92 protein-coding genes, 2 tRNA genes and 3 pseudogenes are annotated in these 94,917 nt (G+C 48.0%); 41 read left to right on the top strand and 56 right to left on the bottom strand.

Annotation, left to right across the window (positions count from 1 at the left end):
- Nucleotides 1-371 precede the first annotated feature (371 nt).
- Nucleotides 372-1,292 carry a homoserine O-acetyltransferase MetA gene (gene metA / locus P9B68_RS10025; RefSeq protein WP_277668958.1) on the top strand — a complete coding sequence of 307 codons (921 nt, stop codon included), beginning with the start codon at nt 372-374 and terminating at the stop codon, nt 1,290-1,292.
- A gap of 30 nt (nt 1,293-1,322) precedes the next feature.
- Here the strand turns inward: metA and P9B68_RS10020 are convergent, their stop codons facing one another.
- The 8 genes from P9B68_RS10020 to P9B68_RS09985 form a co-directional block, all read right to left on the bottom strand.
- Nucleotides 1,323-1,739: a secondary thiamine-phosphate synthase enzyme YjbQ gene (locus tag P9B68_RS10020; protein WP_135660741.1), complete on the bottom strand. Its 417-nt coding sequence runs from the start codon at nt 1,737-1,739 to the stop codon at nt 1,323-1,325.
- 118 nt (nt 1,740-1,857) lie between these two features.
- Nucleotides 1,858-2,508 carry a sigma-70 family RNA polymerase sigma factor gene (locus P9B68_RS10015; protein WP_135660743.1) on the bottom strand — a complete coding sequence of 217 codons (651 nt, stop codon included), beginning with the start codon at nt 2,506-2,508 and terminating at the stop codon, nt 1,858-1,860.
- Nucleotide 2,509: 1 nt separating this feature from the next.
- Nucleotides 2,510-2,959 (bottom strand): anti-sigma F factor, encoded by a 450-nt coding sequence (spoIIAB, locus tag P9B68_RS10010; protein WP_135660830.1) that lies wholly within the window; start codon nt 2,957-2,959, stop codon nt 2,510-2,512.
- A complete protein-coding gene (locus P9B68_RS10005; RefSeq protein ID WP_135660745.1) occupies nt 2,943-3,278 on the bottom strand; it encodes an anti-sigma factor antagonist in 336 nt (111 codons plus the stop codon). The genes spoIIAB and P9B68_RS10005 overlap by 17 nt, the downstream gene beginning before the upstream one ends.
- Before the next feature lie 248 nt (nt 3,279-3,526).
- Nucleotides 3,527-3,790 carry an AbrB/MazE/SpoVT family DNA-binding domain-containing protein gene (locus P9B68_RS10000; RefSeq protein WP_135660748.1) on the bottom strand — a complete coding sequence of 88 codons (264 nt, stop codon included), beginning with the start codon at nt 3,788-3,790 and terminating at the stop codon, nt 3,527-3,529.
- 177 nt (nt 3,791-3,967) lie between these two features.
- A complete protein-coding gene (locus P9B68_RS09995; RefSeq protein WP_277668957.1) occupies nt 3,968-5,257 on the bottom strand; it encodes a bifunctional folylpolyglutamate synthase/dihydrofolate synthase in 1,290 nt (429 codons plus the stop codon).
- 57 nt (nt 5,258-5,314) lie between these two features.
- Nucleotides 5,315-7,942 (bottom strand): valine--tRNA ligase, encoded by a 2,628-nt coding sequence (locus P9B68_RS09990; protein WP_277668956.1) that lies wholly within the window; start codon nt 7,940-7,942, stop codon nt 5,315-5,317.
- Nucleotides 7,943-8,105: 163 nt separating this feature from the next.
- Complete coding sequence (locus tag P9B68_RS09985; protein ID WP_135660754.1) at nt 8,106-8,597, bottom strand: LURP-one-related/scramblase family protein; 492 nt, start codon at nt 8,595-8,597, stop codon at nt 8,106-8,108.
- A 197-nt stretch (nt 8,598-8,794) separates the two neighbouring features.
- Between P9B68_RS09985 and P9B68_RS09980 the strand changes: the two genes are divergently transcribed.
- Nucleotides 8,795-9,901: a DUF3810 domain-containing protein gene (locus P9B68_RS09980; RefSeq protein ID WP_277668955.1), complete on the top strand. Its 1,107-nt coding sequence runs from the start codon at nt 8,795-8,797 to the stop codon at nt 9,899-9,901.
- 11 nt (nt 9,902-9,912) lie between these two features.
- Here the strand turns inward: P9B68_RS09980 and P9B68_RS09975 are convergent, their stop codons facing one another.
- From P9B68_RS09975 to P9B68_RS09955, 5 genes are all read right to left on the bottom strand, one after another.
- A complete protein-coding gene (locus tag P9B68_RS09975) occupies nt 9,913-10,737 on the bottom strand; it encodes a polysaccharide deacetylase family protein (RefSeq protein ID WP_277668954.1) in 825 nt (274 codons plus the stop codon).
- Nucleotides 10,738-11,120: 383 nt separating this feature from the next.
- On the bottom strand, nt 11,121-12,785 hold the full coding sequence (locus P9B68_RS09970; protein WP_135660758.1) for a PASTA domain-containing protein: 1,665 nt from the start codon (nt 12,783-12,785) through the stop codon (nt 11,121-11,123).
- Between the two features lie 43 nt (nt 12,786-12,828).
- Nucleotides 12,829-13,575 (bottom strand): YebC/PmpR family DNA-binding transcriptional regulator, encoded by a 747-nt coding sequence (locus P9B68_RS09965; RefSeq protein ID WP_135660760.1) that lies wholly within the window; start codon nt 13,573-13,575, stop codon nt 12,829-12,831.
- A 26-nt stretch (nt 13,576-13,601) separates the two neighbouring features.
- A complete protein-coding gene (locus P9B68_RS09960; protein ID WP_167875225.1) occupies nt 13,602-14,225 on the bottom strand; it encodes a flavodoxin family protein in 624 nt (207 codons plus the stop codon).
- Nucleotides 14,188-15,246, bottom strand: coding sequence for an aspartate carbamoyltransferase (locus P9B68_RS09955; RefSeq protein WP_277668953.1), 1,059 nt, complete (start codon nt 15,244-15,246; stop codon nt 14,188-14,190). Before P9B68_RS09955 ends, P9B68_RS09960 begins: the two co-directional genes overlap by 38 nt.
- A gap of 309 nt (nt 15,247-15,555) precedes the next feature.
- Here P9B68_RS09955 and P9B68_RS09950 point away from each other — a divergent pair, with 309 nt between their 5' ends.
- Nucleotides 15,556-18,453, top strand: a complete 2,898-nt coding sequence (locus P9B68_RS09950; RefSeq protein WP_277668952.1) for an acyl-CoA dehydratase activase-related protein — start codon at nt 15,556-15,558, stop codon at nt 18,451-18,453.
- Between the two features lie 10 nt (nt 18,454-18,463).
- Nucleotides 18,464-19,735 carry a 2-hydroxyacyl-CoA dehydratase gene (locus tag P9B68_RS09945; protein WP_277668951.1) on the top strand — a complete coding sequence of 424 codons (1,272 nt, stop codon included), beginning with the start codon at nt 18,464-18,466 and terminating at the stop codon, nt 19,733-19,735.
- A 115-nt stretch (nt 19,736-19,850) separates the two neighbouring features.
- On the opposite strand, the gene P9B68_RS09940 is transcribed toward P9B68_RS09945, so the two are convergent.
- The 3 genes from P9B68_RS09940 to P9B68_RS09930 all read right to left on the bottom strand — a co-directional run bounded on the left by P9B68_RS09940 (nt 19,851) and on the right by P9B68_RS09930 (nt 23,048).
- Nucleotides 19,851-21,455 carry an MBL fold metallo-hydrolase RNA specificity domain-containing protein gene (locus P9B68_RS09940; RefSeq protein ID WP_135660768.1) on the bottom strand — a complete coding sequence of 535 codons (1,605 nt, stop codon included), beginning with the start codon at nt 21,453-21,455 and terminating at the stop codon, nt 19,851-19,853.
- Nucleotides 21,456-21,477: 22 nt separating this feature from the next.
- Nucleotides 21,478-22,230 carry an exodeoxyribonuclease III gene (locus P9B68_RS09935; protein ID WP_135660770.1) on the bottom strand — a complete coding sequence of 251 codons (753 nt, stop codon included), beginning with the start codon at nt 22,228-22,230 and terminating at the stop codon, nt 21,478-21,480.
- Between the two features lie 248 nt (nt 22,231-22,478).
- On the bottom strand, nt 22,479-23,048 hold the full coding sequence (locus P9B68_RS09930) for a hypothetical protein (protein WP_135660772.1): 570 nt from the start codon (nt 23,046-23,048) through the stop codon (nt 22,479-22,481).
- A gap of 189 nt (nt 23,049-23,237) precedes the next feature.
- Here P9B68_RS09930 and P9B68_RS09925 point away from each other — a divergent pair, with 189 nt between their 5' ends.
- Together P9B68_RS09925 and P9B68_RS09920 are read left to right on the top strand one after the other, a co-directional pair.
- Nucleotides 23,238-23,759, top strand: a complete 522-nt coding sequence (locus P9B68_RS09925; protein WP_135660774.1) for a peptidylprolyl isomerase — start codon at nt 23,238-23,240, stop codon at nt 23,757-23,759.
- Nucleotides 23,760-23,771: 12 nt separating this feature from the next.
- Nucleotides 23,772-25,520 carry an ABC transporter ATP-binding protein gene (locus tag P9B68_RS09920; RefSeq protein ID WP_277668950.1) on the top strand — a complete coding sequence of 583 codons (1,749 nt, stop codon included), beginning with the start codon at nt 23,772-23,774 and terminating at the stop codon, nt 25,518-25,520.
- Nucleotides 25,521-25,684: 164 nt separating this feature from the next.
- Here P9B68_RS09920 and P9B68_RS09915 read toward each other — a convergent pair whose 3' ends face one another.
- The 16 genes from P9B68_RS09915 to P9B68_RS09840 all read right to left on the bottom strand — a co-directional run bounded on the left by P9B68_RS09915 (nt 25,685) and on the right by P9B68_RS09840 (nt 40,645).
- Nucleotides 25,685-27,007 (bottom strand): pyrimidine-nucleoside phosphorylase, encoded by a 1,323-nt coding sequence (locus P9B68_RS09915; protein WP_207669578.1) that lies wholly within the window; start codon nt 27,005-27,007, stop codon nt 25,685-25,687.
- Between the two features lie 22 nt (nt 27,008-27,029).
- Entirely contained in the window at nt 27,030-27,644 is a 615-nt protein-coding gene (locus P9B68_RS09910; RefSeq protein WP_277668949.1) for an HAD family hydrolase, read from the bottom strand.
- Nucleotides 27,637-28,059, bottom strand: a complete 423-nt coding sequence (locus tag P9B68_RS09905; protein WP_135660780.1) for a cytidine deaminase — start codon at nt 28,057-28,059, stop codon at nt 27,637-27,639. Before P9B68_RS09905 ends, P9B68_RS09910 begins: the two co-directional genes overlap by 8 nt.
- Before the next feature lie 52 nt (nt 28,060-28,111).
- Nucleotides 28,112-28,777 carry a deoxyribose-phosphate aldolase gene (deoC, locus tag P9B68_RS09900; protein WP_277668948.1) on the bottom strand — a complete coding sequence of 222 codons (666 nt, stop codon included), beginning with the start codon at nt 28,775-28,777 and terminating at the stop codon, nt 28,112-28,114.
- Between the two features lie 35 nt (nt 28,778-28,812).
- Nucleotides 28,813-29,733: an ABC transporter permease gene (locus P9B68_RS09895; protein ID WP_135660784.1), complete on the bottom strand. Its 921-nt coding sequence runs from the start codon at nt 29,731-29,733 to the stop codon at nt 28,813-28,815.
- Nucleotides 29,723-30,850 (bottom strand): ABC transporter permease, encoded by a 1,128-nt coding sequence (locus P9B68_RS09890; RefSeq protein WP_135660786.1) that lies wholly within the window; start codon nt 30,848-30,850, stop codon nt 29,723-29,725. The genes P9B68_RS09895 and P9B68_RS09890 overlap by 11 nt, the downstream gene beginning before the upstream one ends.
- Nucleotides 30,834-32,375, bottom strand: a complete 1,542-nt coding sequence (locus P9B68_RS09885) for an ABC transporter ATP-binding protein (protein ID WP_135660788.1) — start codon at nt 32,373-32,375, stop codon at nt 30,834-30,836. Before P9B68_RS09885 ends, P9B68_RS09890 begins: the two co-directional genes overlap by 17 nt.
- A gap of 93 nt (nt 32,376-32,468) precedes the next feature.
- The gene (locus P9B68_RS09880) at nt 32,469-33,551 is read right to left on the bottom strand and encodes a BMP family ABC transporter substrate-binding protein (protein WP_135660790.1); all 1,083 of its coding nucleotides are present in this window, start codon (nt 33,549-33,551) and stop codon (nt 32,469-32,471) included.
- A gap of 91 nt (nt 33,552-33,642) precedes the next feature.
- Nucleotides 33,643-34,353 (bottom strand): purine-nucleoside phosphorylase, encoded by a 711-nt coding sequence (gene deoD / locus P9B68_RS09875; protein WP_135660792.1) that lies wholly within the window; start codon nt 34,351-34,353, stop codon nt 33,643-33,645.
- Nucleotides 34,354-34,404: 51 nt separating this feature from the next.
- Complete coding sequence (locus P9B68_RS09870; protein ID WP_407932296.1) at nt 34,405-35,574, bottom strand: phosphopentomutase; 1,170 nt, start codon at nt 35,572-35,574, stop codon at nt 34,405-34,407.
- Nucleotides 35,575-35,620: 46 nt separating this feature from the next.
- Nucleotides 35,621-36,628: a LacI family DNA-binding transcriptional regulator gene (locus tag P9B68_RS09865; RefSeq protein WP_243113025.1), complete on the bottom strand. Its 1,008-nt coding sequence runs from the start codon at nt 36,626-36,628 to the stop codon at nt 35,621-35,623.
- Nucleotides 36,629-36,896: 268 nt separating this feature from the next.
- A complete protein-coding gene (locus tag P9B68_RS09860) occupies nt 36,897-37,718 on the bottom strand; it encodes a MetQ/NlpA family ABC transporter substrate-binding protein (protein ID WP_135660798.1) in 822 nt (273 codons plus the stop codon).
- Nucleotides 37,719-37,745: 27 nt separating this feature from the next.
- Nucleotides 37,746-38,402 (bottom strand): methionine ABC transporter permease, encoded by a 657-nt coding sequence (locus P9B68_RS09855; protein WP_277668959.1) that lies wholly within the window; start codon nt 38,400-38,402, stop codon nt 37,746-37,748.
- Nucleotides 38,392-39,405, bottom strand: a complete 1,014-nt coding sequence (locus tag P9B68_RS09850) for a methionine ABC transporter ATP-binding protein (RefSeq protein WP_277668946.1) — start codon at nt 39,403-39,405, stop codon at nt 38,392-38,394. The genes P9B68_RS09855 and P9B68_RS09850 overlap by 11 nt, the downstream gene beginning before the upstream one ends.
- Before the next feature lie 81 nt (nt 39,406-39,486).
- Nucleotides 39,487-40,152, bottom strand: a complete 666-nt coding sequence (gene trmB / locus P9B68_RS09845; RefSeq protein ID WP_135660804.1) for a tRNA (guanosine(46)-N7)-methyltransferase TrmB — start codon at nt 40,150-40,152, stop codon at nt 39,487-39,489.
- Nucleotide 40,153: 1 nt separating this feature from the next.
- On the bottom strand, nt 40,154-40,645 hold the full coding sequence (locus P9B68_RS09840) for a YbaK/EbsC family protein (RefSeq protein WP_135660806.1): 492 nt from the start codon (nt 40,643-40,645) through the stop codon (nt 40,154-40,156).
- A 461-nt stretch (nt 40,646-41,106) separates the two neighbouring features.
- Here P9B68_RS09840 and P9B68_RS09835 point away from each other — a divergent pair, with 461 nt between their 5' ends.
- From P9B68_RS09835 to P9B68_RS09775, 13 genes are all read left to right on the top strand, one after another.
- Nucleotides 41,107-43,353, top strand: coding sequence for a sensor domain-containing diguanylate cyclase (locus P9B68_RS09835; protein ID WP_277668945.1), 2,247 nt, complete (start codon nt 41,107-41,109; stop codon nt 43,351-43,353).
- A 168-nt stretch (nt 43,354-43,521) separates the two neighbouring features.
- Entirely contained in the window at nt 43,522-44,583 is a 1,062-nt protein-coding gene (locus P9B68_RS09830; RefSeq protein WP_135660809.1) for an FAD:protein FMN transferase, read from the top strand.
- 9 nt (nt 44,584-44,592) lie between these two features.
- On the top strand, nt 44,593-44,961 hold the full coding sequence (locus P9B68_RS09825; protein ID WP_135660811.1) for a NusG domain II-containing protein: 369 nt from the start codon (nt 44,593-44,595) through the stop codon (nt 44,959-44,961).
- Between the two features lie 6 nt (nt 44,962-44,967).
- Nucleotides 44,968-45,498, top strand: coding sequence for a Gx transporter family protein (locus P9B68_RS09820; protein ID WP_135660813.1), 531 nt, complete (start codon nt 44,968-44,970; stop codon nt 45,496-45,498).
- A gap of 21 nt (nt 45,499-45,519) precedes the next feature.
- Nucleotides 45,520-46,839 carry an electron transport complex subunit RsxC gene (rsxC, locus tag P9B68_RS09815; protein WP_135660815.1) on the top strand — a complete coding sequence of 440 codons (1,320 nt, stop codon included), beginning with the start codon at nt 45,520-45,522 and terminating at the stop codon, nt 46,837-46,839.
- Nucleotides 46,839-47,795, top strand: a complete 957-nt coding sequence (locus P9B68_RS09810) for an RnfABCDGE type electron transport complex subunit D (RefSeq protein WP_277668944.1) — start codon at nt 46,839-46,841, stop codon at nt 47,793-47,795. The genes rsxC and P9B68_RS09810 overlap by 1 nt, the downstream gene beginning before the upstream one ends.
- Nucleotides 47,785-48,339 carry an FMN-binding protein gene (locus P9B68_RS09805; RefSeq protein WP_135660819.1) on the top strand — a complete coding sequence of 185 codons (555 nt, stop codon included), beginning with the start codon at nt 47,785-47,787 and terminating at the stop codon, nt 48,337-48,339. Before P9B68_RS09810 ends, P9B68_RS09805 begins: the two co-directional genes overlap by 11 nt.
- A gap of 1 nt (nt 48,340) precedes the next feature.
- The gene (locus P9B68_RS09800; protein WP_135660821.1) at nt 48,341-49,030 is read left to right on the top strand and encodes an RnfABCDGE type electron transport complex subunit E; all 690 of its coding nucleotides are present in this window, start codon (nt 48,341-48,343) and stop codon (nt 49,028-49,030) included.
- Nucleotides 49,027-49,635, top strand: coding sequence for an electron transport complex protein RnfA (locus P9B68_RS09795; protein ID WP_207669579.1), 609 nt, complete (start codon nt 49,027-49,029; stop codon nt 49,633-49,635). Before P9B68_RS09800 ends, P9B68_RS09795 begins: the two co-directional genes overlap by 4 nt.
- Before the next feature lie 12 nt (nt 49,636-49,647).
- On the top strand, nt 49,648-50,445 hold the full coding sequence (locus P9B68_RS09790; RefSeq protein ID WP_277668943.1) for an RnfABCDGE type electron transport complex subunit B: 798 nt from the start codon (nt 49,648-49,650) through the stop codon (nt 50,443-50,445).
- Nucleotides 50,446-50,562: 117 nt separating this feature from the next.
- Nucleotides 50,563-50,649: transfer RNA gene (locus P9B68_RS09785), tRNA-Leu, on the top strand.
- 399 nt (nt 50,650-51,048) lie between these two features.
- Nucleotides 51,049-51,264: a hypothetical protein gene (locus tag P9B68_RS09780; RefSeq protein WP_135660826.1), complete on the top strand. Its 216-nt coding sequence runs from the start codon at nt 51,049-51,051 to the stop codon at nt 51,262-51,264.
- Nucleotides 51,265-51,921: 657 nt separating this feature from the next.
- Nucleotides 51,922-52,314, top strand: a complete 393-nt coding sequence (locus P9B68_RS09775) for a pyridoxamine 5'-phosphate oxidase family protein (protein WP_135660828.1) — start codon at nt 51,922-51,924, stop codon at nt 52,312-52,314.
- Between the two features lie 96 nt (nt 52,315-52,410).
- Here the strand turns inward: P9B68_RS09775 and P9B68_RS11740 are convergent, their stop codons facing one another.
- Entirely contained in the window at nt 52,411-52,530 is a 120-nt protein-coding gene (locus tag P9B68_RS11740) for an IS3 family transposase (RefSeq protein WP_135660841.1), read from the bottom strand.
- A 99-nt stretch (nt 52,531-52,629) separates the two neighbouring features.
- Between P9B68_RS11740 and P9B68_RS09770 the strand changes: the two are divergent.
- A pseudogene (locus P9B68_RS09770) lies at nt 52,630-53,548 on the top strand (IS256 family transposase); the annotation flags it as partial.
- A gap of 113 nt (nt 53,549-53,661) precedes the next feature.
- Here P9B68_RS09770 and P9B68_RS09765 read toward each other — a convergent pair.
- Nucleotides 53,662-54,246 carry a thymidine kinase gene (locus tag P9B68_RS09765; RefSeq protein ID WP_135661109.1) on the bottom strand — a complete coding sequence of 195 codons (585 nt, stop codon included), beginning with the start codon at nt 54,244-54,246 and terminating at the stop codon, nt 53,662-53,664.
- 137 nt (nt 54,247-54,383) lie between these two features.
- On the opposite strand from P9B68_RS09765, the gene P9B68_RS09760 reads away from it, so the two are divergent.
- The 13 genes and pseudogenes from P9B68_RS09760 (at nt 54,384) to pfkB (ending at nt 68,224) form a co-directional block, all read left to right on the top strand.
- Nucleotides 54,384-55,160: a polysaccharide deacetylase family protein gene (locus P9B68_RS09760; protein ID WP_135661107.1), complete on the top strand. Its 777-nt coding sequence runs from the start codon at nt 54,384-54,386 to the stop codon at nt 55,158-55,160.
- 89 nt (nt 55,161-55,249) lie between these two features.
- A complete protein-coding gene (locus P9B68_RS09755; RefSeq protein WP_135661105.1) occupies nt 55,250-55,834 on the top strand; it encodes a TetR/AcrR family transcriptional regulator in 585 nt (194 codons plus the stop codon).
- Nucleotides 55,835-55,957: 123 nt separating this feature from the next.
- On the top strand, nt 55,958-57,733 hold the full coding sequence (locus P9B68_RS09750) for an oleate hydratase (RefSeq protein WP_135661103.1): 1,776 nt from the start codon (nt 55,958-55,960) through the stop codon (nt 57,731-57,733).
- A 536-nt stretch (nt 57,734-58,269) separates the two neighbouring features.
- Nucleotides 58,270-58,486: pseudogene (gene tnpA, locus P9B68_RS09745) on the top strand (IS200/IS605 family transposase); the annotation flags it as partial.
- A 504-nt stretch (nt 58,487-58,990) separates the two neighbouring features.
- The gene (locus tag P9B68_RS09740) at nt 58,991-61,081 is read left to right on the top strand and encodes a BglG family transcription antiterminator (RefSeq protein ID WP_277668942.1); all 2,091 of its coding nucleotides are present in this window, start codon (nt 58,991-58,993) and stop codon (nt 61,079-61,081) included.
- A gap of 21 nt (nt 61,082-61,102) precedes the next feature.
- Complete coding sequence (locus P9B68_RS09735) at nt 61,103-61,573, top strand: PTS sugar transporter subunit IIA (RefSeq protein WP_277668941.1); 471 nt, start codon at nt 61,103-61,105, stop codon at nt 61,571-61,573.
- Nucleotides 61,570-61,851: a PTS galactitol transporter subunit IIB gene (gene gatB, locus P9B68_RS09730; protein WP_135661098.1), complete on the top strand. Its 282-nt coding sequence runs from the start codon at nt 61,570-61,572 to the stop codon at nt 61,849-61,851. The genes P9B68_RS09735 and gatB overlap by 4 nt, the downstream gene beginning before the upstream one ends.
- 53 nt (nt 61,852-61,904) lie before the next feature.
- Nucleotides 61,905-63,275: a PTS galactitol transporter subunit IIC gene (locus tag P9B68_RS09725; RefSeq protein WP_135661096.1), complete on the top strand. Its 1,371-nt coding sequence runs from the start codon at nt 61,905-61,907 to the stop codon at nt 63,273-63,275.
- Nucleotides 63,276-63,325: 50 nt separating this feature from the next.
- Nucleotides 63,326-63,586 (top strand): HPr family phosphocarrier protein, encoded by a 261-nt coding sequence (locus P9B68_RS09720; RefSeq protein ID WP_135661094.1) that lies wholly within the window; start codon nt 63,326-63,328, stop codon nt 63,584-63,586.
- Between the two features lie 61 nt (nt 63,587-63,647).
- On the top strand, nt 63,648-65,336 hold the full coding sequence (gene ptsP / locus P9B68_RS09715) for a phosphoenolpyruvate--protein phosphotransferase (RefSeq protein ID WP_277668940.1): 1,689 nt from the start codon (nt 63,648-63,650) through the stop codon (nt 65,334-65,336).
- Between the two features lie 3 nt (nt 65,337-65,339).
- The gene (locus tag P9B68_RS09710) at nt 65,340-66,188 is read left to right on the top strand and encodes a class II fructose-bisphosphate aldolase (protein WP_277668939.1); all 849 of its coding nucleotides are present in this window, start codon (nt 65,340-65,342) and stop codon (nt 66,186-66,188) included.
- Nucleotides 66,189-66,212: 24 nt separating this feature from the next.
- A complete protein-coding gene (locus tag P9B68_RS09705) occupies nt 66,213-67,262 on the top strand; it encodes a galactitol-1-phosphate 5-dehydrogenase (RefSeq protein ID WP_135661088.1) in 1,050 nt (349 codons plus the stop codon).
- A 23-nt stretch (nt 67,263-67,285) separates the two neighbouring features.
- Entirely contained in the window at nt 67,286-68,224 is a 939-nt protein-coding gene (gene pfkB / locus P9B68_RS09700; RefSeq protein ID WP_277668938.1) for a 1-phosphofructokinase, read from the top strand.
- A 77-nt stretch (nt 68,225-68,301) separates the two neighbouring features.
- Here pfkB and P9B68_RS09695 read toward each other — a convergent pair.
- Together P9B68_RS09695 and P9B68_RS09690 are read right to left on the bottom strand one after the other, a co-directional pair.
- Nucleotides 68,302-69,229 (bottom strand): annotated as a pseudogene (locus P9B68_RS09695) (IS6 family transposase).
- Between the two features lie 213 nt (nt 69,230-69,442).
- Nucleotides 69,443-70,633 carry an IS110 family RNA-guided transposase gene (locus tag P9B68_RS09690; RefSeq protein WP_277668937.1) on the bottom strand — a complete coding sequence of 397 codons (1,191 nt, stop codon included), beginning with the start codon at nt 70,631-70,633 and terminating at the stop codon, nt 69,443-69,445.
- A 285-nt stretch (nt 70,634-70,918) separates the two neighbouring features.
- Here P9B68_RS09690 and P9B68_RS09685 point away from each other — a divergent pair, with 285 nt between their 5' ends.
- The 4 genes from P9B68_RS09685 to P9B68_RS11735 all read left to right on the top strand — a co-directional run bounded on the left by P9B68_RS09685 (nt 70,919) and on the right by P9B68_RS11735 (nt 72,927).
- Nucleotides 70,919-71,569: an HAD family hydrolase gene (locus tag P9B68_RS09685; RefSeq protein ID WP_167875236.1), complete on the top strand. Its 651-nt coding sequence runs from the start codon at nt 70,919-70,921 to the stop codon at nt 71,567-71,569.
- 302 nt (nt 71,570-71,871) lie between these two features.
- A complete protein-coding gene (locus tag P9B68_RS09680; protein ID WP_207669585.1) occupies nt 71,872-72,042 on the top strand; it encodes a hypothetical protein in 171 nt (56 codons plus the stop codon).
- 183 nt (nt 72,043-72,225) lie between these two features.
- Nucleotides 72,226-72,576, top strand: coding sequence for an IS3 family transposase (locus tag P9B68_RS09675; RefSeq protein WP_407932297.1), 351 nt, complete (start codon nt 72,226-72,228; stop codon nt 72,574-72,576).
- Between the two features lie 228 nt (nt 72,577-72,804).
- Nucleotides 72,805-72,927, top strand: a complete 123-nt coding sequence (locus tag P9B68_RS11735) for an integrase core domain-containing protein (RefSeq protein ID WP_407932293.1) — start codon at nt 72,805-72,807, stop codon at nt 72,925-72,927.
- A 185-nt stretch (nt 72,928-73,112) separates the two neighbouring features.
- Here the strand turns inward: P9B68_RS11735 and P9B68_RS09670 are convergent, their stop codons facing one another.
- The 9 genes from P9B68_RS09670 to rpsU form a co-directional block, all read right to left on the bottom strand.
- Entirely contained in the window at nt 73,113-74,780 is a 1,668-nt protein-coding gene (locus tag P9B68_RS09670; protein ID WP_330566996.1) for a polysaccharide biosynthesis protein, read from the bottom strand.
- A gap of 347 nt (nt 74,781-75,127) precedes the next feature.
- Nucleotides 75,128-75,745: an ABC transporter ATP-binding protein gene (locus P9B68_RS09665; protein WP_277668935.1), complete on the bottom strand. Its 618-nt coding sequence runs from the start codon at nt 75,743-75,745 to the stop codon at nt 75,128-75,130.
- 14 nt (nt 75,746-75,759) lie between these two features.
- Nucleotides 75,760-76,356: an ABC transporter permease gene (locus P9B68_RS09660; RefSeq protein WP_243113034.1), complete on the bottom strand. Its 597-nt coding sequence runs from the start codon at nt 76,354-76,356 to the stop codon at nt 75,760-75,762.
- A gap of 163 nt (nt 76,357-76,519) precedes the next feature.
- Nucleotides 76,520-77,569: an ABC transporter substrate-binding protein gene (locus P9B68_RS09655; RefSeq protein WP_277668934.1), complete on the bottom strand. Its 1,050-nt coding sequence runs from the start codon at nt 77,567-77,569 to the stop codon at nt 76,520-76,522.
- Between the two features lie 125 nt (nt 77,570-77,694).
- Nucleotides 77,695-78,114 carry a CD1247 N-terminal domain-containing protein gene (locus P9B68_RS09650; RefSeq protein ID WP_135661076.1) on the bottom strand — a complete coding sequence of 140 codons (420 nt, stop codon included), beginning with the start codon at nt 78,112-78,114 and terminating at the stop codon, nt 77,695-77,697.
- A 46-nt stretch (nt 78,115-78,160) separates the two neighbouring features.
- Nucleotides 78,161-78,718 (bottom strand): elongation factor P, encoded by a 558-nt coding sequence (efp, locus tag P9B68_RS09645; protein WP_135661074.1) that lies wholly within the window; start codon nt 78,716-78,718, stop codon nt 78,161-78,163.
- Between the two features lie 75 nt (nt 78,719-78,793).
- Nucleotides 78,794-79,231, bottom strand: coding sequence for a type II 3-dehydroquinate dehydratase (gene aroQ, locus P9B68_RS09640; RefSeq protein ID WP_135661072.1), 438 nt, complete (start codon nt 79,229-79,231; stop codon nt 78,794-78,796).
- Nucleotides 79,232-79,243: 12 nt separating this feature from the next.
- Nucleotides 79,244-79,759 carry a YqeG family HAD IIIA-type phosphatase gene (locus tag P9B68_RS09635; protein ID WP_277668933.1) on the bottom strand — a complete coding sequence of 172 codons (516 nt, stop codon included), beginning with the start codon at nt 79,757-79,759 and terminating at the stop codon, nt 79,244-79,246.
- Nucleotides 79,760-79,852: 93 nt separating this feature from the next.
- Nucleotides 79,853-80,029 (bottom strand): 30S ribosomal protein S21, encoded by a 177-nt coding sequence (gene rpsU / locus P9B68_RS09630; protein ID WP_135661068.1) that lies wholly within the window; start codon nt 80,027-80,029, stop codon nt 79,853-79,855.
- A gap of 200 nt (nt 80,030-80,229) precedes the next feature.
- On the opposite strand from rpsU, the gene P9B68_RS09625 reads away from it, so the two are divergent.
- The 3 genes from P9B68_RS09625 to P9B68_RS09615 all read left to right on the top strand — a co-directional run bounded on the left by P9B68_RS09625 (nt 80,230) and on the right by P9B68_RS09615 (nt 82,347).
- Nucleotides 80,230-80,305, top strand: a tRNA-Trp gene (locus P9B68_RS09625).
- A 385-nt stretch (nt 80,306-80,690) separates the two neighbouring features.
- On the top strand, nt 80,691-81,266 hold the full coding sequence (locus P9B68_RS09620; protein ID WP_135659644.1) for a TetR/AcrR family transcriptional regulator: 576 nt from the start codon (nt 80,691-80,693) through the stop codon (nt 81,264-81,266).
- Nucleotides 81,259-82,347: a radical SAM protein gene (locus tag P9B68_RS09615; RefSeq protein ID WP_135659646.1), complete on the top strand. Its 1,089-nt coding sequence runs from the start codon at nt 81,259-81,261 to the stop codon at nt 82,345-82,347. Before P9B68_RS09620 ends, P9B68_RS09615 begins: the two co-directional genes overlap by 8 nt.
- A 147-nt stretch (nt 82,348-82,494) precedes the next feature.
- Here P9B68_RS09615 and P9B68_RS09610 read toward each other — a convergent pair whose 3' ends face one another.
- The 11 genes from P9B68_RS09610 to dinB all read right to left on the bottom strand — a co-directional run bounded on the left by P9B68_RS09610 (nt 82,495) and on the right by dinB (nt 93,849).
- The gene (locus tag P9B68_RS09610) at nt 82,495-83,754 is read right to left on the bottom strand and encodes a tyrosine-protein kinase domain-containing protein (protein WP_277668932.1); all 1,260 of its coding nucleotides are present in this window, start codon (nt 83,752-83,754) and stop codon (nt 82,495-82,497) included.
- Between the two features lie 27 nt (nt 83,755-83,781).
- On the bottom strand, nt 83,782-84,954 hold the full coding sequence (locus tag P9B68_RS09605) for a glycosyltransferase (RefSeq protein WP_135659650.1): 1,173 nt from the start codon (nt 84,952-84,954) through the stop codon (nt 83,782-83,784).
- Nucleotides 84,945-86,171 carry a glycosyltransferase gene (locus P9B68_RS09600; RefSeq protein ID WP_135659652.1) on the bottom strand — a complete coding sequence of 409 codons (1,227 nt, stop codon included), beginning with the start codon at nt 86,169-86,171 and terminating at the stop codon, nt 84,945-84,947. The genes P9B68_RS09605 and P9B68_RS09600 overlap by 10 nt, the downstream gene beginning before the upstream one ends.
- Nucleotides 86,168-87,706: an O-antigen polysaccharide polymerase Wzy family protein gene (locus P9B68_RS09595; RefSeq protein ID WP_277668931.1), complete on the bottom strand. Its 1,539-nt coding sequence runs from the start codon at nt 87,704-87,706 to the stop codon at nt 86,168-86,170. Before P9B68_RS09595 ends, P9B68_RS09600 begins: the two co-directional genes overlap by 4 nt.
- A gap of 31 nt (nt 87,707-87,737) precedes the next feature.
- Nucleotides 87,738-89,528 (bottom strand): Rqc2 family fibronectin-binding protein, encoded by a 1,791-nt coding sequence (locus tag P9B68_RS09590; protein WP_277668930.1) that lies wholly within the window; start codon nt 89,526-89,528, stop codon nt 87,738-87,740.
- Complete coding sequence (locus P9B68_RS09585; RefSeq protein ID WP_135659658.1) at nt 89,529-90,323, bottom strand: Nif3-like dinuclear metal center hexameric protein; 795 nt, start codon at nt 90,321-90,323, stop codon at nt 89,529-89,531. It abuts the gene before it with no gap.
- On the bottom strand, nt 90,320-91,024 hold the full coding sequence (locus tag P9B68_RS09580) for a class I SAM-dependent methyltransferase (RefSeq protein ID WP_243112990.1): 705 nt from the start codon (nt 91,022-91,024) through the stop codon (nt 90,320-90,322). The genes P9B68_RS09585 and P9B68_RS09580 overlap by 4 nt, the downstream gene beginning before the upstream one ends.
- A 124-nt stretch (nt 91,025-91,148) precedes the next feature.
- Entirely contained in the window at nt 91,149-91,352 is a 204-nt protein-coding gene (locus P9B68_RS09575; RefSeq protein ID WP_135659660.1) for a DUF1858 domain-containing protein, read from the bottom strand.
- A gap of 156 nt (nt 91,353-91,508) precedes the next feature.
- Nucleotides 91,509-91,784, bottom strand: a complete 276-nt coding sequence (locus P9B68_RS09570; RefSeq protein WP_135659662.1) for a zinc-ribbon domain containing protein — start codon at nt 91,782-91,784, stop codon at nt 91,509-91,511.
- Nucleotides 91,785-91,891: 107 nt separating this feature from the next.
- Entirely contained in the window at nt 91,892-92,482 is a 591-nt protein-coding gene (locus P9B68_RS09565; protein WP_243112991.1) for a sigma-70 family RNA polymerase sigma factor, read from the bottom strand.
- A 152-nt stretch (nt 92,483-92,634) separates the two neighbouring features.
- Entirely contained in the window at nt 92,635-93,849 is a 1,215-nt protein-coding gene (gene dinB, locus P9B68_RS09560) for a DNA polymerase IV (protein WP_135659664.1), read from the bottom strand.
- Nucleotides 93,850-94,133: 284 nt separating this feature from the next.
- On the opposite strand from dinB, the gene P9B68_RS09555 reads away from it, so the two are divergent.
- Nucleotides 94,134-94,787, top strand: coding sequence for a magnesium chelatase domain-containing protein (locus P9B68_RS09555; protein WP_277668929.1), 654 nt, complete (start codon nt 94,134-94,136; stop codon nt 94,785-94,787).
- The last annotated feature ends 130 nt before the right edge of the window (nt 94,788-94,917 follow it).

Raw genomic sequence — 94,917 nt, 5'->3', positions numbered from 1 at the left:
TTGTTCGCTCTTATTCACGATACACTAACGTGTATTTTTGTTGCCTTTTTAAGTGACAACCAACTTTGTCCGAAAGTACTTTCTACTCTCTGGTTTACGGGTTCCTTAATTCGTTACGTTGTTTAATTTTCAAGGTCCTGGTTCTCCGTCAAACCTAATAGGAGAACGCTTAATATATTATCACGATTCAGTAAACTTGTCAAGCATTTTCTCCCCGTTTTCGACGGCTTCACTATAATACCACGTGGGGCATACAATGTCAACGTTTTTTTTTATATTTTTATCATACGTTCAATATTTTATGCAATATTGCAGTATTTATGGATGTTTGCTATAATGAATCCATTGTCTCTGTGTCAGGAGGATAAACGATGCCAATAAAAATTCAGGAAAATCTGCCGGCTATTGAAGTACTGGAATCAGAAAATATCTTCGTGATGACGCATCAACGTGCCATTACCCAGGATATTCGCCCCCTCAAAATTGTGATACTGAATCTGATGCCGACAAAAATTGAAACAGAAACGCAACTTTTACGCTTATTGAGCAACTCCCCTTTGCAGGTCGATGTGGAGCTGCTGCAAATGGCCACGCATATTTCGAAGAATACTTCTTCCTCCCATCTGAATACATTTTATAAAACGTTTGACGATATAAAAGAGGAAAAATTCGACGGAATGATCATCACCGGCGCTCCGGTTGAAAATATGCCGTTTGAGAAAGTCGATTACTGGGATGAACTTTGTAAAATTATGGCATGGAGCCGGAAAAACGTTTATTCCACCTTGCACATCTGCTGGGGTGCGCAAGCTGCGCTGTACTATCACTTCGGAATTACAAAATACCAGCTTCCCCAAAAGCTGTCCGGCGTATTCCGCCATCATGTGCTTGACTATCGCCATCCTTTGATCCGGGGGTTCGATGACAATTTTTATGCGCCGCATTCGCGTAATACCGAAGTACATGCTGAAGATATCAACAAATGCGGCGATCTTGTCATACTGACAGCCTCTGACGAAGCCGGCGTTCATATTGTTGCCAAAAAGAACGGCAGGCAGTTTTTTATCACCGGTCATCTTGAATATGACTACGATACGCTTGCAAAAGAATATTTTCGCGATTTAAAAAAAGGAATGAATCCTTCCATTCCTTTGCATTACTTTCCGAACGACGACATAACCAAAGAGCCTCCGTTTGTGTGGCGCAGCCATGCACATCTTCTGTTTGCCAATTGGCTGAACTATTTCGTCTATCAGAACACGCCGTACAATATAAAGGAGATTTCCGAATAAAACAGCCGGGACAGTTACCCGGCTGTTTTTTTATTCGCCGATGATTTTAATCAGAACCCGCTTGTCGCGTTTGCCGTCAAATTCAAAATAAAAGATCTGTTCCCATGTGCCGAAGTCCAGCTTGCCTTCCGTAACCGCCACAACCACTTCGCGTCCCATAACCGTACGCTTTAAATGCGCGTCGGCGTTGTCCTCAAAACCATTGTGGCGGTACTGGCTGTACGGCTTTTCCGGCGCAAGCTTTTCGAGCCAAGCCTCGTAATCATGGTGCAACCCGCTTTCGTCGTCATTAATAAACACGCTGGCTGTGATGTTCATGGCATTCACCAATACCAGCCCCTCCCGGATTCCGCTTCCTCTGAGAGCTTCCTCCACTTGCGGAGTAATATTCACGATTCCTCTCCGTGTCGGCAGATGAAAGTGCAGTTCCTTTCGAAAAGATTTCATAAAAGAGTCGTACTTCCTTTCCTTAATAGAGTCTTTATAATTTTATCAAAATCATAGCACAAAAGCGGTTCTCCGTCCAGACAAGGATCGGAGAGCCGCTTTTTCAAATATGACAGCTTTATGAAAGTTTCAAGCGCAATTCATTGAGTATTTTCTTTTCCCGCCGGGATACCTGAACCTGCGTCATGCCAAGTGCGGCGGCTGTTTGCGTCTGTGTCTTGCTTTTAAAATATCGAAAAATAATAATGCTCCTGTCCTTTGGTTCCAGCTCCGTAACAACCTGTTTAAGAGACAAAAGCTCCGCGATTTTATCATCTCCGGCGTCTACGCTGATATCGATCTGACCTCCGCCCTCTTCCGGAGAAGAAGTAAGCGAAAGCGGCAATTGGGATGCGCCCAGAGCCTGTGCGGCTTCCGCTGGTTCGACATTCAGGATTTCTGCCAACTCTCCGATCGTGGGAGAACGCCCTTCCTTTTCACTAAAAGCGGCGGATTCACGCGCGGCACGCATGGCAAGTTCTTTTAAGCCCCGGCCTACTTTCACCGCTCCGCCGTCCCGGAAAAGGCGCCGGATTTCGCCGAGGATAACCGGGACGGCATACGTTGAGAATTTCACTCCGCGGCTGCTGTCAAAATTGTCCACCGCTTTTACAAGGCCCAGGCAACCGGCCTGAAAAAGGTCGTCGTATTCTACCCCGCGTCCTTTAAAATGCTTTACGCAGGCGTGCACTAGTCCGATATTCTCGTTTATGGTCTGTTCTCTGTCCATTTTAAGTGTTCTTTTCCGCCTGACGGCGTTTAATTGTCTTATACATGGTGACGGTCGTACCTTTGCCGGGTTTTGAAGTCACCCTTAATTTGTCCATAAAGCTTTCCATCACAGCAAAACCCAGCCCGGCGCGCTCCTCATTCTCCGATGTGGTAAACAGCGGCTGCATCGCCTTTTCCACATCTTCAATTCCACAGCCCTTGTCGCGAATCCGGATGCTGAGCCGGCCGTCTTCATATAATTTACAGGTTATGTAAATAACACCGAGGGTATCACGATAGGCATGAACGATACAGTTTGTAACGGCTTCGGAGACCGCCGTTTTAATATCACTAAGTTCATCAATGGTTGGATCCAGCTGCGCCGCAAACGCCGCCACCGCAGCCCTTCCAAAGGATTCGTTTGCTGAACAGCTTAAAAAGGAAACCGCCATTTCATTCGTAGGCTTCATCATAATTCACATCCTTTACGATCGTGCAGAGCTGGTTTAAGCCTGCCAAAGATACAATTTTCTCAATTTTCGGGTTTAGATTGGCCACCCGTACACTACCGCCCCACATCTGCAATAGCTTGCAGCGCCCCATAACAAGGCCGATACCGGAGCTGTCCATGAACTGTACCCCCGAAAAGTCCAGCGTTAACCGCTTGGGTTTTACCTTTGACGCCGCTTCGTCGACCTCCGTGCGGATTTCCCTCGCGGAGTGATGATCAATTTCCCCGCTCAGAAGCGCGGTCATCTCTCCGTCTTTTAACAGTAACCTGACACCCATCGCGAAACCTCCATGCTTTTATGTAATCTTTTATTATCTGCAAATCTTTTCAATTTATGCGCAATGCAATAAAAAAAATAAAAAAGTCCTATCCGCCGTGCCTTTTCCGGCATTTATGCAGAAGCAGCTTGTCCGCTAATAATAATGTATAAATTTTATCAAACCGCATGGGAAAATTACCATGAAAAATGTCGCCGCTCCGCCAAAATCCCGAAACGACGAAAAAGCCCGCCGATCACTCGGCGGGCTTATAGCATATATCCGTCTTCTTTTAACATTTCAACCATCTTTTCGATGCATTCCCGGCAAATTCTATGTCCTTTGAAATTCATTACATAATGCGTCTGCTTACAAAATTCGCATGCCGTTATCCTTTTTTTAATCATAAATTGATCATCACCTAAGAAGAATTCAAGCTCATCATCTGCTTTGATATCCAAACTGTTTCTAAGCTCTTTCGGCATTACGATGCGTCCTAATTTGTCTATTCTTCTAATAATTCTGGCTTCCATTTATCAAACATTCTTTCAGAGTGTTTTTGCAAATTCTATCATAAAACCGGAAATATTTAGTTCTCAATATGCAATGGCAATTATTAACAAAAAGCCGCACCGGATTCCTTCCTGATACGGCCTATTGTTGTATTTCATTTCCGCTAACAACCTGTATTTTCTTTGCATAAAAATTCTTTATTTTCTGGAGAGCAGATCCAATGCAAGCGGACGGAGTTCCCCCGCAAGATAAAGAGAACCGCAGACAAACAGAGTTCCCTCTTTTCCCACTACAGACAAAGCCTTTTTAAGAGCTTCCCTGCTGTTTTCCATTGACTCAGCGGGCGTTCCTACCAACCGGAAGTGCTCCGCAAGGTCTTCCGCGCTCATAGCGCGCGGATTCTTCGGCACCAGCGTGATTACGTTTGAAAACAGCCCTGCCAAATTTTCTACCGACGCTTTTACATCCTTATCGGAAAGCATGCCGACAATTGCTGTGATTTTTTTATCGGGAAGGTACTTGCGAACCGTCGCGGCCAAAGCCGCCATCCCGTCCGGGTTATGCGCCCCGTCAAGGATGACCGTCGGGTTCATAGACAGGACTTCCATCCTTGCCGGAAAGCTTGCGGAGGCAAAACCCGATTCAAAGCTATGCCCTGATATATGGTATCCCTTCTCCTTCAGAACTTCCAGCGCGGCAAGCGCCGTAACGGCATTTTTAATCTGATGCTCTCCCAAAAACGGAAGATGCACCAAAAGCTCCCCGTACAGCAGCCCCGTACCGTTCAGGTTCATGGAAAGCGGCACGACACTTTTCATATCGGCAAGAACAAACCGATTGTTTCGTTTATCCGCCGTTTTTTGCAGGATCTCAAGTACCTCCGGCTTTTGCTCGGGGTAACAGACCGTTACGCCCCCGTCCTTGATAATCCCGCTTTTTTCGTAAGCTATCTGCGCAAGCGTGTTACCCAGCACCTTTGTATGATCCGAAGAAATTGAAGTAATAACCGACACAAGCGGCGTTTGAATCACGTTGGTTGAATCAAGGCGACCCCCAAGGCCAACTTCCAGCACGACAATATCGCATCCCTTTTGGGCAAACCACGCAAACGCCAATGCAGTAACCAGTTCGAATTCGGTAATGATTTCCCCGTTTTGATTCATCCTCTCTACCAGAGGAAAAACCTTTCCCACCATTTCGGCTAATTCCTCATGGGATATCTTTTCCCCATTGATCTGCATCCGTTCACAGAAATCCGTGACATAGGGTGAAATGAACAGTCCGGTTTTATAGCGGGCTTTCTCTAAAACCGAGGCGATCAGCGCACAGGTGGAACCCTTCCCGTTCGTGCCGGCAACATGCACATATTTCAGGCTGTCCTGCGGGTTCCCCATCATTTGAAGCAGTTTTTGAATCCGTTCCAGACCAGGTTTCGAGCCGAAACGCTCCAGCGACGATATTTTCTTTAATGCTTCCGTATAAGTCATTGATATTCACCTACATTTTTAAAATGAAAGGCGGACGCAATGTCCGCCTTCCTGTTCCTATTCTTTCAAAGCTTCGATGCTGGACTGAATCAGCGCAATATGTTCGCTGAGCTTCTCCGCATTCTGCTTCACGCCTTCCACAACGTTTGCCGGTGCTTTCGAAATAAACTTCTCATTGGCAAGTTTCGCCTGTGCGTTGGCATACTGCTTCTGCGCAGATTCCAGTTCCTTTTTAAGGCGTTCCAATTCCGCCTTTTTGTCTACCAGTTCCGACATAGGAATATAGAGTTTGGCATCCGCAGTAACAATTGTCACCGCACCGTCAATTTCAAATTCTTCCCCAATTTCCACTTCGTTTGCATAAGCGAGCTTTTTCATGATTTCAACGCCGTCTTCAAAAACCTTTTTGGAGCCGGTTGCAATGAACAGGCGGGTTCTGCGCGACGGCGGCACGTTCATCTCAGCACGGCGGTTGCGCACGGCGCGGATTGCATCCATAATGCTGTGCATATTGTCCGCAGCCTGCGGGAAGCAGTACGCCTCCTCAAATTCGGGCCAACTGGAAACCATGATTGCTTCCCCGTCGTGCGGAAGCGACTGCCAAATTTCCTCCGTAATGTACGGCATGAACGGGTGCAGCAGTTTCAATGTGCCGCTCATGACCCAAACAAGCACCTGCCGCACATTCTGCGCTGCCTTTTCGTCCTCCGAATACAAACGTATCTTTGCGATTTCAATATACCAGTCGCAGAATTCGTCCCATAAGAAGTCGTACAGCTTCTGTACGGCAATCCCCAGCTCAAAATGTTCAAGGTTATCCGTAATTTCCTTGGTAATGCGGCTAAAGGAATCAATAATCCACTGATCTTCCGTGGCGAGATCATCCGGAAGTTTATTCTTTACATCATGGCCGTCAATATTCATCAGGATAAAGCGGGACGCATTCCAGATCTTATTGGCAAAATTGCGGCTGGACTGCACCTTTTCGTCAGAGAAACGCATATCGTTTCCGGGGCTGTTACCGGTGGCAAGCGTGAAGCGGAGCGCGTCCGCGCCGTACTTGTCAATAATTTCAAGCGGGTCAACCCCGTTGCCGAGCGATTTGCTCATTTTTCTCCCTTGCGCATCACGCACAAGACCGTGAATCAACACCGTGTTGAACGGCACTTCGCCTGTCTGTTCGATTGCCGAGAAAATCATGCGTGCAACCCAGAAAAAGATAATATCATAGCCGGTAACCAGCGTGTCGGTCGGATAGAAATATTTCAAATCCTCGGTCTGATCCGGCCAGCCAAGTGTGGAAAACGGCCAAAGCGCGGAGCTGAACCAGGTATCGAGCGTATCCTCGTCCTGCTTCAGATTTTTGGAACCGCACTTCGGGCACACGTGGGGCTCTTCACGCGCAACAACCATTTCGCCGCAGTCCTGGCAGTACCACGCCGGAATACGGTGCCCCCACCAAAGCTGGCGCGATATGCACCAATCCTTAATATTTTCCATCCAATGGTAATAGATTTTTTCAAAGCGTTCCGGAACAAATTTGGTCTTGCCGTCCTTCACCTGCTGAATCGCAGGCTCCGCCAGCGGCTTCATTTTTACAAACCATTGCTTGGAAACCCGCGGCTCCACCACGGTTCCGCAGCGGTAACAGGAACCGACGTTGTGCTTAATCGGTTCTACCGCGACCAAAAAACCTTTTTCCTTCAGCTCTTCCACGATCTTTTCACGCGCTTCCAGCGAAGACATTCCCGCGTATTTCCCGGCATTTTCATTCATATTGCCGCTTTCGTCCATCACGTTGACGACCGGCAGATTATGGCGCAGACCGACCTCAAAGTCGTTCGGGTCATGCGCCGGGGTAATCTTTACCACGCCGGTTCCGAAATCACGCTCAACATACGTGTCGGCAATTACCGGGATTTCACGCCCAACAATGGGAAGGATCAGCGTTTTGCCGACAAGGTCCGCATAGCGTTCATCTTCCGGATGCACCGCCACCGCAGTATCGCCAAGCATGGTTTCCGGACGGGTTGTGGCAAGCTGGATATAACCGCTGCCATCTTTGAACGGGTAGCGCAGATGCCAGAAGAAACCGTCATGCTCGCTGAACTCCACTTCCGCATCGGAAATGGAAGTGCGGCAGTGCGGGCACCAGTTGATAATCCGCTCGCCGCGGTAAATCAGCCCTTTATCATAAAGGCGGACGAAAACCTCACGAACCGCCTTGGAGCAGCCCTCGTCAAGCGTAAAGCGTTCACGGCCCCAATCGCAGGAGGAACCCAGCTTCTTCAACTGCTCAACAATGCGTCCGCCGTATTTTTCTTTCCAATCCCATGCGCGCTTTAAAAACGCCTCGCGCCCGATATCTTCCTTTGTCAGACCTTCCTTGCGCATTGCTTCAACAATTTTGGCTTCCGTCGCAATAGAAGCATGGTCGGTTCCCGGCACCCAAAGCGCCGAATACCCCTGCATTCTTCTCCAGCGAATCAGGATATCCTGCAAAGTTTCATCCAGGGCATGTCCCATATGAAGCTGCCCGGTAATGTTCGGGGGCGGGATTACGATTGTATACGGTTTTTTCTCCGGATCCACCTGTGCGTGGAAATATCCACCGGAAAGCCAAAAGTCATAGATTCTGTCCTCGACCTCCTGCGGGTTATAAGTCTTCGCCAGTTCCCTGCTCATAGATTTCCCTCCTGGGTTTTCCCCTATATTCAAAATAATATAATGTGTCGCCAAAATCGCCGCGCCAATATCCATTTTCAAGACAGGCTTGTCCGGCCGCCCTGATCGAAAAAACATCATAATACTATATTATGGCATTACAATATCGGTTTGTCAAATTGCGTTAGTGTGCCGGCACGGCCTTCGCAGAACCCGCTATCACCGTGCTGTCCAGAATTACTGCAATGCATAAACAAAGCAGGACGTCCGATTCGTTGGCAATATCAACGGCAAAGCAGTCGCCATTTTCATTCCAGCAACGCCCATGGGACATTACCACCGCCGAATTTGCATCAATCAGGTCATAGGAGCGTTCCACCAAATCACCACGGAAATGCCAGTTCACACCCTTGATTTTGACCGGATGGTGTTCCGACGTAAAGCTCCAGTTTACACGGGCACATTCCTTATCATGAATGTATATCGTATATTTCGACTTCGGCGTAAGGCCCAAGCTTACAATTTTAGCTACTTCATTCGTATTGCCGTCAATCAAATAAAACTTGCTGCCAATGGCAAGCGAATCACCGGTAACACGATAAACAGGTTGACCCAGCGTATCGAGAATCGTAAAAAGAGCATCTGTACCGGTGCTCTGCTTAATGAAAAACTTCATGCGCCAGCCTCCCCTTTACAAGTAAAGATTCCTTTTAATCATACCATTTTTAAGATATATAGGCAACTCATATTCTGTATAAATATGGCTCATGCTCCCTCCTTCTATTTCTTTTATCGAAATGATCCCCTTGGGACTTGATTCCATTGACGCTTCTTCGACGATATACTACAATAAACGAAAGCGGAGGTGTCAAAATGAAAAAGATAGTTTGTTATAAGCGGTTATGGCTTTCCCTTTTTGCGCCGGCCGCGTTTTTGCTTTCGTTCATCGCTTCGAATGCCCCTGCTTTTGCGGAATGGTATGCCGTAACCATCTACCCGGTGTTGTCGAAAAGTGTGAATTTTATAACCTCGCTTGCTCCGTTTTCCATAGCGGAACTGTTGATTGTGCTGCTTGTGATAGGTGCTGCAGCTTATCTGATCGTCTGCGTCATAAAAATCAGAAAAGCGAAGGGGCGCTGCGGGAAGGTTCTTCTTCTTTCCCTGATTACCCCTGTATGCCTTGCCAGCGTCCTGTATTTTGTCTTTATGCTCAACTGCGGAATCAACTACAGCCGGTATACCTTCGCCCAGACGTCCGGGCTAGAGATCCGGCCGTCGTCAAAAGCCGAGCTTACTGCGTTGTGCAATGCTCTGGCCGAAAAGGTCAGCACCCTACGTAAGGAAGAAAAAGCCGACGGGAAATCCGGAACGAAGTGGACTAGCGGGAATATCTATGAAACCGCCAAAAAAGCACAGGCGGCCTTTGAAAAACTTCACCGGCAATACCCGCTGCTTCCGGCGGGATACGGGCAGCCAAAACCGGTAATTGCCTCCCGGCTGATGTCCTGGTGTAATATTACGGGTATATTTTTCCCGTTTACTTTTGAAGCCAACGTCAATGTAGATGTCCCGCAGTACTCTATACCGGCAACCATGTGCCACGAGCTGTCGCACCTTCGTGGATACATGCGCGAGGACGAAGCTAATTTTATAGGTTATCTCGCTTGTGAATACAGCGACGACCTCGATTTTCAATATTCCGGAAATATGCTGGCCTTTCTTTATACATACAATGCGCTCTACGACGCCGACAGCGGCGCGGCGAATACGATCTATGCCAAGCTCAGCGAAGGCGTAAAACGCGACCTGGCGGACAATAACGCTTATTGGGAACAGTTTAAAGGTCCGGCTGCCGTTGTGGCAAGCGCCGTAAACGACAGTTACCTGAAAGCCAACAAACAGGAGGACGGCGTAAAAAGCTACGGGCGGATGGTTGACCTGCTGCTTGCTGAATATCGCGCAAATGAAAAAGCCCGCTGACGTGAGCTTTTTTACGGGATTTTGCAAAAAAGGTAGGGCGAACTGTCGACGGATGGGCCGAGCACATCAAAAGAATAGCTCTCGTTTTTCAGCGTCTTAATAATTTTCGCCATAACCTTCAGCGTGTTCCCTTTAAACTTTGTATTATGAAGCAGAACAACCGAATTGCTGTACCGGTGAACCCCGCTGATTACGTTCCGGTAAATGGATTTTGCGGTGGCACCCTTCTCGGCGTCGCCGGAATCCACGTTCCAGTCGTAATACACATAGCCGCGACGGTTCATTTCTGCTATGATATCCCTTGCCGTATTTTTGTTATAGTCGTTTACGCTTCCGCCGGCATAGCGGTAAATTTTCGTATCGACTCCTGTTGTGGATTTGATCAAGTCATGCATTTTCGCATAGTCTTCCAAAAACGAGGCGGGCGACGCATAAATTTGCTCGAACTGGTGGGTATAGGAATGAACGCCGATCGCATGCCCGCGGTTTACAATTTCCTTCATTGCTTTCAGACTCTGGCGGTCCGTATGGCCGACCACAAAGAAGGTAGCCTTTACATGGTAGGTATCCAGCACATTGAGGAGCGGTATTGTCAGGTTGGACGGGCCGTCGTCAAACGTCAGATACACCGTCTTTTTCTTCGGCGCTGCGGCAGGCACAAGCTCTCCGGCATATAAGTCCGGATACATCGTCTGATAAGCGGGGGGCGCTTCTTTTCCCGATGAAACCCCGCTGGAAGAAGCGGTGGATTCTTCCCTGCTTCCCGTTGACTGCGTATTCATTTGGGCGTTTCCAATCGGCCGCATTTCTGCCGCAGCCATGACCGGCTTAGCCAAATGGCACGGCGCCATATTTTTTCTAAATTGGAAAGTAACTGCACCAATGACAAGAATCAACACAAAAGCTGCTGAAACAATTGTAAGGGAGCGTAATTTTCTTTGAAAGAAACGACTTGCTAAATGAATCATTTTCACACATTCTTTGTCAAATATTGTAAAATTTCTTACATTTCTATTATATGACGATATTCGAAAAATGATAGTTAAAAATTTGTAATGATCGGTTATAATAATGTTTTTTAACTCAAAAGGAAACAGAAAAATTTCTTATGCCTTATGTTAAAAAGCATTTTCGAGTCTATTGGAATTATCCGTTTAAACGGCAAGAAAAAAGGACCTGAAGCTGCCGTTTCAGATCCTCTGCCGCATAATATTCAAGATTAGTTATCGTCGTCGCCGCTTGCCGGCCCTTTGCTGATTACAATAACAACCTCCGAACCGTAAGCCATCTGGCTGCCTTCCTTTACGTCCTTATAGCCGATTGCCAATCCCTCCGGTACGGTGGAACTGTATTCCTCTGTTTTCGTGGGTGTGAATCCGGCTGAAGTGACCGCCTCGGAAGCCTCCGCTAGTGTTTTTCCGGTGATTGAGGGTAGCGTGCGCACAGCAGCACCTTCGCTGACAACCACAACAATTGCCGTACCCTTTGCCATTTTTGTCCCCGGCGCGGGCGACTGGGAAATAATGCAGCCTTCCGGAATGGTATCGCTGAACTGCTTGGTAGAAAGCAGAACCTGATAATCCTGATCTGCGGAGGATGACCCGGAGGAAGTCAGCTCCTTAAAGTTTTGGCCGATTAAACTCGGCGCGGCAATCAGGTTCGGATCCTCGGATTCCTCTGCGTTCAGCGTACTGTCCGGCATTTCCGATTCAGAGGATTCTACCTGCGAGGTACTCGAAGCAAGCGTTTCCGCCCCGCTCCGATCAGAATTTGATATCCAGATAATCCCGACAATTGTAAAAACGATGAGTGCCGCGACACAAGTCAGGATAACCCATACAAAATTCGGCACACCCTTTTTTTCACGATCGCCATTCTCTCCCAAGCTTGGAATCCGCTGTGTTTCTTCGATCGTCGCCGTAACCGTCGGCGCAGCGGACAGTTCGGCGCGCAGCCGTTCAAAGGTTGGGGTGCGTTTATCCGGTGAAACCTGCAATGCGTTTGCCAGCGCGGACACCACATGGGGCGGCAGGCTTCGCATAATGCTTGTTGGAATTAAAAGACGCGTGTCCGCACGGCGCTTCAAAGCGTCCTGCGGAAGGGTGCCGGTTAAAGCAAAAAAGAGCGAAGCGGCAAATCCGTAAACATCCGTCGATTCGTTCGGTACATAATCCATCACATATTGTTCAATTGCCGCACAGCCGGGCACCAGATCCGGCGGCAAATCGGTATCCATTTTGCGGATGGCGCTGATACAGAAGCTCCCCAGCTTCATTTTCCCGTCCTGCATAATCTCAAGCGTATCAGGGGAAATTCCAAGATGGCAGATTCCCGCAGCGTGTATGGCGCTGAGTGCGGACAAAACAGGCATGAACAGCTGGCGCGCGGCGTTCCAGTTTAGATTCCCGCCGCTGCGTTCAATAAAGTAGCGAAGGGTAATGCTCTCATTCCATTCGGAAACGGTATATGCCGTGTGGTTTTCTTCAAATATATCATAAATATGCACAATTGCGGAAAGCTCCCGCAAATGAGCAACTTCCCTTGAAAAATTCAAAAACGCGGCAAGGCATTCGTCAAAGATGATTTCGCTTCCGCCCATTACGCGGATATCCCCTTTTCCGTCCGCCCGTTCACACAGGGTTTGCGGAAAAAATTCGCGCAGTTCAATCGGTATGTTTAAAACCGTATCGTAGCCGATATAAGTGATGCCTTCCCCGTTGCTTGCCTTCGCGCGCCCAACGATGTACCGCTTCTGCAGCATCGTCCCGTATGGAAGTGCATGGCGCATCTGAGGCTCGACAGCACTGAAGCCGCAGTTCGGGCATTCCCTTTTGCCGCCCGTATCGGACATACAGTTCATGCATAGATTGTCAAAGCCTGTCATCTTGTTTCCTCCATGTTTTACGCAATATGGAAAAACTTACTTACTATTCTTGGTCATCCAAATCCGGATTATCCCAGTTATGCCAAACATTTTGAACATCGTCATTGTCCTCAAGGGCATCGAGCAGGCGCTGCATTTTTGTTCTGGATTCTTCGTCCGTCAACGCTGTATAGGTGTTCGGAACCATTTCCACCTCGGCAGAAACGAATTCGTAACCCTTTTTCTCCAAGTCGTCGCGTACACCGCTGAAATCTTCCGGCTCCGTATAAATTTCAAAAACATCCTCGTTGGCTTGAAAATCGGAAGCACCCGCTTCAAGGCAGTCCTCCATGACCTTATCTTCATCGAGTCCTTCCCGTTCAATCACGATAACGCCTTTCTGAGCAAACATAAAGGAAACGCAGCCGGTCGTACCGAGGTTGCCGCCGAATTTGTCGAAATAATGGCGTACATCAGCGGCGGTGCGGTTCCGGTTGTCGGTCAGCGTTTCCACGATCACCGCAATCCCGTTAGGGCCATATCCTTCATAAGTAATATTTTCATATTTTGTATCGTCGCCGTCACCGGCTGCTTTTTTGATGATTCGTTCAATATTATCATTCGGTACATTTGCCGCTTTTGCCTTGGCAATGCAGTCCCTCAATTTTGAATTGGAGTTCGGGTCCGGGCCGCCGCCCTGTTTTACCGCTACGGCGAGCTCACGACCGATTTTCGTAAATATCTTTGCCTTTGCGCCATCTGCCTTTTCTTTTTTGCGCTTAATATTGTTCCATTTTGAATGGCCTGACATATTTTTTATCCTCCCAAATAATTAGGCTACATTTTATGATAACACATTTCACATAGTATGGCAAGCGCGAGGTCTTGAGCGGCTTTCCGGGCATTTGCAAAGGTGGAATGACCGCCTAGGGCATCCGTATCTGCCCAGACGGCCATTCCCTTTAACGCCGTATTCGTAACCGAAAAAACTCTTTTCAACTGGCGGTACAAAACATCCGCGTCTTCCGAAGCAGGCGAGCCGCAGGTCACCAGCAGTACGGCCGTCTTATGCTTTTCAATCGGTTTTGATATGCCAAGCGAAAAGCGTGCGGCATAGTACCTTTGGGTACGGTCGATAATCGCCTTCAGCGGAGCGGGAAAACCTAAATTATACACCGGCGTTGCCACAACAATTGCATCTGCGCGGCGGATGAGTAAATCCAACTCGTCGAAATCTCGCTGGGAGCAAGTCTGTTCCGAAGCGCACAGATTGCAGCCTAAACAGGGCGCAATATTTTGTTCATACGCGTTTATGATCCGAATTTCCGCATTGCCATAAAAAGGCTCTAAAAACGCCGTAAGAAGCTTTGCGGAAGTCCCGTTTTTATGCGGCGACCCGAAGAAAACCAGAAGAAGCTTTCGGTCAGATGAGCATTCTTCCTTCACAGTATTTGCATTCAAGCATATCACCGGCCTCTGAGAATAAATTTGGCAGATAAGGCTCCGTACGTGTGATGCATTTCGGATTCGTACATCGGCTGGGATGCGTGGAATGTGGAACCTTTCGTTTCCCACACGATCCGGCGTTTTGCAGAAGCGTCAGAACCAGCGCCATGCGGGTATACAGACCGTATTCTGTCAGATCAACAACGCGCTCGTCGTCCGCGGCAACATCTTCCATTTCCACACCGCAAAGTTCAGAGGGAATGACCATGAGGTCTTTTTTGGCGCGTTCAATAACCTTCTCGCTGAGGATTTTTTTCCTTTCGGTATGTTCGTCTTTCCCGATATTTTCCTTTTGTGTACAAGTTATGTAAAGCACATCAAGTGCTGAAATCATTTCATCTAAACCGGATGCTTCGGTATATTTGCAGCCGGCGGCATCCAGACTGTCTTTTATGTACTGCGGCAGCGTATCTTCCAGGGAGGAAACCAACACAAAACTGTTCCCCTTATAACGCATGAAGGTCTGGATAAGCGAAAGCGCCTCGGGGCTGTTTTTTAAGTTTCCACACAGGCCGACGCATAAATGATCGAGCCTGCCTTTTTTATCGCTGATCGCTGCCAGAGCAGATAGGGTTTCGCAAGGGCGCAGATGCTCCCCGTCCCCCGCGTTGATAACAGGCTTTGAGGAATACAGCGCCGCGGCCGCCGCTGTACCCTCCGCCGTGCTGCGCAACACAAGCAGATCGGCGCAACCGCCGACGGCGGAGACGACAGCTTTCAAACTGCCTTGCCGTAAAAATGAGGTGCTGTCCGGAGAATCAAAGCGAATCACTTCGCCGCCAAGACGATACATTGCGGCCTGAAACGCCATTTGGGCTGCAACCGCCGGTACGGTAAACAAAGAAGCCATGATTTTACCACGACAGGATTCCCGGTATACCCACGGATTGTTCCGGATGTTGTTTGAAAGTTTGATGAGTTCATGGATTTCGCCGAGGGTCAACCGATCCAAATCAATCAGATTTTTCAACTGCATCAAATCACCCCAATATTTAATTTTTACTGCTTAGCTTCATTTTAACATTTCAATCAAAGAATAACAATATCAATACAAATTATTTAACAATTTCGTCATTTATTTGCTTGCGCTTTTTGTGAAAAAAAACAGAGCGGTTCTCAAAAGTTTCCTAATCAGGAGCATGCATGCAAAAAACGAGACTGCCCCGGATAAAAGGTATTTCCGTAATGTTTTTGGAAATTGCTTCACTTGACAATGGAAGGCCTTTTGAACTAAAATATGTTATTAACGTTTATAGAACAAAGAATGTAGAAACGGTGGCGCTTTATGAAAATCGGCTTAGACGTCGGCTCCACAACGATTAAGTGCGTGGTTCTCGATGACAACAATCAAATATTGTATCAATCCTACGAAAGGCACTACTCCCAGATCACGGAGAAAATGGCGGAACTCTTAACAAAGATTCAAAAAGAAATCGTGAAGGGAAAACAAACCCTTCTTACTGTTTCCGGTTCAGCGGGTATGGGCATTTCACAAACTTGCAAGCTGCCGTTTATTCAGGAGGTTTACGCTACCCGCGTTGCAGTCGGCAAGCTGATCCCCGACGCCGACGTTATCATTGAACTTGGCGGAGAAGACGCCAAGATTCTGTTCCTTTCCGGAGGAACCGAAGTCCGCATGAACGGCACCTGCGCGGGCGGGACCGGCGCATTTATCGACCAGATGGCAACCCTGCTTAACATTCCGCTCGACGAAATGGACCGTCTTGCCGAACAATACGAAAAAATCTATACGATCGCGTCCCGTTGCGGCGTGTTCGCAAAATCCGACGTGCAACCTCTCCTGAATCAGGGGGCACGCAAAAGTGATATTTCCGCCAGCATTTTTGCCGCCGTTGCCAACCAGACCATCGCGGGTCTGGCGCAGGGGCGGAAAATTGACGGAAAGGTCATCTACCTTGGGGGGCCGCTGACCTTTCTTTCCCAGCTCCGGGAAAGTTTTGACCATGCGCTGCAAACCAAGGGAATCTGCCCGGAAAACTCCCTTTATTACGTGGCGATCGGCGCCGCGCTGAGCAGCGGAATCGAAACGGATCTGGATACTGCGCTTGAGAGCATTAAAGCCTACGGTACGACGGCGAATTTTCTTTCCATTCCCCCGCTGTTTGAAAATCAGGAGGAATACGACGAATTCAAACGCCGCCACGCCGAATGCAGGGTGCCCCGGGGAAACGCGGAAACCTACGAGGGCGACGCTTATCTTGGAATCGACGCGGGATCTACTACGGTGAAGGCCGTGCTGCTTGGAAAAGACGGCGAGGTTCTCGATTCGATTTATAAGGGCAACTCCGGAAACCCCGTTCCCATTATCCGCGAGTATCTCCTCAGCCTTTACAACAAATATCCGAAAATACAGATTGCGGCGGGAGCCGTTACCGGCTACGGCGAGGAGCTATTGAAAAATGCATTTAACATAGACTTCGGTATCGTCGAAACGGTCGCGCATTTTACAGCCGCTAAATGCTTTCTGCCGAACGTGGATTTCGTCATCGATATCGGAGGGCAGGATATGAAGTGCTTTAAAATACACAACGGAGCCATCGACAATATCTTTTTAAATGAAGCCTGTTCCTCCGGCTGCGGCTCGTTTTTGCAGACCTTTGCAAATACGCTCGGCTATGATATCGAAGACTTCGCAAAGCTCGGGTTGTTCGCGAAACATCCGGTTGACCTGGGTTCCCGCTGTACTGTGTTTATGAATTCACAGGTAAAACAGGCGCAGAAGGACGGAGCGACAACCGAAGATATTTCTGCCGGGCTATCTGTCAGCGTTGTGAAAAACGCAATCTACAAAGTTATCCGCGCCGCCTCCGCCGAAGAACTCGGCCGGAACATTGTGGTTCAGGGCGGCACTTTCTTGAACGATGCGGTTTTGCGGATTTTTGAAAACGAACTGGGCGTTCACGTCTCCCGCCCAGATATTTCCGGACTGATGGGTGCTTACGGTGCCGGAATTTACGCGAAAAACCGGTCAACCGGTGAGAGCACAATTATCAAAAAAGACGAGCTGGAGAATTTCCAGCACGAAGTCAAAGTAACCTCCTGCGGAAGATGCAGCAACAACTGCCGTCTGACGATCAACGTATTCGGCGGAGGAGCCCGCCGCTTTATCGGCGGCAACCGCTGTGAAAAGCCCGTGACAAAGCGTTCCTCCAGCGATGAACTGAACATGTACGCCTTTAAACTGCAGACACTGCGTTCCTATCAGCCGGTAAAAGGCAAAAGAGGCCAAATCGGGCTGCCGATGGGTTTGAACATGTATGAGCTTCTGCCGTTCTGGCACACCTTCTTTACGCAGCTCGGCTTTGAGGTCGTTTTGTCCCCCCTCTCCAGCCGGGAGCTGTACATCGAAGGGCAGCACACGATTCCTTCCGACACCGTATGCTTCCCTGCAAAGTTGATGCACGGGCATGTACAGGCGCTGATCGATCAGGGGATTGAAAATATTTTCTATCCCTGCATGAGCTACAACTTTGACGAAGGGCTTGGAGACAACCATTATAACTGCCCGGTTGTGGCGTATTACCCGGAGGTTATCTCCGCCAATATGAGCGCGCCGGATGGACTGCACTTTATCCACGATTATGTCGGCATCCACCGGAAGCATGATTTCCCGATTAAAATGCATGGCGTACTTGCAAAGTACTTTGACGGAATCTCCCTTTCTGAAATTAAAAAAGCCGCGAAAGCCGCTTATAATGAGTATGATAATTACTTGGCCAGAATTCATGAAAAAGGAGACCGGATGATTGCACAGGCGCAAAAGGAACATAGACAGATTATTGTTCTGAGCGGAAGGCCGTACCATCTGGATCCGGAAATCAACCACGGAATCGACAAGCTGATCATCAGTCTGGGTGCTGCGGTCATCTCTGAAGACGTCCTAAGCTGTAAGGTACACCGCTTCCCCACCGCAGTACTCAACCAGTGGACGTATCACTCCAGGCTGTACGCGGCGGCAAAATACATAGGCGACAAGCCCGACATGAATCTGGTGCAGCTTGTTTCCTTCGGTTGCGGCGTTGACGCCATAACGACCGACGAAGTCCGGCGTATTTTGGAGGAAAACGGTAAAATTTATACACAAATTAAAATAGATGAAATCACAAATCTCGGCACGGTCAAGATCAGGCTGCGTAGCCTATTCGCCGCGCTGGAAAGCTGAGGTGGAGCATTTGGCAGACCTTAAATTCAGCAAAGACGGGCGTTTGCTTTTTACCAAGGAAATGAAAAAAGAATATACCATTCTCTGCCCGATGATGGCTCCCATTCACTTTCAACTGTTTGTAAACGTGTTAAAAAACTGCGGTTATAACGTGGAGCTTCTGACCAATGACGGACCAAACGTCGTGCAGGAAGGTTTGAAATATGTTCATAACGACACCTGTTATCCCGCCCTGCTGGTAATCGGCCAGTTCATCGACGCTCTGCATTCCGGAAAATACGACCTTGAGCGCACCGCGCTGATGATTACGCAAACGGGCGGCGGCTGCCGCGCTTCCAATTACATCCACCTTCTGCGAAAAGCACTAAAAAAAGCCGGGCTGGAAAAAATCCCGGTTGTTTCGCTCAATATGTCCGGACTGGAACACAACCCGGGATTTCATCTCACTTTATCCATGCTCCGGAAATTCATCGCTGCTGTGGTTTACGGCGACGCGCTGATGCTTCTGGACAACCAGACCAAGGCATATGAAGAAATCCCCGGCGAGAGCCGCCGGACGGTGGAGAAATGGGTTGACGCGCTTTCCGAACAGTTTAACAGGGGACAGGGGCTTTCCTTAAAACAGCTAAAGGAAAACCTGAACCTGATTGTAAAGGATTTCGCGCAAATCAAAATCAATAAGCGTCCGAAAATCAAAGTCGGCATTGTCGGCGAAATTTACGTGAAATACTCCGCGCTGGGAAACAACAACCTGGAAGACTTTCTGGCGGAACAGGACTGCGAGGTCAACGTACCCGGAATCCTGAATTTCGCTTTATTTAAAGTGGACAACCGGCTGGAGGACATTAAGCTCTACGGCGGAAGTAAGGCGAAATTTGTTGTGGTAAAGGCATTGATGGATTATCTGCTGAAAATGCAGAACATCCTGATCCGCGCCGTTGAAAGCGGGCAAAAGTTTTTGGCACCCGTTCCCTATGCCCATACCAAAAGCCTTGTAAAGGGCGTTATCGGTTACGGCAACAAAATGGGTGAGGGATGGCTGTTAACCGCTGAAATGCTGGAACTGGTTGAGCAGGGATACGAAAACATTGTGTGCGCGCAGCCGTTCGGCTGCCTGCCGAACCATATTTGCGGCAAAGGCATGATCCATCGTATCAAGGCTGTGGATGAGCGGGCAAACATCGTCCCCATTGACTACGACCCGAGCGCCACGCGCGTTAATCAGGAAAACCGCATTAAACTGATGCTTGCCGTAGCGCGGGAAAAGCTGAATAAAAAATGAAGCTGCAAAGCAGTCTCGTAAACATGATACCAAAATGCGTCTTGATCCGGCTCAAATCCGTTTCAAGACGCATTTTCATACCGTAAATTTATCTCATTATGCAGCGCATCGCAAATTATCTGTCCCACTTGTTGCAAAGGGAAAGTACCTGATCGGCAAATTTTGCGATATCCTTGTTCGCGCTGCCCTCGTTTTTCTGGATAACTTGCAAAAGCCGCTGCCCTGCTTCCACAAGGCGCGCAAACGCCGCGGAATATTTTTTGCCCTTCCCGGCTTTCTGTGTGCGGCGGGTTTCGGGCGCAATTCCATCTTCCAAAATTTGATTTTCCGCCAAATCAAAGACGGTTTGAAAATTCGGTACCAAAGCATCATAACCAAGCTGCCGCAGCGAAGAACAAAACAGGTCGCAGACCCCGGCTTCACCATGCACGACAAACACACGTTTCGGCTTTTTCTGAAAAGCCTGAATCCAATTCAGCAAACCGGTCCGGTCGGCATGCGCGGAAAGGCCCCTAAAATTATAAATATGCGATTGTACCGCAATTTCCTCGCCGAACAGCTTTACCCGTTTTGCTCCGTCGAGTAATAATCGGCCGAGCGTACCGTTTGCCTGATATCCGACAAACACGACGGCACATTCGGGCCGCCACAGATTATGCTTTAAATGATGCCGAATTCTTCCCGCTTCACACATACCGCTGGAGGAAAGGATCACCTTCGGGACACCGTCCATATTCAGCGCCTTGGATTCCTCCACACTAACGCAAATATTCAAGTTGGAAAACGAAATCGGATGGAATCCGGATTGAATCACTTCCACCGTTTCGTCATCTGCGTACCCCGTAAGATCCCCGCTGTAAATTTTTGTCGCTTCCGCAGCCAGCGGGCTGTCTACATACACCGGAAAATCCGGATTGCATTTCACCAGCCCTCTTTCCTTCATTTCGCGGATATAATAAAGCAGCTCCTGCGTACGGCCGACCGCAAAGCTCGGAATGACCACGTTGCCACCCGCGGACAGGGTCTTTTCAAATATATCCGCCAGCAACGCGACATAATCCTGCGCCTTTTCATGGTCCCGGTCGCCGTATGTAGATTCCATCACAACATAATCGGCCTGCTCAATATACTGTGGGTCGCGGATAATCGGCTGGTCGACATTCCCGATATCACCGGAAAAAACAATTTTTTTCGTCCGGCCGTTTTCTGTCATCCACATTTCCACCGAAGCGGAGCCGAGGAGGTGCCCTGCGTCGATAAAGCGGAACCGCACACCCTCGCAAAGTTCAACCATTTCTCCGTAAGAATAAGGAACCAGGCGTTCCAGCGTGTCCTGCGCATCTTCAAGGGTATAAATCGGTTCCTCTGGTTCCCTGCCCGCGCGCTTCCCCTTGCGGTTTTCATTCACAACGTCCATTTCCTGTATATGGGCGCTGTCGCGCAGCATAATGGACAGCAGCTTGCAGGTTATCCCGGAGGCGTAGATTTTCCCTTGATATCCGTTTTTAACAAGGAGCGGCAACCGGCCGCTGTGGTCGATATGGGCGTGGGTAACAATGACATAATCAATCTGCGAAGCGTAGAACGGAAGCTTGTGATTGTCGTCTTCATCCGCTCCCTGCTGCAAACCACAGTCAATCAGAATTTTCTTGCCGTTCACCATCAGGCAGTAACAGCTCCCAGTTACTTCGTGGGCGGCTCCGTAAAAAATCAGTTGCATTCTGTTTCCTCCATAGATTATTTTAGGATAATACCAGTTCGATCGGGCAATGGTCGCTCCCCATTACCTCCGGATGAATGTTACTTTCGCAAATTCGGTTTTGAATGCCGTTGGATACGAGAAAATAGTCAATGCGCCAGCCTATATTCTTTTCGCGCGCCTTAAACATATAAGACCACCACGTATAAGCGTCCTTTTCATCCGGATGCAGATAACGGAAGCTGTCCGTAAACCCGGAAGCCAAAAGCTCGGTCATCTTCGCGCGCTCCTGATCGGTAAATCCGGCATTCCCCCTGTTGCTTTTCGGATTTTTCAAATCTATTTCATTGTGCGCCACATTCATGTCGCCGCACACAATGACCGGCTTTTTGGCATTAAGCTGCTGTAAATAGGAACGGAACGCGTCCTCCCAGCGCATCCGGTAATCAAGGCGTGCTAAATCCCGCTGCGCGTTGGGAGTATAAACCGTTACAAGATAATACTCTTCAAATTCCAAGGTGATAGAGCGGCCTTCCCCGACATGCTCTTCCGCCTGAATATCATAGCTTACAGACAACGGCTCCAGGCGGGTGAAAATCGCTGTTCCGGAATACCCTTTCTTTACCGCGGAATTCCAGTACTGCCGGTACCCCGGAAGCGGAATTTCCGCCTGATCCGGCTGCATTTTTGTTTCCTGCAAACATACGGCATCCGCATCCGCCGAGCGGAAAAAATCCAAAAAACCTTTATTCATACAGGCCCGAAGCCCGTTGACATTCCACGAGTAAAATTTCACGATTTCGTCCCCTTTATTTTTTCTTCATTATACCATAACCGCAGGGAAAACACGAAACAGTTCGCAAGAATATTTTGCAATTCTATTTCCAGCGGATCCGAGGGGTTCCTGACCGGGCAAAGCCCGCTTCCCGGCTACGTTTCCAAGGGCATTAAGCAAAAGCCCTTTAAGCTTCCCCCACGACCGGGAATCCCGAAATACAAAAATAGCAGGAGATGCCGAATGAAGGATCTCCTGCCTATACATCTTTACGCAACACGGTTTAAGTATTTGCCGATAGCCGCATAGGAAATTTTTCTTCTCTGCTGGGCTTTGTACGAATAAATTGCCTGCTGATAAGTACTTTTTTTCTGTAATTTCTTTGCTTCGCTTTCTTTTACTTCCTGTTTCCTTGCAGCCCTTTTCGCAAGTTCAGCCCGCTGCTGAAATTCCGTGATAATCCCGTCAGAAACAAGTTTTTTCAGCTCCGCTTCCGTATACAGGGAAAGATCTGCATAATGCTTTGACTTCGGCTTTTCTTCCGTTTGCTGCTTTTTCTGAGCCTCTAACAACTTCTCTGCCCGACCGGAAGGTGCCTGCGATTCCCTCCGCTTTGAATCATGTCCGGCGGCAGCTTTCTCTCCGGTTGAAGCTACGGTACCGGCCCGCTGTATCGCGGCCCGTGCCTGTTCGCTGATTTCTACAGAGTCCGCCCTGATATTTTGGCTTCCCTGCGCCTTTTTCTGAATTTCCGTTTCCGGCGTTTTCCGCACGCTGCTTGAGGAAAGGGGAGCCGTACGAAGCGACATTTCGAAATCAGTGTTGATTGCCTGGAGCATTTTATCACCTCCTCCGGTCGAACCCTACAATTAACCGTGATACTGTAATATTTAGTTTGGTTTGCCAAATTATAGCACTTTTTTGTTAATAAACTGTTAACAAACTATTCACAAGCGAAAATTTATCCCTTGAATGAAACTCCTTTTCCCGCTATAATAAAAATACTGAAAAAATACGGAGGAATTAATATGAAAAATCCGATTGTGACAATTACCACCAATGAAGGTTCTATGAAAATAGAGTTGTATCCGAATATCGCCCAAAATACAGTAAACAACTTTATCTCCCTTGTGAAAAAGGGATTTTATAACGGCACGATTTTCCACCGCGTAATACCCGGCTTCATGATCCAGGGCGGCGATCCGGAAGGAACCGGAATGGGCGGTCCCGGCTATAGCATCAAAGGAGAATTCAGCGGCAATGGAGTCAAAAATGATCTTAAGCATACCCGCGGCGTAATATCCATGGCCCGTTCCATGGATCCGGACAGCGCCGGATCCCAGTTCTTTATTATGGTTGCGGACGCGCCGCACCTTGACGGCCAATATGCCGCTTTCGGGAAAGTGATCGAAGGAATCGAAGAAGCGGATCGCATTGTATCCGTTCGCCGCGACCGCAGGGACAGACCCAAAACCGATGAGGTAATGAAGAGCGTTACCGTCGATACTTTCGGAGAGGATTATGAAGAACCAGTCAAACTTAAAATGTAACAGGAGCACAAAATGTCCATTTTTCGCAAATTTATAAAATATTACAAACCTTATCGCGCCTTATTTTATTTTGATATGTTCTGCGCTTTGATTGTTTCGGCAATCGATGTGGCTTTCCCGCAGATTTTAAATTTTCTGGTGAAAGGCCTGTTTCCACAGGGAACGCAAATCATCCTGAAAAGCCTTCCTTGGATTGCGGCGGCTCTATTGGGAATGGAGCTTGTGCGTTACGGCTGCCAGTACTATATCACAAGCTGGGGACACATTATGGGCGCAAAAATGGAAAGCGACATGCGGCAGGATTTATTCGATCACTTGCAGCGGCTTTCCTTTTCCTATTACGACAAAAACAACACCGGGGAAATGATGAGCAAGCTGGTTTCCGATTTATTTGACATTAGCGAACTGGCGCATCATGGCCCGGAAAACATTCTGATTTCGCTTTTAAAAATCTTCGGCAGCTTTGCGCTCATGATGCTGATTAATGTTCCCATGACGCTCATTTTGCTGTCTGTCACCCTGGTTATGATTGTGTTCAGCATTGAAAAGAACAAGAAAATGCGGGCAGTTTTTATGGATAACCGTAAGAAAATCGCGGGCGTGAATTCCCGTGTGCAGGACAGCCTTGCGGGTATCCGCGTGGTAAAAAGCTTCGGGAACGAAGAACTGGAGCAAGAAAAATTCAGCGAAAGCAACCTGCAATTTCTGGATTCCAAAGAGAGTAGCTACCTCATTATGGGCAGCTACCGCGCAGGAACCTCGTTCTTTGAAGGATTATTGTTTCTGACCGTGCTGGTCAGCGGGGGGCTCTTTATCGCGCGGGGTACGCTTGCCCCAACCGATTTGGCGGTCTATGCCTTATACATCAATATCATTATCAATCCCATCGATATTCTGATTGAATTTACCGAGCAGTTTCAAAAGGGGTACTCCGGTTTTAGGCGCTTTGTTGAAGTCGTGGAAACACAGTCGGAAATTGTTGACCGGCCCGGCGCCGTCGATCTGAAGGACGTAAAAGGCAGCATCGAATACCGCAATGTTTCTTTCAGCTACGATACCGCTAACAACGTACTGGAGAATATCAATATCAAAATCGACGCGGGAAAAACCGTTGCGCTTGTGGGGCCATCCGGCGGTGGAAAAACCACCCTCTGCTCCCTGCTCCCCCGTTTTTACGACGTTACCGGCGGCAGCGTAACCATCGACGGTCACGACATTCGTGATGTTACGCTGAAATCCCTGCGCAAAGCAATCGGCATTGTACAGCAGGACGTCTACATGTTCGCGGGCACTATTAAAGAGAATATTGCCTATGGAAAGCCCGACGCAACCGATGAAGAAATTATGGAGGCCGCAAAAAACGCCAATATCCACGACTTTATTGTAAGCCTTGACAAAGGCTACGACACCTATGTGGGTGAGCGCGGAGCGCGCCTTTCCGGCGGGCAGAAGCAGCGGATTGCCATTGCCCGGGTATTTTTGAAAAACCCGCGGATCTTGATTCTGGATGAAGCCACGAGCGCGCTGGACAATGAAAGCGAGCGGCATATTCAGAAATCGCTGGTGACCCTGTCCAAAGGCCGCACTACTTTGGTCATCGCCCACCGGCTGAGCACAATCCGCAATGCGGACGAGATTATTGTCATCGGCGACGACGGAATTGAGGAAAGCGGCACTCATCAGGAATTGATTGAAAAAAACGGAATGTATGCAAAGTACTATAACATGCAGTTCGAAGGACTGGATACGGCCATGCAGTAAACGGAAATAAAGGGCTGTTGCAAAGCAAGCTTTACTCAATTGCGAATTGTTAAAAATCAACAGCCCAAAATGCAAAAACACGCCCGGAAGCAGCTCAATCGCATCCAAGGCGTGTCTTTTTTATATTATTTAGAAAACGTTTTTCTTGCATTCCCTTTTCAACATCAAAGCTTTTCCACGCCGTTTACTGTTACTCTGGCGTGAATAACCGGAACCGATTTCGGTGCTTCCGGACGGATGGAAACCGCGCTTTGGAAGATCTTTTCCGCTTCTTTGCATTTTCCTTCTTCGGACGTATAGAACACGGCAATTACGTCGCCCTTCTTCACATAATCCCCGATTTTTTTGCGAAGCATGATTCCGGCGCTGTAATCGATGGAATCTTCTTTCTTTTCGCGGCCCGCGCCCAGTTCTACCGAAGAGATTCCGCACCGCTCCGTATTCATTGCGTACAGGTATCCTTCGCTCTGCGCCAAAACCTCATACGCAATTTTTGCCTGAGGGAAGTTTGCGCTGTCGTCCAGCACACGAGTGTCGCCGCCCTGCGCCGCGACCATTTCCTTTAATTTCGCAAAAGCCTCGCCGTTGTCGATCTGCCTTCTTGCCAGTTTTTTGCATTCCGCAAGATCGCCTTTCCCCGCCAGATACAGCATATTGGCGGCAAGCTCGATGCAGATTTCCGTCAGATCCTCCGGGCCGTGGCCTTTCAGCGTATCGCACACTTCCATAATTTCTAGCGAATTGCCGATCGCGTTTCCCAGCGGGCGGTCCATATCGGTAATCAAGGCGATGGTCTTACGCCCAACATGTTCGCCGATCGCAACCATTGCCTGCGCAAGTTTAATGGAATCATCCACGGTTTTCATAAACGCGCCACTTCCGGTCTTAACATCCAACAGAATACAGTCGGAACCCGCGGCAATCTTTTTACTCATGATGCTGGAAGCAATCAGCGGGATGCTTTCAATCGTGGCGGTTACATCGCGCAGGGCGTAGAGCTTTTTATCCGCCGGAACCAGATTGCCGGACTGGCCGATGACACTCACGCCGACCTTGCGGACGATATCAAAGAATTTTTCACGGTCAATGGAGGTCTGCATACCGGGAATCGATTCCATTTTATCGACCGTTCCGCCGGTATGCCCCAGTCCTCGCCCGCTCATTTTCGCCACGCGAACGCCAAGGGAAGCGACAATCGGGGAAATAATCAATGTTGTTTTATCGCCAACGCCGCCGGTGCTGTGCTTATCAACCTTAATCCCGTCGATGGAAGACAAGTCCACCATTTCACCGGATTTTGCCATACACATCGTCAAAGAAGCCGTTTCCCTGTCCGTCATACCCTGAAAATATATTGCCATGAGAAGCGAGGAAACCTGATAATCCGGAATTTCGCCGCTTACATATCCGTTGATGAAAAACTGGATTTCCTCGTCGGAAAGCTCTCCCCCATCCCTTTTCTTTGCAATAATATCATACATCCTCATTTGAATCACCTCATACGTAATTTTATGGTTTCAGAGAAACGCCGGCCCTGCGTAGTGTGTCGCGCAAGGGCTGCTCCTCTCCCTTATAGACAAAGCCTTCCATTCCAAGCCTGCGGCCCGCTTCCACATTGTCCGCGCGGTCATCCGTAAAAAAACATTCTTCCGGGCGCAGGGAAAACTTTTCAAAAAACAGCCGATAAATGTTCGGATCCGGCTTTATATAATGTACATCCGCTGAAAAAAATGTGCCGTCAAAGTATTGCAGGGCCATAATTTTCTTCGTGAATTTATGAATGCTGACAGAAGCGTTGGACAGCAGGTAAAGGGAATAGCCGTTTTGTTTTAATTCCGCAACCAATGGGTCAAGATTATGGAAGACCTTCATATAATCCTGCCAGTGCAGAAGAAGCTCCTTGACCGCAAAATGCAAACGTTCCGGCAGACGGGCGCAAACCGGTTGAACAAGGTCTTCCTCCGTCATTGTTCCGAGATCCATTTCCACCCATTCGCTTTTACCGAAAAGCTCGGTTCGCAGAAGAAGGGCGTCCTCCCGATCTGTGACATAGTGCCCAATAAAGTGATCCGGATTAAAATCTACGAACACCTGGCCCATATCGAAGACAATATTTTTAATCATGGCTCTTCTCCAAATCTTGTTTGCCAAATCCGAACGGCAGCAGTTCGCGAAGGGTATAGACATGCCATTTTTCCGGCGTGCCTAAAATTATTTTGAATTCGTCCGGATCACAGAACTCCATCATAACCTGTCTGCAAACCCCGCATGGAGCACAGAATTCTTCCAGTTCATCCCCTTTGCCGCCCACAATCGCGATACATTCAAACGCAAGCTCACCTTCGCTGACCGCCTTGAAAAAAGCAGTCCGCTCCGCGCAGTTTGTAGGAGTAAACGCCGCATTTTCAATATTGCAGCCCTTATAAATCCTGCCGCTTTTTGAAAGCAGCGCGGCCCCCACTTTAAAATTGGAGTAAGGCGTATAGGCCATTTCCCGGGCGGAAACGGCCGCAGAAATCAATTCCCGAGCGTTTTCCATGATAACACCTCTTTCAAGGAAGATTTAAGGAGCGGCGAACCGCTCCTTTTGGTTAATATCCGTGGGCTTCCTCATTCTTAATCAGTTTGATAATCCGGCTTGTGCCAAGGCGGGAAGCGCCGAGCGAAATGAATTTTTCCGCATCTTCCATTGTCTTAATGCCGCCGGCCGCCTTGATCTTTACATTCGGTCCGACATGCTCTTTGAACAGGGCAACGTCCTCAAAGGTAGCTCCTGCCGTAGAAAATCCTGTGGAGGTCTTAATGTAGTCGGCTCCGGACGCGGTTACGACCTCGCACATCTTTATTTTCTCTTCTTCCGTCAGCAAACAGGTTTCGATGATTACCTTCAGGATATGGTTCCCACACGCAGCTTTCACCTGTTTAATTTCCTCAAGCTGAAGGTTGTAAAGGCCGTCTTTTACATAGCCTAGGTTAATAACCATATCTATTTCATCCGCTCCGTTTTGAATAGCGTCCTTCGCCTCGAACACCTTCGCGGCCGTAGTAGTGTATCCGTTTGGGAAACCAATCACGGTGCATACTGCCATTTTTTCGCCGACATACTCCTTTGCCCGCTTCACATAGGCGGCGGGAATACAGACCGAAACGGTACCGTAGTGAACGGCGTCGTCGCAGATTTGCTTGATCTCCGCCCATGTTGCCGTCTGCGTCAGAAGGGTATGGTCAACCTTCTCAAGTATTTCTTTTTGGTTCATTTCAATTGCTCCCTTATTCAAAAATTCCGATTGTCTTATCTTTGGCCCTTTTCATACGGCACACCGTCCGCTTTCGGTGCAACCGAGCGTCCAACAAAGAAAATCAGCACGATAATTGTCAGAACGTACGGAAGCATCGCAAGAATCTGGGAGGGTACGGCATAGTCGCCGCCACCCAGCACAATCGTCAAAGCCTGCGCAAAACCAAAGAGTAGACAAGCGCCGTACGCGCCGAACGGTGTCCATTTCCCGAAAATAACAGCGGCAAGCGCAATAAAGCCCTGCCCGCTGATCGCCGTGGGCGTAAACTGCGAAATAATTGCCAAGGTCATGGAAGCGCCGCCAAATCCCGCTAAAACGCCTGACACCAGCACGCAGAGGTAGCGGGTACGGCTGACGTTGATTCCCAACGTATCGGCTGCGGCAGGATGTTCGCCAACGGAAAGCACACGGAGGCCCCATTTCGTCTTATACAGGAAATACCACATAACAGCGGCACAAACGAGCGCAAGCACAACGGTGACATCCACATTCAAATTTCCTGCCGGGCTGCCTTGAAAGAAATCTTCTCCGAAAATCTTCGGAAGCGTCTTGGCAGGCGGCGTCATGGTAGCCTTGGAAAACATCAAACGGCAGAAAAACAGCGCAAGTCCGGGTCCGATAAAGTTGATGGCAATACCGGAGATCGTCTGATCCGCTTTAAAGGTTACCGAAGCAATCGCGTGCAAAAGGGCGATTGCTCCGCCGGCCGCTCCCGCCGCAAGCAGTCCCAGCCAGGGGTTGCCCGTAAAATAGCTGACCGCAGCGGCCGCAAAAGCGCCAACCGTCATCATACCCTCAATACCTATGTTTACCACACCGGAACGTTCGGAAATAACGCCGCCGAGCGCACCGAACACCAGCGGGGTGGAATACATCATCGTAATACCGATCAACAGCAGAATTTTACTTAGCATGGCGAGCACCTCTCTTCTCAAGCTTATCAGCCAGCACGGGCACAACCCTTGTAAGGGCTACAAAAAATACAATCGTGCCGATCATAATATTGATAATTTCCGTGGGCGCTCCGACTTCCTGCTGAACGCTCTGCCCGCCATAGAGCAGGCCGCCAAACAGAAGCCCCGCGAAAATGCAGCCGATCGGTGAGGAACCCGCAATCAGCGCGACCGATAAGCCATTAAAGCCGTTGTTTTCAAAAGCAGCCATCTGCGAAATGCGGTGCGGTGCGGTGCCGGTTATGGCAAGCGCGCCGGCAAGTCCGGAAAGCGCCCCAGCAATCAGCATCGCCTGGACAAGATTGCGGCTGACGCTGATCCCCGCAAATTCCGCCGCGTCACTATTGAATCCCACCGCACGAAGCTCATAGCCCTTTGTGGAACGGTAAAGGAGTATCCATATGATTACCGCCATAACAGCAGCAACCAGAATTCCGAAGTTCACATCCGTTTTGACCATTACCTCATAAAGCCATTTATTCGGCTTCAGCGCGGCCATACCTTCTTCTGAGACTTTCCATTTCGGAAGAAGCATGGTAAAGCTCGACTCGTTAACCGGCAGGGAGCTTGTGGAGTTCGGCTGATGGTATGCGGGCAAGGCAACAATGTAATTTGAAAGATAGAACGCAATCCAGTTCAGCATAATACTGGTAATAACTTCATGGATGCCGAAACGGGCTTTCAAAAGGCCGACGATCCCGCCGAAAATCGCTCCGGCAAGAACGCCTGACAGCACAACAATCAGGATTTGGAAAACCGGCGGCAAATCCAGCTTAACGCCAACACAAACCGCGGCAACTGTCCCAACTATGTACTGGCCCTCGGCACCAATATTGAACAGACCGGTTTTAAATGCAAATGCCACGCTTAGTCCCGTCAATATAATCGGGGTTGCCTTGATAATGACATTGGAAATATACTTTGGCTTTGCAAAAATACCTTTGAATAACGCCGCAAAAGAGCTTACCGGATTGTAACCCGCCAGCACCAAAACAATGGCGGCTACCAGAAATCCGCAAAGAATCGCAATCAGCGTGGAGGTAATCGGCTTTTTTAGAACTTTAACCAACGTTTTCATTTATTTTACCTCCCGCCATTAACAGTCCGACTGTATTTTCGTCCACTTCACCCTGCTTAAAGGTGGAGACGATGCTTCCCGCATAGATAACCGCAATTGTATCCGCCACATTCATAACTTCGTCAAGTTCCAAAGAAATTAAAAGAATCGCCCTGCCCTTATCGCGTTCCCGGATCAGCGTTTTATGCACGTATTCAATCGCGCCCACATCCAGGCCGCGGGTAGGCTGAACGGCAATCAGCAAATCCGGCTCATTCGAGATTTCCCTCGCAATAATCACTTTTTGCTGATTTCCGCCGGAAAGACCCCTTGCCGCCTGATTTTCACAGTTCTCCGGACGGATATCGTACTCCTTGATCAGGCCCTTTGTAAACGCAAGGATTTCGCTGCTATTGAGCATGCCACCCTTGCTGTACGGCCGTTCACGGTATTTTTCAATAACCATGTTTTCCGCAACGGTAAACGGCAGAACCAGGCCGCGTTTCTGGCGGTCCTCATGAATGGTCGAAATCTTATGGTCGATCACATTGTGCGGCGTCGTGTTCTGGATTTCGACCCCATTTATTTTAATGGTACCGCTCTCCGCTTTCGTAAGGTTTGTAATCGCCTCGACAAGCTCTTTCTGTCCGTTTCCGTCGATTCCAGCTATGCCGACAATTTCTCCCTTTCGGACTTTCAGCGACAGGTTTTTCACGGCGTCCAGCTTCCGCTCATCCTTGACCGTCAGGTTATCAATTTCGAAAACGACGTCGCCCGGCTTGGCGGGCGTCTTTTCAACAACAAGCTGAACAGCATGCCCCACCATCTTTGTCGCCAGTTCTTCCTCGTCCACATCCGCAACAGGAACTGTATCAACATATTCGCCGCGGCGGATAATGGTGCAGACATCGGCCGACGCCTTAATTTCCTTCAGCTTGTGGGTAATAATGATAATGGTTTTGCCGTCAGAAATCAGGTTGTGCATAATCTGGATCAGGTCGTCTATTTCCTGCGGAGTCAGCACCGCGGTAGGCTCATCCAAAATCAGCAGATCAACCCCGCGATAAAGCGCCTTTAATATTTCAACACGCTGCTGCATGCCAACAGAAATATCCTCTATCTTTGCATCCGGATCTACTTCCAGTCCATATTTCCGGACGATTTCAAGGATTTCCTCACGTGCTTTTTTCATATTTAATAGGCCAAACCGATTTGTTACTTCATTCCCCAGAATAATGTTCTGTGTAACCGTAAAATTTTCAACCAGCATAAAGTGTTGGTGAACCATGCCAATGCCATGTTCAATCGCAATATTCGGATTTTTAATATTTACTTTTTCCCCATTTAAAAAGATTTCCCCCGCATCCGCCTGATATAGGCCGTAAAGCACATTCATCAGCGTGCTTTTCCCCGCGCCGTTTTCGCCTAAGATCGCGTGGATTGTTCCCTTCTTAACGTCAAGATGGACATTGTTCAGGGCGCAAAAAGAGCCAAACATTTTTGTAATACCGTGCATCTGCACCGCATAATCGCTGCTGACTTCCATTAAAATAGACCCCCTGCCTGTTAATGGTTCTTTAGACACAGCGGGGCGCCTGAAAACGCGCCCCGCTTATGAAAGAAATGGATTGATGCCAAATTATTTAAGAGCGGCTACGAATTTATTATAGTCGTCTTTGGTTGCCGGAGGAGTGATTGTCTTGTCTTTAATTTTGCTTTCGAGCGCAATCGCCGCATTGTAGGTGTCGTCGCCCATGAGTGAATGTTCTTCCGGAATGCCAACAGCGTCTTCCGTCAAGCCATAGGTGTATGTCTTGCCGCCGATCTTCTGGCCGTTGATTGCTTCCTTGGAAACGAGCTCAACCGCTTTGTTGACGAGCTTCAATGCAGAGGTAAGAACGTTCTTCGGAGCAAGATAAGCCTGGTCGCGGTCAACGCCGATCGCAAATTTGTTGGCTTCTTTTGCCGCTTCAATAACGCCTGTGCCAGCACCGCCGGCCGCATGGAACACGACATCGCAGCCATTGTTGAACATGCTTGTTGCAATTGCCTTGCCCTTTGCAGCATCGCTGAAGCTTTCCGCGTACTGGGCGTCAACCGTAATGTTCTTTTTCAGTTCTTTGGCCGCATAAGCAACGCCGGCCTTATAGCCGTATTCGAACTGGTCGATGATAGCGCTGGTCATGCCGCCCACAAAACCGACTTTACCGGTCTTTGTGGTTTTCGCCGCAATGTAGCCTACAAGGAAGGAGGGCTCCTGCGCGCGGAACATAACCCCTGTTACATTGGCAGGAGTTTTGTCGCCATAGGAATTGTCTACGATTGCATAGCTGATATCCGGATTCTGTTTCGCCGCATTGGCTACTGCGTCGGCCATAGCGAAACCGATACCCCAGATCAGGTTGCTGCCGTCGTCAGCAGCCTTATCAAGGTTCGTGGTGTAATCCGATTCCTGCTTAGATTCGGTGTACTTTACCGTAGCGCCCGTATCTTGGGACACCTTCTGAAGTCCTTCCCATGACGACTGGTTAAAGGACTGGTCGTTTACACCGCCGGTATCCGTAACCATCGTAATCTTAAAATCGGATTTTCCAGCGGAAGTTTCCTGGCTTTCCGCAGCGCTGGCGGCAGGGGCTGTGCTGGATGTTGTGGAACCAGAGCCGCATGCAGTCACAGACGCCGTCATCATTACTGCAAGAAAAAATGCTACAATCTTCTTCATAATTCTTTCCTCCTGTTTTTTTTGCAGGCCTTACCAGAAAATAAGACCCGGGGATATATAGAATATCACAAACGTGATATTACCCACATCATCAGGCAAGGGACAACGCGATTTCCATCATCTGCGTAAAGCTGGTCTGGCGGTCTTCGGCCGAAAGCGATTCGCCGGTAAACGGACAATCGGAAATTGTCAGCATGCAAAGAGCATTTTTGCCGGCACGGGCCGCGTTCATATACAATGCGGCAGCTTCCATTTCCACCGCGAGAACGCCCATCTTTTTCCACTTTGCCAATGCGTCCCCGTCGTCGCCGTAAAATACATCAGAAGACAGGATATTGCCGACCTTTACCGGGTATTTCAGCCTTTCCGCTTCCTTTACCGCCCGGCTGAGGAGGCCATAGCTTGCAATCGGCGCAAATGTGCCCGGAAGACAGTACTGGGAAGCATAATTTGAATCGGTACAGGCTCCCATGCCGATGACAATGTCACGCACTTGCACATTATCTGCGATTCCTCCGGCTGAACCGATACGGATAATATTGTCAACATCGTAAAAATGAAAGAGCTCATAAGTATAAATCCCAACGGATGGCATGCCCATTCCGCCGCCCATTACGGACACCCGTTTGCCCTGATACGTCCCGGTAAAGCCCAGCATATTGCGAACCGTATTAAAACACGAAACATCGGTGAGAAACGTATCTGCAATAAATTTTGCCCGTAACGGATCGCCCGGCATTAAAACCGTTTTGGCAATTTCCCCTTCTTTTGCCGCGTTATGTGGTGTAGGTATATTCGCCATATTCAATTCCTCCTGTTTCTTTTTGAACTGCTTTTATTTTTTGAACTGCTTTTATTTTAAAATGTGCTTCAACAGCGAAGTCCCCGTTATCTTTTGCTCCACGTTGAAATAGTCCAGAATGGTCGCCGCAATATCGGCGAAGGTCGGACGGGTGCCAAGGTTTACGCCGGGCTTCACATTCTTTCCGTAAATAACCCACGGCGTGTACTCCCTGGAATGATCGGTAGACGGCGTAATCGGGTCGCAGCCGTGATCCGCCGTAATCATCAGCAAATCATCGTCGCGCAGGCCGTTCATAATCTCCGGAAGCTTCTGATCAAAATACGTCAGCGCTTTCGCATAGCCTTCCACATCGTTACGGTGACCGTACAGCATATCGAAATCAACCAGATTCACAAAGCAGAGTCCGTTAAAGTCCTCTTTTGTCAATTCGATGGTGCGCTCAATGCCCTCGGCGTTTCCCTTCGTGCGCATAAAGCGGCTGATTCCCTTGCCAGCAAAAATATCATTAATTTTTCCAACAGCAATAACATCATACTTTTCTTCCAAAAGCTGATCGAGCATGCTGGCTTTCGGGGGCAGAAGGGAAAAATCATGACGGTTTGCCGTGCGGGTATAATTCGGGTAAGTTCCTACATACGGCCTTGCGATTACCCTGCCTACGCCATGCTCGCCGGTCAGAAGGTCCCGCGCGATCTGGCAGTAGCGGTAAAGTTCTTCAACCGGAACCACAGCTTCGTTCGCGGCAATCTGGAAAACGCTGTCTGCCGAAGTATAAACAATCAGCGCGCCCGTTTCTTCATGCTCCCTGCCATAATCCATAATGACCTGCGTTCCGGAATACGGCTTGTTGCAGATGGATTTTCTTCCAGTTTTTTCCTCAAAGGCGCGGATCACTTCCTCCGGAAAACCGTTCGGATAGGTCGGTAGCGGTTTTGGGGAATAAATTCCCGCAATTTCCCAATGGCCGATAGTCGTATCCTTTCCCTTTGAGGCTTCCTGCATACGTGCAAACGCCCCGGCCGGATTTTCCACCTTCGGGCGGCAGTTAACGCCGTCAATATTAAACAGCCCCAGTTTCTGCATATTGGGCATCGCAAAAGAACTGCTCGTAGCGGCGGCGGCAAGCGTATTGCTGCCTTCGTCTCCATATTCCGCAGCGTCCGGCTCTTCACCGATCCCCATACTGTCCAGTACAATTAAAAAAATGCGTTTGTTCACACTACACGCCATCCTTTTTTAAATAGTTTCTCTCGTTCCGGCAGTTTCATCCATTACTCTCTGCCGGCGGTCTGGTTGTCTGCCTTACTTTCAGCTTGACCGGAAGAATGTATTCCTGTCGGTCAGGGGTTTTATCCGCCACCTGATCAATAATAATTTTCGCCGAAAGCCTTCCGATCTCCTCAATCGGCTGCAAAATCGTTGTCAGCTCAGGGGTCATCAGCCCTCCGAGCTCTATACCGTCATACCCGACGATCATAATATCATCGGGAACCCTGCGCCTCTGCATAAGCAGCACCTTATAGAGCGACAGAACCATCATGTCATTTACTGCCAGAATGCCGTCCACATACGGGAACCGCTCCAAAAGCTCCTGCGAACACCGAAGCCCGTCATTAGAATTGAACGGGCTGTCGATAAACAGCGGCTCAATGCCGTGTTCCTTGCATACATCCATATAGCCGAGAAAACGCTGCCGGCCGCTCGAATACTTTTGCGGGGGGCGCATCAAAACCGGATGTTTGCAGCCGCACTTCAGAAGATACTCGGTCGCGAGGCGCCCGCCGGCGTAATTGTCGGACTGTACGACGGCGGTATAGCGGCCGCTGGCTTCTTTATCCAGTACAACAATCGGAAGCGGGCAGTTCCGAATCTCCTCATCCAAATTTTCATTGTTCGCGGTAATAATAATCCCGTCGGCATTCATCGCCGTCAGCATTTGAATATATGCCGCTTCTTTTTTCGGGTTTTCATCCGAGTTGCATAAAATCATTTTATAGCCGTGCTGGAAAGCCTCTTCCTCAATCGCGCGGCCGATTTCGTTCAAAAAAATATTCAAAATACTGGGTACAATATATCCGATAATCCGCGAGGACTTTTTATACAGAGAACGTGCAATCTCATTCGGCTTGAAACCAGTTGCTTTAATCGCTTCCAATACCCGTTTGGCCTTCTCTTCGCTCACTTTGGCGGAGCCATTAATCACACGCGACACGGTTGCCGGAGATACTCCCGCCAATTTTGCCACATCGCTGATCTGTGCCAAACTTATCACCATAGCCTTCCTGATAAAATATGCGCTTTAACTTTGAAACCGGTTTCAAAGCGTTCTCATTTTACATCCATGCCGCAAAATTGTCAAGAGATTTTATAAATGTAAAAATTAATTGTGCAAAATCACCACATCCTCCTGCTTAATTTTATTTATTTTTTTGCCCAAGAACCATCTTTTTATTGCAGTACCTAGTTCCAGTATTTTCTTGTTCGGTTGCGCAGAAAACACCCGTGCGGATATTCTCCCGCACGGGTGTCGCTTATGTTACTTATTTTACAGGTACAACCGCACCGTTAAAAGTATTTTTTATAAACGTTTTCATTTCATCGCTTTTCAGCACTTCGACTAGTGCCTTAATCTCCTCGCGGTTTTCATCGCCTTTTCGTATGGCAAGAACATTTGCATATTTTTCCGCGGCTATGGAATCGTCTTTTTCCACAGCAATCGCGTCCGAAACCTTCAGGCTACCCTGCAAGGCGTAATTTCCGTTGATAACAGCCAGATCGACATCCGGAAGGGAACGGACAAGCTGGGCGGCTTCAATTTCCGTAAACTTCAGGTTCTTTTTGTTCTCCACGATATCCTTCTGCGTGGCAGTAATCCCCGCATCGTCCTTCAGTTTAATCAAGCCCTGCGCCTGCAAGAGAAGGAGCGCTCTCGCTTCGTTGGAGGTATCGTTCGGAACGGAAATCGTCGCACCGTCTTTTAAATCGGCCAGGCTTTTGGTTTTTCCCGCATAAATTCCAAACGGCTCATAGTGGATAGATCCGGCGGAAACAATATCCGTACCGTTTTTCTTATTGTAATCGTCCAGATAAGTCACATGCTGGAAGTAGTTTGCGTCCAGTTCCTTGCTTACCAGCGCGGTATTGGGCAAAACGTAATCGTTAAATTCCTTTACTTCAAGGTCATAGCCCTTTTGCTTCAGTAATTTTGCAGCTTCCTTTAAAATAATCGCATGGGGTGTGGGAGAAGCGCCCACCACAATCTTTTTGCTTCCCGCGGAAGCCGCTGTGCCGGATTTCGCGCAGCCGGCAAGCGCTGCCAGGGATAGAGCTGCGATCAATATAATCGATATGATTTTTTTCATAAATTCCCCTCCAATATTTGAAAATCGTTATTTCTTATTGCTGAGCCCCGCCAATTTCATCAAGATCCCCTGAAGCACCTGTACAATGAGAACCAACAGAACCACCGTCACAAGCATAACGTCGTACTGATAACGATAGAAACCGAAATTCGTTGCGATCGTACCAAGCCCGCCGCCGCCTGTAAAACCGGCCATTGCCGAATAGCCAAGAATCGTTGTGGTTGCGATAGCGCACCCGACAATCAAGGACGGTTTCGCTTCCGGAAGCATGACTTTCCAGATGATCTGCATATTGGAGGCGCCCATGGACTGAGCGGCCTCAATAACGCCGACATCCACTTCCTTGATGGAAGACTCGACCAGACGGGCAACAAACGGCGCCGCCGACAAAGTCAGCGGAACAATCGTCGCGGTGGGGCCGATCATCGTCCCGGTAACAAGCCGCGTAAAAGGGATAATGGCTACAAGGAGGATCAGGAACGGAATGGAACGGGTCAGGTTCACAATGACGTCCAAGGTTTTAAATAGCCATGGACGGGGGCGGATCCCTTCCTTTGCGCTTGTAACAAGCAGGATGCCAAGCGGCAACCCGATGATATAATCAAAGAAAGTGGAAACAAGCGTCATATACAGGGATTCACCAACACCCTGTATCAGCAGATTCAGCGTTGTCTCATCCCACATAACCATTCACCTCCTCCGCAGATAATCCTCTTGCACGAATATAATGAAACATCTTCTGCGCCAGAACTTCGTCCTCCGGCAGTTGGACCACCATTTGACCAAACGCTTTGCCGTCTATATTCTTTGTATCCGCATACATAATGTTCACGGGAGCCTTACATTCCAGCACCATGTTGGCAATAACCGGCTCAAACGAAGAATTCCCGTCAAAAACAATTCGCATGCAGCGCTTGCTGATAAATTGCTGCGTAGGTTTTCCGGAAGGATAAACCAGCTTTTGCGCAATTTCGGTTTTCGGCTTATAAAAAATATCTTCCACCTTACCGGACTCCGCGATGTGGCTTTCGTCAATAATCGCAACGCGGTTGCAGATTTCCTCAATAACACTCATTTGATGCGTAATCATGACAATCGTAATGCCCAGCCGTTGATTGATATCCTTTAAAAGGGCCAAAATGGAAGTCGTTGTCGTAGGGTCAAGGGCGCTGGTGGCTTCGTCGCAAAGAAGCACTTTCGGATCCGTGGCAAGCGCACGCGCAATTGCGACACGTTGCTTTTGCCCGCCGGAAAGCTGAGCGGGATACGCCTTGGCTTTATCCGCAAGCCCGACAAGCTCCAGAAGATCTTTCGCCCGCTTCCTTGCGGAAGCCTCATCCATACCGGCAAGCTCCAACGGGAAACAGACGTTGCCCTCCGCCGTGCGCTGCATTAAAAGATTGAACTGCTGAAAGATCATTCCCATGGAACGACGCACTTCCCGCAACTCCCGTTCAGACAGCTTCGCCATGTCACGGCCGTCAAACAGAACCGTACCATGCGTTGGCTTTTCAAGCATATTGATACAGCGCACAAGCGTGCTCTTACCGGCGCCGCTCATGCCGATAATTCCGAAGATTTCACCCTTTTCAATCGTCAGATTAATATCCCTCAGGACGGTTACTTCCCCATCTTTTGTGCGGAAAGATTTGCTAAGCGCCCGTATTTCAATAATGGCCTCGCCCATGCCCAGCACCCTCCAATTATATTACTAAATTAATAGGACTTATAATGTATCCTCATGCGTTTGTCAATGAATATTTATAAATTAACGAACAGGAAGTTTTGCAATTAGTGCTTTGATTTTGATTCCCTTTTCTAGGAACATTTTCTCATGCTCCGTAAGCACATTTTCCTCCGGCCAGTTATCCGCGTGCAGATCATAGGTTATTCTGGTAATTTCAAACCCGCTTTGTTTAAAATAAGCCACCGAATTACTGAAAAGCGGGTCGTCGTCCGTTTTAAAATGGATTTCGCCGCCCTTTGCTAAAATCTGTTTGTAGCTTTCCAACATTCGCGGATAAGTAAGACGCCGTTTATTGTGCTTCGCCTTTGGCCATGGATTGCAGAAAAGAATATAAATTCTCTCGACGGTATCGTTTTCATTCATAACCGTTAAAAGCCGCTCAATATCCTGCGCCATCAATACAACATTGTCCGGCTTTTTGTTTTGCTCCTGAAACGCCTTTTCGATATTGCGCTTTGCAGGGCCTAGAACCGCATCTTTCAAATCGATCCCGATATAATTAATTTCCGGATGCTTTGGAGCCATTCCCGCGATAAAAAATCCTTTCCCGCAGCCAAGCTCCAGATGGATCGGCTGTCTGCGCGGGAAAAATGAATGCCATTTCCCAATCTGTTCCGACGGGCTACGGACAAAAAATTCGCAGGCGTCCAGTTCCGGCGCAGCCCATGGTTTATTACGCATTCTCATACTACTTACTCTGTCCCCCGGTTTCCTGCCAATTTTTACAGACGTCCAGCCACTTTCTGCTTCCCGACGCCCGGAAAAGCTCCTCACAATCCAATTCTACACAGGAATTGGAGCTGCCCCCAGCGGGGTAGACCGTGGTAAAGCGCTTCAGGGACAGGTCGCAGTAAACCTTTGCTTCCGACGGGTTCCCAAACGGGCATACTCCGCCGATCCGGTAACCGGTCAGCCGCTCCACATCCTCGGAAGCGAGCATTTTTGCTTTTATCCCGAATTCCGCCTTAAACTTTGCATTATCAATTTTTGCATCCCCCGCGGTAACGATTAAAATGCATCCGCCTTCGGCGTAAAAAGAAATCGTTTTTGCAATGCGCGCCTCTTCCACTTGCAGCGCCTGTGCCGCAAGCGCAACGGTTGCACTAGAAACCGGAAATTCCCTTAAACGGTTTTCCATTCCGTATTTTTTAAGATATTCTCGTACTTTTTGTACCGACATGTCATCCTCCGAAATGATTCTTAAACTTTAGTATAGCATACTGGTTGTTGGTGAAAAGTACTTTCCTTAATTTTTGTAATAAAATACAAATCCAAGAAACCTTTATTTTGGTTTTCTGTAACAGATTTGTATGGATTCCGAAGTGGCTCCATCAAATGCATACGCAAAAAATAAAAAACTTTGGTTTTTTTCCGGTTGTATTTGGGCCGACAAAAAGCATAAAGCATCCAGGATTTGAATAAAAATTATTACCCTCTCCGTACGCCGCTTCCATTTTCCCTTTCCAATTTTTCAGGAAATTTCTGTTAATTTCCCGTATAGCTTTATTCTGTCGCAATTGGGAAAAATATCCTGTTTTTTAAGGAAAAAGGAATTGCGTTAAGGAAAAAAATAGTGTATATTTTATCTATATTGAACAATTTTCCTTAAATTAAAACACATAATGGAAAGGATGCGAGCTTGTGACGTTAAAGCCAAAACTAGCGGCTGCGTGCGTTCTTCTTGTCTCTTTATCCTTTCTGCCGTTGTCATTTACAGCTTTCGTAAGCAAGATGAACCGTGACCTACAGTCCTCCGTTTCGAGAAATATGATTGAAAACGCTGCGCAAAGCGCTGCAGCTATAACGGCAAAGATGGACGAAAGTTCATCTGTTTTACGTACCCTGGCCACATATCTCGGCGAACACGGGAATCTATATGACAAAGCGGCTGCGGACGCCACGCAAGCGGTATTAAACAGCCATCCGTTCCTTCAGATATCTGTTGCCGACCTGCACGGAGACAGTATAACAAACGACGGCTTGAAACGGAATATCGCCGCAAGCGAATCGTTTCAACAGGCGGTAAAGGGAAAGGCCACCATAACCGGCTCTGAATCCTTCCCGAATGCGAAAAAAGCGTTCCTTTATTCCGTTCCGATCTATTCAAAGCAAAAAATAATCGGCGTATTAAACGGAACAGCATCCGCCGACCCCATTGCAGAGCAACTGGATAACCCCCTGTATGAAGGAAAGGGCACGCGCCTTCTGATTCGCCATGACGGCACCGTCGTGCTGTATTCCAAAAAGGCAGCCGACAGCGCCGTGCAAAATTTTTATTCTTCTCTCAAGTGTGTAGAACCGGATAAAATGAGCGTTGAGGCGTTGAAGGAGCAGATCGGCCGGAACAGCAGCGGAACGGCAGAATTCAACGTCGACGGTTTGGACAGCTTTATATATTATCAACCGCTTGGCGCGGGGAACTGGTACCTGATCACCATTGTTCCGTCCAATGTAATTCTACCGCAGTCAAATTATATGATCCGCATTTCGGCCCTGCTGGCGTTCAGCACCGCGTTCGCTTTTATCCTTCTTGGTTTTTACGCAGTCCTTCTCCTTCGGAAAAAGAACAGCGCTATTGAGAAAAGCATCCGGGAACTGAGTGTTTTAACATCCAATATTCCAGGCTGCGTGCAGCGCTGTAAATACGACGGGAACTTAACCATCATCTATTGCAGCGACGGATTTTATTACTTAACGGGATATAGCCGTGAGGAGGTCACCAGGCTTTTCAATCAACAATTTTTGAAAATGATTTACCCGCGTGATCGGGAAGCGGTAAAGCACAGCATCGACGAACAGCTTCATGCCGGCAGCGTAATCGACATACAGTACCGCATCCAGAAAAAAGACGGGACTTTGGTATGGATTTTGGAGCGGGGCCAGCTCATGGTGGAAAGCGGGAAAGAACCCGAGCTGTACAGCCTTTTAATTGATATTACCGAGCAAAGGGTAATCATGCAGGAGCTGGAAATCAGCAATGAACGCTATCAGATTGTTATGGACCAGTCCGACAGCATGATTTTTGATTACGACATTCTAAACAAGACCGTTCTGAACAGTACGGGCGGGCGGCAAATTTCGGGCGGCGGCTACGCCATTAAAAATTTTCCCGAAAGCTTTCTGAATACCGACGTAGTCCATCCGGACGATGCCGAAGCTTTCCGCCAAATGTTTGAAAGCGTGAAAAACGGCGAACCCAGCGCCGAAAGCGAATGCCGGATGAAATCGGAAAACGGCGATTATCTATGGTACAATATTAAAATCACTACAATTTTCAGCAAGGAAGGCAAAGCCATACGGGCAATCGGCAGAATCAGTGACATCACCTGCCAAAAAGAAGCGACGCAAAAGCTTTTGTTCAAAGCGCAGCGGGACGGATTGACGGAACTGCTCAATAAAATCGCAACGCAGAATCTGATTGAGCAGGCGCTCAATGACAATGAACCCTGCGCCCTTTACATGATTGATGTGGACCATTTTAAAGAGGTCAATGATAATCTGGGCCATATGTTCGGGGATGCCGTGCTTGCGGATATCGGCAGCAAACTGAAAAAGCTGTTCCGCACAACGGACATTCTAGGCCGGATCGGCGGGGACGAATTTATGGTGCTTCTGAAAAATGTCGATGACCATGCTCTGATTGTAGAAAAAGCAATGGCGATCACCCAATGCCTGCAACAAACATTCAACACCTGTTACTCGATTTCCGGAAGCGTAGGCGTTGCCCTTTTCCCGAAGGACGGAAAAAGTTATGCCGAGCTTTATCAAAAAGCCGATATGGCCCTGTACGAAGCAAAGCGCAGCGGCCGAAACCGCTTCGTTCTTTTTCACGACAGAGCGGATTCTTCTGAAACCTGCCCGGAACATGGGAAGAAAAATATACCGTAGACAGCTCGCGTCCTTACAATTATAATAAAGGTACGAAGTCATCCGCCAACATAATGCAGGCAGATGACTTTGTTATATCTGGCACTACTTTTCGGAGGCTAACAAGTGCTTTGTTATTGCTGGACTTTCCATAAATTCGTGGTATAATCTACCTACTGGAGGTTAAAAATGTATAAAGAAAAAAAGCTGGCTTATCTGCTTTTTGCCGTCTTGATTGTAGTTATCGCCGTACTGGCCTGCATCCTCATAAAATCCAATCAAAAACCGGTCAGCTACGAATGCACAAATTACGCGATGGGAACCTATGTGCAGCAAACCGTTTACGGCAAAAACAGCCAACAGGCCGCCAAAGCAGCAGCGCAAAAAATCGGCGAACTGGAAAATTTGATCTCATGGAGGCGTAGTGATTCCGACATCACGAAGCTGAACCAGGCATCCGGCTCCGACTGGGTTTCGATCGATCCAAAAACGGCGGCAATCCTTCAAAAAAGCCTTGATGTTGCCGATAAATCGTATGGAGCATTTGACCCCACCATCCTCCCGGTTTCCTCTCTCTGGGATTTCGGCGGTGAAAATCAGCATCTCCCCTCCAAAAAAGAAATTCAAAAATATTTAAAATATGTAAATTACAAAGAGCTTCGCGTGAATACGCAGGAATCCACCGCCTCGCTGAAAAGGCACTATATGGCCGTTGACCTTGGTGCGGTTGGAAAAGGCGCAGCATGCGACGAAGCGGTTGCCGCCTACGAACAGGCGGGCGCGGATAGTGGAATTATTGCGGTTGGAGGCAGTATAGGCGTATTCGGCACAAAAAAGGACGGAACACCTTGGAATATCGCCGTACGTGATCCACACAGCTCCGAAACGCAGAGCGCTTCTCTGGGAGCGATTGATCTTCGTTCCGGCTATGTCTCAACCTCCGGCACATACGAAAAGTACTTTACAAAGAATGGCGTTACCTACCACCATCTGCTGAACCCGAAAACCGGATACCCGGAAAACAACAGTCTGGTATCCGTTACGGTCGTATGCGACAACGGCGCGCTGAGCGACGCGCTCTCAACCGCCTGCTTTGTGCTTGGACGCGAAAAGGGAGCGGAACTTTTGAAGAAATATAACGCCGGGGGGATTTTTATTACCACGGATGATAAGATTTATTTGACCAAAAACATGGAAAATACCTTCACCCTATCCGATCGGAAATATTCCCTCGTTAAAAGCGGGGTATAACACACCATTATGATATTAAAAAAGAAGGATCTGTTTTTAATCGCATTCTTTCTTTGCCTTGCAGCTGTCCTGCTTCTTTGCTTTAACAAAAATGCCGGGACAGGAATTGCTGTGGTTGAAAGAAACGGTACGGAACTTTACCGCTTTGATTTAGGAAAACAAAAAGGCACGCAGGTTATCGACTTGGGCGGCGAATACCACGTCAAACTCCTAGTGGAACCCGGTGCGATTTCGTTCCAGCATTCCGACTGCCACGACCAGATCTGTGTGCGGACAGGCAAGCTTTCAAAGCCGGGGCAAGCCGCAGTTTGCCTTCCGGCAAAAATTTCCGTCCGAATTACAGAAGGTCAAAAAACAATTGACGCATTTACAGGGTAATAAAAAATGAATCATACGACAAATCTGAATCTATCCCCACGCACGCGGAGCATTGCCTTTAACGGCCTTCTAACGGCGCTGGCTCTTGTTTTATCAGCAATCGAGCTGACGCTTCCCCCTCTGCCGCTTCTGCCTCCGGGTGCAAAGCTGGGGCTTTCCAATATAGTAACCATGTACGCGACGGGAGCGGTTGGACTGGGTCCCGCCCTTTGTATTGCCCTGATAAAAGGGCTGTTTGCCGGTGTAACCCGCGGGTTCACCGCTATGCTCATGAGCCTTTCCGGAGGCTTGCTCAGCACGCTTGTTATGTGGCTGTTGCTCCGTGTGAATGGCAGCCCCTTCGGGCTGATCGGGCTGGGGGTAGCCGGTGCGCTTTCCCACAATGCCGCGCAGCTTTTCGTCGCTTTTCTTTTAACCACACCAGCCGTTCTTTATTACTTACCCTGGCTGATTCTTTTCGGCGTATTGTCCGGAATTGTAACCGGGCTTGTCCTTCGCGTGATGATGCCGTTACTAAATAAATTTACGATAGATTGATTTTGTTTGGAGGTAAGAAACATGGAATTTTCTTCGAAACATCGCGGTGCAGATGTTCCTCATCGGAAAAGTACCGCGCAGATGGAGTCATCCATCCTTCCGCCACCGGGACAGGTTATTCTTCCAATGCAGCAGCATGCAGGCGCCCCCTGCAAACCCTTGGTGAAAATCGGCGACGAAGTTCTGGTCGGGCAAAAAATTGCGGACAGCGATGCCTTTATCGGTGCGCCGATCCACGCAAGCATTTCCGGAAAGGTATCGGCGATTAAAAAGCTCATGTTACCCGGCGGACAATATTCCGAAGCGGTGGTCATCGATTCCGACGGCGAGATGAAGGTTTCTCCGGAGGTACAGCCTCCGGTTATTAAATCGCCGGAAGATCTTGTAAAAGCAGCGCGGGAGTCCGGATTGGTGGGGCTTGGCGGCGCCGGGTTTCCTACGCATGTGAAGCTGAACGTCCCTAAGGATAAAAAGCTGGACACCTTGATTATTAACGCCGCCGAGTGCGAGCCTTACATAACGGCGGACAACCGGGAAGTTCTTGAGAACACCCAATCCATATTTGACGGGATTTCCGTTGTGCGGCATATGCTGAAAATCGACCGGGTAATCCTTGCCATCGAAGATAATAAACCGAATGGCATTCAAAAGTTAAAGGAGCTTGCAGACAGCGAAAAAAATGCGGAAGGCAGCGTCCACATCTTGACGCTGCCTTCGCGATACCCGCAGGGAGCGGAAAAGGTTCTGGTAAAAGCCTGTACGGACCGGGAAATCCCCATGGGCAAACTTCCCGCGGACGTTGGCTGCTTGGTTATGAACGTCACATCCGTGGCTTTTCTGGCAGATTACATAAAGACAGGCATGCCGCTGATCAAAAAGCGCGTTACGATTGACGGTTCCGCAATTCAGAAGCCACAAAACGTGATTGTCCCCATCGGCACCAAAATTGGGGATGTCATCCAATTCTGCGGCGGTTACCGGGCCGAACCAAAAAAACTGCTGATGGGCGGCCCCATGATGGGGCTTTCCCTTCCGGATGACTCGTTTCCTATTTTGAAACAAAATAACGGAATCCTTGCGTTTGACGAGCGGGAAGCGCGGATGAATAAGCCTACCTCCTGCATACGCTGCGGCCGCTGTGTGAACGGCTGCCCAATGCGCTTGATTCCTACCCAGCTTGAACGGTATTCGAATGCAAAGGATATTGAGAAACTCCAGGAGTACGACGTAATGGATTGTATTGAATGCGGTTGCTGCGCATTTAACTGCCCGGCCAATCGACCGCTTGTACAGGCAATCCGGCTGGGCAAAGCATTGGTAAAAGCAGGAGGGAAACATTAATGGCGGAAAAAATGATCGTATCCTCATCTCCCCATATCAAAAGCGGTATTACAACTCGAAAAATCATGCTTGACGTGATCATTGCGCTAATTCCGGCGGCAATCGCATCCGTCATTCTGTTCGGACCGAAGGCGCTCCTTCTGATTGCCGTTTCGGTAGCGTCCTGCGTACTGAGCGAATATATATCCCGTAAGGTTATGAAACGGGAAAATACCATTGATGATTTAAGTGCAGTCGTGACCGGTCTTCTGCTTGCCTTCAACGTACCGGTGGGCGTAAGCCCGTTTATCGTCCTGTTCGGGGGCGTGGTCGCCATTGTCGTTGTAAAGCAGATGTTCGGCGGTATCGGACAGAATTTCGTGAACCCGGCTCTTACAGCAAGAATTATCCTAATGTCCTCGTTTCCATCCGAAATGAGCACATGGAACAAACCATTTTACTATATGCAGACGACGGCGGACGCGATAACAACCGCTTCCCCGCTCGGTATCCTGAAAGAAGGTACAAACGGCACCATGCCGACCCTGCTGAATATGTTCGTCGGGGTTCGTGCAGGCTGCCTGGGCGAAACCTGTGCGGTTGCTTTGATTTTAGGCGGCATTTATCTTGTCTGCCGCAAAATCATAAGCCCCGTGATTCCGATGTGCTACATTGGCACCGTTGCCGTTCTCTCCTTAATCTCCGGCCGGAATGTTGCGTTTGACATTCTAGCGGGCGGCCTTCTTCTCGGTGCGATCTTCATGGCCACCGACTATGCCACCTCCCCTATTACCTTCAAGGGAAAGATTGTTTACGCGGTTGGCGCCGGGATAATCACTATGCTGATCCGGATATTCGGCCAGCTTCCGGAAGGTGTATCCTTCTCCATTATTTTAATGAACATCATGGTTCCGCACATTGAGCGTTTAACACGCCCGCGTGCTTTCGGGAAGGAGCGTGTGGTAAATGAAGGTTGACGTAAAAAAGATTCTCAAACCGGCCGCTGTACTATGCGCAATCTGTATTGTCATCGCGGCTTTGCTTTCCGTCACCAATTGGATGACGCAGGATAAAATCAAACAAATCAACGAGGAAACAACCGCTGCTTCCCGCGCGCTTGTCCTTCCCGGGGCGAAGCAGTTTGTGGATTCCAAAAATGGAACCTACGCTGTCGGCAAAAACGGCAATGACGTCTTGGGCTATGTGTTTACAACAAAGACGAAAAGCTACGGCGGCGATTTGAAGGTGATGACCGGCATTGATAAAAACGGAAAAGTGACCGGCGTTGTGCTGCTGACCATCAACGATACGCCCGGACTTGGCCTGAACGCGCAAGATGAAAGCTTCCGTAACCAGTACCTGCAAGAAGCCCCAGAAAAGGGATTCAAGCTTGTGAAAAATGGAAACGCCGGAAAAGGCCAGATTAACGCTATGACCGGCGCGACGATCACAAGCAAGGCGGTTACAGAATGTGTAAACGAAGCCGTTGCGCAGTATCAAAAGATAAAGGAGGGCAAATAAAATGGCGAAAACTCCGTGGCAGGAATTCAGCAAAGGCATCATTAAAGAAAACCCGGTGCTGCGCCTTGTCCTTGGTACCTGCGCAACGCTTGCGCTGAGCACCTCCGCAAGCAACGCGATCGGCATGGGCCTTGCAACGACTTTTGTGCTGGTTTGCTCAAACACGGTTATTTCCCTGCTTCGCAAGGTAATTCCCGACAAGGTGCGCATTCCCTGTTACATCACGCTGATCGCCGGATTCGTTACCATTGTTCAGATGCTGGTGGAAGCCTATTCGCCCAGCCTGAAAGCAGCGCTCGGCATTTTTCTCCCCCTGATTGTTGTAAACTGCATTATTCTTGGCAGGGCGGAAATGTTTGCGAATAAAAACAATGTGCTCCCGTCCATTCTCGACGCTCTTGGCATGGGCGTAGGATTTACCGCGACCCTGCTGGTTATGGGTATTATCCGGGAACTCCTCGGCGCGGGAACCGTCTTCGGATTTCCGATTACAAGGGGCTTCATTTCCCCGATTATTATCTTCCTGCTCCCTCCGGGCGGATTCTTCGTTTTCGGCATGCTGATTGCCCTTGCAAACAAACTTGCTGCCGGCAAGGGGGAAGCGCCGGCGGAACTCGGCTGCCAAAGCTGCCCGCTTTGCGAAAGCTGCTCCAAACTGGCAGAAAAAGAAAAGGAGGGTGCTAAGAAATGATAAAAAGCCTACTTGCTATCTTTCTGGCCGCTATTTTAACGGAAAACTATATTCTTAATAAATTCCTTGGCATCTGCCCCTTCCTTGGCGTTTCCAAAAAACTGGATACCGCCACCGGCATGAGCGTCGCCGTAACCGTTGTCATGGTAATTTCCACCGCGGTTACCTGGCCGATCTATACCTATGTTTTGGTTCCGTTAAACCTTGCTTACCTGAAAACCATAGTGTTTATTCTGATTATTGCCGCACTCGTCCAGTTCATTGAAACCGTTTTGAAAAAATATGTCCCCTCCCTTTACAACGCGCTTGGCATTTACCTGCCCCTGATCACCACCAACTGTGCGGTTCTCGGTGTAACCATGCTGGTAATTGAAAAAGGACAGGCCGACCCCAGCTTTGGATTTGTGCAGTCACTAGTGAACGCATTCGGTTCCGGCATCGGCTTTTTGGTCGCCATGGTGCTTTTTGCGGGTATCCGCGAGAGAATCGAGAATAACGACATTCCCAAATGCCTACAGGGCCTGCCGATTACACTGGTCGCCGCTTCGCTGACAGCCGTATCGTTCCTTGGCTTTCAGGGACTTGTCGACAAGATGCTGGGTTAGGAGATGCTGTAAATGAATGAAATACTGATTCCAATTTTGATCGTTGGGGGGATCGGGCTGCTATGCGGGCTGATTCTGGCGTTTGCCTCCATTGTGATGGCTGTTCCTAAAGATGAAAAAGCGGAAGCCATCCGCGATTTGCTTCCCGGCGCAAACTGCGGCGCCTGCGGTTTTTCTGGTTGCGACGGCTACGCGCAGGCGTTGGCGGCCGGAGAAGTGAAGCCGGGGTTGTGTCCGGTCGGTGGAACCGCTGTTGCAAAAAGCATTTCGGAATACCTTGGCTGCGAATCCGACGAGATGGAGGAAAAAGTCGCAACCGTTCATTGCCTTGGCAGTTACGATAATACCAGTAACAGGGTTGAATACGAAGGAATTGAAACCTGTGCAGGTGCGTTAAGTGTTGCCGGCGGCCCCGCAAGCTGCCAATTCGGATGTTTAGGTTTTGGAGACTGTGTAAGGGCCTGTCAATATAATGCCATCAGCGTCTGCAATGGCGTGGCCAGAATCGATCCAACACGCTGCAAGGCCTGTTCCATGTGCATAAAAACCTGCCCGAGGCATCTGATTTCCTTTATTCCCGCCAAAAAGCAGGCGGTTGTCCGCTGCAAGAACTGTGACAAAGGCGCCCAGACGAACAAAGTTTGTAAAATCGGTTGCATCGGTTGTAAGAAGTGTGAAAAAACATGTCCGCATGACGCTATCCATGTAAAAAATTCCATTGCGGAAGTTGACCCGCAAAAATGCACGGGATGCGGCGAATGTGTGGGCGCTTGCCCAAGGCATTGCATTACCCTCTTTAATGCAGATTGATAAGTATATAAAGCAGACGGAGCCTCCCCTTCGGGGTGCTCCGCTTGTTTTCCATTAAATTAAAAGTATGTATTGATTTTTCCGTCGATTTATTATATAATATTGTTCGTTGTTCACGCCGGTGTGTCGGAATTGGCAGACGAGACAGACTCAAAATCTGTTATCCGCAAGGGTGTGTGGGTTCGAGTCCCACCACCGGCACCATCAATATGTACGCCAACTTCTACGGAAAAGCTTCCGTCAGGGTTGGCGTATATTTTTGTCACAAATTCATGAATTGGCAGACCGGCCGAAATCATGGGCGGCTTTCGCTGTTTCCCTTGGCGATCCGCTTCCGAAACCCTTTGCAAATATTTCATTGGAAATGCCCATCTGTGTATGCTGACCCCGGAGCGAGTTCCAATCGACAATGTTCCCGTTGAACCGAGCTGGCCTCCATCGCAAATAGCTTTACAGGCCGAGAAATACTGGAGTTTTTTTGAAAATAGAAATTGCTCAACTTCATTCTCAAACTCTGCTGCTTTTTTTATTTTGGTGTTAAATAGTGTGAAAAAAATACAAATTTAGTATTAAATTGCAAAAATTGAAAGCTTGGGATACAATATGAACAGTAAAACAAAATATGCAGAAATTAAGGAACTGGAAAATACAGAGAATATTACGATGAGCAGCACAAGATTAAGGATGATCTTGATTTCTGGATTGATTATGACTTTTATGATGACGGTAGACAGCAGCATTTTTAATGTCGCCCTGCCGAAATTGGCAAAAGCCCTGAACGTGCCGACCAGCCTGATTGACTGGACATGCACTGCCTAAATGATAAGTATGTGTACGTTTGCACTTATTTTTGGAAAAATATCTGATATCATCGGAAAACGAGAATTTTTCAGGCAGAAACGGTCATCTTTACCGTTGGATCCATGCTGTGCAACCTATCCGAGTTGCAATCTTGGCATTATTAGTGAGACTTATCCTGCCGAGAATCGAACAAAAGCGCTCAGCGGCGTTTTCTCGGCAGTGGTCTGGGAACGTTGGTCGGGCCGATTGTGGGTGGTGTTATTTAAATTATTTCAGTTGACAAGTCATCTTCCTGATTAACCTGCCGAAGTCTCGGGTCGCTGCGTTATCTAGGCGTGTTAATTGGGCTGACGCTTTCTACTTGTATCCTTTATGCCTTGATGTCTTATAAGGCAGGCTACCCGATGAAAAGTTTCCCGAATGACCAGCCGGATTTCTTTATTTACGAGCTACGCTATGTATTTATTGGTTCGTGTGTGATTTTGTGGGTGGCAACTTTCCTCATGTTAAGGCAACATATAAAATCCAAAAAACATCAGAGTACAATTATAAATTACAACTAAGCTCAAATGGGCTGAACTTCCAGTTCGAGGCAGTTTAGCCAATTCGGATACAAACGCCGATTGTGCGGTACATAAACCGTATAAATAAATTATTTATTAGGAGGAAGTTCTCATGGATAAAACGTACGAATTCTTAAAGAAAAGCGGTACTTACTATCTGGCAACCATGGATGGTGATCAGCCAAGAGTACGTCCTTTCGGCACGATACATCTTTTTGATGGAAAACTCTATATTCAAACCGGCAAAGTAAAAGACGTATCAAAGCAAATGCATATCAACCCAAAGGTTGAAATATGCGCATTTATGGACAGAAAGTGGATTCGGGTATCCGCTACTGTGGTAGAAGACCCGCGAACTGAGGCTCAAAAGAGTATGTTAGACGCGTATCCGTCACTTCAAGGAATGTACAAGGCGGGAGATGGCAATACAGAAGTCTGGTACTTAAAAGACGCTACATCGACTATTTCATCTTTTACTGAAGAACCAATCATTGAAAAATTCTAACTGACATAAAACAAATAGTTACTCCCCCGGTACTGATGGACTGTTCCCGATTGAACAGACAAAGAAATAAAATCCCTGTCGCAGAATAGCTCAGATTTAGGCGGTCTTGCTCCGTATTTCGGACGGAGTGAGGCCGTTTTTCATGTTAATACGCTCATAATTGTAAAATTGCACATATTCAGCTACTGCCTGTTCAACTTCAGGATAAGGTACAATAAGTTTCGCAAATTAAAAAAGGATAAAAAGGAGGACAGATTTACAGTCATTTGGTAGAATAAAGTTACCACACCAATACACCAAAAGGAGACTGTAAACATGTCCGAGAAAATTATACAGTTAAACGAAGAAATCATTAAGCAGGAACTGAAAGATTTGGTCAGGAATAGTGTGGAAGAAACCCTGAACGGCTTGCAAGACAAGGAGGCAGCGGAATTAACGAATGCTGCCAAGTATGAGCGTACAGAGAACCGACAGGGTTATCGTTCCGGTCACTACACCCGAAATCTTCAAACAACTTTCGGAGATGTAAGCCTTAAAGTACCAAAGCTCAAAGGGGTGCCATTTGAAACAGCGATTATCGAACGGTATCGCCGAAGAGAAAGCAGCGTAGAAGAAGCGCTGATAGAAATGTATCTGGCCGGTGTCTCTGTGCGGCGGGTAGAGGATATTACCGAAGCCCTTTGGGGGACGAAGGTGTCACCAGGCACCATCAGTGAACTGAATAAAAAAGCCTACGTACATATTGAAGAATGGCGAAACCGTCCCCTGAAGGGCGGCAAATATCCATACGTCTATGTTAGATGAAATCTATCTGAAACGCAACTGGGGCAGCGAATATGAGAATGTCTCCATCCTTATCGCAATCGCCGTAAATGAAGATGGATACCGTGAAGTCATCGGTGCCAGGGAAGGTATGAAAGAAGATAAATCCAGCTGGACAGAGTTCTTCAAATGGCTCAAAGGGCGTGGCTTGGACGGCGTAAAACTCATTGTCGGAGACAAATGTCTTGGTATGCTGGAATCGGTTGCCGAAGTGTTCCCGGAGGCTGAATATCAGCGCTGTACCGTTCATTTCTACCGCAATATCTTTTCCGTTGTCCCACGTTCAAAAATGAAGCTGGTTGCCAAAATGCTGAAAGCGATTCACGCTCAGGAAAGCAAAACGGCAGCCAGAGAAAAAGCTAAATCTGTTGTAGAAGATCTTAAAGCAATGAAGCTCAAGGAGGCCGCTAAGTATATTTTCTGGGCATAAAATTACCTCCTGTTGTACTTTCCATTCTACAACAGGAGGTCTCTTTTTTCACTATCTGTTTTCTGGGGGATAGTCCAGAATGACTGCGGGTTTGTTTATTTTTGTTCCGGAGCTTGCGTGATTCCGATCCGGTCCTTTTTCCAGCATTCGTAACATAATCCGATGTAGCTTTCGTTCCCTCCCAGCAGAACCTGTTCGCCTTCCCGGACAATTTTGCCGTTGCATATCCGGGCGTTCACTTCCGCTTTTTTGCCACAGGTGCAAACCGATTTGATTTCCGTTAAGGAATCCGCGATTTCAAACAACCGTTTGCTTCCCTCAAACATATGGGTTTGAAAATCGGTTTTTAACCCGAAACACAGGACGGGTACAAATTCTATCGCAATATCCTTTAGCTGATCAATTTGTTTGGCGGATAAAAACTGAGCTTCGTCTATAATCAAAACATCATATCTGTTTTTCAAATACCAGTCATAAATATTCATGTCCTTCTCGATTAATATTCCTTCGTCCTGTAAACCGATTCGTGATTTAACGACCGTTGTGCCGTCCCGATTATCGATGGAAGGCTTCATCAGCCCAACATGGTATCTTTTTTCCTCATAATTGAATTTTACCATCAATGCCTGCGCAGTTTTGCTGCTGGCCATAGCGCCGTATTTAAAATAGAGCTTTGGCAATATGATTCCCCCAATTTCAAAATCTTATAATAATAGATTATAATAGTATAGCATGGTTTAGCCCGTTCGAAAATACAAAGCCTTCTCGGTTCTAACTTCAAATCGCTGCATATATATAAACCGAAGGGGGCCAAATGATGAAAATTCTGATTTTGACGCGTAAGCGGATGCTGACGGTTCTCTGTTGCCTGCTTTGCGGTGTTCTGACAGTCTTTCTTGCCTTTCAAGGTATAGCGGCGCTGACGGCGTCGTCGAATCAGCGTATGATTCCGATTTATTGCGTGAAGACGGATGAAAAGAAAATCGCTCTCTCTTTCGACGCGGCTTGGGGAAATGATCTAACGCAGACCTTAATAGACATATTGCAGAGGTACAAGGTAAAAACAACCTTTTTCGTCGTCGGCGCGTGGGCTGAAAAATATCCCGAATCCGTAAAAGCGCTTACCGCGGCCGGCCATGAAGTCTGCAATCATTCAGATACCCATCCGCATATGCCGAAGCTTTCCCGGGACGAAATGGCGGCGCAGATCGGCAATTGTAATGATAAAATAAAAAAAGCATCCGGCGTAAGCCCAATTCTGTTCCGCCCCCCGTACGGGGACTATGATAACGCCTTAATGGAGACGGTAAAAGCAAAGAATATGTATTGCATACAGTGGGATGTCGACAGCCTTGACTGGAAAAATCCAGCGCCGAGCGCCATCGTAAGACGCATTACGTCGCAGGCTAAGCCCGGTTCCATCGTTTTATTCCATAATGGGGCGAAAAATACGCCGACGGCTTTGCCGGCTGTGATTGAAGCGCTGCAGGAACAAGGGTATCAGATTGTCCCGGTGTCGCAATTGATTTATAAAAACCATTACACAATCGACAATTCCGGAATGCAGATACCGGACGGAAATGCCGCGCGATAAACAGACTGGATTATAATAAAAACGACCTCCCGGTTGGATGGTTTTAAAATGCGTCCGGAAGGATAGTGTTTGAAAGCAGAGGATTTGCCATGTCATACATAACAAAACGTGCGCTTGAAGAATCCTTGAAAAGGATGCTTCGGAAAAAATCGCTGGATAAAATTACGATTGCCGATATTGCTGAGGATTGCGGGATTAGCCGCATGACCTTCTATTACCACTTTAAGGATATTCATGATTTGGTGGAATGGTGCTGTCTGGAGGACGCCGAAAAAGCGCTCGGCGACAAAAAGACTTATGATACCTGGCAGCAGGGCTTTCTGCAGATTTTTGAAGCGGTGATCGAAAACAGGCCGTTTATCATCAATGTGTACCGCTCAGTCAGCCGCGAGCAGGTGGAGCTATACCTTTACAAGCTCACTTACGATCTGATTATCGGTGTGGTAGAGGAAAAGGCGGTCGGAATGAAAGTCAGCGAGGAGGATAAGAAATTTATTGCTGATTTCTATAAATACGGGTTTGTCGGACTGCTGCTCGACTGGATTAAAAAGGATATGAGGGAAAACCCACGGCAGATTGTTGAAAGGTTGGATTTACTGATCCGCGGCAATATCACCTTGGCCTTGGATCGGTTCCGGAGCGACAAAATTAAACAAATCGACCCAAATGACTAAATTTCATACAATTTGCCCGCTATGATCAAAATTTGATCATAGCGGCATTTCTGTTTATTGAGTCTTTTCAACAGGTTGAAATATAATAAAGGCACAATCAAATTCAGAAAGGAAGTCCTGTGTATGTATTATTCCAGCGGAAATTACGAAGCATTCGCGCGGCCGGAAAAACCGGAAGGCGTCGATCGCAAATCGGCATATATTATCGGCTCCGGTCTTGCAGCGCTGGCGGCGGCCTGTTTCCTTGTACGCGACGGCCAAATGAATGGCAAGCGGGTACATATTCTGGAAAAAGACCCCATCCCCGGGGGTGCATGCGATGGCTATAAATACGACAACGTCGGTTACGTTATGCGCGGCGGACGTGAAATGGATAACCATTTTGAATGTATGTGGGACTTGTTCCGGTCGATTCCTTCGATTGAAACCGAAGGCGTCAGCGTGCTTGATGAATATTATTGGCTCAACAAACATGATCCCAACTATTCTTTGATGCGCGCCACGGTGAATCGCGGCGAAGACGCCCATACGGACGGCAAATTCGGCCTTTCCGACAAGGGTGCCATGGAAATCATGCACTTATTCTTCACACCGGACGAACAGCTCTATGATAAGCGGATTGAAGAAGTGTTTGACAACGAGGTTCTGAATTCAAACTTCTGGTTGTACTGGCGCACAATGTTTGCCTTTGAAAACTGGCACAGCGCGCTCGAAATGAAGCTTTACCTAAAGCGCTTCATCCACCACGTTGGAGGCCTGCCCGATTTTCGAGCGCTGCGCTTCACAAAATATAACCAGTATGAGTCCATGATTCTGCCGATGATCAAATACTTGGAAGCGCATGATGTCCAGTTCCACTATAAAGTTAAGGTACTTAACGTGATTTTTGATATCCAAAAGGAGAGGAAAATTGCCAAACGCATTGACGTGATCCGTGAAGGAGCGGAGGACGCGATTGATTTAACCGAGAACGACCTGGTTTTCATCACAAACGGAGGCTGCGTTGAAAATTCCTCCATCGGCAGTCAGAATGAACCCGCTTCTTTCGACTGGGAAATCCGCGAGGGCGGCGGATGGGATATGTGGCGAAAGATTGCGGCACAGGATTCGTCGTTCGGGAACCCGGACAAATTCTGCTCTAACCCCGAGCAGAGCAATTGGATGTCCGCTACCGTGACGACACTTGATGGCCGTATACCGCCGTATGTGCAGAAAATCTGCAAACGAGACCCGTTCTCCGGAAGGGTGGTTACGGGCGGCATCGTTACCGTGAAAGACTCTAATTGGCTCATGAGCTGGACCTTCAACCGCCAGCCGCAGTTCCACAGCCAGCCGAAGGATCAGCTTGTAGGCTGGATTTACGCCCTGTTCAGCGATAAACCCGGCAACTATATTAAAAAACCGATGCGCGATTGCACCGGTAAGGAAATCTGCATGGAATGGCTTTACCACATCGGCGTGCCGGAAAACGAGATTGAGGACATGGCGGAGCACAGCGCGAACACAGTACCGGTGATGATGCCTTATGTTACAGCCTTCTTCATGCCCAGAAGGAAGGGCGACCGGCCGGCGGTGGTTCCGGAAGGCAGCGTGAACTTTGCATTCCTGGGCCAGTTTGCCGAAACCGTGCGCGACACGATCTTTACCACGGAATACTCCATCCGCACCGGTATGGAAGCCGTTTACACACTGCTGAATATTGACCGCGGCGTGCCGGAGGTATGGGGCAGCACCTATGACGTGCGGGATCTGCTGAATGCAACCGTTCAGCTTCGTGACGGCAAAAAGCTGACCGATATGAACATGGGTATGGCGGAACGCATGAAGATAAAAGAGATCGGGAAGACGATCGCTGGAACCGATATTGAAAAGCTGCTGAAAAAATACGGCGTAATCTAATTACACCATTCCTTATCATCTCCTCAAAAATCAAACGATCCGGCAGGGTTACAGCAACTTGCCGGATCGTTTGGCGTTTTCGATCCGGAGCCCTAAATTTGGAATACGAAAACCTTTAATGTCTGTTCGGAAATAAGTTCGGGAAGTACGTTTGCTGAATACTCATAAGGCAGGAATGATTTCGGTTCAGTAAAGTTTAGGAGGAGCGGATAGGATGAATTATGATCCTGAGAAACTGGAGAGTATCACATTTGGCAGAGCTTTTCTGCACGGATACAATAAGAATCAGGTCGATGAAGTGATGACGAAGTGAGTCGGTGAACCCAGATGCTTTCTTGAAAAAGAGAATTCCAGAAAAGATGCGGAGTAAGAAAAACGGAGAACGGGACAAACTGTTCTCCGTTTTTTATTGTCAAACCGAAATAAACTACTGGCTTAGCCGGTGGAATCGTAGATGGCTTTAGCCGAACAAACACCCTGCTAAAATAAGATGAAGGTTTGGCCAACCACATCAAAAATAGCAGGGAGGTCTTCTCATGAAAGAGAAAAACATTAAAAGTTTAGAGCATACAACATGGAGATGTCAATATCATATCGTATTCGCACCAAAGTTCAGAAGGATGGCGATGTATGGTGAATAAAAAAAGATATTGGGTGGATATTGAGGAAGTTATGTGATGAAAAAGGAGTAGAAATTATTCAGGCAGAAACTTGTCAGATCATATTCATATGCTTGTAAACATACCGCCAAAGTAGGCATAAAAAATAGCCCTTTGAGGGGCGGCCTGAGAAAGTCGATACGTTGGTCAGACCTTTCAGGCGCCTCTTAAGAGGCTAGCCGGTATTATGCCCTTCTAGGGCTTACACAAGCCCCCGGCTTGCCGGGGGTTCTGACTGGTGCTTTTGCGGGTGAATTCAGCGCTTTCAATAAAGAGCAGGCCTTCCTGATATAATGACGGGTGGTAAGTCTCGGACAAGCGGAAGAGTTCCTCTGTGGCAGAAAAAACCATTAGTACATCTTTTCCTGTCGGTTTCGCTTCAATATAACTTTTCCTGCCTCATGGGATATTTTTAAGAGGAAAAGGCAACTATGATATTTGTGAAACTTCGGAAGGCAAGGTTGGAAATAAACCTTCGGTGAATGGAATATAGGAAACTAAGACGAATAGTACATTTTGTTTCCAAAAAAATTGAAGATACTTAGACTTTTTTTAGTCTATATTACCATATATACTTAAGGTGTAAGGGTGATCAACCATGAACAAACGAGTCAGCGATATCATGAACGATATTATCAGCAAAGGCGGTGATGGAGGAATTCCCTTTTTCGCTCAGAAATACCATGTTTCCGAGCGCACAATACGGAACGATCTTAAAACAATAAACGGAATTCTCTGTGACAACCGGTTACCTCCCTTTAATATCAGTTCAAACGGAGCCATCGTCTATTATGGCGAGAAAAAGCCCATTCTGAATCTGATTAAGCGGAATGATTTCTACGCCTATAAGCTCTCCAAAGAGGAGCGGAAAATTGCCTTTTCTCTGATTCTCCTCCTTTCGGACAACTTTGTAACCTTAACCAGCGTTGCCGAAGAGCTGTTTGTCAGCAGGACAACATTGATAAACGATCTTGATTCTGTAAAGCAGCTGCTTCGTTCCCGGAATTTGGAGGTGGAATCCCGCCCAAACAAAGGAATCCGCCTGCTTGGTTCAGAACGGGCGCGGAGACACTGTATTATTGATATCGCCCTTGCTAAGCTCGGTCTCTCCAGTAAACAGTATGGTCCTTTTTATAATATGATTCTGTCGCTAATTGACAGGAACGAGAGCGACAAACAAACCATTGAGCAGATCATCAAAACCGAAGAGAGAAAAAACGGTCTGCGCTTTACTGATACCGCCTTTGCCACTCTTGTTTACTGTTTAATCGTATCCATCGGCAGGATGAGTACCGGAAACTTTGCTGAGGAGAGAGAAGATCTTAAGGACGCCAACTATCCGCTAGCAAAGAATCTTCTCGCTTATACGACCGATTATTTTCATCTACCGCTTCGGAAATCGGAAATCCAGTTTCTGAGTGAAATTCTTAGGGAACTTTCCCCGGCTCGCAGGGGAGGCGCTCATGAAAGTTCTGTGGAAATTCAGGTGATTGCCACCAAATTTATCCGGAACATTTCGGAAAACCTCGGTATCGACCTGACGTCCGATTTTACCTTTTATAAAAACCTGGAAAATCATCTTCAGGCGACCCTGCGGAACCGGTTTGCCTCATTGCCTCAGAGCTCTGTAACAGAATTGATTGCCCAGAATTATTCGGATGTGATGAGGGTCACAAAAAAAGAAGCTGTGATACTGGAGGATTATATCCGCCATACCATCAGCGAAAATGAAATTTCATACTTGGCAATGCATATCTGCGCAGCCATAGAAAGAAAACGGGGAAGCCGGAAAAGGGCGAGAATTGCCGTAGCCTGCGGAGGAGGTGTTGGAACCTCCGAACTGCTGGTCGAACGCTTGCAGAAGCGTTTCAGTTTTGACATTGCCGCGGTAGTGGCAGCCCACAATGCAGATACATTGAAGGATGCCGGTATTGACTTTATCATCTCCACGGTGCCCGTTAAAAACTGCGGCATTGATTATATTCAGGTCAGTCCCTTCCTGGATGACGGGGATTACCTGAAAATCTGCAGATATTTAGATTCCAAGCATCCCGCAAGGACAACCGACCTTCCCGAGAAGCGACTTACTTCGGAGGGGCTGATGAAAAAGCTTCAACCCATACTTTCGGAACTGATTCCACAGGAGGACGCTACCGAAGCGATTATCCTGCGGGTCCGAAAAGCGGCCGCCGAATACTTTGGAGAACGTACGGAGCATGGGACAGCAATGCTTTGCCAGCTTCTCTCTCCGGATAAGATCCGGCTTGACGTCGAGTGCTGTTGCAGCGACGAAGCAATCCGGCAATCGGCGGACATTTTGCTAAAGCAGGGATATATCCTGCCGCAGTACATTGAAGCGATCTTTCAGAATATGAGAGAGAACGGTTCGTATTTTGTCCTTTCGCCGGGTTTTGCCGTTCCGCATGCTGGGCTTGGTAACGGCAGTCAAAAAATGGGAATGAGCCTTTTGCGGCTGAAGCACCCTGTTCCGTTTGGCAACGAGGAATTTGACCCCGTTGAGTTTGTCTGCTGCCTAAGCGCCGTGGATTCTGACAGCCATTTGAAGGCTTTTTTCAATCTTGTGAACCTGCTCCGAATGGACGAGTTCAAGGCAAAGCTTCACGTGGCGGCAACTCCGGATGTGGCGGCGGAAATTATACGGATCTACGAATCCCGCATTGCACAGTAACAACGAAAGAAGTTGAATTATTTGATTTGGAAAACATTGAAAAAGAAGCTGATAGTTACTAATTCTGAGGCGGAAAGCCGGGAGGAAATCTTCCAAACCCTCGGAAGTCTTTTGATTCGGGAAGGCTACTGCCGCGATACTTATATACAAGCGCTGAAGGACCGGGAAAGAGAATACCCCACCGGCCTTGATATGGGCGAAATTGGAGTGGCGATTCCCCATACGGACGCTTCACACGTGCTCAAATCCGCCATGGCGATCGCCGTTCTGAAAAAGCCCGTCTCCTTTGAGGTAATGGGCGGTGACGAAGGAGAAATCGTAAACGTTTCCCTAGTCGTCGCAATGGCCATCAGGGATACCGAGGCGCATCTGAATCAGGTACAGGCATTGCTGAAAATTTTACAGGACAATAGCATTCTCCGCGAGCTGATATCTGCAGAATCGCCGGAGGAAGTTATTCACATCATCAAAGGGAAGGAGGAAAAAACATGAAAAAGAAAGTGATTGTGGCCTGCGGAGGTGCTGTGGCAACCTCTACGGTTGCGGCAAACAAGGTTGTGGATCTTTGCAAGGAGAACGGTATTGACATTGAGATTATTCAATGCAGGATTTCTGAAATACGGTCTCATTTGGACGGGGTCTCCCTTATTGTGCCGACCTCGCGTCTGAAGCAGGATCTGGGCGTACCCGTCATCAGCGGGATGCCTTTCATTTCAGGAGTCGGAGAAGAGGAACTCAAGCAGAAAATCCTTGATGTCTTGAAAGGTTAACCAACTGGCCGGCCTCCTGAGCGAGGCCAACAAAATCGGAAGGAGAGAACATTATGGAATTTATCTTTGATGCGGTCAAGTGGTTTGTAGCTCTTGGAGCTTCCGCCATGCTGCCGATCGTTATTACCATTATTGGTCTGATTTTCGGCGTAAAATTTGGGAAAGCGATTCGTTCCGGTATTATCCTTGGTGTTGGATTCGTCGGAATTGGACTCATCGTAACCCTTATGAACGACAACCTCGGCCCTGCGGCGCAGGCAATGTCCACACGGTTTGGAATGTCCCTTCAGGTAATTGATATCGGTTGGCCGGGGATGTCCCCGCTGACCTGGGCTTCCAGCATAGCGATTGCCGCCATTCCGGTTGCAATTCTGCTGAACGTTGTCATGTTGCTGCTGAAGATGACCCATGTTGTCAACGTTGACATCTGGAATATCTGGCACTTTGCATTTACCGGCGCCCTTGTTCACCTTGCCACCGGAAACTATATGCTCGGCATCCTGGCCGTATGCATTCACGGTTTTCTCGCGTTTAAATTCGGCGACTGGTTTGCTCCCGTCATCGAAGATTATTTTGAACTCGAAGGCGTTTGTATTCCGCACGGTGACTCCGCGTTCATGGCGCCGTTTGCCGTACCGGTGGAGTGGGCGCTTGACAGGATACCCGGCATAAACAAAATCAACATTACGTCCGACATCATTCAGAAGAAATTCGGCGTTATCGGCGAGCCCATGATTATCGGCACGGTACTCGGCTGCCTGATCGGCGCTTTAGCCGGCTATGACGTGAAGGGTGCTTTGCAGCTCGGCGTGCAGATGGCCGCCGTCATGGTTCTGATGCCCAAGATGGTTAAGTGCATTATGGAAGGCTTAATGCCGATTTCTGAAGTTGCAAAAGAAAAGATGGCAAAACGCTTTCACGGAGCAAAATTCTACATTGGGCTTGACCCGGCCATCCTGCTGGGTGACTCACAGGTTGTTTCCGCAGGGTTGCTGTTTGTCCCTCTCACTATTCTAATCGCTATGATCGTTCCGGGCAACCGAATCCTTCCGTTTGGAGACCTTGCAACCATCGGGTTCTTCATTGCCATTGCGGTCGGAATCCATAAGGGAAATCTGTTCCGCACCTTGATTTCCGGCTCGATTATCATGTTTATTACCATCTGGATCGCCAATCAGGTCATCCCGCTCACGACTGCCCTTGCCAAAGCGGCAAATTCCAATCTGCTGAACAAGAGCTCTGAAATTGTCGCTCTGGACCAAGGCGGCTGCCCGATAACCTACATCTTAACCCAAGCTTTCCACACCACGAACGTTCCCGGTCTGATCGCGATCGGAGCCCTGTATATTTTCTGCATCGCTTTTACATATGTTCAGTACCGCAAGAAAATGAACGCGAAGAAAGAAGCGGATTCGCAGAATTAAAAAAGAGAGGTTATATCTCAGCATTTACGGTTTAAGGAGAGAAGTCCTGTATGGTTTCACAAAAAGTAACAATTAGCAATCCAACCGGCCTGCACGCCAGGCCGGCCTCCCAGTTCTGCAAATTCCTGAAAAAATTCAAAAGCAAGGTGTTCCTAATTACAGACACCGGCAAAGCGGATTGCGCGAGCATTATTAATCTTCTGAGTATGGCAATTAAACAGGGAACTACCGTTGAACTGCAGGTTTCCGGAGAAGATGAAAAAACGGCTCTGCCGGAAATTGTCGAATTTTTGAAAAGCCTGAAAGAGTGAATGGCTGCGGTTTCGCGCATCAGCCGGAATTCCGCCTTGTTCAGGAGAGTGAGAAATAAAAATGGAAATTATCCAAATTTCGAAAACTGCTTCCGCAGGAATTGCAACCGGAAAAGCCTTCTTCTATAAACCAGTAAGCCTAAAAGCCTCCGCCGGTCTGATCGGGTGCGATCAGACTGGCGCCGAGCTTGATCGCTACCGACGTGCGGAAGAGAAAGTTAAAAAGGAAATCAGCGTTCTCGCAGAGAACTCTGAAATTTTTCAAGTTCATCTGGATCTTGTGGAAGATCCGGCCCTTCAGGACAGCATAGTCAAAAAAATTATTGAAGAACATAAAAATGCCGAACTTGCGCTGGAAGAAACGTCGGCGGAAATACAGGAAACATTTCAAAGCATTGACGACGACTTCTTTCGGGAGCGCGCTGTCGACATCAAAGATGTCTGCCGGAGAATCATGCTGGCTCTTAAAGGTTTGGAAGAAGATAGTCTCGCGGGGATTCGCGGGAAAACGGTTCTTTTTGCCGATCAGCTTACCCCGTCCGATACAGCAAATATGGACCTGCAATCCGTGACCGGTTTTGTTACACGAACCGGCGGTGAAAACAGCCATGTGGCGATTATGGCGCGCGGCATGAATCTGCCCGCGCTGGTAGGCGTCGGCAGCGCAATGGATGAGGTAAAAGCGGGCGACGACGTGATCGTCGACGCGCTGGACGGACGGATTGTCATTTCCCCCGATGAGGAAACAATTCGGAAGTATTCCCGCCGGGAAAAAGAGTACCGGCAGCGTCTTGAAATGCTGAAGCAAACAAACGACCTTCCCCCGGAAACGGCAGACGGCTTCAGGGTCCGCCTATACGCAAACGCGGGGAATCTCGAGGATATAAAGAAAGCAACGGCCGAAGGCGCCGAGGGCATCGGCCTGCTACGCAGCGAATTTCTCTATATGGAAAGCGACCATCTCCCCACGGAAGAAGAACAGTTCGTTGCGTACAAATGCGCCGCCGAACTGTGCGGGGGCGAAGTGATTATCCGCACCCTCGACATCGGTGGGGATAAAGCCCTACCTTATTTCCAGATGGAAACAGAAGAAAACCCCTTTCTCGGCTGGCGGGCCATCCGTATCTTACTGGAGCAAAGAGATATTTTTCGAACACAGCTTCTTGCCATCCTGCGTGCCAGCGCGTTTGGAAAAATCAGCATTATGTATCCGATGATTATTTCGGTTGGCGAGTTGGAGGAAGCAAACGCCGTTCTCTCGGAATGTAAAGCGGAACTTACCCGCCGTGGCATTGCCTTTGATCCAGACATCAAAACCGGAATTATGGTGGAAACGCCCGCCGCCGTGCTCTGCGCTGACGATCTGGCTCATTATGCCGATTTTTTCAGCATCGGCACAAACGACCTTACACAGTACATGCTTGCAGTAGACCGCGGGAATAAGAAAACGGCACAGCTGTATGATTCCTTTCACCCCGCTGTCATCCGAAGCATCCGAAGCGTCATAGAGGCGGGGCATCGTCACGGCATTCCGGTTGGCATGTGCGGGGAATTCGCAGGAAATGCGGATGCCGTTCCCTTGCTGCTGGGCTTTGGACTGGACGAATTCAGCATGTCGCCTTCGCGGATTCCCGAAATCCGCTATCTCATCCGCGCCAGCCGCCGCGACGAGGCGCAGTCGTTTTCCGAGCGCGTTTGCCGGTGTGTTTTCCCGAAAGAGGTTCGCAGGCTTTTAAAAGAAAGGAAATGATTTATGCCACTAACAACATCGAAACAAATGCTCCTTGACGCACAGAAAGGCGGCTATGCTGTCGGTGCGTTCAATGCGGAAAATATGGAAATGGTACAGGCGATTATTGCCGCCGCTGAAGAGCTTCGCGCGCCGGTCATGATTCAGACAACCCCCGGTACGATAAAGTACGCCGGTGTCGACCTTTATTACGCAAACGTAAGCGCGGCTGCGAAGAATGCCTCTGTCCCTGTCGCCATTCACCTTGATCACGGCAACAGCTATGAACTTGCCGTTCAGGCACTGCGTGCTGGTTACACGTCCATTATGATCGACGGTTCCCAAGAGGTTCTTGAGAAAAATATCGCGATTACAAAATACGTCGTTTCTGCCTGCGCCCCCTGTGGGGTCCCTGTGGAAGGCGAACTCGGTAAGGTTGGCGGAAAGGAAGACGATACCGAAGACTCCGGTGTCAACTATACCGATCCGGAGCAAGCCGTACGCTTTGTTGCGGAAACCGGCGTTTCCTCCCTGGCCGTCGGGGTCGGTACGGCGCACGGGATTTACCAAACGAAGCCAGTTCTGAATGTAGAGCTGATTGCCGAACTGCGTAAAGTCCTCGCCGTTCCGATGGTGCTGCACGGCGCCTCCGGCCTGACGGACAAAGATATACGAAACTGCGTGAGTTGCGGCATCTGCAAGGTGAATTTTGCGACGGAGCTGCGCATTGCGTTCAGCGATGCCGTAAAAGAGTATCTGCACCAGAACCCCGCCGTGTTTGACCCTAAAAAATACGGAGCAAAGGCGCGTGAGGCCGTCAAGAAGCAGGTCATGGAACGCATGAAGATCTGTGGCTGCGATGGAAAAGTTTAAGAAAGCAAAGGAGATACTGCAATCATGAAAGCGGCTGTTTTACATAATCAGGAAGATCTTCGTTATGAAAAGATTGAAACCCCGAAAGCCGGGGAAGGCGAAGTGATTATCCATGTGAAGGCAACGGGAATCTGTGGTTCCGATATTCCGCGTGTAAACGCGTGTGCGGCGCACTATTACCCCATCGTGCTGGGACATGAATTTTCCGGTATTGTTTCAGAAGTTGGAAAAGGTGTGGAAAATATCAAAGTCGGCGAACATGTTACTGCCGCCCCGCTGGTTCCATGCATGAAATGTGACGATTGCCAAAAAGGGAATTTTTCCCTATGCAAGCACTATAAATTTATCGGTTCAAGCCTGTTCGGCAGCTTCGCGGACTTTGTGAAGGTGCCTGCAAGGAATGTCGTCAAATTTGACGCCTCCGTTCCTTTTGAGGAAGGCGCGTTTTTTGAACCCGCCACAGTCGGACTGCACGGCGTAAAATGCGCCGGGTTCCACGGTGGGAAAGACGTCGCAATTCTGGGCGGCGGTACGGTTGGATTGTTCACCATGCAATGGGCAAAAATTTTTGGTGCGCGCAGGGCTGTCGTTTTCGATATCAGCGATTCAAGGCTCGCGCTTGCGAAAAACCTCGGGGCAGATGTGGTGATTAATACTAATGATCAAGATTTTATGGAACAGATCAGGGAAATGACCGGCGGCAAGGGCTTCCCGTTTGTCTTTGAAACGGCCGGGCAGAACGCCACCATGAACATCGCGTTCGATATTGCCTCCAACAAAGCGAGTGTTTGCTTTATTGGCACATCCAGCATAGACATTTTATTCCCTTGGCGCAAATTCGAGCTGATGAACCGCAAGGAATTCCGTCTGACCGGTTCCTGGATGAGCTACAGCGCGCCGTTCCCAGGGGATGAATGGATCATAGCGGCAGAATGCTTCAGCAATGGCAAACTGAAATACGACCCGAAGCTGATCTACAAGCGTTTCCCGATGAGCGAAGCCGCACAGGCGTTCAAGCTTTTTAAAATTCCAGGCGAAGTCAAAGGGAAGATCATGCTGATCAACGAAGACTGAACCCGTATTATCAGGAGTAAAACATGATTCTGACAGTTACGTTAAACGCCTCGGTCGACAAGATGTATATGGTCGACGAGGTAAAACTGAATTCCGTAATGCGCGTTCGGCAGGCCATTCCTACAGCGGGTGGAAAAGGGCTGAACGTTTCCCGCGTAGCCGCCGCTTTCGGCGAAAAAGTGCTGGCGACCGGTTTTCTCGGCGGCTTTTCCGGAGAATACATTCAATCGTTGCTCGAAAAGGATGGAATTGCATCCGACTTTGTAAAAATTGAAGGCGAAACACGGTCCTGCATCAATGTGGTTGACCTTGCGACGGGAAAGCACACGGAGTTTCTGGAACCTGGCGCAAAAGTTTCCGGGGCCGAACAGCAGGCATTTCTGGAGCGCTATAAAAAGTACCTGCCCCTTTGCAGCGTGACGGTGCTTTCAGGAAGCCTTCCGCAGGGAGTTTCCGCCGAGTACTACGGAACGCTCATCTCACTTGCCAAAGAACAGGGGAAAAAAGTAATTCTCGATACCAGCGGCGAACCGCTAAAACAGAGCCTGGTGTTTCGCCCGACCCTGATCAAGCCAAATGCGGATGAAATCCGGCAACTTTGCGACCTTCCCGATGTTTCACTCGAAAGCCTGCAGCGCGCGGCTTTCGTGCTTAATCGTAGGGGGATTGCGAACGTTATCATTTCGCTGGGCGAAAAGGGCTCTTTGGCGGCGTGCGAGGAAGGAATTTTCCTGTGTGATTCGCCATGTGTTGATGTGGTGAACACCGTGGGCTGCGGCGACAGTATGGTTGCCGGATTCGCCGTCGGCCTTGCGCGCGGATATTCTTTTGAGGATACCCTCCGTATCGGCGTTGCGGCGGCCGCCGCCAACGCCCCCACAAAAACGACGGGCCGCCTCCGACCCGCAGATCTGCAGCAGCTGCGTCCCCTTGTCAATATCCGGCGCCTGGACGATATCTAGCGGGGAAGCTTTCCCGTGGGCACTATTAAGTAAAAATGAAAAGATAGGTAAAGTATCCTGCAAAAAAGCACAAAATTTCATGAAGAAGCTAAAGAAAACAAGTTTTTGACATTGGGATTGTAATTAGCTCCAGCGACTTGAGCGGGAGTTAAGCCACCAAGACCTTGGTGCGGACGAATGAAATTAAAGAAGAATATAAAAACGGCAATGGTAGGCATTGGCAGATTCAAATGAAATGAAACCCACGCTTAGTTTTGTACCAGGCCTTAAAGCGGTTGTTGAAGGACTCAATGAGATTGTTTGAAATATCATCCTTAAAGCTCTCTACACGGATATGCTTAGCGTTTGGGAAATAGCATTCGGCAGGAACCTTGTAGGCATTGTAACGGTTACTGACAATGGATGTGGGGTTGCCCATGCGTGCAACATGGCTGAATAAGGAATGAGCCTGAGGCGAGGAACGATACGGTGACAGATGAAACCCCAGCACAAAACGAGTCTCGCTGTCAATAATAAACCAAATGTAATGCTTCTTGCACCAATTAGCAACAGTAACATGAGAAAGCTTAATGTTATAAAGCTGAGAAAAGCATGGGCGAGATATTCCTTGTAGAGCTTTTGCCGATAAAGAACTGATGCAAAACAGTAATGATTAAAAATGGAGAATGGCGCATGCGCTTAAGGTTTGTTTTACCAAGCAAGGAAGAAACAGAGGGCAGAAAAGAAGCTGTCAGCTTGGGTGCAAAAAACGAGTGATTGCACTTTTTATCAGAACAGGGAAAGTTCGAGTAATCATGATAATCATGATGTAAAAAGGATGATTTTCCCGCACATGGGGCAAGGAGGATATTTTTTATTCTTGTTTTAGGCTTAAAATCAGGTGCAAACTGGTGTTTGGCAAACAAGGCAACGATACTTTTGGTTACCAAATTTGTCTTTGCCAAACTTATGAAAGTAGTGATTATTGTTGCATTTCGAGCATTTTACGGTTATAATTTTCTGCATGAGGCATTGTCCTTTCAGTACTGTGTTTTTTTAGCAGAAACATTATACTATTGAAAGGCTCGATGCCTCAATTTTCATTTAACTTAACAATACGACCAACTATAAAAAGTCAACCCCTCAGTAAAAAAATCTTGATTTTTTACTAAGGAGTTAAAAGAAAAAAGGGCAACACAAAAAAGCCTGACGGAGCAGGCCGAAAAACGGATACGATTTTTACGAATTTCTGATTTCGAAAGGCCGGTCTTCCTTAAGAACTGAATAGATGATATAACAGAGCTTGCGTGCCACCGCTACGACGCTGGTTTCGTGATGCTCGCCTTCCGTAAGCTTTTTGCGGTAAAAAGCGGATAGAACGGGGTCCGGGCTTTTGCCGACTGCGGCGACCAACGCAGCCTGATAAAGCGCCCGCCTCAAATACGGAGAACCGCGCTTGCTCACATGGTTGTTTGATGCCTCAAATTCGCCGGATTGGTTAACGGCGGAATCGATTCCTGCAAAAACAACAAGCTTCGAAGCGTAGTCAAACTTGCCGATATCACCGATTTCCCCAAAAATGACCGCACCAAGCTTTTTCCCGATGCCGGGAACGGTGGTTATCGGCGAACTCAGCTTGTCCATAATTGCGCAGATTTCAGCCTCGGTGTCCTTCACCTGCGACTCTATGTACTTGATTTGTTCAATCAGCATACGGAGCTGGAAGGCAAAACTGTCGCGGCAGAAGGTTACGCCAAAGGAAGATGCGGCGGCGCGGCTGAGCTTCTCCGCTTTCTCAAAGCCAATCTTCCTGCGGCTCAGATCAGCCAGCAGCTCGGCGAGTGTTTCGGCGGAAACCTCCTCCAATTCCGCAGGGCTGCCAAACTGAAGCAGGATTTCCTTTGAGGTTTTTCCGAAAACATCGACAAAAACGCTTTGATATTCCGGAAATACCTGATCAAGCACGCAGATAATCTTGCGCTTAAGATCTCCGATGGAATCAACCAGGTAGCTACGGAATCTCGTCAGGTTCTTGAGCGAAAAAATAGCCTCTTCCGGCAACCGCGCCTCAATGAAATCGCCGTAGCGCACAAACTCGGCGATCAGCATCGAGCCTATGACGTCGGTTTTGCGTTTCCTGATCTCTACGCCCTTGCGCCATCCGTCCATCTGGATGGGGTTGATTACATGGATTTTGCAGCCCTTGTCATGAAGGTATGAATATACCGGCAGCCAGTAATGACCGGTCGCTTCCAGACCAATCTCAAGCTCGTCCTTATGGACGTTGTGGGCCTCCAGCTTTGCAAACAGGCTCTCCGCGCCTTCCGTGGCGTTCGAAAAGGAAAAAGCGCGGAACACCGGTTTCCCGTCCTCGCCTATCATGCTGGCTACATGGTTGTTTTTGCCTATATCTATTCCAAGATAATTCATGGCGGCGTCCTTCGTTTTTGTATTTGGGCGAGTGTTTTCCTCTTTACCGCTAAGTGCCGCAGCCTTGTGGGAGATACGAGACCGGAGCGTTGCTCCGCGACATCCAACTTATTCGCGGCCTGCTTACCGGAAGAGGCGTCAGGCTTTCAATCACGAGCCCACGGCCCAAGGGAGGCACACGACGCCATTCTTTCCCAGACTGCCATTATCTCCCATAATGGCCAAGCTTTCAAGGGTTATGGGTACCCTTTAAAACCCAAATACATTATACAAGGAGGATGGTATATGAAAAGGCTGGCAATATTTGACGTGGATGGAACTTTGAATCAAACAGAGCTTTACGCCGTAAAGGCATACCGAAAGACACTTCTGGACTTGGGGCGCCCCGATGTGTCCGACGCAGAGATCATCGCGCTGATTGGCCTTTCTCCCCAAGAGATTGAAAAAAGGCTTCTGGATGGGTGCAGTCCGGAGATCTGTCGCGCGTATTCCCGTCAAATCGTCCGGAACGAATCCGATCTGATGAAAAAATACGGAAAGGCATTCGATGGAACGGCAAAAATGCTGCAGGACCTGCGGAATTTGGGCATTCTGACGGCTGTGTGCTCCAATGCTACCCAGGCGCACATCGAAGATGTGCTTGACGCAATTCATCTGACCGGCCTGATCGATTTGATTCAGCCGCTGGAGGGCAACGGAACCAAGGCGGATTCGCTGTGCCGCCTGCTCGAAAAAGTCCGGCCGGACGCCGCCTGCATGGTTGGCGACCGTCGGTTTGACAGCGACGCCGCACGGCAGAACGGGATTCCGTTTGTAGGCTGCCTTTACGGATACGGACGCGCGGAGGTCGCCGGCGCTGATTTTACGGCAAATTCCCCGCACGACGTTCTGCGGTGTGTCCTCCAGCTGCTTGTCTCCGGCTTTCATCAAGAATAAAGGCGTAAAAAAAGCCATGCGGCGATTCGATGACCGTACTTCCTAAAATCGTCGTGAATATCCAAGGCATGGTAAAGCCGCTCCTCCACACTGTACGGGTTGGAGGGATCCTTCTGTGTAAAAGATTCAAGCATGAAGAAAAAGCCGCCAAAGCGCCGTTATGTGTGGACTGTTCCCGATTGAACAGACAAAGGAATAAAAACCCTGTCGCAGAATAGTTCAGTAGACTATCCCCCAGAAAACAGACAGTAAAAAAAGAGACCTCCTGTTGTAGAATGGAAAGTACAACAGGAGGTAATTTTATGCCCAGAAAATATACAAAATTAGAAATGTTAAGCGAGGTATTCCGTCGAAAGGTAGCTGGAGAAACGAACCGAGAAATAGGAGAAAGCTATGGACTAACAAAATATCAAATCAAACAGTTTGGACAGCCGCCAACATCGGAAGGCGCGCTTGATTGCCAACGGGTATAAACCTCTTCCTAAAGGCAGGCCACGAAAAAACATAGCGGACGAAAAAACACGTTATAACAACGAATTGGCTGAATTGCGGATGAAAGTAGAATTACTGCAAAATTTTCTATCCGAAGTTGGAAGGAAGTGAAGCTAAAATATCGTGTCATTGAACGGTTCCGTGGTAAATATAACATTGAGGCCATGTGTAATGCGCTTGAGGTTTCCCGCAGTGGCTACTATGCTTGGCGAAACCGACAAACAAAAGCAGCGAAGGATCAATGGTTAACGGATTTGATACTGGATTGTCAACAGCGCTGCAAACAAACCTACGGTTGCCGCCGAGTGCGCCGTTGGATTCAGCGGCAGACCGGAAAGAACGTCAACTTAAAAGCCATTCTGCGCATCATGCGAAGTATGACTTGCTTTCACAAATACGTCGGCGTCATTACAAACAAGCAGTACATAAATATCCAAATCTGTTGCAGAGAATATTTGAGCAATCCTTGCCCAATCATTTCTGGGTTACCGATATTACCTACATTCCTACTGTAAAAGGAATGTTGTATCTATGTGCGGTAGTAAACCTGTGTGGCAAAATGGTTTTGGCCTATCGTATCGGTGTAATGATATGACTGCCTCACTAGTGACTGATACCATCCGAGCCGAGACGCCTTACAAAAAGAGAAAGTCGCTGATGGACTTACTCTCCACAGCGACCAAGGATCTCAATACACCTCTCAAGCATACTTTGACCTGAGTCAAGAGTACCTTCAGTCATCCATGTCCAGCCCCGGTTGTCCATATGACAATGCAGCTATGGAAAATTTCTTTGGTGCGCTAAAAACGGAATGTTTATACCGTACCAAGTTTTCCAGTCGCGCTGAAGTAACAGGCAGTAGCTGAATATGTGCAATTTTACAATTATGACGTATTAACATGAAAAACGGCCTCACTCCGTCCGAAATACGGAGCAAGGCCGCCTAAATCTGAGCTATTCTGCGACAAGGCTTTTATCCCTTTGTCTGTTCAATCGGGTACAGTCCATTCATTCATTGGCTGCGGGTTTCTCTTTGGATTTATTTCAAGGCTTAATTTGCAAGTGCATCCGTTTGCTCGGCATGGCCGGTATACGTTGGCACTAACTCGTGGACAATCTCCATCATTTTCACATTATCGACACCGGCAACCTTTCTAAGCTGCTCAATCTGGCTGATAAAGGTTTCTTCATTAAAGGGGATCGGGGTGCCGATGTAAATCAGCTCATGGCTTGTTTTCTGGCATCCTCCTTCGCTGTCCAAAAGCAGCTCTTCATACAGCTTTTCACCGGGACGGAGACCTGTATACACGATTTTGATGTCAATATCCGGCTGCAAACCGGAAAGGCGAATCAAATTGCGCGCCAAATCAACGATTTTTACAGGCTGCCCCATATCTAAAACAAAGATTTCCCCGCCGTGCGCCATTCCGCCCGCCTGAATAACCAGCCGGGCTGCCTCGGGAATGGTCATAAAATAACGGATGATATCCGGATGTGTTACGGTAACCGGGCCGCCGTTCGCAATCTGCTTTTTAAAAAGCGGAATCACGCTGCCGTTGCTGCCAAGCACGTTGCCGAAGCGGACAGCCACGTAATCCGTTTTGCTGTGTCGGCTGTAATACTGAATAATCAATTCGCATATGCGCTTGGTCGCACCCATAATATTGGTCGGGTTGACCGCTTTGTCCGTAGAAATCAGCACCATGCGCTTTACGCCAAATTTATCGCACATCTCCGCGACATTGAGCGTACCAAAAACATTATTTTTCACCGCTTCGCCCGGGCTGAGCTCCATCAACGGCACATGCTTGTGCGCCGCCGCGTGGAAAACAACGTCCGGCCTGCAAACAGAAAAAATATGCTCGATTCTGGCTTTGTCGCGGACGGAGCCGATCAGGACTTCCAGATTCAAATGCTTAAAGCGCATCAAAAGTTCATTCTGCAAATCATAAGCATTGTTTTCATAAATATCAAATATGATCAGTTTTTTCGGATTAAAGTAAGCTATCTGGCGGCAAAGCTCGCTGCCGATCGATCCGCCGCCGCCCGTCACCAGTACGGTCTTGTTTTTGAGGTATCCGCTAATTTCTTCTGTATTCAAATGGATCTCGTCCCTGCCCAACAGGTCGATAATATCCACATCGCGTATTTTAAGCGGATCGGCGCTGTCCTCAATGATTTCATAAAGCGCGGGGATGGTTTTCAGCTGGCAGCCTGTTTTTGCACAGATATTCAGGATAGCCTGCTTTTCCTCTTTTTTTGCTGACGCGATTGCCAGGAGGATTTGGTCGATATTATACCGAGCCGCCATTTTTGGGATACTTTCCCGGCCGCCCACGACCTTTACGCCATGAATCCGCGTCCCTCTTTTCCGCCGGTCGTCGTCAATTGCGATAACCGGAATCCCCTTGCTTTCCGGCGCGTTTTTCATATCCTTGATAACCATGGAACCCATTTCCCCCGCGCCGATAACCATAACGCGGTGGAACTCTTCAGGATCCTGCTTGTTAATCTGGCTTTTCCGCTTCATCCGCCGAACCAAACGGAAGCTGAACCGCGACGCGCCGACCAGAAAAATGGCAATTACCCAAGCCATAATGTAAACGCCCCACGGGAAACGCCGGACATGCAGGATTTGCCAGGATATCTGCTGGGAAAAAGTAAAACCTGTAATTGTAACAATCAGAGCGGCAAAGGTTGTCCCATAAAAGATTAGCAAAAGCTCGTCCAGGCTTGCGAATTGCCACATTGTTGAATAAAAACGGAATAAAAAAAAGCTGATGATATAAATACCGATTATCCAGGGCATCCATGCTCTAAAAGACTCTAAATCATAGTCTCTGGGAAAAATCTGGCCATCATAACGCAAAATAAAGGCAATCCAATAGCTGAAAAACACACAGAGAATATCTATTATAATTTGTATGAAAGAATTTCCAAATGTTGCTTTTCGATTCTTCATGTGAATATACTCCTACCAAAAGAAATTTAACCGGTTTAGTATAACACAAACCTATTACGAAAGAAAGAGCGAAATTATGAAGAATTGATTAACTACATAACCTCTTACAAATTTCTCTCAATTTTTTTGTCAATTTTAACTGGTGGCCCGCTCAAAATATAAGTAACATCCGCAAGAATTTCCGCTTCCTGTTTATCATGTGTTACCAGTATTTTCAGCGCATCATTGGTTCTCTGTTTAATGAGAGAGATCATTTGCTCCTTGCTTTCGGGATCAAGCCCCCGGAAAGGCTCGTCCAGCAGAAAGAGATCTCCGCCGTACGCAAGCACGCGGGCAATCGCCACACGGCGCTTCATGCCGCCGCTAAGCTGTGCGGGCAGTTTGTCTTCCTCTCCTTCCAAGCCCACAAGCCGCATCCAAATTCTCGCCTCTTCCCGGTTTTGTATTTCATTGCCCCGAAGAACGGCTGCAATATTTTCCGCCGCGGAAATCCAAGGCAAAAGCCGGTTTTCCTGAAAGAGGTACGCTATTTTTCGTTTTTCCACCCCGGCAATCACGCCGGAATCATAGGGCTCCAGGCCCGCTATGCAATTTAAGAGCGTCGTTTTTCCGCACCCAGAAGGGCCGTAAAGGCAGACTGTCCCCTTTTCCGGCAGGGTTAAGGAAAAATGATCAAATATGTTTTTGTCATTATATGTTTTCGTAAGGTTGATGATTTCCAATTTACACTTTCCCATCATTGCTCAACATTATATTTTTGTCCCATCGTTTTCATAAAACGGACCATCAGCCATTCCAAAAGCACACTCATGGCAACAACTACAACCGTCCACGCAAACAGGCTGTCGGTTTCAATGTAAATTTTCGAATTGTATATCTGACCGCCGACCGATAAAGGGGTATTTGCCAGCACTTCCGCGGCGATGCCCGCTTTCCACGCAAGGCCCAGCCCCGTTGTGCAGGCAGCCGTAAAATACGGCATAATGGAGGGAATATACACGCGCCGAACCGTCTTTACCGTGCCGAACCGGTAAGCAGCGGCCATTTGCAGCAGATTTTCATCCGTCTTCTCAATTCCCTGAAACACGTTTGCCCACACAATCGGCGTGACCATCAAAAAAGAGGTAAAGGCCGGCACATGGGCGGAAGGAATCCAGACCAGCGCGAGGATGATAAAGGAAGCGACCGGCGTAGCCTTAATGATGCTGATTACCGGATGAAAAATATCATACAACATGCTGGAAACGCATGTGCAAATCGCCAATAGGCTTCCCGTAAAAATTCCGAGAAGAAAGCCCTCCAAAATACGGGTCATGGAAAAGAATGCGGTCAACCAAAAAGTGCTCTCCTTGGAAAGAGCAATGAGTTTTTGCAAAACATGAACAGGAGATACAATGAGTATCTCCTGCCGAACTGCGAAATAAATCAGCTGCCATACACAAAGCCAAAATACGGCGGCAAACAGCTTCCTTATTGTTTTGTACCGGAACAATCCTTTATTTTTTGTAATAGAAGTCTTCACCCGGCAAACTACCTCCAACGGACTTCTTGTTGGCTGTGTAGAGAATATTTAAGAAATCAGGAATTTTTGTTTTCATTTCCTTGCCGTCCATATAGACAATATTGCAGCTTGGAATCGCCTTTTTCGCAACCGCCGCTGGCATAATCTGATATTTTTCCGACAGCGCGGCCGCTTCCTCTATATTGGAATTGGTAAACTCCGTCGACTGTTTATATTCGTCAAGGAATGTGTCAAAGGCCGCCTTATTCTTCTCCACAAAATCCTTGCGGACAATTAAGCAGCCCATCGTGAGCACACTTTTTCCACCGGACACGGTATCCCATTCTTTTGTCAAATCCAGCGAAGCCTTCACATTCTTGTTCTTCGCCATTACCTGTGAGACAAATGGTTGGGGCAGCAGGGCAATTTTTGCCTTTCCGGCGATAACCAGCGCAGCCAGCTCCGCATGCTCCGCTTTATACTCCACTTGAACGTCCTTGCCGACGGTCAACCCGTTTTGCTTCAGGATATAGTTAAACGCGTACTCCGGAACAGACCCCTGGCCGGAGGAATAAACCGTCTTGCCCTTTAAATCCTTTATGTTGTTGATGGTTTCCCCGTTCGTCAAGATAGACAAGACGCCGAGCGTGTTTACTGCGGCCATCTGGACTTTCCCGTTCGTTTTATTATATAGCACGGCCGCAAGATTGGTCGGCACCGCAGCCGCATCGACTTCGCCCTTAGAGATTTTCGACACGATTTCATCCGGTGAATTTACAAGTGTGAATTCATACGCTTCCGCTGCGGTTTTGGCATCGTTCTTGCTCATAAGCTGAAGCATGCCCAGCCCTGTCGGCCCTTTTAGTGTGGCAATTTTTATCGTTGTTTTCCGCGAGGCGGATTGTGTGCTGGAAGCAGGCTGGCTCGGTTCCGGCGCACTCGCTTGGCTAGAAGCAGTCGAAGACATACCCGTACAACCGGACAATACCGATGCTAACATACATACTGTCAAAGAAAATGCAGTTAATTTCTTCGTTAAATTCATTCTTTTCTCCTCTTAACACAAGCAAAAAGTATCTATTTCTTATTTTTAGAAAGAAACAAATGCCAATCGCTAGAAGGAGCACTGCTCACGCAGTGCTCCCTTTCAAAACATAAAGAAATTTTGAATTATTCGTGATCGCAGTAGTCGGAATCGCAACCACATTCGCAGCCGTCTTCGTCAAGATCGAATTCCAGCGACTCGCCACAATTCGGGCAATCCATCTGGCCGTCTTCAACGATATCCTCCGACAGGCATATGGTTTCATGGCAATTCGGACAGGTTACCTCATAATAGCATTCCCCGTCGTCGTCCTCATCATCATCGTCACTATAGAAATCGTCTTCCAAAGCTCCCAGATCTTCATCGACAGCATCAAGCTGATCTGTCATATCATCAAAGCTTTCTTGCATCTCCGCAATAGAAAGAGCCATGTCGTCAAGCAGGTCAATAATCGCATTAATCACCTTGACCTCTTTTTTGCTTTCATCAAGCTCCAGGCCCTCAGCCAGTCCGCGAATATAGGAGACCTTCTCTTTGTTTGTCATAATTATACCTCCTTATAAAGCTTGTTTATAACAAGCTTATTGTTGGTTACGCGCGCTCCATATATTCGCCTGTGCGCGTATCAATACGAATCATTTCGCCTTCCTCAATAAACAGAGGAACATTGATTTGCGCACCGGTTTCAACTGTAGCAGGCTTTAATGCGTTTGTTGCGGTGTTACCCTTGAAGCCGGGATCTGTTTTTGTAACTTTGAGTTCGACAAAATTCGGCGGCTCAACTCCAAAAACGTTGCCTTTATAGGAAAGAACCTTACAGATCATGTTTTCCTGAACAAATTTAAAGTTATCACTTAAAACGCTCTTGTTAATTGGAATCTGCTCGAAAGTTTCCGAGTCCATGAAATAATAAAGATCCCCGTCGTTGTAAAGATATTGCATATCTCTGCGCTCAATAAACGCGGTCGGATACTTATCATTCGGATTGAATGTTCTTTCCGTAACGCTTCCGGTAATCACATTCCTGATTTTTGTACGGACAAAAGCCGCGCCCTTACCCGGTTTAACATGCTGAAATTCAATAATAGATACAACGTTGCCGTCTAACTCAAAGGTAACGCCGTTTCGAAAATCACCTGCTGATATCATGATTTTATCCTCCAAACTAGTTTTTCCATCTCATATCTTATAATATTTCACATATTTTTTCAAGATATTTTTGCCCTACATAAGATCCTTCAGCGCAGCGAGCGCAAGAAAATAACTGTTTTTTCCAAATCCAGCAATCTGCCCGGCACACACTTCCGAAATTACGCTTTTATGGCGGAAATCTTCGCGCGCATAGATATTGCTCATATGTGTTTCCACAAAAGGAATCCGAACGCTTGCAATGGCATCCCGCAGCGCATAGCTGTAATGCGTCAAGGCCCCGGCGTTAATAACGACGCCATGATAAACCCCGCTTGCACTATGGATTTTGTCGATCAGATCGCCCTCATGATTGGACTGGTAAATGTCGCAGTCATAATTCAACTTTTTTGCATTTTCCACAATTTGAAGGTTAATGCTTTCCGCTGTTTCATCCCCATAAACACCCTTCTCACGCACACCGACCATATTCAGGTTTGGCCCGAGAAGAACAAGAACTCTTTTTTTGCCCATCCTGATTTCCCCTTATTCAAAGTATTCTTTCCCACGTTTCGTGGCTTTCACTATGTATCGGATCGGAGTTTCTAAAAAGCGGCGGATTGCAAAGGATATTGATTGTTCCTTACCCGTGGGGACAAGAAGAATTGATTTCATAAAGGACAGGTTCGCACCGATCACATCCGTAAAAACCTGATCCCCGACAACAACAACCTCGCTGTGTTTTACGCCCATTCTTCGTATTGCGCGATGATAGGCCAGTGGAAGGGGTTTCAAGGAAAGATACATGAACGGCAGCCCGTATTTTGCGGCAAAGGGCGCAACACGCCGTTTAAAATTGTTTGACATAATAATAATATCAATTCCATTTTCCAGCATGGTACGGGTCCATTCAATCGTTCCCTCAAACGGCTCCTGCGATCCATGAACGGCGAGCGTATTGTCCACATCCAGTATAATAGCCCTGGCTTTCATAGCGCGAATAAGCTCCGGAGTAATATCCAACACCTTATCCACAGCAGCGGTAGGCAAAAATAATGCCAAAGCAATACCTCCGTTTCGCAGAAATGAAAATCAAGCTAAAAAAGCGGGCAATCAAGCCCGCTTTTCCTATGACATTTGTTTTTCTGTCCCAGCTTACTTATACTTACGCTTGCGGGCTGCTTCGGATTTCTTCTTACGTCTAACGGAAGGCTTCTCATAAGCTTCTCTCTTACGAACCTCAGCAATGACTCCCGCTCTCGCGCACTGCTTCTTAAACCTTCTTAGGGCGCTGTCCAGAGACTCGTTGTCTTTAATTCTAATCTCAGCCATTTATCTTTTCCCTCCCATCCGCCATACGGCAGGGGTATTCGTGTAAGTCATATTACATAAAAATCATTATACATACTGTGCCGGAATATGTCAAGCCTAATCTGTTAAACTTTGCATAAGTTACTAAAAGTGTAGAATTTAGTATTGACATAAAAAAGGGAAAATGATAGAATATTAAACGCAACTTAAAACACTTAGATAGGGGTATAGCTCAGTTGGTAGAGCAGTGGTCTCCAAAACCACGTGCCGAGGGTTCAAGTCCTTCTGCCCCTGCCAATCCGGGCCCGCATAGATGCTGATTTCAGCGTCTATGCGGGCATTGTCTATGTTGTTGGTTAAATTATTTCAGCAAAGCAAAATAATTCGAGCAAAACAGTTAAATCAAAAGCAACGAAACACAAAATTTGCTTAATTTCGCTTATCACTTTATCTATCAGATCGTTAATAGCGTTTGGCGATTTGCCTTTCGGTCAAAATAGTTACCCCTGCTGTGCGGGGGTAACTATTTCCCTTTTTTTACAGATTTTCACAAAAATTTCAGCAATTACGCAATTTTCATTTTCCCCGAATTCTCTCTTTTCAAGTTGACTAAAAAAAGGAAATATAGTATATTAAGCAAATATTAAACATGTTTTAAACTCATTTTCGAGTGGTGATATTCATGCATAAGGAAAAAGTAATGCAGGTTCTTGTTCAGGCAGCAATACAGCTTTTAAATGAATCGGAAACACCGGAAGAAATAACTTCCCGGAAAATCGCCTCCAAAGCCGGTGTAAATGTCGCCATGATTAATTACTGTTTCCAATCCAAGGATGAGCTGTTAAAAACGGCAATCGACCAAATAATGCAGGATTCGGCCGGGGATATTTTTGCAGCGAGCAACACAAATATTCCCCCTTTGAACCGCCTGTGGAACATGCTCTGGGAAATTTGTGAGTTGGTCGTTAAATTCCGTCGTTTTACAAAAATCTACATCCCCTATCTTCTGCTGCAGAGCGAAATTGAAATACCTAACCATATTCTCCCAACCATCCGGGAATATTACGGGAACAAAAAAAGCGAAGCGGAATGCAGGATCATCGCCTATCAGCTGATCTCTTTTTTACAGCTCATTTTCTATCGTTCCGATTCCTTTTATCGTTACACGGGGATTCATCTTGAAAATCCGTCCGAGCGGAAGGTGCTTTTGGAAACAGAATTCAAACTACTTTTCAAAGAAGGAAACACAGATGAATGAACAAACAGAATACTTAAGTAGCGCGGTGGAAGGTATCATCCATCAGGCATTGAAAGCCTCCGTAAAGAACCCTCTGGAAAGCGCATTTATTGCAAAATTTATATTATCGCAGAGCGAGAACGCAAAAAAACGGCGGAAAGCGGAAGAAGCCGGGCACCATATCCCCCCTTTCCTGATTGCCAGCATTACATCGCAATGCAATTTACATTGCAAGGGCTGCTACGCCCGGGCAAACAACGCCTGCGGCGAAAATTTCAAACAAGAGGAGCTAACCACGGAACAATGGAAACAAATCTTTCGGGAAGCGTCGGAGCTGGGGATTTCCTTTATCCTTTTAGCCGGCGGAGAACCGCTGATGCGGACAGATGTTTTACAGCAGGCATCCCTGTTTCACAATATTATTTTTCCGGTTTTTACGAATGGAACGTTATTTGACCGAAAGGCGATCGGGCTTTTCGAATTCAGGCGGAATTTGATCCCCATTTTCAGTATGGAAGGTGATTCCGTTCAAACGGACAAGCGCAGGGGTAAAGGAATTTTCTCCCTTTTAAACGATTCGATCGAGCAAATGAAAAGAAAAGGGATTTTTTACGGCGTTTCCATCACCGTGACTTCCCAAAACCTGCAAACGGTCACAAGTGATGATTTTATAGCCTCCCTTTCCCGCAAGGACTGCAAACTGGTCTTATTCGTTGAATATGTCCCCGCACAGGAATCTACTGAATCGCTTACTCTAAGCGCCGAAGAGCGGGAACAGCTTGCCGCCAGCCAGAAGAAACTGAAAACGGCATTTGGAAAAATGGTTTTCTTGTCTTTCCCCGGGGATGAAAAATCCACCGGCGGCTGCCTTGCAGCGGGCAGAGGTTTTTTCCATATTAATGCTGCAGGCGGGGCGGAACCCTGTCCGTTTTCCCCCTTCTCCGACACCAGCCTGAAAGACCATTCGCTTATGGAAGCCCTACAATCCCCATTGTTTCAGAAATTGCAATCGGCAAACCTCTTACAGGCGGGCCACCTGGGCGGTTGTACCCTATTTGAGCAGCAGGACGCCATTAAAAATATCCTTAGTCTTGAAGCCTGATCCTATAACACTTTCATCCTAATACCCATCCCCCGCTTCGCCGGGGGATTTTTTATGACAAAGATAAGAGCCTGAAAAGCACCATTGAGTGATTTTCAGGCTCTCAACATTTATTCTATTTCTATTTCTGCTTCAGGAATAGAAATTTTAGACATCCGTAGTGACAAAGCCGATAATATGTCCACCGGCCGCCCCCAGGCGCTTAAAGGAATCCTTAAATTCCTGATAGGGCGTGGAACCATATTTTGCAACCATGATAACGGACCCGGCATGCGCCGCAATATTATCCGCGTCCGGATAACTCACTTCGGAAGGCGTATGGATAATTACATAATCAAATTGCTGTTCGAATTTTTTTGCAAGCGTTTTAAATTCATCGCAGAACAATAAGTCCGCCGGGTTCTGTGTCGCGTCAGCGCCGGAAACAAGGCTTAATCCGGTAATCGCGGTCTTTGTCACAGCCTGTTCCGCTGTGCAGGTCCCCTTCAAAACATCCGAAATGGTATGCTCCGGCTTGGTTTTCAGTATTTCCGTTATTCCGCTGTCACGCAGGTCCGCATCCATCAAAAGTACGGACTTCCCGGAAAAGCTCAGGGCGCGGGCAAGGCCCACCGCAACGGAAGCGGCGCCGTCGTGCTCGCAGACATCGGTAACAAGAAAACTCTTTTTGCCGGCGGCGTTGAATTCCACCGCAGCACGCAGCTTTCGGTAGCTGTCATCCTTTTTCGATTCCTCCTTGTCCTGCGGCACCGTACCCAGCAGCTTTGTATTTAAAGCCTCGCTTACATAATGGCTGTTGCGGATTGTCTTGTCGGTCAATATTTTCAGAATTCCATAGCAAACATACAAGATAAAGCCAATAATCAGTCCCAAAAAGCCGGCCTTAATCATTTGTGCCTTATAGGACTGGTGCTCCGCCGGAATCGCCTTGTCGCTGACAATAGCGGATAACTTCGGCGACGGGAAAGCGGCGGTCAACCTTTCCGAAAGAACCTGCGCAGCGGTATTCGCAACGCGGTCCGCAATATCTGCGTTCGGGGTGTTCGCCGTCAGCTTTACGACCGGTGCGGTATTCACCTGTGTAGCAGAAATCGAATTGATTTCTTTTTCGTCAATTCCAAGTTTTTGTGCGGTGTGCGTAATAATTTCCTTACCGGAAGCCATCGCGATCGCCGTCTGCACGCGGCTGTTTAAAATACTGGTATATTGGAGCCGGTAATCGGTTTTAGCATCCTCCGGCACCTCACAGGATATCACGATCGTCGTATCACAAGTATACACATGCTTTACAAATTTCAGCGGCATCAGGCCGAATACAATGCCGAACACAGCCACTACAATTAAAAATCGGAGCCTGGTTTTCTTAAAAAAGTCCATTACTTCTGAAAAACTTACGAATAATTCCATATGTTATCCTCCAAATAAAATTCTGTTTTATTTCATTGAAGCACCGGCAAATTCAAGAACCTGCTTCATAATTGTTTTCCAATCGTAGTTTTTTTCAGCAAATTCACGCTCTTTCTTTGCAATAGAGGCATCCTTCCTGCAGCGCTGGACAAATTCAACCACCTTATCCATATCGACAGGTGATTCGTCGTTCGGAAGGCGCAGGGCAAAGGGCGTATCGTCCCTCAGCTTTGCATCGTCATAGGCGTACAGGAACGGGAGAGCCGCTGCGCAGTATTCCCGCGCCTTTAAGGATGAACAGCGCGTCAGCCCCCTGCGGTAGCACCCCAGCGAGGAAGCGCCGACATCTACTGTTTTGTAAATATCGGAAAGCTCTTTTCCTTTTTTAAATCCGCAAAAGGTAACGTCATCGGACAAGCCCAGTTTTTCCACCAACGCGTGGAATTCGGGCATCTCCGTCTTATCCCCGCCGACCAGCACAAATTTCAGCGCCAGATCGTCGGTATGCTTCTGTTTGTATATGCTCATGCCTTGTAAAATCCGGTCATAGCCCTGCCACCAGAGCGTACCGGCCACTCCGAGGATCGCAATATCCTTGGCGGTGTCCGCACAATGTGGAATCGGTTCAATCCGATCAATATTAATCCCGTTGTCGCCGTTCATGGCTTTTACCCCAAAGAAGGAATCCGCCTTGTTTCCGTACAGTACAACCGCGTCAATATACTTCTTCAGCTCTTTGCCAGACAGCCGGTCGTCCAGCACCGTCACCGCAACCTTTGCCGCCGTTTTGACTTTCCCACCCAGCGACTTGGCATACTTTATATTGCGTACATAATCCGCCAAATAAGGATAATTCGGGATTTCCACCACGATGGTTTTCACATGATTCGCCCGTGCGGTTTTACAGATTCGAATCACATCGAAGCTGATACGGTCGAGCCGCATATATAAAACATCAAACGGATGCCTGCCGATATATTCATTCGCAATGGCAGCCATCTGTTTCATAAGCCTTTTTGCCGGGTCAAGCGGTTTTTCAAAGGAATCCGCACCAAAGAAACGAAAACGGCTGTTCTGCCACATGGAACAGGTTACCCGATAACCCAGCTTTTCGAACGCGCTGATTTGGCCTTCAATCTTATTTTTTACGCCCAAATACAGCGGAGCATCCTCCTGAAAAGTGAGATACATCAAATCCATTGACTGATCTCCTTATAAAATTTTTCGTAATTTCGCTGCGCATTAAATTTTTCATTCCACAACTTGCGCGCGTTTTGGCAAAGCCGCGCGTATTCCCCGTTGGGAAGCTCCTTTAACGCGCGCAGGCGCGACAGGAGCATTTCCGGGGAAAAGTCCGCCGGCAAAATATACCCGTTTTCGCCAGTTATGACCGCTTCCCCTGTGCCGCCGACATCCGTTGCAATCACCGGTACGCCGAACGAACTGATCTCCATAATAGAAACCGGAATACCTTCGCTGGCACTGACGTTCACAAAGGCGGAAATCGCGGTGGTTTTATAATAATCCATAATGGAGGCATTATCCATCTGCCCCTTCCATTCCGTTTGGACGCAGGAGGGAAGCCTGGAAGCCATTGCCCTTATCTCATCGTTGAGTGGCCCGGATCCAATATGCGTCCACAAAATGGGGAAATCCGCCTTTTGAAGCGCTTCAACAATTAAGTGAAGGCGTTTGACCGGCACCATAAAAGAGCAGGAAACAATGTGGAAACCGTTTTCCCTACTGCCGTAGTTTTCTCCGTGATCAGAGGTTCCCAAAAAGGCGGGACGGATTTTTTCGGCATACTGCGGAAACTGGCCGCGAATATACTCTGTACCGGAAGCCGAACAGGGCAGGACGCGGTCAATATGGCTCAAAATAAATTCCCGCATCGGAATATAATTATATTTCGCAAATTCGTTGTATATATCAAAACGATGGGCGCGGGAAATCTGCAGCACCTTTTTCCCCTGGCGCTTCAAATCCTTCGCGAGCAGCACGCCGGCTGCTGCGGCGTCGAACAGCCAATAGCTGTAAATGGTCACTTCATCCGCGGCACGAAGCTCCTCGATCTTGGAGAGCGCACCGTAAATTTCAAACGCGCGTTTCATAAAGTAAAGCATTTCGTGCGCTTTCGCGGCGGTAAACGAGCCGGATTTCCATAAATGGTTCAGCTCGCACCATATATAGGGCTTGCACAAAAGCGAGGCGTACGCGCCCTTACCGCTGTCGCTTATTTTCAGAGAATAACAGGATATGGAATCCGGCAGTTTTTTCGTGACTGCGGAATCCTTTTTTAAGTTACAAGGGCATACAAGCACTTTATCAAAGCCTTTGATATAATTTACTTCATTGAGTAAAAATTCTTCGCCGTTGTCATACGGAAAAGAAGTCGTAAGTAAAAGCAGCAGTTTCAAATTCGTTCCTCCAGTACAAGAGGGTCGGGAACATCCCTATGCGTCCGCCGGACATGCGTTCCCTTTGCGATAAACAGCGCCGCTAGATAAATCGCAGCATAGAAACAGATATACGTGATATTGAACACATCGGTAACCCATAAAAACGCAAAATTACGCGGGATATACACGAAGCTCTTAACGGCAAGCAAACCGCAGGTGATAACAACCCAGTTGTGCGTTAATAAAGAAGCAAAAAAGCGGAAGATCAGCCCGATCATTGCACTGACGAAAATAACGCCCAGAATACCGTAAGCAACATACGCCTCCGCCACATAGGAGGTACCGAAGCCGCCGCCGGAAAGATAACGGTCCGGATCGACCATATAGGTTAACGCATGACCAAAATTATGCGTTGTCTGGACGAATTCGGAATTCTGCACTTCGATAATCGGAGTAAACCCGAACAACGTGCGGGTAACAACATTATTGTGTACGAACAGCTCGAAAGGATAAAACAAATACAAATAGGTCGTAGACGGGTTAAACGATTGGATATGGTTCACGGTCTGTACGATCACACGGAAGCTCGCTCCCTGGGAATCAATAAAGCTGACCAGCATTTCGCCCAGCCCGCGGTGGGTATCTTCAGCCCCTGAACGAACCAGCGCCAACATCTGCAGAAAGTACATGGCAATTATGCCAAATACCCCGACATAGGCTACCATTCTCTTTTTTATAACCCGCTTGCCTTTTTCCAAAAGGGAATCGCGCATTACAAAGTAAAAGGTAAGCATCAGCGCTTCGCAGACAATGGTATTCCGTCTGCCCGTAAAGAGGGACGCCAGCATATAAACGCTGTACACCGCAAGCGGCAGTTTCATCTGCTTCTTGTTCGGCAGGGTCGCAAGGAAAACCGCAAAAGCAGGGACAAAAAACATGGAAAGCCGGCTGATAATGGACGGTACATCCGATGTATTTGTAAAGGATTGCAGGTAACCATGCCTTACAACGTCCAGCGCCGTTTTAAATAGAATATAAAGGAATGGAACCGAGCTGATATACAGCACAATTGTACTGAGCCGGCGGATAAGGGGGAGCAAATGGTCTTTATAAACCGCTTTCGTGTGGAGCTTCTCGATTGCGGACTCGCGTTTGTGAAAAATCGGCCCTGCCAGCCGGTAGGCAAAATAAACGCAGAACAAAGAAAGAGCCACCAGTTGCAGCGACTGAAACAGCTTCGAGAAATCGTCCGCTTCCAAAAGAAGAAGAAGCTTATGATGATACCCAAACCAAGAGGTATACACACGCCCCATAAGCAGGACGTTATAAGTGAGAAGAAAGATCAGTAACGCAAAATCACGCCTGACGTTGCGAATCAAACTGGCGGCAATTGCAATATTTAAAGAAATGATGGCAAAAAACAAAACGTCAACCGCGGTTTTCCAAAAATCCCCGCCCAATACGGTTAAAAAATTGGCGGCTAACATCAATAGAATTGTTATACCGAAAAGGATTGTATCTCGTAATAAATCCTCTGATTTCACTTTTATCATTGGCACACTTCCCTAACGTACTTGTCCCATATTATAGCACGGATTCCATTCGTTTGCCATTAAAATTTGACTTGAGAGAATCTACTAAACCGGAATCCGGTGTTACGTAGATGGTTTTATAATTCACGTAGATGACCATTCCGGGTTTCGCCCCCTGCGGCTTGCTGACATGGCGAACCTCAGTATAATCCACCGGGACCTTGGAGGATTCTTTCCCCCTGCTGTAAAAAGCCGCCAGATTCGCCGCTTCGAAGATCGCGGTTTCGGTCACATCGCGCCCCTGCGTTACAATAATGGTATGCGATCCTGGTATGTTCTTGGTATGAAGCCAGATATCGTTTTTATTGGCCTGTTTTAATGTAAGGCGATCGTTTTGGCGGTTATTGCGCCCAACCAGAATCAGGAAGCCGTCGGAGGACGCAAACTCCATCGGCCCCATGGACGCGAGCTGTTTCTGGCGGCCTTTCGACGCGCGGATGTAGCCCTGCTCGGTCAGTTCCTCCCGAATTTCGGACAAATCCCGTTCCGTTGCCGCACGGCTAAGCTCATCAAATACCGTGTCAAGATATTCCAGCTCCTGCTGTGCCTGCTGGATTTGAACCGCAAGCATTTTTTCCGCTGTGCTGGCTTTGTGGTACTCCTTATAATATTTTTGCGCATTTTGCGACGGGGAAAGCGCAGGATTCAGCTTGATTTTTACAAGCGGCAGATCTTCCTCATAAAAATTCTGCAATTCGACGAAACTGGCCCCCTTAGGGATTGTATATAAATTGGCGCTGAGAATATCGCCGTAAATACGCAATGTGTCCCGCTCCGCGCAGCGCGACAGCTCCGCGCGCTGAAGATTGATTTTCCGGCTGAGCCGTTCCGAAGCCGTCGTTAAAACGCGCAGCAAATCCTGGGAACGCACCCGCATACGGTCAATGCGATCCCTTTCCGTATAAAAAGCATCCAACAGCTCGGAAAAGCGCGTATACGATTTTACCACAGCGGTCAGGCCATATTGCTCGATATTGAAAAAAGAAAAATCAATCGGCTTCTGCGCCGGGCTGACCACCATATAAGGCTTCCCATCCCTGTTTTTCACCGTTTCGGCCATTCTTCCAAGGAAGTAAAAGAGTCGTTCGCGCTGCTCCGCCGTCATTGTTTTGGCGGTAACGTCACTACCCCGCCCGGTCAAATAGGCAAGTTCTCGGCAGACTATCGGCGAAAGGCCCTGCAAATGATTCAGCAGCGCCTTGGAAAGCTCCATATCGGACGGAATGCTCTGTAATCCGTCCTCAATTTCCCGCATGGAAGCCTGTAAAAGGCAAAGCTTGTTCTGCGGCGGGGGAAGCTGATAGGTTAACCCCGGAAGGACAAGGCGTTCGGAAGACATTTCCGCATCCACACGCTTTAAAGCGTCAATGATTTTTCCGTTCTCATCCACAAAAATAATATTGCTGTAACGCCCCATGATTTCCATGACCAGCGTCAGGCGGACCGGGTCACCCAACTCGTTGACCGCGTCAAAATCCAGGCACAGCAGCCGTTCCAATCCCGGCTGGCGAACCTCCGCAAGGCGTGCCCCCAGCAGGCGTTTGCGCAAAAGCATGCAGAGCATCGGCGGGGACTTCGGATTTTCCGGCACGTATTGCGTAAAGTGAATCCGTGCGCTGTTCGCCCTTGCGGACATCAGAAGCTTCATGGTATCACTTCGGGTGCGGAAGGTTAAAACCATTTCTTCCCTGTTCGGCTGATAAATTTTATCCAGCTTCGCGCCGAGAGCCGCTTCTTCTATTTCTTTTTTTATATGTCTTAAAAAAGCTCCGTCAAGAGCCATTTAAATTCCTCCTGTACGGGTACATCCGATGGTTTTTGCCGGGCTATGCATCCGCTTTGATTTCGCAAACCGGACTTGAGGAAATTGTTTTTGCAGCTTTTCCATGAGAGGCTCGATCACGACATCCTCCGTGTAAAAATGGCCCGCGTCCACCATAGTCACCCTCATATTTTCGGCATCCAGCAAAATATTATGCTTGCTTTCGCCGGTAACAAAAGCCTGGCAGCCGTATTCCGCCGCATCATAAACCAAATCGGCACCGCCGCCGCTGCAAAGCCCTACTTTTGAAACGGCCCGTCCTCCGTCCGTATAGCGAAGCCCGTCACAGCCGAGTGCGTCCCTGACAAATTCGGCAAACGCCCGGGGGGAATATTCCCGCTCCGTTTCCCCAACTAAGCCTTCCGGCAGACCCGTATTTCCATATTCCTTCAGCATATGGATGTTTTTCAGTCCCAGCCGTTTCGCAAGGCAGGTATTGACCCCTTCCGCAGCCATGTCAAGGTTGGTATGGGCACAGATTGCCGCAATGTCATATTTGGCAAGCAGATACGGCGCGGTATCCGTATCGATACGCTTCAGAGGACGGAAGATGACCGGATGGTGGCTGATGATCAGATCAGCCTGCACTTCTTTGGCTTCCCGGACGACCGCAGGGGTAATGTCCAAAGAAAGAAGCGCCGATTGAACCGACATATTACGCCCGCCTACCAGCAGGCCGGGATTATCAAAGTCCATTGCCGTATGAAACGGCGCCATGCCGTCGATAAAATCGTATATGTCCCCCACGAAAATCATTGCTGTTCCCCCTTGTCCGCGATTTCTCGAATCTGGCGGATGATTTCGATTAATTCATCTGCATCCTTATTTTTGCCGGAGAGACAAAGCCCGCGTGTTTTTTTTTCTAAGCCTGCAACCAGCCGATACATGTATTCCCGGTTGTCCGCAGTTTTGGCGTCAAGTTTGCCAATATAAGGATACAGTTCACCGGTAGCTACTTCCTGCGGCTGATACTGCGCAAGTATAACGGTATACACGTGATTTTCCTCCATAACCGCCTGTTCCCGCAGGATGGCAAAGCCCTGCTCCGACAAAAAGCAGCGAAGCGGGAGGATCGAGGTCATCGGCTGCAAAATCAGCCTTCTCTGCCCTTCCTTTACCCATGGCGCAGCGGAGAGGATCTGTTTGATCAGCTCGCCGCCCATCCCCGCCATTACGATATCCTCCGCTTCATTCGGAAGGATCGCTTTCAGGCCGTCCGACAGGCGGGTGGTAACGATATCCTGCACACGGTACCGGATGATATTCACCCTTGCTGTCTGCAGCGGCCCGGGCCGGACGTCAGAGGCAACCGCCTTTGAAATGCGCCCCTGTTTTGCAAGCCAAATCGGAAGATAGGCGTGATCCGTTCCGACATCCGCCAAAGCGGTTTGGTCGCGCACCATGGAAGCGCAAAGCTGCAGCCTTCCGCCAAGAGTAAATAAGGGATGCAAACCCACAGATGTAACCTCCTATTAAAGCACTTAAAATTCAATTCAAAACGAATTGCCGCCCGGCAATTTTGATTGACGGACGGCCATATTCATACATTAAATAAAATTTCCGGATATTGCAAAGCAAGGATTACTTAGAAGCGATATGCGCGTTCAGCTTTTCCACCATCTCATTTACATCCACGCCATGCACCATGCAGGCCTGCTCCAAAGTTTCCCCGCGGGAAGAAGGGCAACCAAGGCAATGCATGCCCATTTCCAGAAAGAACGGTGCCGTAGTTTTGTCAATATCAAGAATATCTCCGATAATTGTATCCTTTGTTATAACTGCCATAACTTTAATCCTCCAGCATTCTGCATATTTTTCATGTCTATTATAATACCCGCGCCGCGGCAATGCAATACGGCAATGCAATACATTTCTATTTTCTACAAAAAATACCCCGGATTTCCATCCGGGGTACCCTGGTCTTGAATAAGAAATATATGCTTATTCTTCCCTCATCTTTGCAAAGCACTCGCTGCAATATACAGGACGGTCTTCACGCGGCTTAAAGGGGACCTTTGCTTCTTTGCCACAGCTTGCGCAGATGGCTGTGAACATCTCGCGCTCCGGCTTAGCGGCATTCTTACGAGCATCGCGGCAGGCCTTGCATCTCTGCGGCTCATTTACAAAGCCTTTGGAAGCATAGAATTCCTGCTCACCGGCGGTGAATACAAATTCAGCGCCACATTCTTTGCAGATGAGAGTCTTGTCTTCGTACATTTAATTTACCTCGCTTTGGATAAAGATATTTGCCCATAGACGGATTCGCACCGACGCCTTTGATTACCAACGCTCTACTTAAGCTACCTGGGCATATTTAGTTTTTACTAAAGCAGTTGTTTTAATTTTAGACGAACTCGCTGTAAAGCATTATCAACCGCCTTAGAGGTCACCCCGAGTTTTTCAGCGATTTGGCCATAGCTACAACCGCCTAAATAAAGCATCAGAACCTGCTGTTCCAATTTGGAAAGCAATTGTCTAATATACTGCTGCGTTGCCTTGAAACTTTCGCTGTCCATCAGCAACGTTTCCGGGTCCATGGCACAGTTCGATATATCCACGTGCGCTCCGTCGTCGTTTAGAGAAACCGAATTATGAAGAGGCAAATTCTTTCGTCCAGATGTACGATACGCCATAATGATTCGATTTTGAATACAAACACCGGCATACGTTCTGAAACCGGCTTTTCCGGACGCGTCATATGTACGCGCCGCATTTAAAAGGCCCATTAATCCTTCCTGATACAAATCATCCGCTTCAAGCATTGTACTGCAAAATGGAGCCGCCTTCGCCCGAATTAACGACATGTAACGCGCGGTCAGTTCAACAAAAGCATCTGAATTCCCATCGCTCACAAGGCTAACAAGCTGATCGTCAGTACAATCTGCCATCTCATTACAATGGTCATGAACAACCAAGCCCAACACCTCATGGCAACATGAAATTAAAAGCTGTATATATCATACAGCATTCCGACGATTAAGTCAATAAATATTTTGCTTTTGGAGCTAAATATTTGTTTTATTTTATAAAAATATATTTTAAAGCCATTATTTTTTTAACAAGTTCTCTATTTTTTTCCATCATTTTCACTCGGTAAAGGCATAGGCTGCATTAACGCGGCGCGTGTAATGGACGCCTTTCCGAATTTATCGCGCAGGGCATCCAACTGCTTTTCCAGCCGTTCGTTTCTTTCCTTCTCGAGGATATTCTCAAAGAGGGACGTTTGCTGCATTTCCGAATCGGGAACCAAAGCAAAGCCACTAAGCCCCAGCGCACGAACCGGGGCTTTCCAGGGATAATTTTTCCGGAAAAGATCCTTCGCGGCGTACGCCAGATCCATGGTAAGGCGTGTCGGGGTCGGAAAATGCATCTGGTGCTGTGTAACATGCAAACGATTGTCTTTCACAGAAAGCTGGAGCCCCAAAGCAATCACACCGGCGTCGCGCATGCGGCAAGATATTTTTTCCGACAGATGCAAAAGCACCGGCCAGACTTCCTCCATATCAAACAAATCGTGGACACAGGTAACGCTGTTCCCTATGCTTTTGGGCGGCGGATCCGCGTCGGCTGCCAAAACCTCGGATTGGTTAAGGCCGTTTGCATTCCGCCACATGTCTTCTCCCGCTTTCCCGAAAATGGAAACCGCCTGCTTCAAATCTAGTGCCGCAAGATCGCCGATTGTCCGTACCCCCAGCCCGTTCAAACGCTTGCTCGTTATTTTCCCTACGCCCAGCATAGCGTCAACAGGCAGAGGCCATATTTTTTCCTTAAAATTCTCACGGCTGATTTCCGTTACGGCATCCGGCTTTTTCAGATCGCTCCCTAATTTTGCAAACACTTTGTTGAAGCTTACGCCGATGGAAACCGTCAAACCGGCTTCCGCTTTTGTCCGCGCCCGGATTTCCTCGGCGATATCCATCCCGCTGCCGAAAAGCCGGGTGCTTCCGGTAACGTCCAGCCAGCACTCGTCAATTCCAAAGGATTCCACCTGATTCGTATAACAAAGGTAAATTTGTTTGATAAAATTAGAAAAATAATAATACCGATTAAAATGAGGCGGAACAATAAAAAGATCGGGGCATTTCCTTTTTGCTTGCCAAACCGTTTCGGCCGTTTTTATGCCGAACCGCTTTGCGCATTCATTTTTCGCAAGGACAATCCCGTGGCGGTCTTCCACACTACCGCATACCGCAACAGGGCGTTCTTTCAGTTCGGGATGATCCCTGCATTCAACGGAAGCAAAAAAATTATTCAGATCGCAGTGCAGGATTATCCGTTCCACCTTTCCGCCTCCTTGTATAATGTATTTGGGTTTTAAAGGGTACCCATAACCCTTGAAAGCATGGCCATTATGGGAGATAATAGCCGTATGGGAAAGAGTGGCGTCGTGTGCCTCCTTGGGCCGTGGGCTCGTGATTGAAAGACTGACGCCTCTCTTTCATTTTTTAATTATACACCAGAACTTATGTTCTGTAAATAAGAAAATTTTATTCTTCATTCACATAAATTTGCGATTACAATTCGAAGATAGTATAATGTTATTATTCGATATTAGGAGGAAAGGCAATGGTATCTCGTTCTTTCAGCATGGGGCTGTACGGCATGGACGCTTTTGTCGTCACGGTGGAAGCGGATGTAAGCGTCGGATTGCCCGGTTTCGACGTAGTGGGCCTTCCGGACGCCGCGGTAAGAGAGTCGCGCGACCGGGTGCGTTCCGCCATGAAAAACTGCGGCTTCGCGTTTCCCGTACATAAAATAACGGTGAACCTTGCACCGGCAGACAAGCGCAAAGAAGGGCCGATTTACGACTTGCCGCTTTTTATAGCCCTTATGCAGGCCAGCGGGCAACTTGGAGCGGATTTAGAGGACAGCGTATTTATCGGGGAACTCTCCTTAAACGGTGAGGCCCGGCCCGTACGCGGAATCCTTCCTATGGCAATACAGGCGCAGAAAAGCGGTTTCCACAAGCTGTATATTCCCGCGTCCAATGCCCCCGAAGGCGTTGTTGTTGAAGGAATTACTGTCTACCCCGTAAAGGATTTGCCCTCCCTGATCCGGCACCTGACCGGGCAGGAAAAGATCCTTCCCGCCGGTAAAAATACGGATACCCCTTTCGCCTCCGCCCCACTCCCGGATTTTTCGGAAGTACGCGGACAGTTTGAAGCTAAGCGCGCGCTGGAAATAGCGGCTGCGGGCGGACACAATATCCTTATTTTATAGTACATTACCAAGTAGGTACAAACCAAGCAAAATCAAGGCTTTTAAATAATATAATAAAGCCAGTAACAACATATTTTATGACCGCCAGCTAAAAATGCAGCAGTTAGCTTTATTAGTATGTTTATACTTA

The organism is Caproiciproducens galactitolivorans (assembly GCF_029266045.1).
Lineage (GTDB): Bacteria > Bacillota > Clostridia > Oscillospirales > Acutalibacteraceae > Caproiciproducens > Caproiciproducens galactitolivorans.
Note: the sequence above shows the minus strand (reverse complement) of the source record. Positions and strands in the feature narration are given on the sequence as shown.

Excerpts from the sequence above, each read along its gene's own strand:
- metA (WP_277668958.1), top strand. The coding sequence starts at position 372 with ATGCCAATAAAAATTCAGGAAAATCTGCCGGCTATTGAAGTACTGGAA.
- P9B68_RS10020 (WP_135660741.1), bottom strand. The coding sequence starts at position 1,739 with ATGAAATCTTTTCGAAAGGAACTGCACTTTCATCTGCCGACACGGAGA.
- P9B68_RS10015 (WP_135660743.1), bottom strand. The coding sequence starts at position 2,508 with ATGGACAGAGAACAGACCATAAACGAGAATATCGGACTAGTGCACGCC.
- spoIIAB (WP_135660830.1), bottom strand. The coding sequence starts at position 2,959 with ATGAAGCCTACGAATGAAATGGCGGTTTCCTTTTTAAGCTGTTCAGCA.
- P9B68_RS10005 (WP_135660745.1), bottom strand. The coding sequence starts at position 3,278 with ATGGGTGTCAGGTTACTGTTAAAAGACGGAGAGATGACCGCGCTTCTG.
- P9B68_RS10000 (WP_135660748.1), bottom strand. The coding sequence starts at position 3,790 with ATGGAAGCCAGAATTATTAGAAGAATAGACAAATTAGGACGCATCGTA.
- P9B68_RS09995 (WP_277668957.1), bottom strand. The coding sequence starts at position 5,257 with ATGACTTATACGGAAGCATTAAAGAAAATATCGTCGCTGGAGCGTTTC.
- P9B68_RS09990 (WP_277668956.1), bottom strand. The coding sequence starts at position 7,942 with ATGAGCAGGGAACTGGCGAAGACTTATAACCCGCAGGAGGTCGAGGAC.
- P9B68_RS09985 (WP_135660754.1), bottom strand. The coding sequence starts at position 8,597 with ATGAAGTTTTTCATTAAGCAGAGCACCGGTACAGATGCTCTTTTTACG.
- P9B68_RS09980 (WP_277668955.1), top strand. The coding sequence starts at position 8,795 with ATGAAAAAGATAGTTTGTTATAAGCGGTTATGGCTTTCCCTTTTTGCG.
- P9B68_RS09970 (WP_135660758.1), bottom strand. The coding sequence starts at position 12,785 with ATGACAGGCTTTGACAATCTATGCATGAACTGTATGTCCGATACGGGC.
- P9B68_RS09965 (WP_135660760.1), bottom strand. The coding sequence starts at position 13,575 with ATGTCAGGCCATTCAAAATGGAACAATATTAAGCGCAAAAAAGAAAAG.
- P9B68_RS09955 (WP_277668953.1), bottom strand. The coding sequence starts at position 15,246 with ATGCAGTTGAAAAATCTGATTGATTTGGATCGGTTGACCCTCGGCGAA.
- P9B68_RS09950 (WP_277668952.1), top strand. The coding sequence starts at position 15,556 with ATGAAAATCGGCTTAGACGTCGGCTCCACAACGATTAAGTGCGTGGTT.
- P9B68_RS09940 (WP_135660768.1), bottom strand. The coding sequence starts at position 21,455 with ATGCAACTGATTTTTTACGGAGCCGCCCACGAAGTAACTGGGAGCTGT.
- P9B68_RS09930 (WP_135660772.1), bottom strand. The coding sequence starts at position 23,048 with ATGCTCCAGGCAATCAACACTGATTTCGAAATGTCGCTTCGTACGGCT.
- P9B68_RS09925 (WP_135660774.1), top strand. The coding sequence starts at position 23,238 with ATGAAAAATCCGATTGTGACAATTACCACCAATGAAGGTTCTATGAAA.
- P9B68_RS09920 (WP_277668950.1), top strand. The coding sequence starts at position 23,772 with ATGTCCATTTTTCGCAAATTTATAAAATATTACAAACCTTATCGCGCC.
- P9B68_RS09915 (WP_207669578.1), bottom strand. The coding sequence starts at position 27,007 with ATGAGGATGTATGATATTATTGCAAAGAAAAGGGATGGGGGAGAGCTT.
- P9B68_RS09910 (WP_277668949.1), bottom strand. The coding sequence starts at position 27,644 with ATGATTAAAAATATTGTCTTCGATATGGGCCAGGTGTTCGTAGATTTT.
- P9B68_RS09905 (WP_135660780.1), bottom strand. The coding sequence starts at position 28,059 with ATGGAAAACGCTCGGGAATTGATTTCTGCGGCCGTTTCCGCCCGGGAA.
- deoC (WP_277668948.1), bottom strand. The coding sequence starts at position 28,777 with ATGAACCAAAAAGAAATACTTGAGAAGGTTGACCATACCCTTCTGACG.
- P9B68_RS09895 (WP_135660784.1), bottom strand. The coding sequence starts at position 29,733 with ATGCTAAGTAAAATTCTGCTGTTGATCGGTATTACGATGATGTATTCC.
- P9B68_RS09890 (WP_135660786.1), bottom strand. The coding sequence starts at position 30,850 with ATGAAAACGTTGGTTAAAGTTCTAAAAAAGCCGATTACCTCCACGCTG.
- P9B68_RS09885 (WP_135660788.1), bottom strand. The coding sequence starts at position 32,375 with ATGGAAGTCAGCAGCGATTATGCGGTGCAGATGCACGGTATTACAAAA.
- P9B68_RS09880 (WP_135660790.1), bottom strand. The coding sequence starts at position 33,551 with ATGAAGAAGATTGTAGCATTTTTTCTTGCAGTAATGATGACGGCGTCT.
- deoD (WP_135660792.1), bottom strand. The coding sequence starts at position 34,353 with ATGGCGAATATACCTACACCACATAACGCGGCAAAAGAAGGGGAAATT.
- P9B68_RS09860 (WP_135660798.1), bottom strand. The coding sequence starts at position 37,718 with ATGAAAAAAATCATATCGATTATATTGATCGCAGCTCTATCCCTGGCA.
- P9B68_RS09855 (WP_277668959.1), bottom strand. The coding sequence starts at position 38,402 with ATGTGGGATGAGACAACGCTGAATCTGCTGATACAGGGTGTTGGTGAA.
- P9B68_RS09850 (WP_277668946.1), bottom strand. The coding sequence starts at position 39,405 with ATGGGCGAGGCCATTATTGAAATACGGGCGCTTAGCAAATCTTTCCGC.
- trmB (WP_135660804.1), bottom strand. The coding sequence starts at position 40,152 with ATGAGAATGCGTAATAAACCATGGGCTGCGCCGGAACTGGACGCCTGC.
- P9B68_RS09840 (WP_135660806.1), bottom strand. The coding sequence starts at position 40,645 with ATGTCGGTACAAAAAGTACGAGAATATCTTAAAAAATACGGAATGGAA.
- P9B68_RS09830 (WP_135660809.1), top strand. The coding sequence starts at position 43,522 with ATGTATAAAGAAAAAAAGCTGGCTTATCTGCTTTTTGCCGTCTTGATT.
- P9B68_RS09825 (WP_135660811.1), top strand. The coding sequence starts at position 44,593 with ATGATATTAAAAAAGAAGGATCTGTTTTTAATCGCATTCTTTCTTTGC.
- P9B68_RS09820 (WP_135660813.1), top strand. The coding sequence starts at position 44,968 with ATGAATCATACGACAAATCTGAATCTATCCCCACGCACGCGGAGCATT.
- rsxC (WP_135660815.1), top strand. The coding sequence starts at position 45,520 with ATGGAATTTTCTTCGAAACATCGCGGTGCAGATGTTCCTCATCGGAAA.
- P9B68_RS09810 (WP_277668944.1), top strand. The coding sequence starts at position 46,839 with ATGGCGGAAAAAATGATCGTATCCTCATCTCCCCATATCAAAAGCGGT.
- P9B68_RS09805 (WP_135660819.1), top strand. The coding sequence starts at position 47,785 with ATGAAGGTTGACGTAAAAAAGATTCTCAAACCGGCCGCTGTACTATGC.
- P9B68_RS09800 (WP_135660821.1), top strand. The coding sequence starts at position 48,341 with ATGGCGAAAACTCCGTGGCAGGAATTCAGCAAAGGCATCATTAAAGAA.
- P9B68_RS09795 (WP_207669579.1), top strand. The coding sequence starts at position 49,027 with ATGATAAAAAGCCTACTTGCTATCTTTCTGGCCGCTATTTTAACGGAA.
- P9B68_RS09790 (WP_277668943.1), top strand. The coding sequence starts at position 49,648 with ATGAATGAAATACTGATTCCAATTTTGATCGTTGGGGGGATCGGGCTG.
- P9B68_RS09780 (WP_135660826.1), top strand. The coding sequence starts at position 51,049 with ATGAACAGTAAAACAAAATATGCAGAAATTAAGGAACTGGAAAATACA.
- P9B68_RS09775 (WP_135660828.1), top strand. The coding sequence starts at position 51,922 with ATGGATAAAACGTACGAATTCTTAAAGAAAAGCGGTACTTACTATCTG.
- P9B68_RS09760 (WP_135661107.1), top strand. The coding sequence starts at position 54,384 with ATGAAAATTCTGATTTTGACGCGTAAGCGGATGCTGACGGTTCTCTGT.
- P9B68_RS09755 (WP_135661105.1), top strand. The coding sequence starts at position 55,250 with ATGTCATACATAACAAAACGTGCGCTTGAAGAATCCTTGAAAAGGATG.
- P9B68_RS09750 (WP_135661103.1), top strand. The coding sequence starts at position 55,958 with ATGTATTATTCCAGCGGAAATTACGAAGCATTCGCGCGGCCGGAAAAA.
- P9B68_RS09740 (WP_277668942.1), top strand. The coding sequence starts at position 58,991 with ATGAACAAACGAGTCAGCGATATCATGAACGATATTATCAGCAAAGGC.
- gatB (WP_135661098.1), top strand. The coding sequence starts at position 61,570 with ATGAAAAAGAAAGTGATTGTGGCCTGCGGAGGTGCTGTGGCAACCTCT.
- P9B68_RS09725 (WP_135661096.1), top strand. The coding sequence starts at position 61,905 with ATGGAATTTATCTTTGATGCGGTCAAGTGGTTTGTAGCTCTTGGAGCT.
- P9B68_RS09720 (WP_135661094.1), top strand. The coding sequence starts at position 63,326 with ATGGTTTCACAAAAAGTAACAATTAGCAATCCAACCGGCCTGCACGCC.
- ptsP (WP_277668940.1), top strand. The coding sequence starts at position 63,648 with ATGGAAATTATCCAAATTTCGAAAACTGCTTCCGCAGGAATTGCAACC.
- P9B68_RS09710 (WP_277668939.1), top strand. The coding sequence starts at position 65,340 with ATGCCACTAACAACATCGAAACAAATGCTCCTTGACGCACAGAAAGGC.
- P9B68_RS09705 (WP_135661088.1), top strand. The coding sequence starts at position 66,213 with ATGAAAGCGGCTGTTTTACATAATCAGGAAGATCTTCGTTATGAAAAG.
- pfkB (WP_277668938.1), top strand. The coding sequence starts at position 67,286 with ATGATTCTGACAGTTACGTTAAACGCCTCGGTCGACAAGATGTATATG.
- P9B68_RS09690 (WP_277668937.1), bottom strand. The coding sequence starts at position 70,633 with ATGAATTATCTTGGAATAGATATAGGCAAAAACAACCATGTAGCCAGC.
- P9B68_RS09685 (WP_167875236.1), top strand. The coding sequence starts at position 70,919 with ATGAAAAGGCTGGCAATATTTGACGTGGATGGAACTTTGAATCAAACA.
- P9B68_RS09680 (WP_207669585.1), top strand. The coding sequence starts at position 71,872 with ATGCCCAGAAAATATACAAAATTAGAAATGTTAAGCGAGGTATTCCGT.
- P9B68_RS09675 (WP_407932297.1), top strand. The coding sequence starts at position 72,226 with ATGTGTAATGCGCTTGAGGTTTCCCGCAGTGGCTACTATGCTTGGCGA.
- P9B68_RS11735 (WP_407932293.1), top strand. The coding sequence starts at position 72,805 with ATGTCCAGCCCCGGTTGTCCATATGACAATGCAGCTATGGAAAATTTC.
- P9B68_RS09655 (WP_277668934.1), bottom strand. The coding sequence starts at position 77,569 with ATGAATTTAACGAAGAAATTAACTGCATTTTCTTTGACAGTATGTATG.
- P9B68_RS09650 (WP_135661076.1), bottom strand. The coding sequence starts at position 78,114 with ATGACAAACAAAGAGAAGGTCTCCTATATTCGCGGACTGGCTGAGGGC.
- efp (WP_135661074.1), bottom strand. The coding sequence starts at position 78,718 with ATGATATCAGCAGGTGATTTTCGAAACGGCGTTACCTTTGAGTTAGAC.
- aroQ (WP_135661072.1), bottom strand. The coding sequence starts at position 79,231 with ATGGGCAAAAAAAGAGTTCTTGTTCTTCTCGGGCCAAACCTGAATATG.
- rpsU (WP_135661068.1), bottom strand. The coding sequence starts at position 80,029 with ATGGCTGAGATTAGAATTAAAGACAACGAGTCTCTGGACAGCGCCCTA.
- P9B68_RS09620 (WP_135659644.1), top strand. The coding sequence starts at position 80,691 with ATGCATAAGGAAAAAGTAATGCAGGTTCTTGTTCAGGCAGCAATACAG.
- P9B68_RS09615 (WP_135659646.1), top strand. The coding sequence starts at position 81,259 with ATGAATGAACAAACAGAATACTTAAGTAGCGCGGTGGAAGGTATCATC.
- P9B68_RS09610 (WP_277668932.1), bottom strand. The coding sequence starts at position 83,754 with ATGGAATTATTCGTAAGTTTTTCAGAAGTAATGGACTTTTTTAAGAAA.
- P9B68_RS09605 (WP_135659650.1), bottom strand. The coding sequence starts at position 84,954 with ATGGATTTGATGTATCTCACTTTTCAGGAGGATGCTCCGCTGTATTTG.
- P9B68_RS09595 (WP_277668931.1), bottom strand. The coding sequence starts at position 87,706 with ATGATAAAAGTGAAATCAGAGGATTTATTACGAGATACAATCCTTTTC.
- P9B68_RS09590 (WP_277668930.1), bottom strand. The coding sequence starts at position 89,528 with ATGGCTCTTGACGGAGCTTTTTTAAGACATATAAAAAAAGAAATAGAA.
- P9B68_RS09585 (WP_135659658.1), bottom strand. The coding sequence starts at position 90,323 with ATGATTTTCGTGGGGGACATATACGATTTTATCGACGGCATGGCGCCG.
- P9B68_RS09575 (WP_135659660.1), bottom strand. The coding sequence starts at position 91,352 with ATGGCAGTTATAACAAAGGATACAATTATCGGAGATATTCTTGATATT.
- P9B68_RS09570 (WP_135659662.1), bottom strand. The coding sequence starts at position 91,784 with ATGTACGAAGACAAGACTCTCATCTGCAAAGAATGTGGCGCTGAATTT.
- P9B68_RS09555 (WP_277668929.1), top strand. The coding sequence starts at position 94,134 with ATGGTATCTCGTTCTTTCAGCATGGGGCTGTACGGCATGGACGCTTTT.